The 115,343-nt window shown below is 72.2% G+C and carries 90 protein-coding genes and 1 riboswitch (1 of these 91 running past the window's edge); of the genes, 26 read left to right on the forward strand and 64 right to left on the reverse strand.

What is annotated here, in order from left to right; translation table 11 throughout:
- The 3 genes from Q5694_RS25055 to Q5694_RS25065 all read right to left on the reverse strand — a co-directional run.
- Positions 1 to 7,496 (reverse strand): amino acid adenylation domain-containing protein (locus tag Q5694_RS25055; RefSeq protein WP_333935732.1); only part of this gene is annotated, 7,496 nt, incomplete at its 3' end.
- Between the two features lie 2 nt (positions 7,497 to 7,498).
- On the reverse strand, positions 7,499 to 8,692 hold the full coding sequence (locus tag Q5694_RS25060; RefSeq protein WP_333935590.1) for an aromatic ring-hydroxylating oxygenase subunit alpha: 1,194 nt from the start codon (positions 8,690 to 8,692) through the stop codon (positions 7,499 to 7,501).
- A gap of 393 nt (positions 8,693 to 9,085) precedes the next feature.
- Complete coding sequence (locus tag Q5694_RS25065; RefSeq protein WP_333935591.1) at positions 9,086 to 10,345, reverse strand: NAD(P)/FAD-dependent oxidoreductase; 1,260 nt, start codon at positions 10,343 to 10,345, stop codon at positions 9,086 to 9,088.
- A 1,000-nt stretch (positions 10,346 to 11,345) separates the two neighbouring features.
- On the opposite strand from Q5694_RS25065, the gene Q5694_RS25070 reads away from it, so the two are divergent.
- A complete protein-coding gene (locus Q5694_RS25070; RefSeq protein ID WP_175446498.1) occupies positions 11,346 to 11,876 on the forward strand; it encodes a hypothetical protein in 531 nt (176 codons plus the stop codon).
- 12 nt (positions 11,877 to 11,888) lie between these two features.
- On the opposite strand, the gene Q5694_RS25075 is transcribed toward Q5694_RS25070, so the two are convergent.
- From Q5694_RS25075 to Q5694_RS25135, 13 genes are all read right to left on the reverse strand, one after another.
- Positions 11,889 to 13,094 carry an erythromycin esterase family protein gene (locus tag Q5694_RS25075; RefSeq protein WP_333935592.1) on the reverse strand — a complete coding sequence of 402 codons (1,206 nt, stop codon included), beginning with the start codon at positions 13,092 to 13,094 and terminating at the stop codon, positions 11,889 to 11,891.
- Positions 13,095 to 13,170: 76 nt separating this feature from the next.
- Positions 13,171 to 14,118: an LLM class flavin-dependent oxidoreductase gene (locus Q5694_RS25080; protein WP_333935593.1), complete on the reverse strand. Its 948-nt coding sequence runs from the start codon at positions 14,116 to 14,118 to the stop codon at positions 13,171 to 13,173.
- A gap of 9 nt (positions 14,119 to 14,127) precedes the next feature.
- Positions 14,128 to 15,912: an ABC transporter ATP-binding protein gene (locus tag Q5694_RS25085; protein ID WP_333935595.1), complete on the reverse strand. Its 1,785-nt coding sequence runs from the start codon at positions 15,910 to 15,912 to the stop codon at positions 14,128 to 14,130.
- Positions 15,909 to 19,001 carry a lantibiotic dehydratase gene (locus Q5694_RS25090; RefSeq protein WP_333935597.1) on the reverse strand — a complete coding sequence of 1,031 codons (3,093 nt, stop codon included), beginning with the start codon at positions 18,999 to 19,001 and terminating at the stop codon, positions 15,909 to 15,911. Before Q5694_RS25090 ends, Q5694_RS25085 begins: the two co-directional genes overlap by 4 nt.
- Before the next feature lie 5 nt (positions 19,002 to 19,006).
- A complete protein-coding gene (locus tag Q5694_RS25095) occupies positions 19,007 to 20,344 on the reverse strand; it encodes a lanthionine synthetase C family protein (protein WP_333935598.1) in 1,338 nt (445 codons plus the stop codon).
- 100 nt (positions 20,345 to 20,444) lie between these two features.
- On the reverse strand, positions 20,445 to 20,633 hold the full coding sequence (locus tag Q5694_RS25100; RefSeq protein ID WP_333935599.1) for an FDLD family class I lanthipeptide: 189 nt from the start codon (positions 20,631 to 20,633) through the stop codon (positions 20,445 to 20,447).
- Between the two features lie 123 nt (positions 20,634 to 20,756).
- Entirely contained in the window at positions 20,757 to 21,047 is a 291-nt protein-coding gene (locus Q5694_RS25105) for a response regulator transcription factor (protein WP_230071713.1), read from the reverse strand.
- Positions 21,044 to 22,990, reverse strand: a complete 1,947-nt coding sequence (locus Q5694_RS25110) for an ABC transporter ATP-binding protein (protein WP_333935600.1) — start codon at positions 22,988 to 22,990, stop codon at positions 21,044 to 21,046. The genes Q5694_RS25105 and Q5694_RS25110 overlap by 4 nt, the downstream gene beginning before the upstream one ends.
- A complete protein-coding gene (locus tag Q5694_RS25115; RefSeq protein WP_255129241.1) occupies positions 22,987 to 23,427 on the reverse strand; it encodes a lasso peptide biosynthesis B2 protein in 441 nt (146 codons plus the stop codon). Before Q5694_RS25115 ends, Q5694_RS25110 begins: the two co-directional genes overlap by 4 nt.
- The gene (locus Q5694_RS25120) at positions 23,424 to 23,675 is read right to left on the reverse strand and encodes a lasso peptide biosynthesis PqqD family chaperone (RefSeq protein ID WP_333935602.1); all 252 of its coding nucleotides are present in this window, start codon (positions 23,673 to 23,675) and stop codon (positions 23,424 to 23,426) included. Before Q5694_RS25120 ends, Q5694_RS25115 begins: the two co-directional genes overlap by 4 nt.
- Positions 23,676 to 23,687: 12 nt before the next feature.
- The gene (locus Q5694_RS25125; protein WP_333935603.1) at positions 23,688 to 25,481 is read right to left on the reverse strand and encodes an asparagine synthase-related protein; all 1,794 of its coding nucleotides are present in this window, start codon (positions 25,479 to 25,481) and stop codon (positions 23,688 to 23,690) included.
- 4 nt (positions 25,482 to 25,485) lie between these two features.
- On the reverse strand, positions 25,486 to 25,605 hold the full coding sequence (locus Q5694_RS25130; protein ID WP_107069644.1) for a keywimysin-related RiPP: 120 nt from the start codon (positions 25,603 to 25,605) through the stop codon (positions 25,486 to 25,488).
- Between the two features lie 198 nt (positions 25,606 to 25,803).
- Positions 25,804 to 26,337: a GntR family transcriptional regulator gene (locus Q5694_RS25135; protein WP_333935605.1), complete on the reverse strand. Its 534-nt coding sequence runs from the start codon at positions 26,335 to 26,337 to the stop codon at positions 25,804 to 25,806.
- 391 nt (positions 26,338 to 26,728) lie between these two features.
- Between Q5694_RS25135 and Q5694_RS25140 the strand changes: the two genes are divergently transcribed.
- The 4 genes from Q5694_RS25140 to Q5694_RS25155 are packed head-to-tail and all read left to right on the forward strand — an operon-like array spanning position 26,729 to position 30,106.
- On the forward strand, positions 26,729 to 27,205 hold the full coding sequence (locus tag Q5694_RS25140) for a helix-turn-helix domain-containing protein (protein WP_333935606.1): 477 nt from the start codon (positions 26,729 to 26,731) through the stop codon (positions 27,203 to 27,205).
- Positions 27,206 to 27,264: 59 nt separating this feature from the next.
- On the forward strand, positions 27,265 to 27,780 hold the full coding sequence (locus Q5694_RS25145; RefSeq protein WP_333935607.1) for a hypothetical protein: 516 nt from the start codon (positions 27,265 to 27,267) through the stop codon (positions 27,778 to 27,780).
- Positions 27,771 to 28,907 carry an MAB_1171c family putative transporter gene (locus Q5694_RS25150; protein WP_333935608.1) on the forward strand — a complete coding sequence of 379 codons (1,137 nt, stop codon included), beginning with the start codon at positions 27,771 to 27,773 and terminating at the stop codon, positions 28,905 to 28,907. Before Q5694_RS25145 ends, Q5694_RS25150 begins: the two co-directional genes overlap by 10 nt.
- Before the next feature lie 14 nt (positions 28,908 to 28,921).
- Positions 28,922 to 30,106 (forward strand): amidohydrolase family protein, encoded by a 1,185-nt coding sequence (locus Q5694_RS25155; RefSeq protein ID WP_333935609.1) that lies wholly within the window; start codon positions 28,922 to 28,924, stop codon positions 30,104 to 30,106.
- Positions 30,107 to 31,052: 946 nt separating this feature from the next.
- Here Q5694_RS25155 and Q5694_RS25160 read toward each other — a convergent pair.
- Together Q5694_RS25160 and Q5694_RS25165 are read right to left on the reverse strand one after the other, a co-directional pair.
- Positions 31,053 to 32,381, reverse strand: a complete 1,329-nt coding sequence (locus Q5694_RS25160; RefSeq protein ID WP_333935610.1) for a class I SAM-dependent RNA methyltransferase — start codon at positions 32,379 to 32,381, stop codon at positions 31,053 to 31,055.
- A gap of 110 nt (positions 32,382 to 32,491) precedes the next feature.
- Positions 32,492 to 34,543, reverse strand: coding sequence for an APC family permease (locus Q5694_RS25165; RefSeq protein WP_333935612.1), 2,052 nt, complete (start codon positions 34,541 to 34,543; stop codon positions 32,492 to 32,494).
- A 182-nt stretch (positions 34,544 to 34,725) separates the two neighbouring features.
- Between Q5694_RS25165 and Q5694_RS25170 the strand changes: the two genes are divergently transcribed.
- Positions 34,726 to 34,860, forward strand: a complete 135-nt coding sequence (locus Q5694_RS25170) for a hypothetical protein (protein ID WP_333935740.1) — start codon at positions 34,726 to 34,728, stop codon at positions 34,858 to 34,860.
- A gap of 470 nt (positions 34,861 to 35,330) precedes the next feature.
- On the opposite strand, the gene Q5694_RS25175 is transcribed toward Q5694_RS25170, so the two are convergent.
- Positions 35,331 to 36,302, reverse strand: coding sequence for an adenosine kinase (locus Q5694_RS25175; RefSeq protein WP_333935613.1), 972 nt, complete (start codon positions 36,300 to 36,302; stop codon positions 35,331 to 35,333).
- A gap of 261 nt (positions 36,303 to 36,563) precedes the next feature.
- Between Q5694_RS25175 and Q5694_RS25180 the strand changes: the two genes are divergently transcribed.
- Positions 36,564 to 37,235: a potassium channel family protein gene (locus tag Q5694_RS25180; RefSeq protein WP_062929554.1), complete on the forward strand. Its 672-nt coding sequence runs from the start codon at positions 36,564 to 36,566 to the stop codon at positions 37,233 to 37,235.
- The gene (locus Q5694_RS25185; RefSeq protein ID WP_333935614.1) at positions 37,235 to 37,912 is read left to right on the forward strand and encodes a potassium channel family protein; all 678 of its coding nucleotides are present in this window, start codon (positions 37,235 to 37,237) and stop codon (positions 37,910 to 37,912) included. The genes Q5694_RS25180 and Q5694_RS25185 overlap by 1 nt, the downstream gene beginning before the upstream one ends.
- A gap of 72 nt (positions 37,913 to 37,984) precedes the next feature.
- Here the strand turns inward: Q5694_RS25185 and Q5694_RS25190 are convergent, their stop codons facing one another.
- The 8 genes from Q5694_RS25190 to Q5694_RS25225 all read right to left on the reverse strand — a co-directional run bounded on the left by Q5694_RS25190 (position 37,985) and on the right by Q5694_RS25225 (position 45,828).
- Positions 37,985 to 38,716: a DUF3159 domain-containing protein gene (locus Q5694_RS25190; protein WP_333935615.1), complete on the reverse strand. Its 732-nt coding sequence runs from the start codon at positions 38,714 to 38,716 to the stop codon at positions 37,985 to 37,987.
- Positions 38,717 to 38,719: 3 nt separating this feature from the next.
- The gene (locus Q5694_RS25195) at positions 38,720 to 39,118 is read right to left on the reverse strand and encodes an OB-fold nucleic acid binding domain-containing protein (RefSeq protein WP_333935616.1); all 399 of its coding nucleotides are present in this window, start codon (positions 39,116 to 39,118) and stop codon (positions 38,720 to 38,722) included.
- A 96-nt stretch (positions 39,119 to 39,214) separates the two neighbouring features.
- Positions 39,215 to 39,898, reverse strand: a complete 684-nt coding sequence (locus tag Q5694_RS25200) for a response regulator (RefSeq protein ID WP_333935617.1) — start codon at positions 39,896 to 39,898, stop codon at positions 39,215 to 39,217.
- The gene (locus tag Q5694_RS25205; protein WP_333935618.1) at positions 39,895 to 42,438 is read right to left on the reverse strand and encodes a sensor histidine kinase; all 2,544 of its coding nucleotides are present in this window, start codon (positions 42,436 to 42,438) and stop codon (positions 39,895 to 39,897) included. The genes Q5694_RS25200 and Q5694_RS25205 overlap by 4 nt, the downstream gene beginning before the upstream one ends.
- Positions 42,439 to 42,577: 139 nt before the next feature.
- Complete coding sequence (locus tag Q5694_RS25210) at positions 42,578 to 43,753, reverse strand: alginate lyase family protein (RefSeq protein ID WP_333935619.1); 1,176 nt, start codon at positions 43,751 to 43,753, stop codon at positions 42,578 to 42,580.
- A 158-nt stretch (positions 43,754 to 43,911) separates the two neighbouring features.
- Positions 43,912 to 44,664, reverse strand: coding sequence for a DUF3710 domain-containing protein (locus tag Q5694_RS25215; RefSeq protein WP_333935620.1), 753 nt, complete (start codon positions 44,662 to 44,664; stop codon positions 43,912 to 43,914).
- Position 44,665: 1 nt separating this feature from the next.
- Positions 44,666 to 45,202: a dUTP diphosphatase gene (dut, locus tag Q5694_RS25220; protein WP_333935621.1), complete on the reverse strand. Its 537-nt coding sequence runs from the start codon at positions 45,200 to 45,202 to the stop codon at positions 44,666 to 44,668.
- A gap of 41 nt (positions 45,203 to 45,243) precedes the next feature.
- Positions 45,244 to 45,828, reverse strand: coding sequence for a PaaI family thioesterase (locus Q5694_RS25225; protein ID WP_333935623.1), 585 nt, complete (start codon positions 45,826 to 45,828; stop codon positions 45,244 to 45,246).
- Between the two features lie 58 nt (positions 45,829 to 45,886).
- Between Q5694_RS25225 and Q5694_RS25230 the strand changes: the two genes are divergently transcribed.
- The gene (locus tag Q5694_RS25230; protein ID WP_333935624.1) at positions 45,887 to 46,345 is read left to right on the forward strand and encodes a DUF3093 domain-containing protein; all 459 of its coding nucleotides are present in this window, start codon (positions 45,887 to 45,889) and stop codon (positions 46,343 to 46,345) included.
- 111 nt (positions 46,346 to 46,456) lie between these two features.
- Here Q5694_RS25230 and Q5694_RS25235 read toward each other — a convergent pair whose 3' ends face one another.
- The 4 genes from Q5694_RS25235 to Q5694_RS25250 form a co-directional block, all read right to left on the reverse strand.
- Positions 46,457 to 47,446, reverse strand: a complete 990-nt coding sequence (locus Q5694_RS25235; protein WP_333935625.1) for a hypothetical protein — start codon at positions 47,444 to 47,446, stop codon at positions 46,457 to 46,459.
- Positions 47,447 to 47,459: 13 nt separating this feature from the next.
- Positions 47,460 to 47,756, reverse strand: coding sequence for a DUF4193 domain-containing protein (locus Q5694_RS25240; protein WP_003993510.1), 297 nt, complete (start codon positions 47,754 to 47,756; stop codon positions 47,460 to 47,462).
- A 406-nt stretch (positions 47,757 to 48,162) separates the two neighbouring features.
- Positions 48,163 to 49,410: a sensor histidine kinase gene (locus Q5694_RS25245; RefSeq protein ID WP_333935632.1), complete on the reverse strand. Its 1,248-nt coding sequence runs from the start codon at positions 49,408 to 49,410 to the stop codon at positions 48,163 to 48,165.
- A 6-nt stretch (positions 49,411 to 49,416) separates the two neighbouring features.
- A complete protein-coding gene (locus Q5694_RS25250; RefSeq protein WP_010353034.1) occupies positions 49,417 to 50,070 on the reverse strand; it encodes a response regulator transcription factor in 654 nt (217 codons plus the stop codon).
- Between the two features lie 405 nt (positions 50,071 to 50,475).
- Here Q5694_RS25250 and Q5694_RS25255 point away from each other — a divergent pair, with 405 nt between their 5' ends.
- On the forward strand, positions 50,476 to 50,649 hold the full coding sequence (locus tag Q5694_RS25255; protein WP_333935635.1) for a hypothetical protein: 174 nt from the start codon (positions 50,476 to 50,478) through the stop codon (positions 50,647 to 50,649).
- A gap of 147 nt (positions 50,650 to 50,796) precedes the next feature.
- Here Q5694_RS25255 and Q5694_RS25260 read toward each other — a convergent pair whose 3' ends face one another.
- A complete protein-coding gene (locus Q5694_RS25260; RefSeq protein ID WP_333935636.1) occupies positions 50,797 to 51,612 on the reverse strand; it encodes an inositol monophosphatase family protein in 816 nt (271 codons plus the stop codon).
- 8 nt (positions 51,613 to 51,620) lie between these two features.
- Positions 51,621 to 52,748 carry a ferrochelatase gene (locus Q5694_RS25265; RefSeq protein ID WP_333935637.1) on the reverse strand — a complete coding sequence of 376 codons (1,128 nt, stop codon included), beginning with the start codon at positions 52,746 to 52,748 and terminating at the stop codon, positions 51,621 to 51,623.
- Positions 52,749 to 52,906: 158 nt separating this feature from the next.
- Here Q5694_RS25265 and Q5694_RS25270 point away from each other — a divergent pair, with 158 nt between their 5' ends.
- Both Q5694_RS25270 and Q5694_RS25275 read left to right on the forward strand, forming a co-directional pair.
- Positions 52,907 to 54,145, forward strand: a complete 1,239-nt coding sequence (locus Q5694_RS25270) for an MFS transporter (protein WP_333935638.1) — start codon at positions 52,907 to 52,909, stop codon at positions 54,143 to 54,145.
- Positions 54,105 to 55,424, forward strand: coding sequence for a D-arabinono-1,4-lactone oxidase (locus Q5694_RS25275; protein WP_333935639.1), 1,320 nt, complete (start codon positions 54,105 to 54,107; stop codon positions 55,422 to 55,424). The genes Q5694_RS25270 and Q5694_RS25275 overlap by 41 nt, the downstream gene beginning before the upstream one ends.
- Here the strand turns inward: Q5694_RS25275 and Q5694_RS25280 are convergent.
- Positions 55,348 to 56,181: a hypothetical protein gene (locus tag Q5694_RS25280; RefSeq protein ID WP_443040933.1), complete on the reverse strand. Its 834-nt coding sequence runs from the start codon at positions 56,179 to 56,181 to the stop codon at positions 55,348 to 55,350. The genes Q5694_RS25275 and Q5694_RS25280 overlap by 77 nt on opposite strands.
- Before the next feature lie 472 nt (positions 56,182 to 56,653).
- On the opposite strand from Q5694_RS25280, the gene sepH reads away from it, so the two are divergent.
- Positions 56,654 to 57,703 carry a septation protein SepH gene (gene sepH / locus Q5694_RS25285; protein WP_333935641.1) on the forward strand — a complete coding sequence of 350 codons (1,050 nt, stop codon included), beginning with the start codon at positions 56,654 to 56,656 and terminating at the stop codon, positions 57,701 to 57,703.
- A 78-nt stretch (positions 57,704 to 57,781) separates the two neighbouring features.
- Here sepH and Q5694_RS25290 read toward each other — a convergent pair whose 3' ends face one another.
- On the reverse strand, positions 57,782 to 58,633 hold the full coding sequence (locus Q5694_RS25290; RefSeq protein ID WP_333935642.1) for a sulfurtransferase: 852 nt from the start codon (positions 58,631 to 58,633) through the stop codon (positions 57,782 to 57,784).
- 250 nt (positions 58,634 to 58,883) lie between these two features.
- Here Q5694_RS25290 and Q5694_RS25295 point away from each other — a divergent pair, with 250 nt between their 5' ends.
- Positions 58,884 to 59,687: a VOC family protein gene (locus Q5694_RS25295; protein WP_333935643.1), complete on the forward strand. Its 804-nt coding sequence runs from the start codon at positions 58,884 to 58,886 to the stop codon at positions 59,685 to 59,687.
- 131 nt (positions 59,688 to 59,818) lie between these two features.
- On the opposite strand, the gene Q5694_RS25300 is transcribed toward Q5694_RS25295, so the two are convergent.
- From Q5694_RS25300 to Q5694_RS25315, 4 genes are read right to left on the reverse strand one after another with little or no spacing between them, the layout of a single operon-like run.
- A complete protein-coding gene (locus Q5694_RS25300; protein ID WP_333935644.1) occupies positions 59,819 to 60,469 on the reverse strand; it encodes a thymidine kinase in 651 nt (216 codons plus the stop codon).
- Positions 60,470 to 60,527: 58 nt separating this feature from the next.
- A complete protein-coding gene (locus Q5694_RS25305) occupies positions 60,528 to 61,724 on the reverse strand; it encodes an alkaline phosphatase family protein (protein ID WP_333935645.1) in 1,197 nt (398 codons plus the stop codon).
- Positions 61,724 to 62,311 (reverse strand): DUF5998 family protein, encoded by a 588-nt coding sequence (locus tag Q5694_RS25310; RefSeq protein WP_333935646.1) that lies wholly within the window; start codon positions 62,309 to 62,311, stop codon positions 61,724 to 61,726. Before Q5694_RS25310 ends, Q5694_RS25305 begins: the two co-directional genes overlap by 1 nt.
- Positions 62,312 to 62,363: 52 nt before the next feature.
- Positions 62,364 to 65,270, reverse strand: coding sequence for a bifunctional acetate--CoA ligase family protein/GNAT family N-acetyltransferase (locus tag Q5694_RS25315; RefSeq protein WP_333935647.1), 2,907 nt, complete (start codon positions 65,268 to 65,270; stop codon positions 62,364 to 62,366).
- 181 nt (positions 65,271 to 65,451) lie between these two features.
- Here Q5694_RS25315 and Q5694_RS25320 point away from each other — a divergent pair, with 181 nt between their 5' ends.
- The gene (locus Q5694_RS25320; RefSeq protein ID WP_019755624.1) at positions 65,452 to 65,733 is read left to right on the forward strand and encodes an HPr family phosphocarrier protein; all 282 of its coding nucleotides are present in this window, start codon (positions 65,452 to 65,454) and stop codon (positions 65,731 to 65,733) included.
- 214 nt (positions 65,734 to 65,947) lie between these two features.
- Here the strand turns inward: Q5694_RS25320 and Q5694_RS25325 are convergent, their stop codons facing one another.
- From Q5694_RS25325 to Q5694_RS25340, 4 genes are all read right to left on the reverse strand, one after another.
- Entirely contained in the window at positions 65,948 to 66,643 is a 696-nt protein-coding gene (locus Q5694_RS25325; RefSeq protein ID WP_333935648.1) for a GntR family transcriptional regulator, read from the reverse strand.
- Between the two features lie 190 nt (positions 66,644 to 66,833).
- A complete protein-coding gene (locus Q5694_RS25330; RefSeq protein ID WP_333935649.1) occupies positions 66,834 to 67,622 on the reverse strand; it encodes a M23 family metallopeptidase in 789 nt (262 codons plus the stop codon).
- 13 nt (positions 67,623 to 67,635) lie between these two features.
- A riboswitch (cyclic di-AMP (ydaO/yuaA leader) is annotated at positions 67,636 to 67,800 on the reverse strand.
- Positions 67,801 to 67,990: 190 nt separating this feature from the next.
- On the reverse strand, positions 67,991 to 69,379 hold the full coding sequence (locus Q5694_RS25335; protein ID WP_333935650.1) for a M16 family metallopeptidase: 1,389 nt from the start codon (positions 69,377 to 69,379) through the stop codon (positions 67,991 to 67,993).
- Complete coding sequence (locus Q5694_RS25340) at positions 69,376 to 70,746, reverse strand: M16 family metallopeptidase (RefSeq protein ID WP_333935651.1); 1,371 nt, start codon at positions 70,744 to 70,746, stop codon at positions 69,376 to 69,378. Before Q5694_RS25340 ends, Q5694_RS25335 begins: the two co-directional genes overlap by 4 nt.
- Positions 70,747 to 70,964: 218 nt before the next feature.
- On the opposite strand from Q5694_RS25340, the gene Q5694_RS25345 reads away from it, so the two are divergent.
- Positions 70,965 to 73,421: a DNA gyrase/topoisomerase IV subunit A gene (locus Q5694_RS25345; RefSeq protein WP_333935652.1), complete on the forward strand. Its 2,457-nt coding sequence runs from the start codon at positions 70,965 to 70,967 to the stop codon at positions 73,419 to 73,421.
- Here the strand turns inward: Q5694_RS25345 and Q5694_RS25350 are convergent.
- Together Q5694_RS25350 and Q5694_RS25355 are read right to left on the reverse strand one after the other, a co-directional pair.
- Complete coding sequence (locus tag Q5694_RS25350) at positions 73,418 to 74,485, reverse strand: CobW family GTP-binding protein (RefSeq protein ID WP_333935653.1); 1,068 nt, start codon at positions 74,483 to 74,485, stop codon at positions 73,418 to 73,420. The two genes, Q5694_RS25345 and Q5694_RS25350, sit on opposite strands and share 4 nt — an antisense overlap.
- A 209-nt stretch (positions 74,486 to 74,694) precedes the next feature.
- Positions 74,695 to 75,855, reverse strand: a complete 1,161-nt coding sequence (locus Q5694_RS25355; protein ID WP_333935654.1) for a citrate synthase/methylcitrate synthase — start codon at positions 75,853 to 75,855, stop codon at positions 74,695 to 74,697.
- Between the two features lie 109 nt (positions 75,856 to 75,964).
- On the opposite strand from Q5694_RS25355, the gene Q5694_RS25360 reads away from it, so the two are divergent.
- The 4 genes from Q5694_RS25360 (at position 75,965) to Q5694_RS25375 (ending at position 80,817) form a co-directional block, all read left to right on the forward strand.
- Complete coding sequence (locus tag Q5694_RS25360) at positions 75,965 to 77,224, forward strand: citrate synthase (RefSeq protein ID WP_333935655.1); 1,260 nt, start codon at positions 75,965 to 75,967, stop codon at positions 77,222 to 77,224.
- A gap of 101 nt (positions 77,225 to 77,325) precedes the next feature.
- Positions 77,326 to 78,270 (forward strand): sucrase ferredoxin, encoded by a 945-nt coding sequence (locus Q5694_RS25365; RefSeq protein ID WP_333935656.1) that lies wholly within the window; start codon positions 77,326 to 77,328, stop codon positions 78,268 to 78,270.
- Positions 78,271 to 78,466: 196 nt separating this feature from the next.
- Positions 78,467 to 80,137, forward strand: a complete 1,671-nt coding sequence (locus tag Q5694_RS25370) for a sensor histidine kinase (protein ID WP_333935657.1) — start codon at positions 78,467 to 78,469, stop codon at positions 80,135 to 80,137.
- Positions 80,137 to 80,817, forward strand: a complete 681-nt coding sequence (locus tag Q5694_RS25375) for a response regulator (protein ID WP_333935733.1) — start codon at positions 80,137 to 80,139, stop codon at positions 80,815 to 80,817. Before Q5694_RS25370 ends, Q5694_RS25375 begins: the two co-directional genes overlap by 1 nt.
- Before the next feature lie 82 nt (positions 80,818 to 80,899).
- Here Q5694_RS25375 and Q5694_RS25380 read toward each other — a convergent pair whose 3' ends face one another.
- The 3 genes from Q5694_RS25380 to Q5694_RS25390 form a co-directional block, all read right to left on the reverse strand.
- Positions 80,900 to 82,492 carry a solute symporter family protein gene (locus Q5694_RS25380; protein WP_333935658.1) on the reverse strand — a complete coding sequence of 531 codons (1,593 nt, stop codon included), beginning with the start codon at positions 82,490 to 82,492 and terminating at the stop codon, positions 80,900 to 80,902.
- Positions 82,489 to 83,040: a DUF485 domain-containing protein gene (locus Q5694_RS25385; protein WP_333935659.1), complete on the reverse strand. Its 552-nt coding sequence runs from the start codon at positions 83,038 to 83,040 to the stop codon at positions 82,489 to 82,491. The genes Q5694_RS25380 and Q5694_RS25385 overlap by 4 nt, the downstream gene beginning before the upstream one ends.
- 235 nt (positions 83,041 to 83,275) lie before the next feature.
- Positions 83,276 to 85,399, reverse strand: a complete 2,124-nt coding sequence (locus Q5694_RS25390) for a DNA gyrase/topoisomerase IV subunit B (RefSeq protein ID WP_333935660.1) — start codon at positions 85,397 to 85,399, stop codon at positions 83,276 to 83,278.
- Positions 85,400 to 85,839: 440 nt separating this feature from the next.
- Here Q5694_RS25390 and Q5694_RS25395 point away from each other — a divergent pair, with 440 nt between their 5' ends.
- Positions 85,840 to 86,070, forward strand: a complete 231-nt coding sequence (locus tag Q5694_RS25395) for a DUF7455 domain-containing protein (RefSeq protein WP_010034922.1) — start codon at positions 85,840 to 85,842, stop codon at positions 86,068 to 86,070.
- Positions 86,071 to 86,200: 130 nt separating this feature from the next.
- Here Q5694_RS25395 and Q5694_RS25400 read toward each other — a convergent pair whose 3' ends face one another.
- From Q5694_RS25400 to Q5694_RS25430, 7 genes are all read right to left on the reverse strand, one after another.
- Positions 86,201 to 87,022 (reverse strand): S1 family peptidase, encoded by an 822-nt coding sequence (locus tag Q5694_RS25400; protein WP_333935661.1) that lies wholly within the window; start codon positions 87,020 to 87,022, stop codon positions 86,201 to 86,203.
- Positions 87,023 to 87,155: 133 nt separating this feature from the next.
- A complete protein-coding gene (locus Q5694_RS25405; protein WP_333935662.1) occupies positions 87,156 to 88,697 on the reverse strand; it encodes an RNA polymerase sigma factor in 1,542 nt (513 codons plus the stop codon).
- Positions 88,698 to 89,188: 491 nt separating this feature from the next.
- Entirely contained in the window at positions 89,189 to 90,076 is an 888-nt protein-coding gene (locus Q5694_RS25410) for a FadR/GntR family transcriptional regulator (RefSeq protein ID WP_333935663.1), read from the reverse strand.
- Positions 90,077 to 90,237: 161 nt separating this feature from the next.
- Positions 90,238 to 92,472: an ABC transporter ATP-binding protein gene (locus tag Q5694_RS25415; protein ID WP_333935664.1), complete on the reverse strand. Its 2,235-nt coding sequence runs from the start codon at positions 92,470 to 92,472 to the stop codon at positions 90,238 to 90,240.
- 131 nt (positions 92,473 to 92,603) lie between these two features.
- Positions 92,604 to 93,362: an NUDIX hydrolase gene (locus Q5694_RS25420; protein ID WP_333935665.1), complete on the reverse strand. Its 759-nt coding sequence runs from the start codon at positions 93,360 to 93,362 to the stop codon at positions 92,604 to 92,606.
- A gap of 131 nt (positions 93,363 to 93,493) precedes the next feature.
- Positions 93,494 to 95,362 (reverse strand): glycogen debranching N-terminal domain-containing protein, encoded by a 1,869-nt coding sequence (locus Q5694_RS25425; RefSeq protein ID WP_443040934.1) that lies wholly within the window; start codon positions 95,360 to 95,362, stop codon positions 93,494 to 93,496.
- A 619-nt stretch (positions 95,363 to 95,981) separates the two neighbouring features.
- The gene (locus Q5694_RS25430) at positions 95,982 to 97,802 is read right to left on the reverse strand and encodes a DUF4192 domain-containing protein (RefSeq protein WP_333935667.1); all 1,821 of its coding nucleotides are present in this window, start codon (positions 97,800 to 97,802) and stop codon (positions 95,982 to 95,984) included.
- Between the two features lie 163 nt (positions 97,803 to 97,965).
- On the opposite strand from Q5694_RS25430, the gene Q5694_RS25435 reads away from it, so the two are divergent.
- The gene (locus tag Q5694_RS25435) at positions 97,966 to 100,131 is read left to right on the forward strand and encodes a RecQ family ATP-dependent DNA helicase (RefSeq protein WP_333935668.1); all 2,166 of its coding nucleotides are present in this window, start codon (positions 97,966 to 97,968) and stop codon (positions 100,129 to 100,131) included.
- Positions 100,132 to 100,522: 391 nt separating this feature from the next.
- Positions 100,523 to 101,134 carry a hypothetical protein gene (locus Q5694_RS25440; RefSeq protein WP_333935670.1) on the forward strand — a complete coding sequence of 204 codons (612 nt, stop codon included), beginning with the start codon at positions 100,523 to 100,525 and terminating at the stop codon, positions 101,132 to 101,134.
- Between the two features lie 244 nt (positions 101,135 to 101,378).
- On the opposite strand, the gene Q5694_RS25445 is transcribed toward Q5694_RS25440, so the two are convergent.
- The 3 genes from Q5694_RS25445 to Q5694_RS25455 all read right to left on the reverse strand — a co-directional run bounded on the left by Q5694_RS25445 (position 101,379) and on the right by Q5694_RS25455 (position 103,482).
- A complete protein-coding gene (locus tag Q5694_RS25445) occupies positions 101,379 to 102,008 on the reverse strand; it encodes a hypothetical protein (RefSeq protein ID WP_333935671.1) in 630 nt (209 codons plus the stop codon).
- A gap of 69 nt (positions 102,009 to 102,077) precedes the next feature.
- On the reverse strand, positions 102,078 to 102,779 hold the full coding sequence (locus tag Q5694_RS25450; RefSeq protein WP_333935672.1) for a ribonuclease HII: 702 nt from the start codon (positions 102,777 to 102,779) through the stop codon (positions 102,078 to 102,080).
- Positions 102,780 to 102,861: 82 nt separating this feature from the next.
- Complete coding sequence (locus tag Q5694_RS25455; RefSeq protein WP_333935673.1) at positions 102,862 to 103,482, reverse strand: TetR/AcrR family transcriptional regulator; 621 nt, start codon at positions 103,480 to 103,482, stop codon at positions 102,862 to 102,864.
- A gap of 187 nt (positions 103,483 to 103,669) precedes the next feature.
- Here Q5694_RS25455 and Q5694_RS25460 point away from each other — a divergent pair, with 187 nt between their 5' ends.
- On the forward strand, positions 103,670 to 105,217 hold the full coding sequence (locus Q5694_RS25460) for an MFS transporter (protein ID WP_333935674.1): 1,548 nt from the start codon (positions 103,670 to 103,672) through the stop codon (positions 105,215 to 105,217).
- 354 nt (positions 105,218 to 105,571) lie between these two features.
- On the opposite strand, the gene Q5694_RS25465 is transcribed toward Q5694_RS25460, so the two are convergent.
- The 3 genes from Q5694_RS25465 to Q5694_RS25475 form a co-directional block, all read right to left on the reverse strand.
- Entirely contained in the window at positions 105,572 to 106,477 is a 906-nt protein-coding gene (locus tag Q5694_RS25465) for an ADP-ribosylglycohydrolase family protein (protein ID WP_333935675.1), read from the reverse strand.
- A 12-nt stretch (positions 106,478 to 106,489) separates the two neighbouring features.
- On the reverse strand, positions 106,490 to 107,149 hold the full coding sequence (locus Q5694_RS25470) for a histidine phosphatase family protein (protein WP_333935676.1): 660 nt from the start codon (positions 107,147 to 107,149) through the stop codon (positions 106,490 to 106,492).
- 149 nt (positions 107,150 to 107,298) lie between these two features.
- Entirely contained in the window at positions 107,299 to 107,904 is a 606-nt protein-coding gene (locus Q5694_RS25475; RefSeq protein ID WP_333935677.1) for a YdbC family protein, read from the reverse strand.
- Positions 107,905 to 108,057: 153 nt separating this feature from the next.
- Between Q5694_RS25475 and Q5694_RS25480 the strand changes: the two genes are divergently transcribed.
- A complete protein-coding gene (locus Q5694_RS25480; protein ID WP_333935678.1) occupies positions 108,058 to 108,591 on the forward strand; it encodes a TerD family protein in 534 nt (177 codons plus the stop codon).
- Between the two features lie 151 nt (positions 108,592 to 108,742).
- On the opposite strand, the gene Q5694_RS25485 is transcribed toward Q5694_RS25480, so the two are convergent.
- Both Q5694_RS25485 and nrdR read right to left on the reverse strand, forming a co-directional pair.
- Positions 108,743 to 111,634, reverse strand: coding sequence for a vitamin B12-dependent ribonucleotide reductase (locus Q5694_RS25485; RefSeq protein WP_333935679.1), 2,892 nt, complete (start codon positions 111,632 to 111,634; stop codon positions 108,743 to 108,745).
- A gap of 163 nt (positions 111,635 to 111,797) precedes the next feature.
- Positions 111,798 to 112,352 (reverse strand): transcriptional regulator NrdR, encoded by a 555-nt coding sequence (gene nrdR, locus Q5694_RS25490; protein ID WP_333935680.1) that lies wholly within the window; start codon positions 112,350 to 112,352, stop codon positions 111,798 to 111,800.
- Between the two features lie 621 nt (positions 112,353 to 112,973).
- Between nrdR and lexA the strand changes: the two genes are divergently transcribed.
- Entirely contained in the window at positions 112,974 to 113,753 is a 780-nt protein-coding gene (lexA, locus tag Q5694_RS25495) for a transcriptional repressor LexA (protein ID WP_333935681.1), read from the forward strand.
- A 244-nt stretch (positions 113,754 to 113,997) separates the two neighbouring features.
- Here lexA and Q5694_RS25500 read toward each other — a convergent pair whose 3' ends face one another.
- Positions 113,998 to 115,343, reverse strand: the 3' portion of a protein-coding gene (locus Q5694_RS25500; RefSeq protein WP_333935682.1) for an ATP-dependent DNA helicase. Its footprint extends 667 nt past the window's final position; 1,346 of the gene's 2,013 nt are visible here — the last part of the coding sequence; its start codon lies off the right edge, out of view; its stop codon occupies positions 113,998 to 114,000.

A 115,343-nucleotide genomic window follows, 5' to 3' on the forward strand; every position in this document is an offset into this window, starting at 1 on the left:
GCCCGCAACGGCTTCAGCACCACCGTCACCACACCCTCACCCGGCACGAACCCGTCCGCACCCGCATCGAACGGCCGCAGGGCGTTGGTCGGGGAGAACGAGCGCAGGCGGGAGCCGAGTTGGAAGTACTGGGGCGACATGCCCAGGTGCACGCCGGCGACGACGGCCTGCTCGCACTCGCCGGCGCGGATGCTGCGCACCGCCGTGTGCAGCGCCACCAGCGACGACGAACACAGCGTGTCGATCGTCATGCTCGGCCCGTGCAGATCCAGGAAGAAGCTCACCCGGTTCGCCAGGATCGCGTTGTGGTTGCCCAGGCCGGCGGGCGTCTGGACGACGTCCCCGACGACGGTGTCGCGGTAGTGCTGGTAGCTGGCGCCGACGAACACGCCCGTGGCCGGCTGGGACCTGCCGGCCAGGCCCGCGTCCTCCAGGGCCCGCCATGCGGACTGGACGAGGTGGCGCTGCTGCGGGTCGATCCACTCGGCCTCGGCGGGCGAGAGGCGGAAGAACCCGGGGTCGAAGTCGGTGAGGCCTTCGACGAAGCCCGCGCGCCGCAGGTAGACGGTGCCCGGGGTGCCGTCCGTGCCGTAGTAGGCGTCGATGTCCCAGCGGGAGGCCGGAACCTCGGTCAGGCAGTCCTCGCCCTCCACGAGGACCCGCCACAGCTCGTCGGTGCTCCCGGCGTTGGGGAACACCCCGTCGATGCCGATGACGGCGATGTCGTGCGTGTCGGCGTCCGTCCCCACGGAGGCGGAGGGGGCGTCCGGTGCGATGGCCTGTGCGGGTGCCTCGTCCGCCACACGGACCGGAGCGGTCGGCGGGGCCGCAGCGGTCGCAGCGGTCACGGCCGCAGGGGCCGAGACGGTCGCAGCGGCCGCCCGGGCCGGTTCCTCGCCCGCCCCGCCCGGCTCGCCCGCGCCGGGTCCGCCCGGCAGGCCGGCGGCGTCGGCGGGCGGCGCGGTGACGCCGTACTCGTTCCGCAGCTCCGCGGCGAGACGGTCGACCGTGCCGACCTCCAGGACCAGGGTCACCGGGATGTCGACGTCGAGCCGGTCCCGGATGTCCTGGGCCAGTGAGACGGCGAGCATCGAGTCGAGGCCCTGCTCCTGGAGCGGGCGGTCGGTCTCCAGTTCGGCGATGTCCAGCTCCAGGGCGGCGGCCACCCAGCCGGCCAGGACCGCTTCGAGCGTGCGTCCCGGCGGGCCACCGGGGAGGTGGCCGTTGGATGCGGGCACGGGGGCCGGAGCACGTTCCGGCCCCCGTGCCGGAGCCGGCGTCGTGGCTGGAGCCGCAGTCGTCGCCGGAGCCGGCCGGTGGCCGTGGTCCCCGGCACCGGCCGCGCCCTGCCCGGACGGTGCCGGGGAGAGCCGCTTCCAGGTGATGCCCCGTGCCTCCAGCACGGGTTCGTCGCCGTCCAGCACCACCAGACTGGCGGTCAGCAGTCCGGAGTCCGGGCCGGAGTCCCGGTCGCGCCGGGCGTAGACGCGCGCGGTGGAGGGAAGACGGCCGAGGACGGTGAGCCGCTCGACGGTGAAGGGGACGTACAGTCCCTGCGCGCCGCACGCGGCCAGCGCGACCTGGAAGGCGCCGTCCAGCAGCCGGGTGTCCACCACCCCGGCGGCGCTGTCGCCGCGCAGCACGCCCTGAGCCTTCCCGGGGGCGACCGAGAGGGACGCCACGGTGCGGAAACCGGCGCCGTAGTCCAGCCCGGCGCGGGCGAACGCCGCGTACATCGCGTCGAGTCCGACCTCGGTGAAGTCGTGCGCGGCCGGCGGGACGGCGAGCACGGGCTGCTCGGGCGCGGTCAGCGTGGCGGTGCACACCAGGGCGCCGGAGCCGTCCCGGAAGGCGAGGGCGTCCCCGTCGCGCGCGGCGGTGAGGGTCGCGGGTGCCTCCACGGCCGCCCGGAAGGTGAGGTCGCGCAGGCCGAAGCGGTCCCGGCCGAGGAACTCGGCGACCTTGTCCGGGTACCCGGCGCCCGGCAGGGTGGGCCTGCCGAGGACGAGGTGCTCCGCCGCCTCCGGGTGTTCCGTCCACGTGCTGCGCGGACGGGCCGGAGCCGACACGGGCGGCTGCTGCGGCGCGGGTTCGAGCCACAGGTACTTCTCGGCGTGCGGTGCGGTCGGGAAGCGCACCCCGGCCCGGCGGCGCGGCACGGCGGCGAGGTCCGCGCCGGCGACGAACGCCTGTGCGGCCGCGGCCAGTTGGCCGCGGTCCGCCGGTTCGCCGCCGGGCAGGTCGTACGGGTGTGCCGCCAGGGCCGCGACCCCGACGTGGAGCGAGCGGACGTCCTCGACACCGGCCAGGAACAACTGGAGCTTGTCCTGCAGTTGCTCGACGCTGTCCACCACGCACGCCAACCGGTGTGACCCGGCCCGCCGCAGCCGGCTCGCCTCGGCGAGGGCTGCCAGGGGCGGGCAGTAGGCGGAGCGGAGCATGAGCACGAGCCGGCGGGCGAGGGTGCGCAGCGCGTCGTCGGAACCGGCCGAGAGGACCAGCAGATGCGGACCGGGGTCCGTGCCGCCCTGCTCCGCGGCGGGGCCGGCCTCGACCACGACGTGGGCGTTGGCGCCTCCGAAGCCGAAGCTGCTGACGCCCGCGACGCGTGGGCCGTCACCCCACGGAAGGAGACGGTCGGCCACGAACAGCGGCGAGCCGCCGAAGTCGAACGACCGGTTGGGCGTCTCGTAGTTCAGCGACGGGGGGATGTGGGCCGCCTGGAGCGCGAGCACCGTCTTGATCAGGCCGGCGATGCCCGCCGCGGGTTCCAGGTGGCCGATGTTGGTCTTCACGGAGCCCACCGCGACCGGCCCCCGGCCGGCGGGTTCGCCCAGGACCGCGTGGAGGGCCTCCAGCTCGATGAGGTCGCCGAGCTGGGTGCCGGTGCCGTGGGCCTCGACGTAGCCGATGTCGGCGGCGGAGCGCCCGGAGCGGGCCAGAGCCCTGCGCAGTACGGCTTCCTGGGCCGGCCTGCTGGGCGCGGTGAGGAAGCCGGCGCTGCCGCCGGTGTGGTTGACGGCGGTGCCGCGGACCACCGCGAGGACGGGGTCCCCGTCGCGTTCGGCGTCGGAGAGCCGCTTGAGGATGAGGGCTCCGGCGCCCTCACCGCGCACGTAGCCGTCGGCGGCGTCGTCGAAGGCCCGGCAGGCGCCCTGCGGGGAGAGCATGCCGTTGCGGGCGAAGGAGCGGGTCTTGGCCGGGGTGAGCACCAGGTTGGCGGCCGCCACCACCGCGGCGTCGACCTCGCCCGCCCGCAGGTGCATGGCGGCTTGGTGGAGGGCGACGAGGGACGACGAGCAGGCCGTGTCGACGGTGAAGCTCGGGCCGGACCAGTCGAAGACGTGCGACAGGCGGTTGGCGACCATGGAGGGGGCCGTGCCGGTCGCCACGTGCGGGTCGGAGTGGCCGATGCTGCGGGCCACGATCTCCGGGAAGTCACTGGCGATGGCGCCCACGAAGACGCCGGTGGAGGCGCCGAGGGAGGTGTGGTCCCGGCCGCAGCTCTCCATCGCCTCGGCGGTGACGCTCAGCAGGATCCGCTGGAGCGGATCCATACGGCGCGCCTCACGGTCGGTGAGCCCGAAGCGGGCGGCGTCGAAGTACTCGACGCCGTCGACCCAGCCCATCCGTACGTCGTCGGCGTCCGCCTCGGACCACAGGTGGGCCCAGCCGCGCTTGCCCTCGGGGGCGTCCCCGATGCTGGACACGCCGCCGACGAGGTTGTGCCACAGCTCGTCCGGGGTGCTCGCGCCGGGGAACCGGCACGCCATGCCGATCACCGCGAGGGCGTCGTCGTCACCGGCCGGCCGCGCGGGAGCGGTGGCGGTGGGCGTGGTGGTGACGGGAACGGCGGTGACGGGAGCGGTCGCGGCCGGCGTGGCCGGCGCGGTGCGGACGGACCCGGCCGCGGTCTCGGTCTCGGTCTCGGTCTCGGTCAGTGGTACGACGCCCTCGGCGCCCAGGAGCCGGGCCAGTTTCACCGGGGTTCCCGTGGCGAAGACGGCGGGGGCGGTGACGGGTGCGCCCAGCTCGTCGCCGAGGCTCGCGGCGGCGACGGTGACGTTCACCGAATCGCCGCCCAGGTCGAAGAAGTTGGCGTGGACGTCGAAGTCGGGGTGGCCCAGCGTGGCCGCGAAGACCCGCGCGATGGACTGCGCGAGCGCTTCCTCCGTCATACCGGCCGCGCCGGCTCCGGCGGTCCGGCCGGGCGCGGCGCTCTCGCCGATCCCGTCGGTCCCGGACGCCTGCTCGGCGACCGAGCGCAGGATGGTGTCGCGCGTGGGCAGCGGGAGCCGGGCGCGGGCCACCTTGCCGTTGTCCGTGAGCGGCAGGGCGTCGAGGGCGACGTAGGCGTCCGGCAGCATGTAGGCGGGCAGGGCCGCGCCGACCAGGGCGTCGAGCCGGGACCTGTCCGGCACGGCGTCGCCCACCAGGTACGCGGTCAGCCTCGGCTCGCCGCGGCCCTCGAACCGCGCCGCGACGACGACGGCGGCCGTGACGCCGTCGACCGTCTCCAGCACCCGCTCGATCTCGGCGGGCTCGATGCGGTGGCCCCGCACCTTGACCTGGGCGTCGGTGCGGCCGAGCCACTCGACGGCACCGTCGGCGTGCAGGCGGACCTCGTCGCCGGTGCGGTAGAGCCGTGTCCCGGTGACGGGGTGGTCGACGAAGACCTGCCGCGTCAGGTCGGGCCGTCCGGCGTAACCGCGGGCCAGCCCGGTGCCGGAGAGGTACAGCTCGCCGGTGCTCCCGGCCGGGCACGGGTTCAGTTCCTCGTCCAGGACGTGGAGCCGCATGTGCGGGAGGGGCTCGCCGAGCGGGAGGAAGGTGCCGACCGACGTCACCGGGTGGGCGGCGGCCCAGATCGTCGCCTCGGTGGGGCCGTACAGGTTCCACAGGGCGCGGGCGGGCGCGTGGAGCCGCTCGGCGGTGGCGGGCGACAGCGCCTCGCCGCCGGAGAGGACGGTCAGCCCGGGATGCGGGGCCCAGCCGGTTCCCAGCAGCAGGCGCCACAGGCTCGGCGTGGCCTGGGCCACGGAGACCTCGCCCGCGAGCTCGGCCAGCCGGTACGGGTCGGCCGCGGTCTCGCGCGAGGCGAGGACCACCGTCGCCCCGACGGTGAGCGGCAGGAGCAGCTCCAGGAGGGAGATGTCGAAGGCGACGGTGGTGTGGGCGAGGACGGTGTCGTCCGCGGTGACGCCCAGGCGGGCGCCGACGCCGGTGAGGAAGTCGGCGAGCGCCCGGTGGCCGACCTCGACGCCCTTGGGGTCGCCGGTCGAGCCGCTGGTGAAGAGCGTGTAGGCCAGATCGGCGCCGGTGACGTGCGGGGGTACGGCCTGGGCCGCTCCGTCCGCCTCGGGCACCCGCCGCGCGTGACCCAGGGACGTGCCCAGGTCGTGGGTGCGGGCGTCGGTGAGGACGAGTTCGCAGCGGGAGACCTCCACGTACCGCCGCAGCCGGTCCACCGGGTAGCCCGGGTCCAGGGGCAGGAAGGACGCGCCGGCCCGCAGGATGCCGAGCAACGCGGGGAGCAGCGCGGTGTCGCGCTCCAGCAGGACGCCGACCACCGAGCCGTGCTCGACGCCCTCGTCGTGCAGACGGGCCGCGACGGCGTCCGCCCAGCCGTCGAGACCGGCGTAGTCGAGCGTGCGGGTCCCGGCGCGGACGGCGACGGCCCCGGGCCGCTCGGCCGCGGCCGCGGCGAAGAGGTCAAGGACGGTCCCGGCGCCGGGTGTCTCCTCGTCGGGCTCCCGGGCCGCATCCGGCTCCGGCCGCACGCCGGGGGCGGAGGACGCGGCCGAGGCGGCCAGCCCGTCGGTGGCGGCCAGCCCGTCGGTGGCGGCCAGCCCGTCGGTGGCGGCCAGCCCGTCGGTGGCGGCCAGCGCGGCGGTGGCGCCGGGCGGGGACGACGCGGTCGGCGGTTCGTCGCCCTGGAGCAGCGCCGCCATGGCGAGGTCCTCGACGCGTTCGACGAACCGCAGCGCCTCGGCTTCGCCCATGGCGGTCTCCCGCACGAAGACCGTGGGCGGGCCGTCCGTCAGGCACAGCAGCGCCATCTCGGTGTGGGGGTCGGCGGACGCCTCCTCGCCGGGAGCGCGCTCCAGCACCATGACGCGGGTGAAGCTCGGCTCGTCCGTGCCGAGCGGCCGCCCGGCCAGACCGAGACGGATTTCGAGGTCGCCGGCGTAGCCGTGCCGGGCGGCGGCCTCGTCGAGCCGGTCCCGCAGGGCGCGGGCGGTGCCGCCGTCGTAGCGCACGGGGAAGCGGGCGGCCGTCAGCCCGTGCGTCCGCTCCGCGAGGACGTGGGCGGCGGCCGGGGACCAGGCGAAGTCGAACGTCTCCTCGCCGGCGCGCTCGGCGACGGCCGCGAGGAACGCCCGGCAGACGGCGACGTTCTCGTCGCGCGAGGCGGGCAGGTACGCCAGTTCGTAGTGTCCGTAGTGGGCGGTGGCCGCGGAGAAGTCGTCGGCGGCCAGCGGGGCGGGCCGCACGTCCTCCAGGCGGGCGCGCCACCACGGCTCGTGGGGGCGCAGGAGCTTGTGGGCGTCGGTGATGTCGGCCAGCCGCTCCGGCGAGACGGCCGGGAGCGGGGAGCCGGGGGCGACGCCGAGTCGCTGGGCGGCGGCCTGGCCGCTGAGCGTGCTTCCGTCGACGGCCCTGAAGTCGCTGAGCACGAGGTCTGCGTCCGGCGCGGCCAGGGTGACGGCGGTGGTGGTCACGGACAGCACCGTGGTCTCGGTGCGGGGTTCGTCGCGCGGGATCAGCCGGGCCTGCCGGGTGTAGACGGCGCCGCGTTCGGTGACGAGGGCGGGCACGCCGAGCGGGTTGGGGAAGGAGCCGTAGTCGAGGGCCCGGACGAGCCGGGCGGCCTCGGCGGCGGAGGTGCCCGCGTGGATGACGCCCCCGGCGGCCATGCGCGCGGACCGGCGGTAGAAGCGGCGTTCGCGGCCGCTGGTGTCGAGGACGTCGGGGACGGTGCGCCGGACGACGTGCGGGACGAGGTCGGCGAACAGTTCGATGCCCACCTCGGCGGCCTCGTACGTGAGGGAGAGGGCGGTGGCGTGGTCGCGGACCGGGAACCAGCGCTCCAGGAGCACGCCGCCGGCGTCGACGGCCTCGGTCATCAGGTGCCAGGTGGCCGCGTGCCGTGCGGCGCCCTCGTACAGGGCCCAGGCCGGGACGTGGCTGCCGGAGTAGCGGGGCAGCGGGCCGTCGTGGAAGTTGATGGCGGCGACCCTCGGCAGACCGAGGACGTCCCCGGGCAGGATCCGGAAGTTGACCATGCTGAACAGGTAGTCGAACGGCCGGTCCGACAGCAGCGCCATGAGGTCGCCGGCCGGGTCGAGGACCGGAATGTCGTGGGTGCCGGCCCAGGTGACCACGGCGGGGTCGTCGCTGAGGATGCCCTCGATCGTCACGCCGGCCTCGAGGAGCCGGGCGGCGCCTTGGGTGAGGACGCGGGTGCCGCCGATGAGGTAGCAGTTGGCCTCCATGCTCACTGCGCCGCCTTTCGGGGTTCGGCGGCCCGGCCGCCGTCCTCGGCGCCGGCGTCCGTGGTCTCGCGCGCGACCCAGGCGTCGATCTGGGCGACGACCTCTTCGTCGTAGGAGAGCTGGCCGGGGGTCCACAGCGGGTTGGACAGGCCGCGGTGCGTCCGCTCGCACATCTCCCAGTCCTCGTAGTTGGCCTTGTCCCACAGGGCGAAGACGTCCTCGTGGGAGAAGTCGCTCTTGGCGGTCTCCGAGGGGTGGAAGAGCCAGAAGTGGCGGACGAAGCAGGTGCCGGGGCTCTCGGGCCAGACCCACTGCATCATCACGTAGTCGGCCGTGAACCCGAAGAGCAGGTTGGGCAGGATGGTGATCCAGTTGATCTTCTGGAGGTCGCCCTCGGGGACGTTCGGCATCGGCGCCCGGGCGCTGCGCCCCGTCATGGAGACGGAGTTGTAGCCGGTGCGGATGGACTGCCAGGCGCCGACGATGTCGCCCTTCAGGTCATAGGTGCCCGCGTCGTCGAAGTCGGTGATGCGGTGCAGGTCCTTGTGGGCGGTGGGGAAGTGCAGGCTCTCGTTGACGTTGTGCGCGACGAGCTTCCAGTTCGAGGCGACCGGGTAGTCCTTGGCCTCGGCGCACACCAGTTCGGCGAGGTCGTAGGCCTTGGCGAACTCGCCGAACTCGCCCAGCGACTCGTCGAGGTCGGGGGCGTCGTCGGACAGCGCCACGAAGACCACACCGTGGCGGATCTCGGTCCGCACGGGCAGCAGGCCGTTCTTCTCCTTGTCGAAGAAGTGGTCCATGTACGTGCCGTTGAGGCTCTTGAGCTTGCCGTTCCGGTCGTAGACCCAGCAGTGGTAGAGGCAGACCAGGCTCTGGCGCTTGCCGGTGGCCTCCTCGACGAGCTTGTAGCCGCGGTGCCGGCAGTAGTTGTGGTACCCCTGGATCCCGTTGTCCCCGTGGATGAGCAGGATGGAGCCGGAGCCGATGTTGAGGGTGCTGTAGGCGCCCTTCTCCTTCAACCGGGAGACGTGGTCGACGGGGAGCCAGCGCCGGCCGTAGATCCGCGACATCTCCCGGCGGAACTGCTCCTCGCCCGTGTAGAACTCGTGCGACCTGCCGATGCCGCCGGTCTCGAAGTAGGGCCTGTCCTCATCCTGGTCACTGATGAGGTCGAACATGCTGGACGCACGCGTCATCTGCGGGACTCCCTCGAACGAAGCGCATGGAATGCCGTGCCGGCGTCGCCGCGGGGCCGGGGCCTGCGGGCAGGCCGCACCGGTCCCCGGGCGCGTCGGACGGTGGGACGACTGGGGTGCTGCGGGGGGAGGGTGTGCGGATCCGGGCGCGCCCGGCGCGTCGGTGTGCGGTAACGGACCGGCCGGCGAGGCCCCTCGCGCAGGGGGGACACCGGTGTCCGGGACAGTCGTCCCGTCACAGGGGGCGCGGGGGTGGCGGCGTGGGAGGAGGCCGGCGCAGACGTGGGGCGCGGGACGCCGGCGCGAGCGTCGGTAACGGCACGCTCGGCGCGCGGCGGAGAGCTACTGACCCGGCGGCGTGAGGACTGTCGGAGGAGGAGCGGCGGGGCGTGATCAGCCGGCGGGGTCGTAGATCCGCTCGTCCTGCGGCACCCCGGCGTCGTCGTATAGGCGCTCCAGGGCGTCCGGCGCGTAGATCTCGTAGTCCGGGACGATGCCGCCGATCAGACCGAGCATCTTGTCGGTCCACTCCTGCGACTTGCTCATCGCGCTCATCGTCGCCTTGAAGAACGGCGGCAGTTCGGTGAGTTCGCCCAGCGTCGTCGTGAAGTCGTAGACGCCGGCGCTCTCCTCGTCGCGGAGCTTGTTGTACTCGGCCAGCGCCTCCTCCATCGGGCGCTCGCCGGCGAGGCCCTGGTGGATGCGCTCGGCGAGCAGCTCGCCGTGGAGGAAGGAGTCCGTGATGCCCCAGCCGGTGTAGGGGTCCTTGTGGTAGCCGGCGTCGCCGACCAGCGCCCAGCCGGGGCCGTACGCGCGGCGGTAGTAGTTGTCCGGGTAGCGCATGGGACGGAAGTCCTCCACGCGACGGCCCTGGTCGCGGAACTGCTCGCCCATCTCCGGGGAGACGTCGTCGATCACGGCCTGGAAGTTGGACTCGACGTCCTGGCGGAACTCCTTGAGGTGGCGCTTGGTGCCGATGATGGCGACCATCGTCAGGTCGTCGTTGGTCGGCCAGGTGCCGAACCACTTCTCGTTGAAGCCGTTCTTGTGGTGCAGGCCCCACGACTCGAGACCGCTGAAGTACGAGTAGTAGACGAAGCCGGCGGCGGGACGGACGTTGTACAGCTCCGCCCCCACCTTCTTGGCGACGGTGGAGTGGAACCCGTCGGCGCCGACGACGACCGTCGCGCGGAACTCGCGTTCGGGGCCGTCGCCCTCGCGTCCCCGGATACCGGTGACACGGCCCTCGGAGACGACCACGTCGGTCACGGTGAAACCTTCGACGACCTCGGCGCCGGCCCGGCGGGCGGCGTTGACGAGTATCTCGTCCAGCACCGTGCGGCGCGGGCAGTAGACGGCGTCGACGCCGTCGACGGGCTCCGCGAAGCCGTTGAGCTCGATGCCCCGGTACGCGTAGTGCATCTTGCGGAGCGCGGGTGTCTTGGCCGCGATGATCTCGTCGAGCAGGCCCCACTCCTTGAGCCGCAGCAGGCCCGCCTGGTGGATGTAGTGGGTCGACACCGCGTCGCTCGGGAAGGAGGCCCGGTCCACGACGAGAACGCGGTGACCCTGACGGGCCAGATGCATGGCCAGAGGCGCTCCCGCACAGCGGCCGCCCACAACAACGACGTCGTACATATGGTTCCCCCGCATTGGTCAGCCCCACGTCCTGACACACCGTCAGGCTGGTGGAATGAGCGTGATACGGAGGCTAGGCAAGGGGCAGATCAAGGTCAAGGGTTGGTCATGTGACGGCAATGCCGAGGGTTACCTATTTCGCCAACTGAATGAGAAATTCCACGCTGTGATGATGCCGTATGCCCGAATTTGACCACGTTCTACCGGCCAAAAATGTAACGCAGAACACAACCCAAGCAACGGTAAAGAACAAGCCATTCCGTTTATTGGAATGCAGACGCTGAATGGAATACTCCGATCCCGTACGACCGGCGTTGGAATTACCGAAGAGGAGCCGACGCCACCGGTTAACCCTTTCGCGGCATCCTCGTTTCCGGCGGCTGCGATCCCCGCGGGGTGGCCGGGCGACCGCCGAAGCGGCGCGTGACGACCTGTCGGAAGCCCGCGCCGCTCGTGCGTCGGAACCCGCGCCGGGAGCCGGGACGGCGGATCAGCGGCCCTTGGCGGCCGGCTCCAGGATCGCCACGCACTCCACGTGGTGCGTCGTCGAAAAGATGTCGGCCAGGCCAGATCTTGAAGAACGGCAGGTCAGACCCATCTCCTCGGCTCACCAGCCCGCTTGCTGACATCCAGAGCGTCAGACGAGCGTCACAAAGGACCGTTACCCCCTCTGACGCGATGCACTCGCGCGTAGCCCCCTAGTGGGGAGCGATCAGCGGCGCTCCACGCGACGGTCGTCGGCCTTCCCTCTTGTCGAGCAGTGGGACGCAGTGACGGCTGGGCACCGTGTGCCTGATGACCGGGGAGAGCGGGGTGGACTCGGAAGCAGCGCGGTGTACCAGCTCAGTCGCGGTGCCCGTTCGGGGTGCATGACGGGGGCATTCCCTGGATCAGGTCGCCCAACGCTTTCCCCGGCTCGTCCGACTCCGTGGCCGAAAAGGGAACCGTCCTCGCCACCCTGGCGGAGACTGGCGGGCGACGATCAACAGGGCGACGAGGAGAGGAGAGCGCGCCGATGGAGGAGTTCACGTACAAGCCCGCCGCCGATCGGCTCTTCGGGATGGTCCACATCGCGCTCAACCACGAGGGCGGGACGGTGACGGTGAGCGGTGACGGGCTGCCGCGCACCGAGATCCGGCGGAGCGCCGGTACCCCGCCGGAAAGCCATGTGCCGATCGGTACGCGCGAACAGGGGCGGCTTACCCTGAGCGTGGACGGCGCGGACGAGGCCCTGCGCCCTGCGAAGGGCTTCCTGACCCGGCGTTCCTACCGGGTGGAGGTCGAATCCTCGGCGCGGGGACACGGGTATCTGCTGGTGCCGGACTCTCTGGGCACCAGCCGTCTGCTGCGCGACGGCCGTCTCCTTGGCGTCTTCACGTCGACCGGGGACGGGTCGGTCAGCGCCGAGTGGGAGGAGCCGAACAGCGGCGAGCACGCGGAGCCCCACGACGCCGCCGTGGGGTACGCGCTCGCCGCCGCCTTCGGGACGGGGGCCGAGCCGATGTGGAAGCTGACGCTGAACGCCCTGCTGGAGATGTGGCCGTGAGCAGGTCTGCCCTCATTTCTCAGCCTGCGGCAGCGGGTGGGAGCAGGTCGAGCGGGCGACGAAAGCGATGCCGTCGTAGTCCTTCGCCGGTACGAGCGGCGCGGTGTGGAAACGGTAGGAGAACCGCGGCACGTTGGCGCCGAAGCTGCGCTGTGCCTGCGGCGCGTGCAGCCAGGGTGCGGTGCAGCGCAGGTCGATGTAGTAGTCGCCCTTCAGGGCGTCGGCGAGCCGTGCCTCGATGGACCGGGTTCCGGTGCCGATGCGGTGCCGTACAGGAGGGGCCTGCAGGTGGTCGCCCCTGCGGGCGAGGAAGGAGCCCTTGCCGAAGAGCAGGGCCAGGGCGTAGTAGCGGTCACCGTAACGCTCACGGAGCCTGCTGCCGAGCGCGGTGACCCGGTCCCCGTACGTGCCCTTCGCGAGGTGACCGTTGTGCGCCCAGACCATGACCCGGGCCGCCGGATCGGCGTCCACGAGGCGGGCGACGGCATCGGCCATGGCGCGGTCGCGCACGGCGAAGGCACTCTCCTCCCCGCCGGATTGGTCGAGCGAGCGGGTCACGAGATCGGCGGCGCGGACAAGGATCCGCGCGTGCTCCACCAGCTCATCGTCGGCGTCGGCGTGGCCGGCGAGGTGGCGGGCGACGTCCTCGGCGCGCTGCCGGAGCTTCTGTTCGGGGTCGGGGCGCGAGCCGGGGCGGGCGTGGATCAGGACCTCCAGGGCGCGGGCGTCCTCCTCGCGTCCGGGCGCGTGCGCGCGCAGGAAGGACGTCACGGCCTCGACCGAGTCGGCGGCGCGCTGCGGGTCGATGCCGACGAGGCGGACCCGGCGCTCCTCGGCCAGGTCCCGGTTGTGTGCGTGGAGCCACTCGACGAGGTCGACCATCTCCCGCGTGCGCCAGGTCCAGAAGCCGAGCCGGGCGACGAGCCGCGCCGGGAATCCGACGCCGTGCCGGACGTAGGCGTCCAGGGCGCGGGCGGCGGACTCGCTGGCTTCCATGGCGAGGGTGGTGAACCCTTCCTCGCGGACCAGGAACTCCATGATCCGGTGCTTGAGCCGGAAGAACTCGGCTGTGCCGTGGGTGGATTCGCCGAGGCCGACGATCCGGGCGCCGCGCAGCGTGTCCCCCAGCGGCTTCAGGTCGTCGGTGAGCGCACCTGGGGTCAGCGTGTCCAGGGGGCGGGCGTGCTCGGTCAGCCAGCGGGCGATCTCGTCGGGCACCGGGGTGCCCCTCCTCCCTGCGTGCGGCGTGGCGTGGCCCCTGCGGCCCGCCCGTGTCGCCGCACGCGATCGTGTGTCAGCTCTCGGCCTCGCGGCACGCCGTCAGGATCTCCCTGAGGTCTCGTACGGCGTCCTCTCGGCCATGGTCGGAATACACGCCCGCGACGTTGACGACAATTTCGTCCACGCCCGCGCGTCCGTATTCGGCCAGTCCGGCGGCGATCTCGCGGGGGGTGCCGTGCAGGAAGACGCCGGCGTCGACGAGGGCGCGGGCGCCGAGGTTCGGGCGGCTGTGGTGCACGCGCAGCCCGGCGCGGCGGAGCATGTCGGTGTAGTGGGGTCCGGCGAGGTGGGCGCGTGCGGCCGTGTAGGCGAGACGGTACGGGTTGCGGTGCGGGCGATCGACGGCGGCGTGCACAACGGTGACGACCCGCGGCACGGGGCGGCCCGCCTCGGCGGCGCCCTTGGCCATGGCGGGCAGCAGGGTGTCCTGGACGTAGCCGTGCGGGGTCATCCAGCTGATCGCGGCGTCCGCGACCTGCCCGGCGGCGCGTGCGAGCGCGGGACGCAGCACGCCGAGTCCGGTCTCGACGCCGGGGTGCACCAGTGGGGGGAGCCGGACGGCGCCGTCGTCGTCCTCGGGGCCGAGCAGTCGTCGCACCTCCCGGAGGTAGGCGAGGCAGGCGTCGCGCGGGCTGTCGTACGGCTTGCCGTGCAGTCCCGCGACGAAGTCCGGGGTCGCGGGGCCGAGCCCGAGAACGGTGGGGTGCCCGGTGAGCAGCGCGAGGGAGCGGGACTGGATCGCGGCCTCCATGGGGTGCCGCAGCGGCATCAGGACGACGCTGGTGCCGACCGGGACGCGGTATCCCCGCCCGGCCAGATATGCGAAGACCTGCTGGGTGTCCGCGCTCAGCGACTGGCCCTGCCAGAGGCGGGCGGCCCCGCCGTCGCGGACGAGTGCGGCGAAGGGGACGAGGGACTCGGGGTCCGTCGGCATGAGGGGGTACAGGACGGATACGCGCATCGTTCGGCCTCAGGAGGACGCGGCTTCGGTCAGGTAGCCCGAAGCCTGGATTCGGAAGAGACGGGCGTAGACGCCGTCGGCTCGCAGCAGGTCCTGGTGGACGCCGTCCTCGATGACCCTCCCGTTCTCCAGGACGACGATCCGGTCGGCCATCCGGACCGTGGAGAAGCGGTGGGCGATGACGAGGGAGGTGGCGCCGCGGGCGACGTCCCGGAGCCGGGAGAAGATCTCGGCTTCGGCCTCGGCGTCGATCGCCGCGGTCGGCTCGTCGAGGACGACGACGGGGGCGCGCCTCATGAAGGCGCGGCTGAGGGCGATCTTCTGCCACTGTCCGCCGGAGAGCTGGTGCCCGTCCTCGAAGTGGCGGCCGAGGACGGTGTCGTGGCCCTGCGGGAGCTCGTCCACGATCGCCGAAGCGCCGCCCGCGCGGGCCGCCTCCGCGATGCGTGTGGTGTCCTCGCGGGCCTCGACACGGCCGAAGCCGATGTTGTCGCGGACGGGCAGCTCGTAGCGGATGAAGTCCTGGAAGATGACGCCCATGTGGCGTTGCAGATCGTCGAGGTCGTACTCCTCGATGGGCACGTCGTCGACGAGGATCTGCCCGCTCGTCGGTTCGTAGAGGCGGGTGAGGAGCTTGACGAGGGTGGTCTTGCCGGCGCCGTTCTGCCCGACGAGGGCGACGCACTCGCCTGCCGGCAGGGTGAAGCTGACGCCGTCGAGGACGACACGGCCGGTGCCGGGGTAGACGAAGCGCACGTCCCGGAACTCGATGCCCTTGCGGAGCGTGTCCGGGAAGGGCCGGCTGCCGCCCTTGAGCCGGCGTTCGGGCAGGGCGAAGAAGGCGAAGAGGTTGCCGAGGAAGAGGCTGTCCTTGTAGAGGGCGGCGATGCCGAGCAGCATGCCGTGCGCGGAGACCTGGATCGAGCCGACCGCCTGGAGGTAGCCGGCGAGCTGGCCGACCTGGCCCGCTTCGGTGGTGGTGTGGATGGCCCAGAGCACGGCGCCGGACGAGGCGGCGACGCTGACCAGGCCGAGGACGCCGCCGAGGACGGACTGCCGGCGGGCGAGGCGCCGGTCCACGTCGAAGAAGGTCCGCACGAGCCGGGTGTACCGCTCCAGGAGGTGCGGCCCGAGCTGGAAGAGGCGCACCTCCTTGTAGGTGTGGTCGGTGGTCGTGAGGTGCTGGTAGTAGTACAGGCGGCGGCGGTCGGGGGCCCGTTCGTACTCGATCTCGTACGCCTTGTGGCTGAAGAACATGTACGAGATCACGGACGGGACGGGCGAGAGCAGGATCACCAGGGCGATCCAGGGGCTCCAGGTGAAGAGCACGATGCTGACCGTCGCCAGCGTGACCAGCTCCCGGCCGACCTCCAGGAGCTGGGTGAAGACCTGGTAGACGCGGCCGCCGCTGCTCTCCTGGAAGGCGCGCTGCATCGTGTCGTAGATCTCGGCGTCCTCGTACTGCTGCAGGTCGAGCCGGGTTCCCTTGTGCATCACCCACTCGCCCACGCGGGCGGTGAGCTCCAGGCGCAGCAGGGTGTCGAGGTACTGGAGAAAGGTGCCGAGGACGTGATTGACCAGGCCCACGCCCAGCAGCGCACCGCCCGCGAGAAGAGCCGTGCGTCCGGCGTCCGGGTCGCCGGTGACGGCGTCGGCCACGCCTTGCACGGTGGCGGCGACGAGCCCGATCTGGGCGGCCGGGATCAGGGCGAGCAGGACGGAGACGACCGTGAAGGCCGTCACGCGCAGCGGACTGAGCCGCCAGAAAAGTCCGCTGACGCGCAGCCAGATCATCCGCGCACCTCCCCCGCCGCCGCCGTGTGCGCCGTGCTCGTCGTCGGGACGCCGGCGGCGGCCTCGCGGCCGCGGAGCGCGCGTCGGACGTGGGCCCACAGGGCGTGGCTGCGGGCCTCCCGGTCGAGGTCGATGGGCAGCAGCCGGTTGATCTGCATGTGGGCCAGGCTGGCGAGGACCTGCTCCTCGGAGCCGACGAGGACGCCCTGCCGGGCGGCCGCTCGCACCGCCTCCGCGGTCTCCGCCACCGCGGGCGCCTGTGCCCCGAAGGTCTCCTGGAGCAGAGACCGGTGGGCCCGGCCCTCCGGGTGCGGGTCGCGGTCCCAGGGGCTGAGGAGTTCGCAGAGGTAGTCGCGGTGGGCACGGAACAGGGCGCGGCTGTCGCGGACATGGGTCTCGTCCGGGCCGGTGCCGTGGTCCGCGTACGGGGAGAGGTCGACGCCCCACTGGACGTGGAGGGTGTCGAGAGCGGCGACGGCGAGGAACTCGGGCCTGATGTCGAGCCGCCGGGACAGCAGCAGGGCGGTCGCCTCGCTGTTGGCGCGGAAGAGCCGTTCGGCCGTGTCGAAGACGTCCGGGCCGCCGTAACGGGCGATCTCCGGTGCGTATGCGGCGAGTTCGATGTCGCGGGCGAGTCCGAGGTCGACGAGGCTCCGGCCCCACGCGGTGATCTGGGTGAGGGTACGGGCCGGGTCGGTGCCGCGCACCCGCAGCCGCAGGTGTGGGAAGGGGTCGGCGTACCGGATGTAGAACCAGCGGTCCAGGAGCTCCTGGGCGGCCAGTTCTCCGACCAGGTCCAGGAGCGGGCCGGCGATGATCTCGTCCTGCCGTTCGGGCGCCGCGTAGACCTTGAGGAAGGTCCAGGGGCCGCCGGGGGCATGACGCTCCACCGGTACCTCCCGGCGGTGGCGCGGCACGGGCGCTCGCGTGGCGCGCACGGCGTCGCGGGCGACGACGGGCACGACGACCTCGGCGGCGTAGCGCTCGCCCGCCTCGTCCTGGAGCCACATGCCGTCGAAGGACGGCAGCATCTCGTGCAGCACGACGTTCGTCCGCTTGGCCGACTCCGCCCGGAGCTCCTCGCGGCAGGCGGGCTGGTCGAGGTCGAGGAGCAGCCGCTGGTCGGCCTCGACGAGGTAGACGTGCCGGGGCACCCGCCACCGGACCCGCCAGCCGTCGAGGTCGTCGACGGCGCCGGCGGCGAGCCGCCACTGGGCGGGCCGCAGGACGACCTTGCCGCGGCTGACACGCGGCAGGAACGGAGCCGCCTCCGCCGGTCCCCAGTGGAAGCCGGTCGGCAGGATGTGGCCGTCCAGGGACGCCTCGATCAGGAAGCGGGCGACGTTCGGGGCGAGGGTCGGGCTGAGCATGTGGTGCTGGGCCACGACGATCTCCCGGTCGAGCCGGCGCGACCACAGGTGGAAGCGGTCCCCGGAGACGCCGACCAGGATGTCGTCCAGCGGCACGACCCGGTCCGGGTCCACCGACGGGGCCGTGTTGACGGGGATCTCGTAGGGCCGGACGGCCGGGCGAAGCGTCACGTTGGCGGCGCGGCCGTACGGCGGCAGGAAGGCGAGCTCGGCGTAGGCGACGTCGGGGAAGAGGGCCTCCTCGCGCCGCGCGTATCCCCGGAGCCGTTCCACGGCGTCCTCGCCGAGCAGGTGGCCGAAGCGGCCGAAGGTGCGTCCTCCGTAGGTGAGGCTGTCGTGACGCAGGACCGCCCGCCACTCCCCCCGGTCCAGGGCCTGCCGGTCGGCGGAGTGGATCTGGAGGTACGCCTCCATCGCGGGCGGCGGGTCGGGCATGGGGCCGGGCGGTGCGAGCCGGTCGAGCCAGGCGTCGGTCAGCTCGACCTCGTCGGCCCGGTCCCACCACGCCTGCTGGGCGAACTCGACGAGCGCGCCGTCCAGACGGGCGGTGTCGTCGGGCGGCGCGGTGGGCAGCTCGATGGAGCGCGGCGGATTGGTGTACGTCGGCGGCGCGTCCAAGCCGGTGTCGGGGCTGAGCAGGCTGAGGACCGGGACGCGGGTCCCGGCGCCGTACCGCTCGATGAACTCCTCGCGGTAGCGCGTCAGATGGTCGCGCCTGCCCTGGGCGGCGCTGAGCCGCATCAGGACGCCGACGGCGTCGGCCGCGGCCTGTCCGACCGAGGCGTCGAGGACCGGCTCGCGCAGGTCGAGGAGGGTGTCGGCCTGGTAGCTCCGCCCGCTGTGACCGGGCACGAGTTCGTCCTGCGCCGCCGCGAGCGCGCGCAGCGAGGCGGTGTCGTGGACCCGGTCGGCGAGGTCGGCGACGGCACGGAGCCGTTCGGCGGTGGTCGCGGCGGCGGGGACGTCGGTCAGCTTCTTCAGGACGTGGTGCTCGGGGCGCCCCGCGGTCTGCGGCGGCCGCAGGTCGCCGATGAGGAAGCCGAGGTCCCAGAGCTGCCGGACCAGGCCCTCGACGGTCTCGGCGGGCACGTCGGGGAAGGCGGCGGCGAGTTCGGCGGTGAGCCGCTCGTACGGGACCGGCACGGCGGCCGTCCGCATGACGAGGTCGACGGCGGGGGTGGCTCGGACGCGGACGGTCCGCTCGTCGTGGCGGCCGTACTTGTCGGCCTGCGGCAGGACGACGCGGTCGCCCGCGCGGGCGGCCGTCGGGTTGAGGACGAGGTGGAGCCGGCGCAGAAGGTCCGCGTCCTCCTCCAGCTTCTCGATGAGCGCCAGCAGCCAGCCCATGTCGGCCCGGACGTGCAGCCGGTGGTCCTCGGGTCGGCCGAGCCGGGCGGTGGTGGCGGCGCCGAACTCGCCCATCGCGACGCCGGAGAAGGCTCCGAAGGGGGTGGGCCGGGTCGCCATGCGGGTCAGGTAGCGCAACAGCCCGGAGCGGAGGCGGCGGACGCGCTTCTCGGGCAGTTCGTCGAGGCGGTCAAGGCTGCCGGCCAGGTCCTCGCTGGCGACGAGCAAGGCGCGGGCGACGTCGGGGCGGCGGGCCCGTTCGACGAGGGCACCCGGGGTGCGGGCCGGGTCCTCGGTGAGGTCGAGGAAGGTGCGGGCGGGCAGGACCGGGGCGCGCAGCAGGAAGAAGCCAGCGGGCTCGTAGGACGGCATGGGCATCACCGGGCGAGGAAGACGCGGAACCAAAGGGGCCGCTGCTCGCCGAGGGCGGCGAGCAGGGTGAGGGCCACGCCGGTGGCACCGGTGAGGAGCCCCGGGTCGTCGACGGGCACGTCGGGGTCCTCCAGGTCGGCGAAGCCGAGCGGACGTGCCGCGTCGTGGTCGTCGAGCAGCTCCCCGACGAGGGCCGGCAGCCGGTCGCGGGCGGCGGTGCTGTGCGGCGCGAACTCCAGAGTGAGCATGACGAGTCCGGCGAGCCCGTGGCAGAGCGTGGGCGAGAGCGGCCGCAGGTGTCCGGCACGGGCGAGCGCGCCATCGAAGGCGGCGACGGCGGCGGTGCGGAGTTCCTCGTCGGCGGTTGCCTCGGCGACGGTCAGCAGGGCGCCCGCGACGCCGACCGTGCCGTAGCACCAGGCGATCCGGTCGTGTCCGCGGCCGGTGGCGGCCTCGTGGCCGTGCTCGTCGACGGGGACGCCGTCGCCCCAAACGGGGCCGTGCTCGTCGGTGCCGGCCCGGTCCCGGATCCAACGGGTGAGGTGGGCGACGGCCTCGCGCTGGCCGGGCCTGCGGTGGCCCGCCTCCCAGGCGGCAGCGAGAGCTGCGGCCACGCCCGGAGCGCCGTGTGAGAGGCCGAGGTTGAGATATCCGTGCGGGTACCTGACGTGGTAGTCGCCGACGGGCGGGTAGTGCGCCGGGGTGATGAGCCAGCGGTGCGGGGTGCCGTCGGTCTCGGCGGGTCCGGCGAGCCAGACGAGGTGGTCCACGAGCACGGCGACGGCCTCCGCGACCCGGGGCGAGGGATCGGGGACGGCGCCGAGGTGGGCGAGGGTGCCGGCGGCTCCGGTGACCAGGTCGTAGTCGAGGTCGCTGACGGAGCGCTCGATCCGGTGCGGGGGCGCGGCGAGGATCTGCTCGGCGAGCTGCTCGTTGAGCCGGTCGAGGCTGGGCCCGAAGCGGGGCTCGTCCCGGGCGACGTCGGTGAGGGCGAGGGCGAGACCGCTGGTGCCGGCGAACAGGCCGTGGTGCTCCAGGGGTTCGATCTGGGTGGACAGGACCGCCTCGCGTATGTGGGTGTACGCGGTCTCCGGTTCACCGAGCCCGGCGCGGGCGGCGTACAGGTGGAGGAGGGCCGAACCGGCCAGGCCGTGGGTGAGACTGGGCGGGTACCAGGCGCCGGAGGTGTCGCTCTGTTCGGCTGCGCGGAGCGCGAGGTCGTCGAGCTGGGCGGGGGTCGCGGTCGCGGCCACGACCCGGCTGACGGCCGTCCGCGCGCGGCGCACGAGTGCGGGGTCTGCCGTGCCGGCCCAGGTGTCGGTACCGTGGTGGGCGAGGTGCATGTCAGTCCAGTCCTGTCTGTTCGGCGTGCTGCTCGCGCTGCGTCGACGGGTGCTGCCGTGTCTCCACCACGGCAGCACCCGTCAGACGTTCAGCCCGTGCCTACTTGGGGGCCACGCAGAGGATCGTGCACATCGAGGTGCAGGCACACGTCTTGGTGACGCTGCAGCCAACCCGGGTGCAGACGGTGCGGGTGGCGATCGACGAGATCGACGGCGGGGGCGCCTGCTCACCGGCGGGGCCGGCGGCGGGGGCGGAGATACGGGCGTCCAGGTCGAATGCGTCCGACATGACTCTTCCTTTCGGAGTTCCTTTCCCGGCGGCCGAATCCGCCGGGGACGCCGGCGATTTCCCGGCGCTGGAGAAATCCTGTCGAATCGCGTTCGTCTCTTCCATTGGCCGTGGCGACAATATTCACACCGGCCGGGGAATTCCTTCCGTGGCGAATGCGTAAGAAGCCAGGCACACGGCGAGGCGGGACGAGAGTTCCAGTTTCTCCATGACGGCGGCGACATGTGCGCGCACGGTTCTCTCGGTGACGTGCAGGCGCTGCGCCATCGACTCGTTCGAGAGCCCCTCGGCGAGCAGCAGAAAGGTCTCCTGCTCCCGCGGGGTGAGCCGGCCGACGCGTCCCAGCGCCGGTTTCCAGTGCGGCCCGCCCGGCGCGCGGGCGGGTGCGGCGTGCGGTGTCTCGGTCTCGCTCACGGTGCTGCGACGCTCCTGTCTGCGGCGGCCCTGTCCAGCGGCCGCGTGAGGTGGTCGGTGGTCAGCCTGCGGTAGAACGGGTCCTCGGTGAGCAGCTGTTCGTGGGTGCCGACGGCGCTGACGCGGCCGTCGTCTAGGACGACGATCCGGTCGGCGGCGCGCACGGTCGACATGCGGTGCGCAACGACGAGCAGCGCACGTTCCCGGGAGATGCCGCGGAGCATGTCGGTGAGGTCGCGTTCGTTGATCGGGTCGAGTTGTGAGGTGGGTTCGTCGAGCAGGACGAGTTCGGGCCTGGGAAGCAGCGCGCGGGCGATGGCGACGCGCTGGCGTTCGCCGCCGGAAAGGTTGAATCCGCGGTCTCCGACGGCGGTTTCCAGGCCGTCCGGAAGGCATTCGACGAGTTCGGCCAGATTCACCATCCGCAGCGTTTCGAGAATTGCCTCCTCGTCGGCTTCCGGGCTCGCGTAGGTGAGATTGTCGCGCAGTGTTCCGTAGAGCAGGGGCGCGTGCTGCTCGACCAGTCCGATACGGGCGCGATGGGCGCGGGGGGCGACTCTGCGGAGCTCCTCGCCGTCGAAGAGGAGCTGTCCGTGGTCGGGCTCGTAGAACTTCTCGACGAGCGAGACGAGCGTGGTCTTCCCCGCGCCGGACCGTCCGACGAGAGCGATGAGCCCGGTCCGGGGCACGGAGAAGGAGACGTCGCGCAGCACGGGCCGGTCACCGTAGGAGAACGCGACGCTGCGCACGTCGAGCAGGGGCGAGGAGACCGGGCCGGAGGGGACGGCGGCCGGGGCCGGCGCGCTCGGGACGGCCCCCTCGGAGCCTTCGACGGGCAGCCGGAGGACGTCCTCGATGCGGCGGAGCGACCCGAGGCCGCGCTGGATGAGGCTGAGCGCGTTGAAGAGGCCCGCGAGCGGCATGACGAGGTAGGTGGCGAAGAGCAGGAACGCGACCAGTTCGCTGACGGACATGGAGCCGCCGGAGACCCGGACGGCTCCGATCAGCAGCACGAGCAGGAAGGACCCGTTGACCGCGATCTCCATGGCGGGCCCGACGACGGAACCGAGCCGGGCCGAGCGCACGCCCGCGGTGTAGGCCGCGTCCACGTCCGCACCGATGCGCTCTGCCTCCCGGGGCTCGGCGCGGGCGGCCCGTACGGTCCGGATGCCGCCGAGGGCGCGTTCGAGGTCGGCGGTCATCGCGCCGACACCGGCCAGGGCCTGTTCCGTACTGGTACGGATGCCTGCCATCACCCCGGCGACGAGGATGGCGGCGACCAGCAGCGTGGCGGCGACGACGAGGAACATCACCGGGTCGATCCAGAGCATCAGTCCGGCCGCGCCGACGCCGGTCACGGAGACGGTGACCAGTTGCACGAAGCTGCCCGCCACCATGTCGCGGAGCACGGTGGTGTCGGTGCCGACGCGCGACAGCAGGTCGCCGACCCGTCGGCCGTCGAGCTCGCGTACCCGGACGAAGAGCAGCCGCTCGACGAGCCGTCGACGCAGGCGCCGCACGACGCTCTCGCCCGTCACGTCCAGCAGGTACTGGCCGCACGCCTCCAGCGCCGCCTGGGCGAGGAAGAGGGCGGCGAGCGCGACGACGAGCAGCGAGAAGGTCCGGTCGGCGGCGACCCGGTCGATCAGACGCATCGTCAGAAGGGGCTGGAGCAGGCCGAGTACGGTGCCGACGACGGTCAGCGCGAGCGCGGCGCCGACGGTCCTGCCGCTGCCGCGCAGCAGCCGCAGCAGATCACCGGTGCCGGGGCGGGGGCCCTCGGGCGGCTCGGCGTCCTCTCCTCCTTCGCCGCCCCGGGCGGTCCCGGCGGCCCCGGCGGTCGGCTCGGTCACGGGCTCGGCCCGGGGAGCGGTGGTGGGCCCGGGCGAGTCCCCGGTCGCGAGCGGGTCGGTCATGGGCCTGCTGACGGGCGGTTCCGTCATGGGCGGCTCCTCTCCTCGGTCCGGGAGCCCACGCTGATCAGCACCCGGAAGTAGCTCTCGGGCAGTTCCTCGCCCACCAGCAGACCCTCCGCCTCCACCCAGGCGTGGGCGCCGAAGGGCGGCGCGGCGCGGACGCCGACGCACCAGGTGGGCCACTCCCCCCGAGCCCGGCACAGCAGCGCCGTGGCCACCGACCGGGGCAGGCAGCCCTCACGTCCCGCGCACACCGCGCTGACCGTAGTGACCGCCTGGCGCGCCCGGTACGTACGGTCGTGTCCGGCCGGGCGCGCGCCACGCGCCACCAGGCGAAGGAACCGTCCGAGCCGGGCGGGGGACAGCAGGAGCAGGGGGCGGGCCGCCGCCACGGCGAGGCGGGCGGCGGCGCGCTGCGCGAACGTGGTCCCGGTGTGTGTCTCCGGCACGGGGTGGAAGCTCATGGCCGTACCAGGCGGGCGTCGCGCAGCGCGGTCAGGAGCGCGGTGACGTCGGCCATCGCACGGTCGCCGTCCACGTCGAACGCGGCGCAGAGCGTGGCGGCGATCTCCCCGGCCGGTCTGCCGGCGAGCAGGCCCGTCAGGACCAGACTGCCGGTCGGATTGAGCTCCCAGTACTCGCCGGTGCCGCCGTCGAGCAGGACCTTGCCGTAGTCCGTGTCGACCAAGGACACGTCCTCGCGCAGTTGCATCGCGTTTCCCCTTCAGATGGTGCGGAGCCAGATCTCGCAGGCGAGCGTGGCGTCGAGGCCACCGTGCCGCAGTTCGGGAGACGAGGGCCGCAGGGTGATGTCCACGAGCCGCTCGGCGTCGACCAGCCCGGACGTGGCGAGGTGCGAGTCCCGCCACAGGTCGGCGAGCCGGCCCCGGTTCTCGCGCAGGCCGTTGGCCGCGTCGGCCGACGCCTCGCCCTTGGTCGTGCGGCGCAGCAGGGCGTCGGGGACCCGGCCGCGCATCGCGGTCTTAAGCAGTGGTTTGAAGTCCCAGGGCGTGGCGCGCTCCTCGGACCGGACGGACCAGCACGCCTCGACCACCGCGTCGTCGAGGAAGGGGCTGGCCAGCGGCAGCCCGCTGTGTTCGGCGACCTGGTGCAGGATCCGCGTGGCGCGCGTGCCGTGGTGCAGGGTGTGGAGTTCGTTGTGGAGAGCCCGGGTCGCGCCGCGCGGTTCGGCGGTGCGGGCGGCCTCCCGCAGACTCCGGCGTACGGAGGCGGCCGCGTCGGGCGTGGCCCAGCCGGGGAGGCGGGGCGGGATGTCCCAGCCGAAAACGTCCGGGCTGTGCGGGGCGGGACGCGGCGCGGTGATCTCGTCGGCGGCGTCGGCGAGCCACTGGCCGTACGGGCGGCGGTCGGTGAGCACCGACAGCGTCTCCCGCATCGACCAGCGGTTCTGGGCCCGGTAGCCGCGGATACTGCGCAGCGCCGTGAGGGGGCGGCTGGTCAGCAGGTCGCGGTGGTGGGCCGGGTGCCCCCACAGGACGTGGTCGCCGCCCATACCGGTCAGGTGCAGGCGCGAACCGCCGGCCAGGAGGGCGTCGTGGCCGACGAGTTGGCGCGGCTGGTCGAGGATGGTGGGCTGGGGTTCGTCGACAGGGCCGCGCACGTCGAGCAGGCCGCTGTAGAAGAGCGGGATCTCGTCGATGTCGAGCAGGACGTGGTCTAGGCCGTCGATCTCCGCGGCGGCGAGCCGTGCCCACCGCACGTCGTCGTCGCCCGGGTCCCGGCTCGGCATGGTGAGCGCGGGCAGCGGCCCGACGCTCACCGGAGCGGCGAGCGCGCAGACGGTGGTGGAGTCCAGCCCGCCGGACAGGTCGGCGCTGACGGTGCCGGCCGCCTCCACCCGCGTCCGTACCGCCTGGTCGAGCGCGCGGCGGAGCGCCTCGGCGCCTTCGGCGAGCGGGACGTGCGTGCGCGGCGGTTCCCACCAGCGGGCGGTGCGGGTGGGGGTGCGGCCGAACCGGAGGAGTTCGCCGGGGACGACCGCGTGGACCCCGCGCCAGAGCGGGACATCGCCCAGCGGGTGCGGGACGAAGTCCAGCAGGCGCAACGCGAGGACGTCCTCGTCGACGGGCGCGTCGACGATCCGGGCCAGGACGTCGGCGCGGTTGGCGGCGACGGTGAGCCCGTTGGTGGTGGCGTGGAAGAGGCGGCGCAGCCCGGCGGCCGTGCCACGGGCGTGGATCTCGCCGTGGGCCTCGACGACGACGTGGAAGTCCCCGGGCAGGCGGGCGGTCAGCCGGTCGAGCGCCTCGATCTCGCGCACTCCGGCCAGGTGCGCCTCGAGTTCGGCGGCGCCGACCGGGGTGTGCCCGAGGAGCGCAACGAAGAGTCCGTGGCTGTTGCGGGCGTGGACGGAACCGGCCCAGTCGCCCACGATGAACGGGTTTCCGGACGGGTGTGTGAGAGTCCGTGCGGCGCGCGGTTCCAGGCGGGAGGCCACGGCGAGGGCGGCCTCACAGTCCGGAAACAGCGCGAACCAACCCTCGCCGTGGCCTGTCATCGGCCTACCAGCCCAGAGGCAGACGGACCTTGGGCTCGTGCGGCCCGCGCTTCAGGAAGCCGGTGTCCTTGCGGAAGTCGCCGGCCTTGGAAAGCGCCGGAACCTCGTAGACCTTCTTGGCCATGGTTCTGATCCCTTCTCTCGCTGGGTTTCTGGCGAGCCGGCCCCGTCCCGGGATGCGGTGACCGCTCACGAGGATCCTCGGCCGCGGGCGTCCGGCCGCTCAAGGTGCGGCCGGTGCCCAACACGCTCCGTGGTGCTGCCCGTCGGGACGGCCCCGCGCCTCCGGTGCGGTCGCCACCTGGGAGGAGAAGCCTTCCGCTCAGCCGGATCCGGTGGGCCGCAGGCGGTGGATCAGCATGGTCTTCTTGGGTTGTTGCTCACTCTCCGCATGAGCTTCCTTGGCACCAGCCCGGCTCGTGGCGGCCCCGGAGGCTGGCCGGCCGTGCCGCGCGGTACGCCCGTGGCGGGCGGCCACCCTGGGCATCCGCTCGATGGCGGAGATGATCGCGGCGCGCGGGATGCCCGAGACGTCGGCGATGTTGACGACCCGCTGCAACTGGTCGGAGATGTCGTCGAGGTCCATCGGCTGCGTGCCGTGGAGCACGACCGCGCCGCGCCCCCTGCCGAAGTCGATGAGTCCTTCGCTGCGCAGCAGCCGCAGCGCCCGCAGGATGGTGTTCTTGTTGGCTCCGTACTCCCGGCCGAGCTGGTCCGCCGGGGGGAGGTGCTCCCCCTGGGCGTACCGTCCGGCGGCGATGTCCATCCTGAGTCGCGCCCGGATCCGGGCGTAGAGCGGCTCTGCCCCGGTGCTGGCCTGGGCGCGGATGTGGGCCGTTCCCGGCACTGATGACATGTCGTGGATCCCCCTTCTGGCTCAAGTTGTGCTCAAGCTCGCGCGCCGTGCCGTCGGCTCGCCGGCGCAGGGGATCGGTCTGGCGTCGAGGCAGCGCGACGGCGGCTCCCGGGTGGTCGGGTCGGGAGCCGAAGGCTGCCACCGCCTTCCCCCTGGTCCGGCATCGACTCATGTCGATTCTTCGGTGATCTGGATCTTTCACGTCGGTCGACGGCCGGTGCAGCGGTACCGTAGCCCGGCGCTTGACGGTCTTCAACCAGCTCGGCCAGAGTGGGCGTTGCGCAGATTCACCTCAGTGGAGAACGCAGCGATACACGTACCGGATCCCGCCCGGATCCCGCACCGGAGTGCGTGCGGGAGCCCTGCATCAGGCCCGAAGGGGATGGACGCCGTGCCGGAGAACGCCGATCACAGCTTCGCCGACAAGCTGAACCGACTCTTCGAGACCGTCCGGCCCGACACCACCCACGAGTACAGCAACGAGCAGGTGGCGTCGGCCATCCGGGAGACCGGCGTCTCCATCTCCCAGTCGTACATCTGGCAGTTGCGCAAGGGCCGCAAGACCAACCCGACGCTCCGTCATCTACAGGCACTGGCTGACTTCTTCGGCGTGCCGACGGCCTACTTCGTGGACGACGTGGCGGGCGCGCGGATCGAGGAGCAGCTCTCGGCACTCGCCTCCGAGCAGGCACGGCTGCGCGAGGCCGCCCAGGGCAGTGACGTGAAGCTGATGGCCATGCGCGCGGGCCAGTTGTCGCAGGAACACCGCAAGCAGGTGATGGACCTGCTGGACATCGTCTACCGCCTGGAGCAAGCCGAACGCGGTGGTACGCCTGGGGATGATGGCCGAAATCGTCCTGGATCATGACGGTGTGACTCCGTTGGATGGCAGACCAGGACGCGGGATATCCACCAGCGGAGTAGGTCTTGAACGAACGACGGTTACGCAAGCGGTGTCGCTCCGTCCTGCGAGAGCTGGGCATCACACCCCCCCTGCACGTACCCGAGCTGTGCCGACTCCTCGGCGAGCACCGCGGACGGCCGATCCGGCTGGTCCCGTACTCCCTGCCCGTCCCCGGCCCCTACGGTCTGTGGATCGCCGGAGCCCACGCGGACTACATCTTCTTCCAGAAGGAGACCAGCCAGGCGCACCAGGACCACATCGTCCTGCACGAGGTCGGCCACATCCTCGCGGACCACGCGGGCGACCAGGCGGATGACGCCGTGTGGCAGGAGCTGCTGCCCGATCTGTCCGTCGAGGCGATCAACCGGGCGCTGAGGCGCACTTCGTACGTCGAGGAGCGGGAGCGCGAGGCCGAGCTCGTCGCCACCATCATCCTCGAATGGGCCTCGGTCCTCGACCGGGTCACGCCCCGCGCCCCCGGTGACGCCTCGGTGCGCCGGGTGCACACGGCGCTGGCCGACCGGCAGGGATGGCTCTGACCGTGCTCTCCGTGGTGCTCGCCGTCGTCCTGTACGGTTCCCTGCTCTGGACGGGAAGGCAAGGGCTGCGCGACCCGTCCGACCGTATGCTCCGCGCGGTGTTCCTCTGCCTGCTGTGCGCGGGCCTCTCTTTCCCCTTCGGTGTCCCGGCCGGCGCCCGGCTCATGGACGGCCTGACCGGGGACGGTGCCGCGAAGCTGGCGCAGAACCTCTGCCTGCTGGGCACGGTCCACTTCCTCGGCTGCTTCTTCATCCACGCGGCCTCGAACCCGGCGACCGCGACCGCTCGGGTGCGGCGACAGACGGTGCCACTCGTCGCGACCGCGGCCGTGATCACGCTCGCGATGGCGCTGACCCCCGGGGTCGAGCGGAGCCACACGTACGCCACCGCCGACATGCGGGAGCCGGGCGTCGCTGTCTTCTACCTCATGGCCGGCGCCTATCTGACGTACGCCCTGACCATTGCGCTGGTGTGGACGGTGCGGTACGCCCGGCTGGCGGGCCGGCCACTGGTGGCCGGGCTGCGGATGCTGACGGCCGCGCTGGCCGGCATGGTGCTCGCCTCCGTGGTCCGTGAGGCCGCGACACTCGTGCGCCTCCTCGGCGGGGAGGTACCGCACCCCGTGATCGTCGGGGCGAAGCTCGCCCTCGACCTCGCGATCCCGCTGTTCGTGACGGGGGTGGTCTGGCCCGGTCTCGTGACACGGTGGGCGAGCATCCGGGTGTGGTGGCACCACGGCCGCGTGTACCGCGAACTCGCCCCACTGTGGACGGAGTTGCACGCCGCGTTCCCGGAGGACGCGCTCGAACGCACCCGGTCCGACCGCTGGTGGGACGGGCTGACCCCGCGCAGCGTGCACCGCCGCTACTACCGACGCGTCATCGAGTGCCGGGACGGCCTGGTCCGGATCAGTCCCCATCTGGCGCTGATGGCGGACACCAAGGTGCCTCTGGAGCCCGAGGTCGCGGCGATCCATCTGCGCACGGCTCTCCGGGCGTACGCGGCGGGCGAGGAGGCACCGTCGCAGGCGGTGCCGGTGGCGCTGCCCGACGGGGACGGCGGACTGGAAGACGATGTACGGCAATTGACACGGATGTCCGAGGCCCTGGCGGCTTCGCGCGCGTGAGGAACGGAGCACCGATGGAGACGGAAACGCTGATCTCGGCCGGGCTCGTGGTAGTCGGGCCCCACGAGCGACGGCTGTCCGACGGAGCGGTCCTGGTCCGCGGCGGCGTGATCACGGACGTCGGGCCGCGCGCGGAGGTGGAGGCCCGCGCCCCCGCCGGCCTCGCACGCCACGACCATCCGGACGGCACGCTCCTGCCCGGCCTCATCGACGCGCACGTCCACCTCGCGCTGGACGCGGGCCCCGACCCGGTCACCGCGTTGCGGGAAGCCGACGACGCCACGGTGGCCAAGGGAATGGCCGACCGGGCGCACGCCCTGCTGGACTCCGGAGTCACCACCGTGCGGGACCTGGGCGACCGCAACGGTCTGGCGGTACGGCTGCGCGACACCATCGCGGCCGGCCGGCTGCCCGGCCCCCGGATCCTGGCCGCGGGCACACCCGTCACGGGCCCCGGCGGCCACTGCTGGTTCCTGGGCGGCGAGGTCTCGGGAGCGGATGCCATCCGCGACCTGGTACGCCGAAACGCGGAACTGAGCGTCGACGTCATCAAGGTGATGGCGACGGGCGGGGGCATCACCAAGGAGGGACCGCCGATCTGGTCCGCGCAGTTCACGGCGGAGGAACTGCGCGTCGTGGTGGCCGAGGCGGCCCGCGCCGGTCTCTCGGTGGCGGCCCACGCCCACGGCACCGAGGGCATCCGGGCCGCGGTCGAGGCGGGAGTGACCACGATCGAGCACTGCACCTGGATCGACCAGGACGGCTTCCGGCTGATCGACGACGTGGTCGACGAGATCGTGGCCAAGGGCATCCACGTCTGCCCGGCCGCCAGCCCGGACTGGCGAGGCTTCGCCCAGCGCTTCGGCGCCGAACGCGCCGAGACGATGTTCAGCGGGCTGCGCAGCATGCGGGAGCGGGGGGTCAGCCTGATCACGGGCACGGACGCCGGGGTGAGCCGCGCGGTCTTCGACGACTTCGTCTCCAGTCTGGAGTTCTTCGCCCACCTGGGCTGCACACCACCGGAGATCGTGGACCTGGCCACCCGGCGCACGGCCGAGGCCCTCGGCCTCACCGACACCGGAACCCTCACCCCGGGACACCGCGCGGACCTGCTGGTCGTCCGGGGCGACCCCCTGCGGGACCTCCAGGCTCTACGCGACGTACGCCTGGTGATGGCTGCAGGCAGGGTGCACCGGTGACGCCTGACCGCAGGTCAGCGTTGGTTTGGGCGGTGTTCACCGACACCCGCCCGCCTCGGCGTATCAGCTCGATGAACGCCTTCGGCGAGCCGTAGGTGCCCCAGGAGAGCGGCAGACCCCCGCCAGGTGCTGCCGACGCGTCTCCCGCTCGGTCGGCGGCCAGTTGCGCCACTTGGTACCTCGACACCGACAATCCCAGAGCCCGGCAGGCAACGCGATGCGGTATGCCCTCCTCGGTCTTGCAGCCGCTGATCACCTCGACCACCATGACTGGCTCGCCATATCCACTTCACCCGCAAGGCCAGGAATCACGTGCATACATCACGCACCATCTCGAGCTCGCAAATGCGCTTGTCACTCTCCCTGGCCTCGGCCCGCAGCCGCTCTAGCTCCGCCCGCTCTCCCGCAACCGACCACCAGTCGGCTCGGCCATCGCCGGCTCCGACGACGGCGACCCGTCGCGCCGGAACCGCGAGACCCATCTATGCAGCGTCCCGGGATGAACACTCAAAGTCCTCGGACACCTCCGGAATCGGCTCCCCGGTCTCCGTCACGATCCGTACCTCCCCTTCATGGAACCCGACGCCGCCGATGTGCTTCCAGGATGCCCTGAACCCCCAACTATTCCTACGTCACTGTCGCCGCAGTGGAACGAGAGGTGCAGGGCGAAAGTCGCCCCCGGGCTGAGGGCAGACACACAAGCCGAATGGCCTTGACCGCCCTCCTACACACCTGACGCTCCGTCAGATCGAGCGGCAGACGAGCGTCGAGGCTGCCTCGGGTCGGCTCTGTGAAAACCGGAGGAGCAGCACTCGCCTCCCAAGTCACTGGTTGAAAGTGCAGGTCAAAGGCACTCGCCCGGCAAACGACGCACTCCACGTCGTGCGCTCCGGGAAACAGGTCGAGCACACCCGCCTCCTCCTGACCAATCCGAGAAAACCGCAGGTCAGAGGCCCTTTTGGGCAGGCTCCAGAATTGCCACGCACTCCACGTGGTGCGTCATCGGGAACAGGTCGAACGCCCGCAGCGTGCGCACCCGGTAGCCGCCGTCCCGGAAGTACGCCAGGTCCCGCGCCAGCGCGGCCGGGTCGCAGGCCACGTATGCGATCCTTCGGGCGCCCAGTGACGACAGGTGCTGGACCGTCTTGCGGCCGGCGCCCGCCCGGGGCGGGTCGAGGACGATCAGGTCGACCTCCGAGATGCCCGTGCGCGGCAGGACCGACTCGACCTTGCCCTGCTCGATGCGCACCCGCTCGAAGTCGGCCAGGTTGTGCCGCGCGTCCTCGACCGCCCGCTTGCCGGACTCGATGCCCAGCACCGCGCCCTGGTCGCCGACCCGGTCGGCGAGCGCGCCGGCGAAGAGGCCGACGCCGCAGTAGAGGTCGAGCGCCATGTCGCCCTTGCGCGGCAGCAGACCCTGCATGACCGCCGTCACGAGGGTGTCGGCCGCCTTCGGGTGCACCTGCCAGAAGCCGCCGTTGCCCACGCGGTGGGTCCGGCCGTCCGCCCGCTCCCGGACGAAGGGCCGGCCGTGCACCCGGTGGACACCGCCCGAGCGCTCGTCGACGCGCAGGACGGAGACCGGACGGTCGAGTTCGACCAGGGGCAGCCGCGCGCCCGGCTTCGGCGTGAGGATCACCTGGCGGTCCTGGGAGCCCGTCGCGGCGATCGCCTCGACGGAGTCCATGCCCGTCCAGACCCGCTTCTCGACGCCCAGCTCGCTGACGCCCTCCGCGGCGATCATGCAGTGGTCGATGGGCTCGACCTCGTGGGAGCGGTGCCGGCGCAGCCCCGCCCGGCCGTCGGCGGTGACGGCGTACTGGACGCGGGTGCGCCACGCCGGGACCTGGCCGGCCGGCACCTTGTCGCCCTCGGCGGGCAGCACCGTGCCGTCCCAGCCGGCCTCCTCGGGGGTGAGCCCGGCCAGGTGCTGCAGCTGTTCGGCGACGACGTCGGCCTTCAGGCGGCGCTGCGCCCCGGGCTTGGCGTGCTGCCAGTCGCAGCCGCCGCAGCGGCCGGGGCCCGCGAAGGGGCAGGGCTCGTCGATGCGGTCCTTGGAGGCGTCGAGCACGCGCACGGCGTCGGCCCGCAGGAACCTCGCGCCCTCCTCGCCCTCGGTCACCCGCGCGACGACCCGCTCACCGGGCAGGGCGTGCCGCACGAACAGCACCTGGCCCTCGGACGTACGGGCGATGCAGTGGCCGCCGTGGGCGACGGGGCCGACCTCGACCTCGTACTCCTCCCCCACCAGCGACTTCCTCGGTTCTGCCTGCATGGCGGGGTGACTCCATAACGCGTGAGGGGGAAGGGCCGCACGGAAACGGCCGGACAACAGCCCACCAGTCTACGTGGCTGCCGCCCGGCCGATTCACACGAGCCGTGGTCTCACGACGTGGACTCGGTGTTCTCCTTCGACCGCACCTGCGCCGGGCCGCGGCGCACCGAGCCGGGCGCGTTCCAGTTCTGCTGCCTGCGGGCGCGCCGCTTGGCCGCCTCGGAGGACTGCAGCTGGTACGGCACCGAGGTGACCATGATCCCCGGCGTGAAGAGCAGCCGGCCCTTCAGCCGCAGGGCGCTCTGGTTGTGCAGCAGGTGCTCGTACCAGTGGCCGACGACGTACTCGGGGATGATCACGGACACCGCGTCGCGCGGGGACTCCTTGCGCAGGCTCTTGACGTACTCGATGACCGGCCGCGTGATCTCGCGGTAGGGCGAGTCCAGGACCTTCAGGGGTACGTCGATGCCGCGCCGGTTCCACTCCTCCTGCAGGGCCTTGGTCTCGGCCGGGTCGACGTTGACGCTCAGGGCCTCCAGGGTGTCCGAGCGCATCAGCTTGGCGTAGGCCAGGGCACGCAGCGTCGGGCGGTGGATCTTGGAGATCAGCACGACCGAGTGCACGCGGGAGGGCCGGACGCTGTCGTCGCTCGGGCCCTCGGGGGCGGCGATCTCGGCGGCGACCCGGTCGTAGTGCTTACGGATGGCCGTCATCGTCGCGTAGAAGATCACCATGCCGAGCAGGGCGACCCAGGCGCCGTGGGTGAACTTGGTGAGCAGGACGACGACCAGCACCAGACCGGTGAAGAAGGCGCCGAAGGTGTTGATCGCACGCGAGCGGATCATGTGGCGGCGCTTGGCCGGGTCCTTCTCGGTGGCCAGGTGCCGGTTCCAGTGCCGGACCATGCCGGTCTGGCTGAGCGTGAAGGACACGAAGACGCCGACGATGTACAGCTGGATCAGGCGGGTGGAGTCGGCGCCGTAGACGCCGACCAGCAGGGCGGCGGCGCCGGCGAGGAGGACGATGCCGTTGGAGAAGGCCAGACGGTCGCCGCGGGTGTGCAGCTGGCGCGGCAGGTAGCGGTCCTGGGCGAGGATCGAGCCGAGCAGCGGGAAGCCGTTGTAGGCGGTGTTGGCGGCCAGGAACAGCACCAGCGCGGTGGCGGCGGCCAGGATGACGAACAGGATGCTGTCCGCGCCGAAGACCGCCTCGGCGACCTGTGCGATCACCGGGTGCTGCACGTAGTCGGGGCCGAGCGGGACGCCGTTGAGGACGAGGTCCTTGGCCGGGTTCTCGGCCATGCGCACGTCGGTCGCGGCGGCCAGCGCGATGATGCCGCAGAACATGGTGACGGCCAGCAGGCCCATCATGGCGAGGGTGGTCGCCGCGTTCTTCGACTTGGGCTTGCGGAAGGCGGGGACGCCGTTGGAGATCGCCTCGACGCCGGTGAGGGCGGCGCAGCCGGAGGAGAACGCGCGCAGCAGCAGGAAGACCAGGGCGAAGCCGGCCAGTCCCTGGTGCTCGGGCTTGATGACGTAGTCCGCGGTCGGCGCCCGCATGGTGTCGTCCAGGACGAGCCCGCGGAAGGCGCCCCACGCGAGCATAAGGAAGACGCCGGCGACGAAGACGTACGTGGGGATCGCGAACAGCGAGCCGGATTCCTTGACGCCGCGCAGGTTCATCAGCGTCAGCAGCACGATCACGCCGATCGCGCAGGCGACCTTGTGCTCGACGACGAACGGGATCGCCGAGCCGAGGTTCTCGATGCCGGAGGAGATCGAGACGGCGACGGTGAGGACGTAGTCGACGAGCAGGGCGCTGGCGACGGTCAGTCCCGCCTTGGGCCCGAGGTTGGTGTTGGCCACCTCGTAGTCGCCGCCGCCGCTGGGGTAGGCGTGCACGTTCTGTCGGTAGGAGGCCACCACGGTGAACATCAGCACGACGACCGCGACGGCGATCCAGGGGCTGAAGTGGTACGCCGTCACGCCCGCGATCGACAGGACCAGCAGGACCTCGCCGGGCGCGTACGCCACGGAGGACAGCGGGTCGGAGGCGAAGACGGGGAGGGCGATGCGCTTCGGCAGGAGCGTTTCCCCGAGCCGGTCACTGCGCAGGGCGCGCCCGATCAGGAGCCGTTTGGGCACGTCGGTCAGTTTGGACACAACAGAGGATCGTAAGCGTTCGATTGCCGGGGTGCCCACCCGCCACCCCCCAACGACGTCCCCTCTGCTCTCCGAGTGAATTCAGTGACCGGTGCGGCTGGGGACTGCGCAGGTCACGTGCTTGGCGTGCCTAGATGTCTAGGCCCTGTCCACGATCGGCCGCCCCGCCTCCCGGAGGTCCCATGCACACGACCGCAGAGCTGATCGGCGCAGCGGCCGCACTGGTCGTCCTCGGAATCCTCACGGTGGCGAGCGTGAGGAGCATCAGCCGGCGCAAGGACGCGTCGCGGGAGGCCCGCGGCGGAGGCCTGCCGTAGCCCGCGCTCCCACCGACCGGAGCGGCCCGTCCCCGTTCCGGCCTGCGGGCGGCGCCGTCTCGCCCACCCGGCCCGTCACCGCCCCCCTGGAGCCGGCCCGTCACCGTCCCCCTGGAGCCGGCCCGTCACCGTCCCCCTTGAGCCGGCCCGTCACCGTCCCCCTTGAGCCGACCGCCACCGTCTCCCGTGAGCCGACCCGCCACCGTCCCCCTTGAGCCGGCCCGCCGCCGGTCCCGCTCCGCGCCCGGACCCGCCCCCGTTCCGCTTCGGCACGCCCGTCCGGCCGCCGATCCCTTTCCGCGCCCGGCCGGCCGCCGTTCCGCATCCGCACGCCCCGGGCAGCCACCGTCCCCCCTCCGCACGCCCCACCAGCCGCCGATCCCCCGCCGCACGCCCCGGCCGGTCGCCGATCCCCTTCCCCGTGCGCGACCGACCCCCACCCCCGACCCCGATCCCCGGGCCGGCCGCCGTCACGGTCCGGGCCCGACCCGCCGCCGCTCCCACCTGCCGCTTTCCGTCTGCCCGGCCCGCCGCCGCCGTTCCTCCTCCGCCACCGCGGCCCGCAGCTCCGCGAGGCCGATGCTGTCCGTGCGGGTCGACGGGACCGTGCAGGCGTAGGCGCCGGCCACGGTGCCGTGCAGGGCGCAGCGGTGGGGCGGTTCGCCCTGCAGCCAGGCGTGGAGGAACGCCGCCGCGAAGGCGTCGCCCGCGCCGTTGGAGTCGACGACCGGGGCGGGGGGCCGGGCGGCGGGTACGTGGGTCAGCTCCCCGTCGGCCAGGAGGTACGCCCCGTCGGCCCCGGCGGTGGCGACGACGACGCGGGCCCGTCCCCGCCCGGCGATCCCGCGCATCGTGCGCTCCGGGTCGTCCAGGGCCGCGGCGGACAGGAAGACCAGGTCGGCCTGGCGGGCGAAGGTCTCGTGGTAGGGATCGGCGCCGTCCCAGTCGTGCAGGTCGGTGGAGATCGTGACGCCCGCCTCCCGCAGGACGGGCAGCGCGTGGGCGCACGGCTGGGTGATGACGACGTGGGCGTGCCGGCTGGACGCGGCCAGTTCGCGTACGAGGGTCTCGGGCAGCCGGTCGGCGTCGGCGGACCGCGTGGCGTCGTACAGGGACATCCGCCGGCCGTCGGGGCCGACGAGGTTGACGGCGCGCTTGGTGCCGAGCGGCTGGGGGACGGCCGTGAGCGGGACGGCCCGGTCGCGGTGCAGCGCGCGGACCAGGTCGCCCTCCGGGTCGTCGCCGAGCAGGTCGAGGTGGTGCGTGCGCAGGCCCAGCGCGCTCGCCGCGAGGGCGACGAAGTCCCCGCTCTGCCCCGCCCGGGTCACGATGCCGGGGCGGATCATGTGGCTGTCCGCGAACGGCACGGGCAGTCCGGGCACGTGCACGATGGTGTCCACGCCGGCCCCGCCCAGCACCAGTACGTCGATCTCGTGGTTCACGACGGCCCTCTCCCTGCCTCCCGGGGACGGCCGGAGTCCTCGCGGCCCCGTCGGCAACCCCCCGCGCTTTGCCGATACGTTGGAGTCGGACAGTCGAACACGGCACCGGCCCCGGAGGGCATCATGGCGTGATCGCACCGGCATGATGTTGCCTGGCGGCCCGCACGCAGGCCGCGACGTGATGCCTGGCGAGCCGAAAGAGAGACATGAGCACGACATTCATGAAGGTCAGAGGGCCTGCAGGAAGCACGGTGTGACGCGATGCATATTGTCATCATGGGTTGCGGAAGGGTGGGTTCCGCTCTGGCCCAGAACCTCGAGCAACAGGGGCACACGGTCGCCGTGGTCGACCAGGACCCCACCGCCTTCCGCCGGCTGGGCTCGGGATTCGGCGGCCGCCGCGTCACGGGCGTCGGCTTCGACCAGGACACCCTGCGCGAGGCGGGCATCGAGGAGGCCGGCGCCTTCGCCGCCGTCTCCAGCGGTGACAACTCCAACATCATCGCCGCCCGCGTGGCCCGTGAGATGTTCGGCATCGAGAACGTCGCCGCCCGCATCTACGACCCCCGCCGCGCCGAGGTCTACCAGCGCCTCGGCATCCCCACCGTCGCGACCGTCCGCTGGACGGCCGACCAGATGCTGCGCCGGCTGCTGCCCTCCGGCGCCGAGCCGCTGTGGCGCGACCCCACCGGCGGTGTCCAGCTCGCCGAGGTGCACACCTCCACCGCCTGGGTCGGTCACAAGATCAGCCGGATCCAGGAGGAGACCGGCGTGCGCGTGGCCTTCCTGACCCGGCTCGGCGAGGCGGTCCTGCCCACTTCGCAGACCGTGCTGCAGGAGGGAGACCTGGTGCACGTGATGATGCGCACCGACGAGGTCGACAAGGTCGAGGCGGCGTTCGCCAAGGGTCCCGAACAGGAGGGCGGTCACTGATGAGGGTCGCCATTGCCGGAGCCGGCGCGGTCGGCCGCTCGATCGCGGGCGAACTGCTGGAGAACGGCCACGAGATCCTGCTCATCGACAAGGCGCCGACCGCCATCTCGGTCGAGCGCGTCCCGCAGGCCGAGTGGCTGCTCGCCGACGCCTGCGAGATCACCTCCCTGGACGAGGCCGCGCTGCAGCGCTGCAACGTCGTCATCGCCGCGACCGGCGACGACAAGGTCAACCTGGTCGTGTCCCTGCTGGCCAAGACCGAGTACGGCGTCCCGCGCGTCGTCGCCCGGGTGAACAACCCCAAGAACGAGTGGCTGTTCAACGAGTCGTGGGGCGTGGACGTCGCCGTGTCCACCCCGCGTCTGATGTCGGCCCTGGTCGAGGAGGCGGTGAGCGTGGGCGACCTGGTCCGTCTGCTCCGCTTCAGCCACGGCGACGCCAACCTCGTCGAGCTGACCCTGCCGGAGGAGTCGGCCCTGGCCGGCACGCAGGTGGGTGACGTCCAGTGGCCCGAGGACACGTCCCTGGTGACGATCATCCGCGGCACCCGGGTGCTGACCCCCACCAGGGAGGACTCCCTGGAGGCGGGCGACGAGCTGCTCTTCGTGGCCGCCCAGGCCCGCGAGGAGCAGCTGGAGGACCTGCTGTCGGTACGCCGGGACGGCGCGGCGGGCTGACACCCGCCCCGCGGACGACGAAGGAGGGGCGCCCCCGGCCGGGGGCGCCCCTCCTCGTCGGATGACGGGCACTCACTGCTCGGCGGAGCGGGCGGCGGCCTGCCGCTCCCGCTCCTCGGCAGCCTTCTCCTCGGCCTCCATCTCGGCGAACACGTCGATCGGCGCGGGCGCCTTGGCCAGGAACACCCAGGTCAGCCACACGGCGAGCAGGAACGGCGGGATCTTCAGGGCGACCAGGACCCAGCCGAGCTGGGTGGTGTCGGCCCACCAGTACAGCGGGAAGAGGATCGCGCACTTGGCGAGCAGGATCGCACCCCAGGCGTAACTCGCCTTCGCGTAGGCCTTCTTGCGGCCGGGGTTGCGGGTCCGCCAGGACAGGTTCTCCTTGAAGACCGGCCCCAGGATCAGCCCGATCAGCGGCACCCCGCACAGGGTCGTGACGATGTAGGCGAGGCCCAGGCCCAGCGTGTAGAGCATGCCGGGCAGGTAGAAGTCCTTGGCGTTGCCGGTCATCATCGCGAAGACGACACCGAAGGCCACGCCGAAGACACCGCTGAAGGCGTGCTTGACGGTGTCCTTCATGACCAGCCGGACGGCGACCAGCACCAGCGACACCGCGAGCGCCGCGATCGCCGACAGGTGCAGGTCCTTGTTGATCGTGTAGATGGTGACGAACAGCAGGCCGGGCAGCACCGTCTCGACCATGCCCCGCACGCCGCCGAACGCCTCGAACAGGGCGGCCTCGGTCACCGCCCGGGCGTCGTCCGCAGAATTCTCTTCGGTCGGCTTGTCGAGCGACGTCACCGGCTACTCCCGTCCGAGGGGTCTCAGTTCGTACTTGGGGTTGAACAGCACCCGGCGGCCCCGGCTCATCGAGATCCGGCCCGACGCGATCAGCTTGCGCCCCGGCTCTATCCCCACGATGGAACGCCTGCCGAGCCACACCACGTCCAGTGCGGCCGTGCCGTCGAACAGCTCGGCCTCCAGCGTCGGGACTCCGGCCCGCGGCCGCAGGGTGACCGTGCGCAAGGTACCAGTAACCGTCACTATCTCGCGGTCCTGGCAGTCTCCGATCCGGATGCAGCCGGTGGTCTCGGTGTCCTCCCGCAGTTCCTCGGACTCCAGGTCCTCCTGCGACGAGGAGAGCCGGTCGAGCATGCGCCGGAACCGGCCCGCCGGCTTCTCGGAACGAGAAACAGCACTCATATCTGAAGCGTACCGGGGCCTGCCGCCAACTCCGTACCCGTGTGGTGAGGGCCTCGTCTCCCGACCCGGTGCCCCGTCCGGCCGGGGCCCGTACGCTCACTTCTCGAACCGGTACCCCATCCCCGGCTCGGTGATGAAGTGCTTCGGGTGGGAGGGGTCGGCCTCCAGTTTGCGCCGCAGTTGCGCCATGTACACGCGCAGATAGTTGGTCTCCGTCCCGTACGACGGCCCCCACACCTCCTGCAGCAACTGCTTCTGCCCGACCAGGCGGCCGCCGTTGCGCACGAGCACCTCCAGCAGGTGCCACTCCGTGGGCGTCAGCCGTACGTCCCTGCCCGCCCGGTGGACCTTCTTCGCGGCCAGGTCGACGGTGAACTCGCCGGTGTCCACGAGCACGTCGTCCTCGCCGCCGTGGGCCGGCTCGGCCCGGCGCACGGCGGCCCGCAGCCGGGCCAGCAGCTCGTCCATCCCGAACGGCTTGGTGACGTAGTCGTCGGCGCCCGCGTCCAGCGCCTCGACCTTCTCGTCGGAGGAGTGCCGGGCGGACAGCACCAGGATCGGCACCCGGGTCCAGCCGCGCAGCCCCCGGATCACGTCCACGCCGTCCATGTCCGGCAGCCCGAGGTCGAGGACGACCACGTCGGGGTGGCGTGCGGCGGCGAGCCGGAGGGCGGTGGCACCGTCGTGGGCCGCGTCGACCTCGTACGTGCGTGCCTTGAGGTTGATCACGAGGGCGCGCACGATCTGCGGCTCGTCGTCGACCACCAGGACGCGGGTCATGAGACCTGCCTTTCGGAGTCTGCTGCGGACAGGAGCGAGGGGCGGGAGTGCGCCGCGCGGAGGGTGAGGACCATGGTCAGTCCGCCTCCGGGGGTGTCCTCGGCGGCGAGGGTGCCGCCCATGGCCTCGGCGAAGCCGCGCGCCACCGCCAGGCCGAGTCCCACCCCGGCCCCGCGCGGGGCGTCGCCGTAGCGCTGGAACGGCTCGAATATCCGGTCCTTGGCCGCGTCGGGCACACCCGGCCCCCGGTCGACCACCCGCACCTCCACCCGGTCGGCGAGCGCGCTGGCGGCGACCAGCACGGGCACATCGGGTGGGGCGTACTTGACGGCGTTCTCGACGAGGTTGGCCACCGCCCGCTCCAGCAGGCCGGGGTCGACGGCGACCATGGGCAGCGTCTCCGGGACGTCGAGCTCGGCGCTGCCCTCGGGCACGCCGCCGAGCGCCACCGGTACGACCTCGTCCAGGTCGACCTCGCGGATGAGCGGGGTGACGGTGCCGGTCTGGAGGCGGGACATGTCGAGCAGGTTGCCGACGAGGTGGTCGAGGCGGTCGGCGCCCTCCTCGATGCCCTCCAGCAGTTCCGCGCGGTCCTGCTCGGACCAGGCCACGTCCTCGGAGCGCAGCGAGGTCACCGCGGCCTTGATCCCGGCGAGCGGCGTGCGCAGATCGTGGCTGACGGCGGCGAGCAGAGCCGTGCGGATGCGGTTGCCCTCGGCGAGCGTGCGGGCCCGGCCGGCCTCCTCCTGGAGTCGGCTGCGGTCCAGGACGACGGCGGCCTGGGCGGCGAAGGCGGCCAGCACCCTGCGGTCCTCGGCGGGCAGGACACGACCGGTGAGGGCCAGGGCCATGTGATCCCCGACCGGCATGTCCACATCGGCCTGGTCGGGCCGCTCGACGGGGCGCCCGCGGCCGACGCGTCCGGCACAGGTCCAGGGCTCGACGTCGCCGGCCCGCTCCAGCAGGGCCGCGGACTCCATGCCGAAGGTCTCCCGGACCCGCTCCAGCAGCTCCTCCAGGCCGGTCTCGCCGCGCAGCACGTTCCCCGCGAGGAACGAAAGGATCTCGGACTCCGCCCGCAGCCTGGCCGCCTGGTGGGTGCGGCGGGCGGCGAGGTCGACCACGGACGCGACCGCCGCCCCGACCGCCACGAAGATCACGATGGCGACGATGTTCTTCGGGTCGGCGATGGTCCACCGGTGCAGGGGCGGCGTGTAGAAGTAGTTGAGCAGCAGGGAGCCCACGGCCGCCGAGGCGAGCGCCGGGAGCAGACCGCCGAGCAGGGCGGCCGCCACGGTCAGTGCGAGGAACAGCAGCATGTCGTTGGCCAGGCCGAGGTCGACGGTGCTGAGCAGGGCCGTCAGGACCGGCGGCCCGGCCACGCCGGCGAGCCAGCCCCACAGGCGCCGGGACCGCCCGAGGCGCGCGCCCCGGGCGACCGGGAGGCCGCGGCCCTTGGCGACCTCGCCGTGGGTGACGATGTGCACGTCCAGGTCCGGCCCGGACTCGCGGGCCACGGTCGCGCCGACGCCGGGCCCGAAGACGTACTGCCAGGTCTTGCGGCGGGAGGAGCCGAGCACGATCTGGGTGGCGTTCACCCCACGGGCGAAGGCGAGCAGCGCGGCGGGTATGTCGTCCCCGACGACGTGGTGGAACGTTCCGCCCAGATCCTCGACCAGGGTCCGCTGCAGCGCCAGTTCCTTCGGCGAGGCCGAGGTCAGCCCGTCGCTGCGGGCTATGTAGACGGCGAGCACCTCGCCGCCGGCGCCCTTCTCGGCCAGCCGTGCGGCCCGGCGGATCAGGGTCCGGCCCTCGGGGCCGCCGGTCAGGCCGACCACGATCCGCTCGCGCGAGCCCCAGATCCGCGACACGCCCTGCTCGCTGCGGTACCGCGTCAGATAGGCGTCGACCCGGTCGGCCACCCACAGCAGCGCCAGTTCGCGCAGCGCGGTGAGGTTGCCGGGACGGAAGTAGTTGGACAGGGCGGCGTCGACCTTGTCGGGCCGGTAGATGTTGCCGTGCGCCATCCGGCGCCGGAGCGCCTCGGGCTCCATGTCGACCAGCTCGATCTGGTCGGCCCGGCGGACCACCTCGTCCGGCACGGTCTCCTGCTGCCGCACCCCGGTGATCGACTCGACGACGTCGCCGAGGGACTCCAGGTGCTGGATGTTGACGGTCGAGACGACGTCGATCCCGGCCGCCAGCAGTTCCTCCACGTCCTGCCAGCGCTTGGTGTGGCGGGAGCCGGGGACGTTGGTGTGGGCGAGTTCGTCCACCAGGGCGACGCGCGGGCGGCGGGCGAGGACGGCGTCGAGGTCCATCTCGGTGAAGACCCCGCCCCGGTACTCCAGCTCCCGGCGCGGCACCTGCTCCAGCCCGCGGAGCATGACCTCGGTGCGGGGGCGGTCGTGGTGCTCGACGAAGGCGACCACGCAGTCGGTGCCCCGCTCGACCCGGCGGTGCGCCTCGGACAGCATCGCGTACGTCTTGCCGACGCCCGGTGCCGCACCGAGGTAGATACGGAGCTTGCCGCGTGCCATGGCCTCATTGTCTTCCGGTCTGCTGCTTTCGCAGCGTCGACCCTACGACCGTCGGGGGCGGCGCGGCGGTGCCGGACGCGTCACCGGGGCCGTCCTTGACGGAACCCTGACGCGCCCGGCCGTCCGGCCGCCCAGCGGCTCACGCGGGGTTGTCGCCGTGGGTGAGGGTCTCCCACGCCACGAAGAGGTTGTTGGAGCCGGCGGGGCGGCCTCGCAGGGTCAGCGTCTCGGTGTTGGTCATGGCGTGCCCGAGGCGGTTGGCGAGGGCGTTGTGGCCGACCTCGGGTACCGGGCCGAGTCCCAGCTCGAGGGAGCCGCCGCACAGCCAGCTCGGGACGGCGCTGCCGAGTTCGTACTTGGCGTGGAAGCCGAGCCCGTGCCGCAGCCGCTCCCCCACGTCCGTGCCGTAGAGGTCCTGGCCCTGGATCCGGCTGGTCTCGGCGACATGGGAGATCGCCGAGAGGCCGTAGCCGGTGTGCGTGAAGTCGCGGCAGGTCTCCTGGCTGAGCCCGTTGACGAAGGTGGACTGTCCCTGCCAGTACTTGACGACCTTGTCGCGGGTGTCGAGGTTCTGGCTGGGGACGGTCCTGGGCAGTGCGCCGTCGGACTCCAGGTAGACGTAGGCGGCCGTCCGGGTGCGGAACTTCGCCATGGCCTTGTCGTACGAAGCCTTGTCCTCCAGGAAGACGGAGATGCCGATGGCGGCTTCCATCATCGACAGCTCCCAGTTCCCGTTGGAGTGGGAACCGTTGATGATCTCGGGCAGGTAGACGGTGCGGAGCATGGTGGCGAAGCGCCCGGAGTCGGCCCAGGTGCCGGTGTACGTGTACTTGATGATCTCGGCCGCCCGGGGCCAGGTGGAGCCGGCCCAGCCGGTCTGCAGGGGCGCGTTGCTGTTGGTGTGGTCGCGGAGCACGGCGGACCAGGCGTCCATCAGCTCGATCGCCTTGCGGGCGTGCCGTTCGTCGCGGGTGATGTACCAGGCCAGGGCCTGGGTGTAGGCGGCGATCGCGTCCTCGCGCTCGTCGGTGCAGCCGTAGTTGGGGTTGGAGTAGGAGCCGCACTCCACGACCGCCCGGGGCTTGGGGGCGCGGTTCAGGTCGGCGTACTTGCTCGCCATCATCCGGTCGAAGGCGCCCTTCCAGGGCTGGGCGCCGGCGCCGACCTGGGAGCGGGCGAAGTCCAGCTGGCCCTTGGAGACGGTGACGCCGGGGTGGACGAAGGCGGCGGGAGCGGTGGGAGCGGCACCGGCGGGCCAGGCGAGGACCCCGGCGACGAGGGCGGCCGAGGCGGCGAGGAGAGCGGTTCTGCGCATGCGTGGGGGGCCTTCCGTTCTCGTATGTGAACGTGAAGCGCCTTTATGAACGGGCGCGTTGGTCGGAGACGGTAGGTACGGACCATTGCGCCGTCAAGGTTCCGCGCACGGGAAAGGGCCGCACCCCCTACGGGATGCGGCCCTGCTGTCGCGTGGCCTCAGCGGACCTCGGTGATCTCCGGTCCGCGCTGGAGCTGTCCCATTCCGCCGGCGAAACGGGAGCCCTCCTCCTGCTGCACGCCCTCGGGAACCATCTGGGCGTCGTTCGGCAGCTTCAGGACGATGGGGTCGCGGGGCGCCATCGGGCCCTCGCCCCGGACGACGACGGTGTCCCGGAAGATCTGCTCCAGGAGCCCGGCGGCCTGCGGCTGCACCGCGCCCTGGCCCGAGATCACCCCGCGCAGGAACCAGCGGGGGCCGTCCACGCCGACGAACCGCACGACCTGGAAGCCGCCGGTGCCGTCCGGCAGCTGCACCGGCACCTGGGCACGCAGCTCCCAGCCCAGCGGACCCTCGACCTCGTCGACGATGCCGCCCTGCTGGGTGATGCCGGTGCCGATCTCCTCGCGCACCTCGCCCCAGATGCCCTCGCGCTTGGGCGCGGCGAAGGCCTGCAGCTGGATGGCGCTGTCACGCAGGACGACCGTCGCGGCGACGATCGCGTCCCCGGCGACCTCGACCCTGAGCTCCATGCCGTCGACGCCCGGCACGAACAGACCGCCCAGGTCGACGCGGCCCTCGGCCGGGTCGCGGACCTCCGAACTGTCCCAGGGCCCGTCGGGGCGGGGCGCCGGCTCGAGCCTCAGACGCTCGCCCTCGGCGTCCGCCTCGGTGTCGACACCGTCGACGACCTGCTCGGCCTCGCCGGCCGCGTCCTCGGCGGCATCCCTCTTCTTGCGACGTCCGAACACGTCACTGTCCTTCCCGGTCGGATACGACCGAAGCGTATCGATTCCCACCCGTCCGACCGCCCATGGCGGCCTGACCGCTTGTGCCGCTCGTCCCGTCCACCGCGGCATGGCCTCCGGTGGACCCGAAGCCCCCCTCGGCGCGCACGGAGCCGGGAAGCTCCGCCACCTCGCGGAAGCGGACCTTCTCGACCTGCTGGACGACCAGTTGGGCGATCCGGTCGAAGCGCTCGAACCGCACGGCCTCGCGCGGGTCGAGATTCACCACGATCACCTTGATCTCCCCACGGTACCCGGCATCAACCGTCCCCGGGGCATTCACCAGGGCGACGCCGCAGCGAGCGGCCAGACCGGATCGCGGGTGCACGAAGGCCGCGTACCCCTCCGGCAGCGCCACAGACACCCCCGTGGGCAGCACGGCCCGCTCCCCCGGGGCCAGCTCGCACGACTCGGTCGTCCGCAGATCGGCCCCCGCGTCCCCGGGATGCGCATACGACGGGAGCGGTACGTCCGGATCGACGCGCCGGATCAGCAGTTCCACCGGCTCACGGCTCACCGGCGCGGGGTCCACGGACTCACGGCTCACGGGTTCACCTCGAAGGCACGGGCGCGCCGGACCTGGTCCGGGTCGCTCATGGCGGCCCTGATCTCCTCGGGGCGGCCGTGGTCGACGAAGTGGCCGACCTCGACCTCCACGAAGAGCGCGTCGGCCCGCACGGCCACGGGCCCGTCGGGACCGCCCACGCGTCCGGTCGCGGTCGAGTAGATCTTCCGTCCGGCGACCGCCGTGACCTCGGCCTGGAGGTGCAGCGTGGTGCCGACCGGCACCGGCCGCACGAAATCGGTCTCCAGCCGTCCGGTCACGGCGATCGTGCGCAGCAGCCAGTTCAGTGAGCCGAGGGTCTCGTCGAGGGCGCTGGTGAGCACGCCGCCGTGCGCGAGGCCGGGAGCGCCCTGGTGTGCGGGCTGCACGGTGAACTCGGCGGTGAGGGACACGCCTTCGCCGGCCCGGGCCTCCAGGTGCAGCCCGTGGGGCTGTTCGCCGCCGCAGCCGAAGCACTGACCGTAGTGCGCGCCCAGGAGCTCACCGGGCGCCGGCGCGTCCGGGTGCCGCACCGGTGACACGGCGTCGGCCGGGGGCTGAAGAGCTGGGGAAGTACGACTCACAGCCGCAGACCTTACCCGCGCGTCGGCCCGCTGCGGACACCGTGCCAAGCTTGGCTCCATGCAGCTCTCCGCCGCCCCGTACGAAGAACGCCTGACCGCCCCGCGGACCTGGTGGCTGATCTCGCTCCTCGTGGGGGTCTCCCTGGCCCTGGTCCTGCTCCCGTTCGGCACGCTGCCGATGCTCGGCGGGCTGGCCGGGGGCACCGCGGTCGCGGCCGTCGCCGCCAGCTCGTACGGATCGGTCCGCATCCGCGTCGTCGGGGACTCCCTGATCGCGGGCGAGGCGAAGATCCCGGTGACGGCCCTGGGCGAGGCCGAGGTGCTGGACGCCCAGGAGGCCCGCGCCTGGCGCACGCACAAGGCCGACCCGCGCGCCTTCATGCTGTTGCGCGCCTACATCCCGACGGCGCTGCGCGTGCGGGTCACGGACCCGGAGGACCCCACGCCGTACCTGTACCTGTCCACGCGCGAGCCGGAACGCCTGGCCGCGGCCCTCACGGCCGCGAAGACGAAGTAGCACACCCGCGCGGACGGTCACCGGGCCGGAGGACGGACCGGCGCCCGGCGCAGCGGCGGGCCGGTTCCCGGACGCGACGCAGGTCAGGACCCCGGCCGCCGGGGCGGCGGGTCAGCGTCCGCCGGCGGGCCGGCCGCCCGGTCCGTCGCCTTTCCCGTGACCCTCGTCGTGCCGCCGCGAACGGCGGTTCAGCGGGTCGTGCTCGATCTCGCCCATCTCCAGGGCGTCGGCCGGGCGCTCGAGGGCGGGAAGGGCCTCCAGGGCCTCCCAGGGCACCTGCATCCTGCGCAGGTCGGCCCGGATCCGGCCGGCGAGCTTCCTGGTCTCGCTGCGGTTCATCGCGGCGCCCACAGCGGCACCCACCAGGAAGGGCATCAGGTTCGGCATGTTGCGGACCATCCGCTTCATGATCCGCTGCCGCAGCTCACGCTTCATACGGCTGTTCAGCGCCGTGCTGACGGTCGACGGCTTCGTGGCGTCGATCCCCCGCTCGCCCGACCACGAGTGGAGGTAGGCGGTGCTGCGCTGCTTGAGGGTGCCGGCCGGCCGCACGCCGTACACCTCGTGCAGTTCCGCGATCAGCTTCAGCTCGATCGCCGCGACGCCGGTGACCTCCGCCGCCAGTTCCGTCGGCATCGCCGGCGGCACGGGCAGCATGGCCGCCGCGCCGATGCCGGCGCCGACCGTCGCCGTCGCCTTCGAGGCCCCCGCCACGAGCTTGTCGGCGATCTCCTCCGGTCCGAGACCGGGGAACTGCCTGCGCAGGGTCGCCAGGTCCCGCACGGGAACCCGGGGGGCCATCTCGATGATCCGGTCGGCGAGGTAGGACAGCCCCGCCCGGGCCCGGTCGCCGCCCCTGCGGGCGCCTTCCCTGGCCCGCTGCCGGATCGTCCCCGCCCGCCGCCGGGCGACGGGTGCGGGGACGTCCACGGACGCCGGGAGGTCACCCCGGTCCGCTGCAGGTTCGAGCGAGGCCGCCCCCGTGCCGGTGGCGCCTCGCTCCTCGTCACGCGCGTCGTACCGCGGGCCGCTCTCGATCGGCCCTTCGTCCGCCCTCCGCTTGGAGAAGCGGCGCTTCCAGGGAGGGGTCGAGCCAGTCACGGCCGACCCGCCCTCAGTCGCAGTCGCGGCAGATCGGCTGGCCGTTCTTCTCCCGGGCCAGCTGGCTGCGGTGGTGGACCAGGAAGCAGCTCATGCAGGTGAACTCGTCCTGCTGCTTCGGGAGGACCCGGACGGCCAGTTCCTCGTTCGAAAGATCGGCGCCGGGAAGCTCGAGGCCCTCTGCGGCCTCGAACTCGTCGACGTCCACGGCGGAGGCCGACTTGTCGTTCCTCCGAGCCTTCAGCTCTTCGAGGCTGTCCGAGTCGACGTCGTCGTCGGTCTTGCGTGGAGTGTCGTAATCGGTGGCCATGGTCGCTCTCCCCCTCTGGGTGTCTGCGGTGTCTCCAGCGCACGTAACGCGTGAGAGGCCGGACTTGTGCCCGACCTGAGGCGGAGATTTTGCCTCACATCAAGGTCTGTTACTCAATCGACACCCAACCGGACTCCTCACGAGTGATCGGCTTGGATGGCGATGGGGACCGTACACGGTCCGAATGCCGCACTACAAAGGCGTCTCACCCTGTACTTCCCGTGATCACGACCCCCGAAAACCGGGATTTTCCCGGCTTTCCGGCCGGGCGCGTGATCACGGAGAGTAGATGGCCGGAAAGCCGCCCCTGTGATCGATCACACACGGGACACGCCCGGCAACGGTGTGGAAATTCCGCTCAAAGCGAACAACTCCGCGTGTCGTCGAGTTGATCGGCGCCATGATCTCAGACGGGCAGCGTGACTCGCATCACGAGCCCACCTCCCTCGCGAGGCTGGGCGTAGATGTGCCCGCCGTGGGCCCGGGCCACCGACCGGACGATCGACAGGCCCAGCCCGACGCCCTTGTCGCTGCCCGTGCGCTCGGTGCGCAGCCGCCGGAACGGCTCGAAGAGGTTGTCGATCTCGTAGGCCGGCACGACCGGTCCCGTGTTGGAGACGACCAGGACCGCCTGGCCGTGCTGGACGTCCGTGGTGACCTCCACCCAGCCGTCCTCGGGCACGTTGTAGCGCACGGCGTTCTGCACCAGGTTCAGCGCGATGCGCTCCAGCAGCACGCCGTTGCCCTGGACGACCGCGGGCTTTCGCTCCCCCCGGATCTGCACACCCTTGCTCTCGGCCTCCGCGCGCACCTGGTCGATGGCCTGTCCCGCGACCTCGGCGAGGTCCACCGGGCCGCGCTCGACGATCTGGTTGTCGCTGCGGGCGAGCAGCAGCAGGCCCTCCACGAGCTGCTCGCTGCGCTCGTTCGTGGCCAGCAGTGTCTTGCCGAGCTGCTGCAGCTCCGCGGGGGCACCGGGATCGGACAGGTGCACCTCCAGGAGCGTGCGGTTGATCGCCAGGGGCGTCCTCAGCTCGTGCGAGGCGTTGCCGACGAAGCGCTGCTGGGCGGTGAACGCCCGCTGGAGCCGCTCCAGCATGTCGTCGAAGGTGTCCGCCAGCTCCTTCAGCTCGTCGTCCGGGCCGTCCAGCTCGATCCGGCGCGACAGGTCCGAGCCGGCGACCGCGCGGGCGGTGCGGGTGATGCGCCCGAGCGGCGACAGCACCCGCCCGGCCATGGCGTAGCCGAACGCGAAGGCGATGACCGCCAGGCCGAGCAGGGCCAGGAGGGAGCGGCTGAGGAGGTTGTCGAGCGCGGCCTGGCGCTGGTCGTCGATGCACCTGCTGATCGCGGCGTTGAACTCGGACAGCGTCGGGCTGGCGGAGTTCACGGCGGGGCAGTTCTCACTGGCCACCTTGATCTCCGTGCCACCGACGATCTTGAAGAGGGGCTCGTTGCCGGTGTTGAGCGCCTGCGCGGCCAGCAGGTAGATGATCGACAGCAGCAGGATGCCGGCGATCAGGAACATGCCGCCGTACAGCAGCGTGAGCCGTATGCGGATGGTCGGGCGCAGCCAGGGGAAGGGAGGTACCGGTCTTCTGGGGTCCCAGGTGGGCTTGGGGGGCGCCTGCGGGGGTGCTGGGGTCGTCGCCACGGGGACTCAGATCCGGTAGCCGGAGCCGGGGACGGTGACGATCACGGGAGGCTCGCCGAGCTTGCGGCGCAGGGTCATGACCGTCACGCGCACGACGTTGGTGAACGGGTCCGTGTTCTCGTCCCAGGCCTTCTCCAGGAGCTGCTCGGCGGAGACGACGGCGCCCTCGCTGCGCATCAGCACCTCCAGGACGGCGAACTCCTTGGGCGCGAGCTGCACCTCCCTGCCGTCGCGGAAGACCTCGCGGCGGTTGGGGTCGAGCTTGATCCCGGCCCGCTCCAGGACGGGCGGCAGGGGCACGCTGGTGCGCCGGCCCAGGGCCCGCACGCGCGCGATGAGCTCACTGAAGGCGAAGGGCTTGGGCAGGTAGTCGTCCGCCCCGATCTCCAGGCCCTCCACCCGGTCGCTGACGTCGCCGGAGGCGGTGAGCATCAGCACGCGGGTGGGCATGCCCAGCTCCACGATCTTGCGGCAGACGTCGTCGCCGTGCACGAGCGGGAGGTCCCGGTCGAGGACGACCACGTCGTAGTCGTTCACGCCGATGCGCTCCAGGGCGGCCGCACCGTCGTAGACGACGTCGACGGCCATGGCCTCCCGGCGCAGTCCGGTGGCCACCGCATCGGCGAGCAGCTGCTCGTCCTCGACGACGAGTACGCGCACGTCCCTTGTCCTTCCTGATGTCCGCCCGCCGGACGCTGGGCGCGGGCGGGCAGGGGTGTTCGGGGTCTCGGTGTTGCCCTCCATCCTGCCCTTTTCGGTCATAAGTCGGCGGTAAGGCGGGTGGGGCTGCGGGGGCCGGGAGGGGAATACGAAGTTTTCTCCGGCGGTTAGGTTTCCACGGAAGAGAGCTTGGGGAGGACGGCTTTACATCCCACGATCACGCTCTGCTGGCACCGCACCACCATGCGGTGCGGTGCAATCCGCTTTTCCGCAGGGCGGGCGTGGGTGTCCGGCACCGTCGCCGCCCGGCCCGCGGCGCTGGGCATCCGCACGCGGCGTGATCGTCCCTTCCGAACGGCACACCCCCGTGCCATCGACCCACGACCCAGGACGAGGGGGCGCAGCATGGACGCATTCACCGCAGGACTTCTGCAGCGCATAAGGGCGACCGAGTCCGATCTGTCCCGGGCTCGAGACGAGGGCGACGAGTTCCTCGTCGACGTGGAACAGGGCGAGCTCGACGACCTGCGCCGCCTCGCCGCCGAGCACGGTGTGGAGGTCGGCGCGATCAGCGTCTGATCGGAGCGAACCGAGCGGGCCCCGGCGAATCCAGCGCCGGGGCCCGCTTCGCCGTTCACGGCCGAGTTCACCCGCTGTCCGCCCTGCCGCCGCCCGCCGTCGGGCCTCGACGAGCCCCGGCCCGCGAGGGGCGGGCCGGGGGCGACGTCAGTCGTGCCAGGCGCCGAAGTCCTCCAGCAGACGCTGGAGGGGTTCGAAGACCCCGGGGCTCCCGGCGACCGCGAGCTCTCCCGACGGGCGCTGTCCGGGGCGGCCGCCGGTCAGTGCGCCCGCCTCCCGGGCGATGAGGTCCCCGGCCGCGAGGTCCCAGGGGTGCAGCCCGCGCTCGTAGTACCCGTCCAGGCGGCCGGCCGCCACGTCGCACAGGTCGACGGCGGCCGAGCCGCCCCGGCGGATGTCGCGCAGCATCGGGATCAGCCGCCGGGCGACGTCGGCCTGGTGGGCGCGGACCTCGGCGACGTAGTTGAAGCCGGTGGAGACCAGTGCCTGGTCCAGGGGCGGTGCGGGGCGGCAGGCCAGCCGGCGCTCGCCGTCCCAGGCGCCGGTGGCCCACGCCCCGCCGCCGCGCACCGCGTGGAACGTCTCACCGCGCATCGGGGCCGCGACGACCCCGACGACGGTCTCGCCGTCCTGTTCGGCGGCGACGGAGACGGCCCAGGTGGGCAGCCCGTACAGGTAGTTGACCGTGCCGTCGAGCGGGTCGATCACCCAGCGGACGCCGCTCGTGCCCTCGGTGGAGGCGCCCTCCTCGCCGAGGACGCCGTCCTCGGGGCGCCGCTCGGCGATCAGACCGGTGATCAGCTTCTCCGCCGCGATGTCCATCTCCGTCACGACGTCGATGGGGCTGGACTTGGTCGCGGCGACGGCGAGGTCGGCGGGCCGGCCGTCCCGCAGCAGGGCGCCGGCACGGGCCGCGGCCTCCTGGGCGAGGGCGAGCAGGTCCGAGTGCAGGGGGTCGGTCACGGGGCTCCTCACGCGTAGGGGCTGTCGGCGCCCGCCGCGGCGGGCTTCGGGGCGCGGGCCGGGCAGCAGCCGACCGGGCAGAGCTGGTGGCTCGCCCCGAGGGAGCCCAGGGCGCACGGCGTGACCTCCTGCCCGCGCTCGAGGGCGGCGCGCTCCACGACGAGGTCGCGGACGGCGGCGGCGAAGCGGGGGTCGGCGCCGACGGTGGCGGAGCGGCGCACGGGCAGCCCCAGCTCCTCCGCCTTGGCCTTGGCCTCCGTGTCGAGGTCGTAGAGGACCTCCATGTGGTCGGAGACGAAGCCGATGGGGGCGATCACCACCGCCGGGACGCCGGCCGCGTGCCGTTCGTCGAGGTGGTCGCAGATGTCCGGCTCCAGCCACGGGATGTGCGGGGCGCCCGAGCGGGACTGGTACACGAGCTGCCAGGGGTGGTCGACGCCGGTGCGCTCGCGGACCGCCTCGGCGATCAGTTTGGCCACGTCCAGGTGCTGCCGTACGTACGCGCCGCCGTCACCGTGGGCCTCGACGGGTCCCGAGGTGTCGGCGGAGGCCGTGGGGATCGAATGCGTGGAGAAGGCGATGTGGGCCCCGTCCCGCACCTCCTCGGGCAGCTCCTCCAGGGAGCGGAGCACCCCGTCGATCATGGGCTCCAGGAAGCCGGGGTGGTTGAAGTAGTGCCGCAGTTTGTCGATCCTCGGCAGCTGAAGCCCCTCGCTCTCCAGGGCCGCGAGCGCGTCGGCGAGGTTCTCGCGGTACTGGCGGCAGCCCGAGTAGGAGGCGTAGGCGCTGGTGGCCAGGACCAGGATGCGGCGGCGGCCGTCGCGGACCATCTCGCGCAGGGTGTCCGTCAGGTACGGGGCCCAGTTGCGGTTGCCCCAGTAGACGGGCAGCTCGAGGCCGTGCTCGGCGAAGTCCTTGCGCAGGGCGTCCAGCAGGGCGCGGTTCTGGTCGTTGATGGGGCTGACCCCGCCGAACAGGAAGTAGTGCTGCCCGACCTCCTTGAGACGCTCGGTGGGGATGCCCCGGCCGCGCGTCACGTTCTCCAGGAACGGGACCACGTCGTCCGGGCCTTCCGGGCCGCCGAAGGAGAGCAGGAGGAGGGCGTCGTAGGGGCTGGCATCGCGCGCGTCTGGCATGGGTCCGATCCTGCCACCCGGCACCGACAGCCGGGAAACGGCGGGCGGGTCCGGGCGCCGGGCCGGTGGGGAGCCGTCCGGACCGGTGCGTGCGCGAGCCGCGGGACGTAAGCTGTGTCGACTGCGTTGGCAGCTTACCGAGCCCTCCGGAGACCCCGTTGCCCAGCCCTTATCGCGCCCTGTTCGCCGCGCCCGGCACCAAGGGCTTCTCCGCCGCGGGTCTCCTCGGCCGGATGCCGCTGTCGATGATGGGCATCGGCGTGGTCACGATGATCTCCCAGATCACCGGGCGGTACGGCCTGGCGGGCGCCCTGTCGGCGACCATCGCGCTGTCGGCCGCGGTGGCCGGGCCGCAGGTGTCCCGGCTGGTCGACCAGTACGGGCAGCGGCGGGTGCTGCGGCCGGCGACGCTGATCTCCCTCGCCGCGGCGGCCGTCCTGCTGTTCGCCGCGCACTACCGCTGGCCGGACTGGGTCCTGTACGCGGCGTGCGTCGGCATCGGCTGCGTGCCGAGCGTCGGCGCGATGGTCCGGGCCCGCTGGGCGGCGCTGTACCGGGGGACGCCGCAGCTGCACACCGCGTACTCCTTCGAGTCCGTGGTCGACGAGGTGTGCTTCATCTTCGGGCCGATCATCTCCATCGGCCTGTCCACGGCGTGGTTCCCGGAGGCCGGGCCGCTGCTGGCCGCCTGCTTCCTGGCCGCCGGCGTGTTCTGGCTGACCGCGCAGCGCTCCACCGAGCCCGCCCCGCACCCGCGCGAGCGCAAGGGCGGGGGCAGCGCGATGCGCGCGCCGGGGCTGCAGGTGCTGGTGGTGACGTTCGTCGCGACCGGCGCGATCTTCGGAGCGGTCGACGTGGTGACCGTGGCCTTCGCCGAGGAGGAGGGGCACAAGGCGGCGGCGAGCATCGTCCTCGCGGTGTACGCCGCGGGTTCCTGCGTGGCGGGCATGGTCTTCGGGCTGCTGCACTTCGCCGGGGCGCCGGAACGCCGGTGGTTGCTGGGCGTGTGCGCCATGGCCGTGAGTATGATCCCCCTCCTACTGGTCGGAAACTTGCCGTCTCTGGCCGTGGCGCTGTTCGTTGCGGGTCTGTCCATCGCTCCGACGATGATCACGACGATGTCCCTCATCGAAGAGCACGTACCACGCGCGCAGCTCACCGAGGGCATGACCTGGGTGAGCACCGGGCTCGCGGTGGGAGTCGCGCTCGGCTCCTCCGCGGCCGGCTGGGTGATCGACGCGGCCGGGGCGCGTGCGGGGTACGGGGTTCCGGCGGTGTCCGGGGCCGTCGCGGTCGCGGTGGGTTTCCTCGGGTTCCGCCGGCTCAAACGACCGGCACCGGGTCGGGGAGGCTCCGTTGAGCAGCACAGCGAACGGAAAGAACGGCACGTGGCGTAACTGGGGCGGCAACGTCTCGGCGCGCCCCGCCCGGGAGGTCGCCCCGGCCTCCGTCGACGAGCTGGCCGCCGCCGTGCGGCGGGCCGCCGAGGACGGTCTGCGGGTGAAGGCCGTCGGCACGGGGCACTCCTTCACGTCCATAGCCGCGACCGACGGCCTGTTGATCCGCCCTCACCTGTTGACCGGGATACGCAGGATCGACCGCGAGAACATGACGGTCACGGTGGAGGCCGGCACCCCGCTCAAGAGGCTCAACGTGGCCCTCGCCCGTGAGGGCCTGTCGCTGACGAACATGGGCGACATCATGGAGCAGACGGTCTCCGGCGCCACCAGCACCGGCACGCACGGGACCGGCCGCGACTCCGCATCGATCGCCGCCCAGATCAAGGGCCTGGAACTGGTCACGGCCGACGGCTCGGTCCTCACCTGTTCCGAGAAGGAGAACCCGGACGTCTTCGCCGCCGCGCGCATCGGTCTCGGGGCCCTGGGCGTCGTCACCGCGCTCACCCTCGCCGTCGAGCCGGTCTTCCTGCTCACGGCCCGCGAGGAACCCATGCCCTTCGACCGGGTGCTCGCGGACTTCGAGGAGCTGTGGGCCGAGAACGAGCACTTCGAGTTCTACTGGTTCCCGCACACCGGCAGCACCAACACCAAGCGCAACAACCGCAGCGCCGGTCCGGAGAGGCCCGTGCCGCAGGTGAGGGGCTGGATCGAGGACGAGCTCCTCTCCAACGGCGTCTTCCAGGTGGCCAACTGGGTCGGCCGGGCGGTGCCCGCCACGATCCCCGCCATCGCGCAGGTCTCCAGCAAGGCCCTGTCCGCCCGCACCTACACCGACATCCCGTACAAGGTCTTCACCTCCCCGCGCCGGGTGCGCTTCGTGGAGATGGAGTACGCCGTCCCGCGGGCGGCCGTGACCGACGCGCTGCGCGAGTTGAGGACGATGGTCGACCGCTCGGGGCTGAGGGTCAGCTTCCCCGTCGAGGTGCGGACCGCCCCCGCCGACGACATCACCCTGTCCACCGCCTCCGGCCGCGACACCGCCTACATCGCCGTCCACATGTTCCGAGGGACGCCCTACCAGCGGTACTTCACCGCGGCCGAGCGCATCTTCACCGCCCACGAGGGCCGTCCGCACTGGGGCAAGATCCACACCCGGGACGCGGAGTACCTCTCCGGGGTGTATCCGCGCTTCGGCGGGTTCACGGCGCTGCGGGATCGCCTGGATCCTGACCGCCGGTTCCAGAACGACTACCTGCGGAGGGTGCTGGGGGCGTAGGCGACGCGTCGGGGGTGGTGCGCGCGGAGTCCTCGCTCCCGCTCGGCGTCGGCGCCGGACTCGGCGTCGCGGCTCCGTCGCCCCCGTCGGAGGAGGGCGAGGGGTCCCCGCTCCGGGAAGCACCGGCCGACGGATCAGCCGTCGTGCCGCCGTCACCCTCCGAATGCCCGTCGGAACGTCCGGAGGGTTCCGGCCCGTCCCGCTTCCCCGATTCACCGGATTCGCCCGGCTCGCCGGAATCCCCGTCATCCCGTGCGGAGTTGTGACCGCCGGTGAAGGCGTCACCGACGGTGGTGCTGCGCCCGCCGCCGAGGTTGTGGCCGGACAGCAGCTCGTAGGAGGTGATTCCGGCCATCGTGACGCCGAAGACGACGGCCGCGGCGAGCACCGCCCGTTTCCAGCCCCCGGCGTGGGCGCGGGCGCGGTAGACCGTGCCCTCGGTGAACTCGCCCAGGGGCGGCGGGTTCTGCGCCTCGGGGACCGCCTCCACCCGGGGCGCCGCGGCCGTCGCACCGCGGATCTGCTCACCCGTGCGCGTGAAGAAGTGCTGGAAGAGGGAGCCACCGCAGGTGGCGACGACGCTCACCACGCCGGCCCCGAGGATCGTCCCGTACACACCGAAGTACGAGGCCAGCTTGGCGGCCAGGACGGCCGCCACGGCGCCGCCCGCCACCTGGGGCACATTCAGGTCGATCCGTTTCGGCTTCCCCGCCGCGGGTTCGTCCGCCACATCGACACCATCGGGCCTTCCACGCATCCCCGGACCTTGCCTCCCGTTCCCGTACACGGTCGTTCAACTGCACAAGAAGGGGGACGAGCGGCCGAAACGCCCAGTTCCGGTTCCGGCGACGACGTGAACTTCCCCACGTTCAAGATCGCGGGACGGGGGCACCAGAAGGCCAAGTCTCAGTCCTTGCCAGAAGTTGGACGGCGTGCCAATCCACGCACGTGGCCCAAATGGAGTACTGTGGCGAGCCCTGGGCCCGGTCTCCCGTCAGGGTGCCCGGAGCCGTCAAGGACCGCCGGGAGGGGGCTAGTTGCACAGGGTGACGGAGTTCGTCACTTAGCGTTGCGAATAGGTAACCGTGCCATAACGGCGATCCAGGGCCCGCGCCCGACACGCCGGGCAACTCGGCAAGGTTGTGGCAGGCTGCACCCGGGCAGGCCACACTCGACTAGCGGAAGCAGCGACGCACGTGACGTCGGCAGGCACCACCCGGGAGGTCCCCATGCCCGAACTGCGTGTCGTGGCCGTCTCGAATGACGGCACACGGCTGGTGCTGAAGGCTGCGGACAGCACGGAGTACACGCTTCCCATCGACGAACGGCTCCGCGCCGCCGTGCGTGGCGACCGTCCCCGCCTCGGCCAGATCGAGATCGAGGTGGAGAGCCACCTCCGCCCCCGCGACATCCAGGCGCGTATACGTGCCGGCGCGACAGCGGAAGAGGTCGCGCAGCTGGCAGGCATCCCCGTCGACCGGGTGCGCCGCTTCGAGGGTCCCGTGCTCGCCGAGCGTGCCTTCATGGCCGAGCGGGCCCGCAAGACCCCCGTCCGCCGCCCCGGTGAGACCTCCGGTCCCCCGCTGGGCGAGGCCGTGCAGGAGCGGCTGCTGCTGCGCGGCGCCGACAAGGACACCGTGCAGTGGGACTCGTGGCGCCGCGACGACGGCACCTGGGAGGTCCTGCTGGTCTACCGCGTCGCGGGCGAACCGCACTCGGCGAGCTGGACGTACGACCCGCCCCGGCGGCTCGTGCAGGCCGTCGACGACGAGGCCCGCTCGCTGATCGGGGAGTCCGACGACCTCGCCGCGCCCGAGCCGAGCTTCCCTTTCGTGCCGCGGATCGCCCGACTGCCGCGCGACAGGCCGCTGGACCGTTCCGGCGACCGCGAGCGGTTGAGCCTGCCCGCGCCGGTGACCGAGCCCGACGAGGAGGCCACCGCCCTCACCGCCTCGGCCGAACGGGACTCGCTGACCAGCCTGCTGGAGGCGGTGCCGAGCTTCCGCGGCGACCTCGTGGTGCCCGAGCGCCCGGCGCCCGAGGACGAGGACGAGCCCGTCGTGGAAGCCGAGGTGGAGGAGCCGCCGGCCCCCGCCGCCTCGGCCGGTTCCGCCTACGCCGACGTCCTCATGCCGCGTTCCGTCGGCAGCCACCGCGACCGGCTCATCGGCGCCACCGACCGCCAGGCGGAGGCCGACGGCGTCCGCCCGGGCCGCCGGGCGGCCGTCCCCAGCTGGGACGAGATCGTGTTCGGCACCCGGCGCAAGAAGCAGGAGTAGCCGGCCGGCCGCAGGAACACGGCCGCAGGAACGGACGAGGGCCGCGCCCGTGCGGGCGCGGCCCTCGCTCATGCCGTTTTACTGGGGATCCGGCCCGGTCGCGACCGGCCGAGCCGGGTCCGAGGACCACTCCGACCACGACCCGGCGTACAGGTCCGCCGGGATGCCCGCGACCGCCAGGGCCAGGATCTCGTGCGCCGCGGAGACACCTGAGCCGCAGTAGACGCCGACCCGGGAACCGCCGGTCACGCCCAGGCCCTTGAAGCGCTCGCGCAGTTCCCCGGCGGGCAGGAGACGGCCGTCCGCGCCCACGTTGTCCGTGGTGGGCGCCGACACCGCGCCGGGGATGTGCCCGGCCACCGGGTCGATCGGCTCCACCTCGCCCCGGTACCGCTCCGCCGCCCGCGCGTCCAGCAGCACCCCGGACCGCGCCAGGGCGGCGGCGGCGTCGGCGTCGAGGAGCCCGCTCCGCCCCGGCACGGGCGCGAAGTCGCCCTCCACCGGGTCCGGTACGGACGTCTCCAGCGGGCCCGGCCAGGCCGGCAACCCGCCGTCGAGGACTCGCACGTCCGGGTGACCCGTCCAGCGCAGCAGCCACCAGGCCCGGGCCGCCGCCCAGCCCTGGCCGCCGTCGTAGACGACCACCGGCGTCGTGGACGACACGCCCGCCCGGCGCATCGCGGCACCGAAGACCCCCAACTCGGGCAACGGGTGACGGCCGCCTTCGCCCGGTGCGGAGGCCAGCTCCCGGTCCAGGTCGACGTAGACGGCGCCCGGCAGGTGCCCGGCCTCGTAGGCCGCCCGGCCGTCGAAGGGCGGTTCGCCGGCCGCCCTCGCCGCGGTGAGCTGCCACCGGACGTCGAGCAAGACCACAGGACGCGAACCCGCCAGCTCGGTCGCGAGGTCGGATGCGGAGATGATGGCGTTCATGGCCCCATCCTCGCGCACGGGGGTGGCCGACCCGCCCGTGTCCGGCTACTCTGCTCGGCCGGACCCGGACGATCACACCGCGTGCGGGAACAAGCACATGCTGTACAGCTGAACGCATGTGCCGACGAGCGCGCCGCGAGGGACAGGGACCCGCACTTCGGGCATTCTCCCGGGCAGGGCCGCCCCACAGGGCATGCCCCACGCAGGCTGCGCAGAGCACGGCCATCGCGAGGCCGAGAAGAGAGTGACGATGACCGACGAACGGGGGCCCGCCCGCCGGAACGGCGCAGCGCCCGATCGGCACACGCCCGGCACACCCTGCTGGGTGAGCCTGATGGTGCACGGCCTTGACGCGACGGAGCAGTTCTACGGGGCGCTGTTCGGCTGGGAGTTCCGGCCCGGACCCCAGCAACTCGGCCCGTACGTGCGCGCCCTGCTCGACGGGCGCGAGGTGGCGGGCATCGGGCGGCTGCCTCCGGACCGTCACCTTCCCGTCACGTGGACTCCCTACTTCGCCTCGGACGACGTCGATCTGACGGCCGAGACCGTGCGCAGCCGCGCCGGCACGATCGGGGTGGGCCCGCTGGACGCCGCCGACGCCGGGCGGCTGGCCATCGGTTCCGATCCGTCGGGCGCCGTGTTCGGGATCTGGCAGGCTGCCGCGCACCGGGGCACGGCCGTCTCCGGTGTCGCGGGCACACCCGCCTGGAACGAGCTGCTGACCTTCGAGTCCGCGACCGTCGCCAAGTTCTACCGGACGGTGTTCGGCCACGAGGAGGAGCCGGTGGTGTCCGCCGACTTCGACTACGTGACGCTGCAGCTCGGCGGCCGGCCCGTCGCCGGCATCCACGGCCTGGGCCGGGCCCTGCCCCGCGACCGGGGGCCGCACTGGGTGACGTACTTCCAGGTCGCCGACGTGGACGACGCCGTGGACCACGTCGTGCACCTGGGCGGGCAGATCCTCAAGCCGGTGCACGACACGGCGCAGGGGCGGGTGGCGGCGGTGGCGGATCCGGAAGGGGCGCGCTTCGCGCTGCTGCAGCCACCGGGCTGACGGCTCCGATGCGACCGGCGGTGCGGTGCGGCCGGGCCGTGGTGCGGCCGAACCGTGGTGCGCCGCCGCCCGGCGCCCACTGCGCCACGAGCCCCGGTACGCCGACCGGTTCCCGTCCGGCCGAAGTCCCGTCAGGCGGACGACACCGGCAGCACGTCCGGGGACAGGGCCGCCGCCCGGGCCGACGCCGCGGTCATGCGGCGGCGGTGGTGGCGGCGGCACAGCACCTCGTAGCCCACCTCGTCGGCGGAGTGGGTGACGTCGCCGACGACGACCTGAGCGCCCTCGACGACCATGACACCGCCTATCGTGCGGGCGTTGTGCGTGGCCCGGGCGCCGCACCAGCACAGGGCCTCCACCTGGAGCACCTCGACCCGGTCGGCCAGTTCCACCAGCCGCTGCGAGCCGGGGAACAGCTTGGAACGGAAGTCGGTCGTGATGCCGAAGGCGTAGACGTCCAGACTCAGGTCGTCGACCACGCGCGCGAGTTGGTCGATCTGCTCGGGCGAGAGGAACTGCGCCTCGTCGGCGATGACGTAGTCGGCGCGGCCGCCCTGGGAGAGGTGGTCGACGAGGTAGGCGTACAGGTCCTGGCCGTCCTCGACCTCCACCGCGTCCGTGACCAGGCCCAGGCGGGAGGAGAGCTTGCCCTCGCCGGCCCGGTCGTCCCGGGAGAAGATCATGCCCTGCAGGCCGCGGGCGGAGCGGTTGTGCTCGATCTGGAGAGCCAGTGTCGACTTCCCGCAGTCCATCGTTCCGGAGAAGAACACCAGCTCGGGCATGTGGGCTTGAGCACCTTTCGGCGGATGGGGCCGGCCGGACGGGTCCGGCCGCGGGACGTCAGGAGCGTACTTCGAGCAGGGGGACCAGCTGCTCGGCGGGGGTCATCGAACCGTGGTTGCCGACCATCGCCGACTCCTTGGGCTCCCGCTCGGAGGCGATGAGCAGCACGTCGTCGCGGGCGGCGGCGATCACGTCTCCGAGCCGGCGGTACACCCGTTCGTCGATCTGCGGGCCGAACCAGCCCGCCGCGACGGCCTCGTCGCGCGAGGCGACCCAGAACTGCTCGCCGAGCACCTCGCGCCAGCAGGTCAGGACGTCGTTCGCGGCGCCGGGCACCGCGTACACGTGCCGGGCACGGCCCTCGCCGCCGAGCAGGGCGACGCCCGCACTCAGCTCCCAGTCCTCGTCGAAGTCGATGCGGTGCTGCTCGCCGAAGGGCACGTCGATCATGCCGTGGTCGGCGGTGACGTACAGCGCGCTGCGCGGGGGCAGTTGCTCGGCCAGGCGCTGGACCAGGCGGTCGGCGTACATGAGCTGGCCGCGCCAGGCGTCGGAGTCCACGCCGAAGCGGTGACCGGCGCCGTCGACCTCGGCGAAGTACGTGTAGACCAGGGAGCGGTCGCCCGCGGCCAGTTGCTCGGCCGCCAGGTCCACGCGGTCCTCGCCGGAGAGCCGCCCGAGGAACCTGCCGCCGCTGAGCGCGACCTTCGTCAGCGGAGTGTTCTCGAAGGTCGGGGACGACACCTGGGCCGCGTGCACACCCGCCTGGTGGGCCAGCTGGAAGACCGTCGGGTACGGCTGCCAGGGGGCGGGCGGGGTCCAGGGCTGCCAGCGCAACTGGTTCATCAGCTCGCCGGTGTCCGGGTTGCGCACGGTGTAGCCGGGCAGGCCGTGCGCGCCGGGCGGCAGTCCGGTGCCGACGGAGGCCAGGGAGGTCGCCGTCGTCGCCGGGTAGCCGGCGGTCAGGGGACGTCCGGTGCCGCCGCGCGAGGTGGCGAGCAGCGACGTCATGAAGGGCGCGTCCCCGGGGTGCGCCTTCAGTTGCTCCCAGCCGAGGCCGTCGATCAGGAACACGCAGTTCCGGTCGGCGGGGGTCAGCTCGGGGATCGCGGCGGTCATGCCCGGCACGTCCAGGCCGGCGGCCAGGGTGGGCAGGAGGTCGGCGAGTGATCCGCTGCCGTACTCGGGGACGGGGGCGGAGGCGACGGTGAGCGGTTCGGGATGGGGGTCCCAGGCCGTCTTGGAATGGGTCATCAGCGGGCGGTGTCCGCGGTCGCCTCGGAGAGGGCCTGCGCGAAGGCGAGAGCCTCGCGCACGGTCTCCGGACCGTCCCCGGCCTCGCTCACGCGCAGGCTGAGGTCGTCCGCCGTGGAGTTGCCGGTGTAGCCGTGGTCGGCCTCGCAGTTGGGGTCGCCGCAGGCGGCCGGCTCCAGGTCGATCCGGGAGACGGCGCCCCAGCCGATGGTGAGGACGACCTCACGCGGCAGGGTCCCCGGCTTGTACGACTCCGGGTTGGCGACCACGCGGCTGACCACGATCGACGAGATGCGGCCGATCTTCACGGACTCCGTCGACGTCGTCGCGTACGGCGTCGGGGAGGTGCTGTCGGCGGCCTGCTCGTCGGTGTGGCTGACGATGAAGCGGTTGTCGGTGAGGACGAGCACCGTGACGTGCCGGCGCACCTCGTTCTGGTCGAACGTCGTCTCCTGGTGGACCAGGTACGACCGGATGGGCTCGCCGCCCACGGCGGCCTCCACCGCCTCGGCCACGAGGGCCGGGTAGTAGCCGCTGCGCTCGATCGCCGCCCGCAGCCCCTGGGTCGTCGTACTGGTCTTGGCCATGACGCCCATCCTACGGGGGACCACCGACTGCGAGGCACCGCTCGCTTCCCCGTCAGTACGCGGGCAGCGTCCTCGGGCCCAGATCGTCCCGGGCGGGCGGCGGTGCGAGACGGAGGGAGGCGCCCAGGACGCTCAGGCCGTGGGAGGCGACGACGACCGGTTCCAGGGTGACCGCGACGACCTCGGGGTGGTCGTCCACCAGCCGGGACACGCGCAGCAGCAGTTCCTCCAGGGCGCGGGTGTCGGCCGGGGCGGAGCCGCGCCAGCCGAACAGCAGGGGGGCGGTGCGGATCGACCGCACCAGCGAGTGCGCCTCGCGGTCGGTGACCGGGATCAGCCGGTGGGCGGTGTCCCCGAGCAACTGCGAGGCGGCCCCGGCCAGCCCGAAGGAGAGCACCGCGCCGGCCGCGGGGTCGATCACGGCCCGTACGACGACGTCCACGCCGCGCGGCGCCATGCGCTGCACGACCGGGCGCAGTTCCTGGGCCGCGCCGAACATCTCGGTCATCTCCGCGTAGGAGCGGCGCAGTTGCTCCTCGTCCGTGAGGTCGAGGCGTACGCCGCCCAGGTCGGCCCGGTGCCTGAGGTGCGGGGCGGTGGCCTTCAGCGCCACCGGGTACCCGAGCGCGCGGGCCGCCTCGGCGGCGGCGTCGGGGGTCGGGGCGGGCAGGGAGCGGTGCACCTCGATGCCGTAGTGCCCGAGCAGGTCGCACGTCTCGTCCGGGCCGAGGGCGGGACCCTCCCCGCGCGCGAGCAGTCCGTCGATCAGCGCGGCGGCGCCCTTCACGTCGACGTCGTCGTACTCGGGCACCTTGCCGGGGTCGGCCGCGTCGCGTCGCCACTGGGCGTAGGTGACGGCCTGGGCCAGGGCGCGGACGGCCCGCTCCGCGGCCGGGTAGGCGGGGATGAGGTGCGCGTCCTCGGGTGCCTGGGGGGCGGCCGGCGGCTGGTCCGTGCCCGCCGGGTGCGGGTGGGGGGCTGCCGAGTGCGCGTCCGCGGCTGCACGGGGCGGGTCCCCGGGTGCCGGCCGCTGGTCCGGGGCCGCCGGTTGGGTCGCGGTCTGCGGGGCGTCGCCCGCTCTGACCTGCGGAGCCGTGCTGGCCGCCGCCGACAGGGCCTCGGCCAGGCCGCCGAGTTCCACGTGCACGACCAGGACCGGCTTGGACGGGGCCGCGGCCGTGGCCGAGCGCAGTGCCTGGGCGAGGGCCGCGTCGGCGACGGAGCCCTCCCCCACCGCCGGGATCGCGGTGACGACGACCGCGTCGCAGCGGTCGTCGGCCAGCGCCCGGGACAGGGCCGCGTGGAAGTCCGCCGCGGACGCGGCCGTGGTCAGGTCCTGCGGCGGGTGCGGCCGCAGTCCCTCGGCGAGGCACGCGTCGTAGGTGAGCAGGCCGAGCGACTCCGAGTTGCCGAGGATCGCCACCCGGGGCCCGGCGGGCAGGGGCTGGCGGGCCAGCAGCAGACCCGCGTCCACCAGGTCGGTGATGGTGTCGACCCGTATCACCCCGGCCTGACGCAGCAGGGCCGAGACGGTCGCGTGGGGCAGGCGCGTCGCCCGCACGGCGTGGCCCTGGGGGGCTGCGCCGTGCCGGGCGCCCTGGACGACGACCAGCGGCTTCGCGGCGGCCGTGCGCCGGGCGAGGCGGGTGAACTTGCGGGGGTTGCCGATGGACTCCAGGTACATGAGGACGACGTCGGTGTCGGGGTCCTCGTACCAGTACTGCAGGACGTCGTTGCCGGAGACGTCGGCGCGGTTGCCGGAGGAGACGAACGTGGACACGCCCGTGACGCCCGTGACTCCGCCGCCGCGCCGGTGCAGCCGGGACAGCAGGGCGACGCCGATGGCGCCGGACTGGGCGAACAGCCCGATGCGGCCCGGACGCGGCACCTCCGGGGCGAGGGAGGCGTTGAGCCGCACCCGGGGCGAGGTGTTGATGATGCCGAAGGCGTTGGGCCCGATGATGCGCATGCCGTACGTACGGGCCTGCCGGACGAGCGCGCGCTGGCGCTCACGCCCCTCGAGGCCGCTCTCGGCGTAGCCGGCGGACACCACGACGAGCCCCTGCACGCCGTGCTCACCGCACTCGGCGACCACCTCGGGGACGTGCTCGGCGGGCACGGCGACGACCGCGAGGTCGACCGGGCCGTCGATGTCGCGCACCGAACGGTGCGCCGGTATCCCGTCGAGTTCCTTCTGCTCTTCGGGCAGGGCCTTGTTCACGGCGTACAGGCGGCCCGTGAAGCCGGCGTCGCGGATGTTGCCCAGGACGCTGCGGCCCACGCCGCCCGGGGTGCGCCCCGCGCCGATGACGGCGACCGAGCCGGGTGCGAGCAGCCGCTGCACGGAACGGGCCTCGGCGCGGTGCTCGCGCGCGTACTGCACGGCCAGGGAGCGGTCGGTGGGTTCGAGGCCGAACTCCAGGCGGACCACGCCGTCCTCGAAACTGCGCTTCTGGGTGTACCCGGCGTCCGTGAACACCTTGATCATCTTGGTATTGGCGGGCAGCACCTCGGCGGCGAAGCGGCGGATGCCGCGCTCCCGGGCGACGGCTGCGATGTGCTCCAGCAGGGCGGAGGCGACCCCGCGGCCCTGGTGGGCGTCCTGGACGAGGAAGGCCACCTCGGCCTCGTCGGCGGGTGCGGAAGCGGGCGTTCCGTCGGCGCCGATCCGGTCGTAGCGTACGGTGGCGATGAACTCGCCGCCGACCGTGGCCGCGAGTCCCACCCGGTCCACGAAGTCGTGGTGCGTGAAGCGGTGGACGTCCTTGGCGGACAGGCGAGGGTACGGCGCGAAGAAGCGGTAGTACTTCGACTCGTCGGAGACCTGCTCGTAGAAGCTGACGAGGCGATCGGCGTCATCGACGGTGATGGGCCGGATGCGCGCGGTGCCACCGTCGCGCAGCACCACGTCGGCCTCCCAGTGGGCGGGGTACTCGTGCCGGTCCGACGAGGTCTGCATGGGCCCCAGAGTACGGCTCGCGTCCGACAGCGGCGCGGGGCAGTCTGTGGGGGGCACCGGTCGGATCGAGGCCGCGATCCGACCTCCGCCCCGGGGCGGTGGCGGGACAGAACCGCACCCGGTGGGCTTCACGTGTGGGAAACTGGTCTAGACAACCCTGAACACCGAAGGGCAGCAACACATGGCTGAGCGCCGCGTCAACGTCGGCTGGGCCGAGGGCCTCCACGCCCGCCCCGCCTCCATCTTCGTCCGAGCCGCCACGGCCACAGGCGTCCCGGTGACGATCGCCAAGGCCGACGGCAACCCCGTCAACGCGGCCTCCATGCTGGCCGTCCTGGGCCTGGGCGCCCAGGGCGGCGAGGAGATCGTCCTCGCCTCCGACGCCGAGGGGGCGGACGCCGCCCTGGACCGGCTGGCCAAGCTGGTCTCCGAGGGCCTCGAGGAACTGCCCGAGACCGTCTGAGGTGAGAACCGTCTGAGGTGAGAGCGCCTTTCGGGCGCGCACAAGGGGCCCGTCCGGATTCGACCGGGCGGGCCCTTCGCATTGCCGGAACACGCAACCGGGGCGCCTGACGGATATACGCGCAGAGGAACGCGGCATTTACGGGGACGCGACAGCGGACAAGAATACTTCCGGACCTCCGGCAATTCCCTGCTCTTTGTATACGGCCCCCGTGTTAATTGCGCCGACTCGCCGTGTTGACGGAATGTTGCGACTTCCTCACCTCGGCGGCGCGTTCCCCGGTGGAGCCGGTCCGCAGCCGGTGCGCGCCGGTCGCACGCTCGACGTGCGCGGCCGTGGCCGCCCGCGCGCGCTCGCCGTCGCCGCGCGCCACGGCGTCCACGATCGCGCCGTGCTCGTTCCAGCACTCGACGGGGCCGGCCGGCGCCTCGACCGTGTACATCCAGGCGATTTTGTGCCGGAGCTGGGTGAGCACCGAGGTCAGGGCGGGGCTGCCGCACGCCTGGGCCAGCGTCTCGTGGAACCAGCCGTCCAGCGAGCGCAGGTCCTCGCCGCCGCCCCGGCGCGCCCGCTCCTGGCCCAGCCGGACCAGGCCACGCAGAACTTTGAGGTGGGCCTCGGTGCGGCGCTGGGCGGCCCGGGCGGCGCCGAGCGGCTCCAGCAGCACGCGCATCTGCAGCAGGTCGGCGGCCTCCTGCTCACCGGGTTCGGCGACCCACGCGCCCGCGTGCCGCCGCGTCACCACGAAGCCTTCGGACTCCAGGGTGCGCAGGGCCTCCCGCACGGGGACGCGGGAGACGCCGTAGCGGCGCGCCAGCAGTTCCTCGGTGAGCCGGGTCCCCCGTGCGTGGACGCCGGCGACGATGTCGTCCCGGATGGCCGTGCACACCGAGTGCGCGGGAATGCGCATGACCGACCTCCGTCTGATTCCCCGAATACGCCGACGCGTGCTCCGCGGCTGCATTGCTCGTGACTCTATTGCAATGTGCCCCGCTTTCCGGCGGCGGACGGAAATCCGGGAGAACTTTTTGGACGACCGGCCGTCCGGGACGTGAAAAGCCCCGGCCGGAGCCGGGGCTTTTCACGATCGCCGGGTGCCGTCAGAGGTTGACGCCGTGCGAGCGGAGGTAGGCGACGGGGTCCATGTCGGAGCCGTACTCGGGGCTCGTGCGGGCCTCGAAGTGCAGATGCGGTCCGGTGACGTTGCCGGTCGCGCCGGACAGGCCGATCTGCTGGCCGGGGGTGACCTGCTGGCCCACCGAGACGCCGATGGACGACAGGTGCCCGTACTGGGTGTACGTGCCGTCGTTCATCTTGATCACGACCTGGTTGCCGTAGGCGCCGCCCCAGCCGGCCTCGACGACCGTGCCCGCGCCGACGGAGTGGACGGAGGTGCCGGTCGCGGCATGGAAGTCGACACCGGTGTGGCTGCCGGAGGACCACAGGCTGCTGCCGGCCTGGTAGCCGGTGGACACGTACGAGCCGGAGATCGGGGAGACGAAGGTGTTCAGGCGCTTGCGCTCGGCCTCGCGGGCGGCGCGCTCCTCGGCCTCGCGGGCCTTCTCGGCCGCTTCCTTGGCCTTCTCGGCCGCCTCGGCGGCCCGCTCGCGGGCGGCCTCCTCGGCCTTCTTCTTCGCGGCGGCCTCCTCGGCCGCCTGCTTCTGGGCGACGGCCTGGGCGTCGATCTGCTCGGCGACGGTGTCGCCCAGGGTGACCACGGGGGTGAGACCGGTCTGCTCGGGGGCGGGCTCGGCGGCGAAGGCGGCCGGGGCGGCCACGGTGCCGATGACGCCGGTCGTGGCGAGGGCCGCGACGCCCGCCGCACGGGCCGTGCCGCGCTGGATGCGGCTGGGACGACGGTGCTTGCCGGTGGCGCGGGTGAACGCCATGAAGTGGCTGGTCCTTTCCTTCCTTCTCGCCTACCGGGTTAGCTGACGGGTTCGGAGCAGGAAGGTCTCCTACGGACCCCCTCGCGGCTCGCGCGGGCGTCCGATTCACCCCAGGGACTGCGGTTGGGTCCCCGGCTCCCCTGGCTCGCGCCGTACGGGGACTCGGCGATGACTGTTCGGTGCCGCGGGTGCGGCGCACTGCCTGACGAACAGCCCGGACGACGCTAAGCGGCGTCACTTTCAATTCCCAAACGGATCCCGGCTTTTGTAGTGCATCCCACAGGCCAGACAGGCAACCTCCGTATCAATTCGGGCATAAGGGAGCCCTGGTGCCTTGGAAGACGACCAGGGCTCCCGCGCGGGTGCCGCTACTCGGCGGTGACGACCGAGACCTCGCCGATGCCGAGGGCCTCGACGGGCGCCTTGATCTGCGCCGCGTCCCCGACGAGGACGGTCACCAGCCGGTCCACCGGGAAGGCGCTGACGACCGCGGCGGTGGCCTCCACGGTGCCGGTCGCGGCGAGCCGGCGGTACAGCGCGGCCTGGTAGTCGTCGGGCAGGTGCTGCTCGACCTGGTCGGCCAGTGTGGAGGCGACGGCCGCAGCCGTCTCGTACTTCAGCGGCGCGACGCCGACCAGGTTCTGCACGGCGACGTCCCGCTCCGCGTCGGTCAGCCCCTCGGCGGCCAGGGTGCGCAGCACCGTCCACAGGTCCTGCAGGGCCGGGCCGGTGTTGGGCGTGTCCACCGAGCCGCTGATGGCGAGCATCGAGGCACCGGTGCCGTCCGGGGCGGACCGCAGCACCTGGGCGAACGCCCGCACCCCGTAGGTGTAGCCCTTCTCCTCGCGCAGCACCCGGTCCAGACGGGACGTCAGGGTGCCGCCGAGGCAGTACGTGCCGAGCACCTGGGCGGGCCACACGCGGTCGTGCCGGTCCGGGCCGGTGCGGCCGATGAGCAGCTGCGTCTGGACGGCGCCCGGGCGGTCGACGATGACGACCCGGCCCGTGTCGTCGGCGGTGACCGGCGGCACCGGACGCGGCTCGGCCCGCGAGCCGGTCCAGGCGCCCAGCGTGTCACCGAGCAGGGCGTCGAGGTCGATGCCGGTCAGGTCGCCGACGACGACGGCGGTGGCCGTGGCGGGGCGGACGTGCTTCTCGTAGAAGCCGCGCACGGCGGCGGAGTCGATCGCGGCGACGGTCTCCTCGGTGCCCTGGCGGGGCCGGGACATGCGCGAGTCCGCCGGGAACAGCTGCCGGGACAGCTCCTTGGCGGCCCGGCGCGAGGGGTTGGCCAGCTCGTGCGGGATCTCGTCGAGGCGGTTGCGGACCAGCCGTTCGATCTCGCTGTCCGCGAACGCGGGTGCCCTCAGTGCGTCGGCCAGCAGGCCGAGGCCCTTCTCGAGCCGGGAGGCCGGGACCTCCAGGCTGATGCGGACCCCGGGGTGGTCGGCGTGCGCGTCGAGGGTGGCGCCGGCGCGCTCCAGCTCGGCGGCGAACTCCTCGGCGGAGTGCTTGTCGGTGCCCTCGGAGAAGGCCCGCGCCATGATCGTGGCGACGCCGTCGAGGCCGGCCGGCTCGGCGTCCAGGGGCGCGTCCAGCAGCACCTCCACGGCGACGACCTGCTGGCCGGGACGGTGGCAGCGCAGGACCGTCAACCCGTTGCCGAGCGTGCCGCGCTCCGGAGCCGGGAAGGCCCACGGCTTGGCCTCGCCCGCCTGCGGCCGGGGGTGGAAGTCCATCGTGGCGAGCTCGGTCACTTGGCCGCCTCCTCGTTGTCGTCGCCGGCCGCGGCTGCGGCGCCGGCGGCATCGTCGGTCTCGTCGGCGACGGGCTCGTAGACGAGCACCGCGCGGTTGTCGGGGCGCAGGCGGGCCTTGGCGACCTCCTGGACCTCCTCCGCCGTGACCTCCAGCACCCGCTGGACGGCGGTCAGGGCGAGCTGCGGGTCGCCGAACAGCACGGCGTACCGGCACAGTTCGTCGGCGCGGCCCGCGACCGTGCCGAGGCGGTCCAGCCACTCGCGCTCCAACTGGGCCTGGGCGCGCTCCATCTCCTCGGCCGTGGGGCCCTCCTCGGCGAACCGGGCGAGCTCCTCGTCGATGGCGGCCTCGATGACCGGCACCTCCACGTCACCGGAGGTCTTCACGTCCAGCCAGCCCAGGGAGGGCGCCCCTGCCAGCCGCAGCAGGCCGAACCCGGCCGCGACGGCCGTACGGTCGCGCCGCACCAGGCGGTTGTACAGGCGGGAGGACTCACCGCCGCCGAGGACGGTGAGGGCCAGGTCGGCCGCGTCGCACGCGCGTGTGCCGTCGTGGGGCAGCCGGTAGGCGGCCATCAGGGCGCGCGCCGGGACCTCCTCCTCGACGACCTCGCGCAGCTGCTCGCCGATGGTCTCCGGCAGGGAGCCGTCGCGCGGGGCGGGCTTGCCGTCGTGGCCGGGGATGGAGCCGAAGTACTTCTCGACCCAGGCCAGCGTCTGCTCGGGGTCGATGTCGCCGACCACGGAGAGCACGGCGTTGTTCGGCGCGTAGTAGGTGCGGAAGAACGCGCGCGCGTCCTCCAGGGTCGCCGCGTCCAGGTCGGCCATCGAGCCGATCGGGGTGTGGTGGTAAGGGTGGCCCTCCGGATACGCGAGGGCGGTGAGCTTCTCGAAGGCGGTGCCGTACGGGACGTTGTCGTAGCGCTGGCGGCGCTCGTTCTTGACGACGTCGCGCTGGTTCTCCATCGACTCCTCGTCGAGGGCGGCCAGCAGGGAGCCCATGCGGTCGGCCTCCAGCCAGAGGGCGAGCTCCAGCTGGTGGGCGGGCATGGTCTCGAAGTAGTTGGTCCGCTCGAAGCTGGTGGTGCCGTTCAGCGAGCCGCCCGCTCCCTGGACGAGCTCGAAGTGGCCGTTGCCCTTGACCTGGGCGGATCCCTGGAACATCAAGTGCTCGAATAGGTGAGCCAGCCCCGTACGCCCCTTGACTTCGTGGCGCGAGCCGACGTCGTACCAGAGGCACACCGCCGCGACCGGGGTCAGGTGGTCCTCGGAGAGCACCACGCGCAAGCCGTTGGCCAGGCGGTGCTCGGTCGCTGTCAGGCCCCCGGAGCCTGCCTGGGCTGTGGCCGTGTGACCCATGGGCATGTACGTCCCTTCGATCGCGGAGCGGTCTTCACAACCGCGGATTCGTGCCGGTCCTGCCACTGTATGCAAGCGCGCGAAGCCCCGGTGAAGTTCCCGGCGCCGGCCTCGGTCCGCGGGCGCGGGCACCGCTTGCCCCGGGTGCTGGTCCCGCTTGTCAGTGCGGCGGTCCACAATGGTCCGCGTCAGATCTGGATCGCAGCAGCAAGGAGCCGGCAGCGATGGCCCGCCGCAGCACGAAGACCCCGCCGCCCGACGACGCGTACGAGGAGCGGATCCTCGACATCGACGTCGTCGACGAGATGCAGGGCTCCTTCCTCGAGTACGCGTACTCGGTCATCTACTCCCGCGCCCTGCCGGACGCCCGCGACGGCCTCAAGCCGGTGCACCGGCGCATCGTGTACCAGATGAACGAGATGGGCCTGCGCCCCGAGCGCGGGTACGTCAAGTGCGCCCGTGTCGTCGGCGAGGTGATGGGCAAGCTCCACCCGCACGGCGACGCGTCGATCTACGACGCCCTGGTGCGCATGGCCCAGCCGTTCTCCATGCGCGTCCCCCTGGTCGACGGCCACGGCAACTTCGGCTCGCTGGGCAACGACGACCCGCCGGCCGCCATGCGGTACACCGAGTGCCGCATGGCCGAGGCGACGAGCCTGATGACGGAGTCGATCGACGAGGACACGGTCGACTTCAACCCCAACTACGACGGCCAGGAGCAGGAACCGGCCGCGCTGCCCGCCGCCTTCCCGAACCTGCTGGTCAACGGCGCCTCGGGCATCGCGGTCGGCATGGCGACCAATATGCCGCCGCACAACCTGCGCGAGGTCATCGCCGCGGCCCGCCACCTGATCAGGCACCCGAACGCGGACCTCGACGCACTGATGAAGCACGTCCCGGGTCCGGACCTGCCCACCGGCGGCCGCATCGTCGGCCTGTCCGGCATCCGCGACGCCTACGAGAGCGGCCGGGGCACGTTCAAGATCCGTGCCACCGTGTCGGTGGAGCAGGTGACGGCCCGCCGCAAGGGTTTGATCGTCACCGAGCTGCCCTTCGCGGTCGGCCCGGAGAAGGTCATCGCCAAGATCAAGGACCTGGTCGGCTCGAAGAAGCTCCAGGGCATCGCCGACGTCAAGGACCTGACCGACCGCGAGCACGGCCTGCGCCTGGTCATCGAGATCAAGAACGGCTTCGTGCCGGAGGCGGTCCTGGAGCAGTTGTACAAGCTGACGCCGATGGAGGAGTCCTTCGGCATCAACAACGTGGCCCTGGTCGACGGCCAGCCGCTCACGCTGGGCCTGAAGGAGCTGCTGGAGGTCTACCTCGACCACCGCTTCAACGTGGTGCGGCGGCGCTCGGAGTTCCGCCGCGCCAAGAAGCGCGACCGCCTGCACCTGGTCGAGGGCCTGCTGACGGCCCTGCTGGACATCGACGAGGTCATCCGCCTGATCCGCTCCAGCGAGAACTCCGCGCAGGCCAAGCAGCGCCTGATGGAGCAGTTCTCGCTGAGCGAGGTGCAGACGCAGTACATCCTCGACACGCCGCTGCGCCGGCTGACCAAGTACGACCGCATCGAGCTGGAGACGGAGAAGGACCGGCTCAACGCGGAGATCGAGGAGCTGACCCGGATCCTCGACTCCGACGCGGAGCTGCGCAAGCTGGTCTCCTCCGAACTGGCCGCCGTCGCCAAGAAGTTCGGCACCGACCGGCGCACGGTCCTGCTGGAGTCGGGCGGTGCCCCGGTCGCGGCCGTGCCGCTGCAGGTCGCCGACGACCCGTGCCGGGTGCTGCTGTCCTCGACGGGTCTGCTGGCCCGTACGGCCGACGCCGAGCCGTTCGCGGAGGACGCCGGCGCCAAGCGCGTCAAGCACGACGTGATCGTCTCCGCGGTGCCGGCGACGGCCCGCGGCGAGATCGGCGTGGTGACCTCCTCGGGCCGGCTGCTGCGGCTGAACGTGGTCGACCTGCCCCAGCTCCCGGAGTCCCTCCCGACGCCGAACCTGGCGGGCGGGGCCCCGCTGGCGGAGTTCGTGTCCCTGGAGGGCGACGAGACGGTGGTCTGCCTGACCACGCTCGACGAGTCGTCCCCGGGCCTGGCGCTCGGCACGCAGCAGGGTGTCGTCAAGCGGGTGGTGCCGGACTATCCGTCCAGCAAGGAGGAGCTGGAGGTGATCACCCTCAAGGAGGGTGACCGGATCGTCGGTGCCGTGGAGCTGCGCACCGGGGACGAGGACCTGGTGTTCATCACCGACGACGCCCAGCTGCTGCGCTTCCAGGCGTCCCAGGTCCGCCCGCAGGGGCGTCCGGCCGGGGGTGTGGCGGGTGTCAAGCTCGCCGAGGGCGCGAAGGTCATCTCCTTCACGGCGGTGGACCCGGCCGCGGACGCGGTCGTCTTCACGGTCGCGGGCTCGCGGGGCACGCTGGACGACTCGGTGCAGACGACGGCCAAGCTGACGCCGTTCGACCAGTACCCGCGCAAGGGCCGGGCGACCGGCGGTGTCCGCTGCCAGCGGTTCCTGAAGGGCGAGGACTGCCTGTCCCTGGCCTGGGCGGGTCCCGCTCCGGCGCGTGCCGCGCAGAAGAACGGCACTCCGGCCGCCCTGCCGGACATCGACCCCCGCCGTGACGGATCGGGCGTGTCCCTGGCGAAGACGGTGGCCGTGGTGGCCGGGCCGGTCTAGGCCGGGCCGGCGGGATCCTCCTCGGGGTCGCGTACGTACCGCAGGACGCCCCACATGCCGTGCTGGTCGGCCTGTGGGGCGTCGTCCTCGCACGCCGCCAGTTCCTTGCCGACAGCGGTGGTGTCGATGCCGGAGCCGATGAGGACGAGCTGGGTGAGGCGCTCCTCACCGGCGGGCCAGGGCTCCGGGTAGAAGCGCAGGAACCGCCCCACGGCGTGGACGGCGTACCGGTTGCGCACGTCGTACGGCCCGAAGTCGACGTAGCCCTTGATCCGGTACAGCCCTCGGGGGCGGCTGTCGAGGAACGCCATCAGCCGGCGGGGGTCGAGGGGCACGGACGAGACGAACGAGACGCTGTCGTAGGCGGCGTGCAGGTGCCCGGCGTGCTGATCGTGCTCACCCCCGCCGTGGTCGTGCAGGTCGTCGAAGGACAGCTGTCCGATGCGCTCCTCGCTCGGCCGGCAGTCGAAGAGGAACCCGGGGTCGATGCGGCCGTAGGTGGCCGGGACGACGGCGGCGCCGTCGGCGAGGGACCGGACCAGCCCGAGGACGCGTTCGCCGTCCACCGCCCGGTCGAGCTTGTTGACCACGACGAGGTCGGCCAGCGCGAGGTGCCGGTCGATCCCGGGGTGCCGGGAGCGGGTCGCGTCGAACTCGGCGGCGTCCACCACCTCGACCAGTCCGCCGTAGACGATTCCGGGGTGCTCGCTGGCCAGCAGCATCCGCACCAGCTCCTGCGGTTCGGCGAGGCCACTGGCCTCGATGACGATGACGTCGATGCCGAGGGAGGGCCTGGCGAGCCGCTCCAGGTAGTCGTCGAGTTCGCTCGCGTCGACGGCGCAGCACAGGCACCCGTTGCCCAGGGAGACCGTCGAGTCGCCGAGCGCCCCGGCCACGGCCATCGCGTCGATCTCGACGGCCCCGAAGTCGTTGACGATCGCACCGATGCGGCTGCCACCGCTGCGGTGCAGGAGGTGGTTGAGCAGTGTGGTCTTGCCCGAGCCGAGGAATCCGGCCAGGACCACGACCGGGATCTGCTGCGGTTGCGGGCTCGGCTGGCTCACCGTGCGACCTCTTTCACGCCGACGCGCGCACCGGCTCGCGTTGGCGGCACACGCAGGAGGATGGGATGCCGCCCCAGGATACGAGCGAGGGTTGCAGCCGTGGGAGGTCCCCGGACAGTCACGAGGCCCGCCTGTTCCGCGTCGTCGAGCAGGCCGTCCGCGACATACAGGGCCGAGGTACCCCCAGCCCGTCGTGAGGCCGGCGGCCCTCAAGCGGGTACCGGTTGCGGCGCCTCCGGCCCCACGTACCGCGCCACCGGGCGGATGATCTTCGTGTCCTCCGCCTGCTCCAGGATGTTCGCGCTCCAGCCCACCACCCGCGCGGCTGCGAACGTCGGGGTGAACATCTCGCGGGGCAGGCCGCAGAGCTCCATCACCACACCCGCGTAGAACTCGACGTTGGTGTGCAGGTGGCGGCCGGGCTTCAGCTCCGCGAGGATCGCCTCGACGTGCCGCTCGACCTCCACCGCGAAGTCGACCCGCGGACCTCCGAACGACCGGGCGACCTCCCGCAGCATCCGCGACCGCGGGTCCTCCGTGCGGTAGACCGCGTGCCCGAACCCCATGATCCGGTCTCCGGCGAGCACCCGCTCGCGCACCCAGGAGTCGATGCGGTCCGGGGTGCCGATCGCGTCCAGGGTGTCCAGAGCGCGACTGGGTGCACCACCGTGCAGCGGCCCCGACAGTGCCGCGACCGCTCCGGCGAGACAGGCCGCCACGTCCGCCCCGGTCGAAGCGATGACCCGGGCCGTGAAGGTGGACGCGTTGAATCCGTGGTCAATGGTGGAGATGAGGTACTGCTCGATCGCCCGGGCGTGCCGCTCGTCCGGCGTTGATCCGGTCAACATGTAGAGGTAGTTCGCCGCGTAGGACAGGTCCCGGCGGGGCTCGATCGGTTCCATCCCGTGCGCCAGCCGGTGCAGCGCCGTGAGCAGAGTGGGGACGGCGGCCGTCGCTTCCAGCGTGTTGCGCCGACGCTCCTCCTCGCCTGTGTCGTACACGGGGCGGAAGCCCTTCGCCGAGCCCAGCAGCGACAGTGCCGTCCGCATCCCGGCGAGCGGGCCGGAGCGCCCGCCCGCCGCAGCGATGAGGGGCAGCGCCGCCCGCACCTCGCCGGGCAGGGGCCGCAGCGCCGCCGTCTCTGCCGTGAAGGATGCGCGCTGAGCCGCGTCCGGAAGTCCGCCGTGGACGAGGAGGTACCAGACGTCCTCGAACCCGCGGCTCCGGGCGAGGTCGACCGCCGAGTACTGCCGGTAGTGGTAGAAGCCCTCGCGCCCGCGGACGTCGCCGATGCGGGTGTCGGTGACGACCACGCCGGCGAGCCCTCGCGGGGCGTCGAGAAGAACGCTTGTGGACCTGTTGACGGACATCGCTGCCTCCTTGTACTTGATTCGACTGTCTATGCTTGACTGAATCCTGTCAATATTGATTGAATCAACACTTCAGTCAATGGCTGCGCGGACGGATACGGTGACCCCCATGCGCGATCAAGAAACCGCCTCACCGCACCCGGAACGGAGGCTGACCACCAAGGAGGCCGCCGAGCTGCTCGGGGTGAAACCGGAGACGCTGTACGCGTACGTGAGCCGCGGGCAGCTCAGCAGCCGACGGGCACCCGGCGGCCGGGGCAGCACCTTCGACGCCGGGGAGGTCGAGGCGCTCGCCCGGCGCAACCGGCGGGAGAGCGCGGCCGCTTCGGGCTCCGGCGGCGAACTGGGCGTGCGCACCCGCATCACCCTGATCGAGGGCGACCGGTACTACTTCCGCGGTGTCGACGCGGTCGAGCTGGCGGCCCGGCACACCTACGAAGAGGTCGCCGAGTGGCTGTGGACCGGCCGGATGCGCCGGGGCGCCACGTTCGACGCGCCCGAGGCCGCCGTCACGACCGCGCGCCGCGCGGTCGAGGCCCTGCCCGAACACGCCTCCCCCGCCGACCGGTTGCGCGTCGCGACCATCGCCGCCGCCACCGCCGACCCGCTGCGCTTCGACCTGTCCGAGGACGCCGTGCTCGGCACCGCGCGCACCCTCATCCCCACCCTCGTCTCCGCTCTCCCCCAGGCATGGCCCGAACGACGTGACGACGGCCCCCTGGCCCACCGGCTGTGGACCCGGCTGTCGCACCACGAGGAGCCGGACGAGGCGTCCCTGCGGGCCCTCGACACCGCACTCGCCCTGCTCGTCGACCACGACCTGGCCGCCTCCACGCTCGCGGTGCGCGTCGCCGCATCGGCCCGGGCGCACGCCTACGCGGCCGTCTCCGCCGGGCTCGGCGTGATCGAGGGCCCGCTGCACGGCGCGGCCAGCGGTCTGGCGCACCGGCTGCTGCACGACGTGCTCGACCGGGGTGACGCGGCACCGGTGATCGCGGACGAACTGCGTGCCGGGCGCCGCATCCCCGGGCTCGGTCACCGGCTCTACCGGGGCGAGGACCCACGCGCGCGTGCGCTGTTCGCCCTGCTCGAGCACGTCCCGCGCGCGGAACCCGCCCTGCTCGCCGCCCGGGACATCGTCCGGACGACCGCCCGGCACACCCCGCTGCACGCCAACGTGGACCTGGCGCTGGCCGTGCTCACCACCTCGTGCGGCATGTCCGCCGGCGCGGGCGAGACGATCTTCGCCGTGGCCCGGACGGCGGGCTGGATCGCCCATGCGCTGGAGGAGTACGGCGAGCGTCCCCTGCGCATGCGTCCGAGCGGTCTCTACGCGGGCCCGAAGCCGCCCCGGCCGCTGCCGGAGTAAAGGTCCGCGCCCGGGTGACACGTCAGGGGTGAACCACTGCCGGAGTAGCAGGAGACGGGGCCGAAATGAGCTCACGCGCAACTCAGGTTAGGCTCACCTCTGTGAGTACGTGCTCAAGCGTCTCCCGGGACTCCGACGAGCCCGTTTCGGGAACCGCGGCCACCGCGAGGACCTGGCTGTTGCTGGAACAGCCCGGTCCGTGGGGTGTCAAGGCGCTCACTTCGAGCCACCTGGACCCCGTGGTGGGACGTGCCCTGGAGGCCGCCGCCAAGGACACGGGCGTACGGATCGTCCTCATCCGCCGCCCGGGGCGGCACGCGGACCGCCGGATGCCCGCCACGCGCCGGGTGTTCGCGGCCCACACCGTTCCGGGGAAGGTGTGGCTGCACAGCGCCACGACCTCCGATCCCGCCCGGCTGCTCGACCTCGACTTCGCCGCGCTCGGCCGGGGCGAGCACGCCGGCTTCGACGTCGTACTCGGCGGCCGGGCCCACGACGGGGACCCCCTCGCCCTCGTCTGCACCAACGGCAAGCGCGACCGCTGCTGCGCCCTCCTCGGCCGGCCCCTGGCCGCCGAACTGGCCGCCTCCGGGGTCCAGGGCGTCTGGGAGGTCACCCATCTGGGTGGTCACCGCTTCTCCCCGACGGCGCTGGTCCTGCCGTACGGCTACGCCTACGGCCGGGCGGAGGCCCACGCCCTCAAGGAAGTCCTGCACCGTGCCCGCGAGGGGCGGATCGTCGTGGCGGGCTGCCGGGGCGGTTCGGCCTGGGAGCGGCCCGGCCAGGCGGCCGAGCTGGCCGTGCGCCACGCAACCGGCGAGGACGCGGCGGAGGTGCTGAGCGTGGTGCGGACGACCGGCGCCGCGCCGCGCTGGGAGGTCACGGTCGCCCACGTCGACGGACGCCGCTGGCGGGTCGACGTGTCGCAGAGCGCCGCACTGCCGCCGCGGCCGGAGAGCTGCGGGGCGGCTGTCCTCGGGTCCCCCGCGCGGATGGACGTGGTGGCGGTGCGCGAGGAGAGGCTGACGACGGCCCTGGCGAGCTGACCGGCGGGCGGGCGGACGACGGCGGCGCAGGCCAACCGGCCGTGCGTCGGGAGTGGGGGGACGGCGGCTCGGCCGGACGGGTCCGCTGCGACCCCCCCTGCCACGTGGACGCCGTCCTCAGGCGGGCAGGTGTTGATCAAGAGATCCATGCCACACCCGTTACGGCGGGTGGACGGGCGCACGTACCGTCTTGGGTATGAGCCCCACTCCACCCGCTCGCCGCCTGCGCCTCGGCCTGCCCCGGCGGGTCTTCTCGCAGGTGCTGCTGATGCAGGTGGCGATCGCCGCGGGGGTCGCGGTCCTGGCCACCGGGCTGTTTCTCGCGCCCCTCGGCGACCAGCTCGACGACCAGGCGATGCGCCGCGCACTGGCGATCGCGCAGACGACCGCGCAGCAGCCGGGTCTCGCGCAGCAGGTGCGGAACACGCCGCCCGTCGTGAACGGCCCGGTGCAGAGGGAGGCGGAGCGGATCCGCAGGGCCACCGGGGCCGAGTACGTCGTGGTGATGGACTGGCGGGGCGTGCGCTGGTCCCACACCGACCCGGAGCAGATCGGCGGCATCGTCTCCACCGACCCGGGCCAGGCCCTGGCCGGCCGGGAGGTCATGGAGATCGACGACGGCACCCTGGGCCGCTCCGCCCGCGGCAAGGTGCCCCTGCGCGACCGTGACGGCACCGTCGTCGGCGCCGTCTCCGTGGGGATCGCCTACGACAGTGTCCGGGCCCGGCTGATCCACGCCATCCCGGGACTGCTCGCCTACGCCGGCGGTGCCCTGGCCGTGGGCGCGCTGGCCGCCTGGCTCATCTCCCGGCGGGTGCACCGGCAGACCAGGGACCTGGCCTTCTCGGACATCGCGGCGCTGCTGTCGGAGCGCGAGGCGATGCTGCACGGCATCCGGGAGGGTGTCGTCGCCCTGGACCGCACCGGCCGCATCCGGCTGGTCAACGACGAGGCGCAGCGCCTGCTCGGCGTCGGTCACACCGTGGTCGGCCGCACCCCGGACGAGGCGCTCGGCACGGGCCGTACCGCCGACGTGCTGGCCGGCCGGGTCACGGGCACCGACCTGCTCACCGTACGCGGCCAGCGGGTGCTGGTCGCCAACCGCATGCCCACGGACGACGGCGGCGCCGTGGCCACCCTGCGCGACCGCACCGAGCTGGAACAGCTGGGCCGTGAGCTCGACTCCACGCGCGGCCTGATCGACGCCCTGCGCGCCCAGGACCACGAACACGCCAACCGGATGCACACGCTGCTGGGGCTGCTCGAGCTGGAGATGTACGACGACGCCGTCGAGTTCGTCGGCGAGGTCGTCGGGGACCACCGGGCGACCGCCGAGCAGGTGACCGGGCGGATCGAGGATCCCCTGCTCGCCGCCCTGCTGGTGGGCAAGGCGACCGTCGCGGCCGAGCGGGGCGTCGCCCTGGGGGTGTCCGACCGGACGCGGCTGCCCGACCGGCTGGTCGACCCGCAGGGCCTGGTCACCGTCGTCGGGAACCTGGTGGACAACGCCCTGGACGCCGTGGCGGGCAAGCCGCACGCGCGCGTGGAGGTCGAACTGCGGGCCGAAGGCCGTACGGCGATCCTGCGCGTGCGGGACACGGGCCCGGGAATCCCGCCCGAGCACCGTGAGTTGATCTTCACCGAGGGATGGTCCACGAAGAAACCCCCGGCACACCGGGAACGGGGCATCGGACTCTCCTTGGTGCGCAGACTGGCCGAGCGGCAGGGCGGCAGCGCCACGGTCGGCGAAGCGCACGGCGGGGGCGCGGAGTTCACCGTCGTCCTGCCCGACGCGCTGGCCGAGACCGGCCCCGCACCGGCCCTGACCGGGCCGCCGTCCCGGCTGACCCCGCAGGAGGAGTCGTGATGATCGAGGTCCTGGTCGTGGACGACGACACCAGGGTCGCCCGGGTGAACGCCGCCTACGTCGAGAAGGTGCCCGGCTTCCACGTCGCCGCGGAGGCGCACAACGCCGCGGACGCGCTGCACCGGCTCGAGACCCTGCCCGGGCTGGACCTGGTGCTCCTGGACCACTACCTGCCCGACGAGACGGGACTGGCCGTGGTCCGGGAGATGCGCCGGCGCGGCCTGCACACCGACGTGATCATGGTGACGGCGGCGCGGGACGTGTCGACCGTCCAGGCGGCCATGCGGCACGGCGCGTTGCAGTACCTGGTCAAGCCGTTCGCCTTCGCCGGACTGCGCGCCAAGCTGGAGGCGTACGCCGAGCTGCGCCGCACGCTCGACGGCGGCGGGGAGGCGGAGCAGGCCGAGGTCGACCGCATCTTCGGGGCGCTGTCGGCAGGTTCGGAGCCTTCCCTGCCCAAGGGGCACTCCCCCACCACCGCGGAACTCGTCCGCCAGTGCCTGCTGAGCGCCGACGGCCCCCTGTCCGCCCAGGAGATCGCCGAACGGACCGGAGTGAGCCGGCAGACCGCCCAGCGTTATCTGAAGCTCCTGGAACGCACCGGGAGGGCCCGGCTGACCCTGAAGTACGGCGACGCGGGCCGTCCGGAACACCGTTACGTGTGGGCGACCCGCGGCTGACGGCTCCGCCTCGCCGTACCGGCCCGGGGCTCCGGTGGAACCCGCCCGGTATCCGGCTCGGAATCGGCCGTGCGGTCCGCTGTCATGCCGCCCCCGCGCCCGTCAGCGACCGCACCTCGGTCTCCGCCTGCTTGGCCTCGTCCGGCGCCTCCGCCGAGGTGACGGTGCCGAGCCAGCCCGCGAGGAAGCCCAGCGGTATCGAGACCAGGCCCGGGTTCTGCAACGGGAAGTACCGGAAGTCGGCGTCCGGGAACACCGCGTCCGGGCTGCCCGAGACCACCGGGGACAGCACCACGAGCACCACGGCGGGAACCAGTCCGCCGTAGACCGCCCACACCGCGCCCCGGGTGGTGAAGCGGCGCCAGAACAGGGAGTAGAGCAGCACGGGGAGGTTGGCCGACGCGGCGACGGCGAAGGCCAGGCCCACCAGGAACGCCACGTTCAGGTCCCTGGCGAGCAGGCCGAGGGCGATCGCCACCGCCCCGACCCCGACGGCCGCGATCCGGGCCACCGCCACCTCACTGCGTGGCCTGCCGCCGCCGCGCCGCAGGGACGCGTACAGGTCGTGGGCCACGGACGCGGAGGAGGCGAGCGTGATGCCCGCGACCACGGCCAGGATCGTGGCGAAGGCGACCGCGGCGACGATCGCGAACAGCACCGTGCCGCCCGTGGACCCGGCACCACCGCCCAGGTCGAGCGCCAGCAGGGGGACCGCGGTGTTCCCCGCGGCGTTGGAGCCGCGCACCACGTCCGGTCCCAGGACGGCCGCCGCACCGAATCCGAGCACGATCGTCATCAGGTAGAAGCCGCCGATGAGGCCAATGGCCCACACGACGGAACGGCGCGCGGCCCGTGCCGTGGGCACGGTGTAGAAGCGGGACAGGATGTGCGGCAGCCCCGCGGTCCCCAGCACCAGGGCCAGCCCCAGACTGATGAAGTCGAGCCGGGCCGTCCAGTCCCCGCCGTACTTCAGTCCGGGCGCCAGGAACGCCTGTCCGTGTCCGCTGCGCTCCGCCGCCGTGAGCAGCAACCGGTCCAGGTCGCCGTGGAACCGCAGCAGGACGAGCACGGTCAGCGCGGCGCTGCCGCCGAGCAGGAGGACCGTCTTGACGATCTGGATCCACGTCGTGGCCCGCATGCCGCCCAGCGACACGTAGATCACCATGAGCACGCCGACCCCGATGACGGTCCAGGACCTGGCCGCCTCACTCGTGCCTCCGAGGAGCAGCGCCACCAGGCTGCCCGCGCCGACCATCTGCGCCACCAGGTACAGCACGGAGACGGTCACCGACGACGTCCCCGCCGCGATCCGTACCGGCCGCTCCCTCATCCGTGCCGCCACCACGTCCGCGAGGGTGAACCGCCCGCAGTTGCGGACGAGTTCGGCCACCAGGAACAGGACCACCAGCCAGGCCACCAGGAAGCCGACCACGTACAGCAGTCCGTCGTAGCCGAACAGGGCGATGAGTCCGGCGACCCCGAGGAAGCTCGCGGCCGACATGTAGTCGCCCGCGATGGCAAAACCATTCTCCATGGGTGAGAAGAGCCGCCCGCCCGCGTAGAACTCCTCGGCCGAACCACGCCGGTTGCGACTCACCCACGTGGTGATCCCCAGGGTGACCGCGACGAACACGCTGAACAGCAGCAGCGCCAGGGTCTGGTGCTCGCCGGTCACGAGGCACCTCCGTTCGCCTCGCGCGTCAGTTCCTGTGTGTCCCAGCGCAGTTCGAGCGCGGCCCGGTCCCTGCGCAGTCGAGCGTGCCGTGCGTAGGCCCAGGTCAGCAGGAAGGTGGTGAGGAACTGCCCGAGCCCCGCGGCCATGCCGACGTTCACCGCCCCGGCCACGGGCCGCGCCATGAGCTGCGGCGCCGTCGTGGCGGCCACGACGTATCCCACGTACCAGGTGAAGAACGCCGCGAAGGCCGGCACCACGAACCTCCGGTACCGCCGTCGCACCTCCTGGAAGGCGGCGCTGCGCTGCACCTCCAGGTAGATGTCAGCGGCGGCGACGCCGGTCTCCCCCTCCCGCACCGGCGGGACGGCCCCCTGCGCCGGGACATCGGCCGACTCTCCCCAGCCGCTGGCGAGGGCGTCGTACCAGGGATCGTCGTACCTCGGCTGCCCGGCCGGCCCGGCCGGCCCCGGGTCACGACCGCCGAGTTGCTCGACCGGACTCTCCTGACCGGCCCCGGATCCGCGGGAACGGTCCTTGCTTGACTGCATGTCCAAGGATGGACAGAACGGGAAGATCCCCGACTCTTCTTCCCCGCGCGCTTCACCCCATCAGGTGATTCACCCGGCCGGTGGCCCCACCGGCCCCTCCCCGCAGGCGTAACGCACCGCCTGCGCACGGCCCTTGATGCCCGTCATCGGGTACGGCACCGGTGGGCACGGCCGCTGCCGTCCCCACCGGTGTGTGTCCTGCGCCCGCCGGGTGCCCGCCCCGGCGGGGTGCGTCCTATGCGTCGATCCGCGACCGGTCCAGTGTCGCCGCCGAGTTGGAGATGAACTCCTTGCGCGGCGCCACGTCGTTGCCCATCAGCAGGTCGAAGACCTGCTCCGCGGCTTCCAGGTCGGACAGGTTGATCCGGCGCAGGGTGCGGTGACGCGGATCCATGGTCGTCTCGGCCAGCTGGTCGGCGTCCATCTCGCCGAGACCCTTGTAGCGCTGGATCGAGTCCTTGTAGCGGACGCCCTTGGTCTGGAACTCCATGAGCTTGTCGCGCAGTTCCCGGTCCGAGTACGTGTAGACGTACTTGTCCTGGCCCTTCTTGGGCTGGACGATCTCGATGCGGTGCAGTGGCGGCACCGCGGCGAAGACCCGGCCCGCCTCGACCATCGGCCGCATGTAGCGGTGGAAGAGGGTCAGCAGCAGCGTGCGGATGTGGGACCCGTCGACATCGGCGTCGGTCATCATGATGATCTTGCCGTAGCGGGCGGCGTCGATGTCGAAGGTGCGGCCCGAGCCGGCTCCTATGACCTGGATGATCGCTCCGCACTCGGCGTTCTTGAGCATGTCCGTCACGGACGACTTCTGGACGTTGAGGATCTTGCCCCGGATCGGCAGCAGCGCCTGGAACTCGGAGTTCCGCGCGAGCTTGGCCGTGCCGAGCGCGGAGTCCCCCTCGACGATGAACAACTCGCTGCGGTCCACGTCGTCACTGCGGCAGTCGGCCAGCTTGGCCGGCAGGGACGAGGACTCCAGGGCCGTCTTGCGGCGCTGTGCGTCCTTGTGCTGCCGGGCCGCGATGCGCGTACGGGCCGCGGCGACGGCCTTCTCCATCACGACGCGGGCCTGCTGGGCCGCGTCCCGCTTGGTGGACGTCAGGAAGGCCTTGAGTTCCTTGCTGATCACGTTGCTCACGATGCGGCGGGCCGCCGAGGTCCCCAGAACCTCCTTGGTCTGCCCCTCGAACTGGGGCTCCGCGAGGCGCACGGTGACCACCGCGGTGAGGCCCTCCAGGGCGTCGTCCTTGACGATGTCGTCCTCGGCGACGCGCAGCAGCTTCTTCGCCCGCAGCACCTCGTTCATCGTCGCGGCGACGGCCTGCTCGAAGCCCGCGACGTGGGTGCCGCCCTTGGGGGTGGCGATGATGTTCACGAACGACTTCAGCGTCGTGTCGTATCCGGTGCCCCACCGCAGCGCGACGTCGACGTCGAGTTCCCGGGTGACCTGGGTGGGGGTCATCTGCCCGTGCTCGTCCAGGACGGGGACGGTCTCCCTGAAGGTGCCCTGGCCGGAGAAGCGCAGGACGTCGCAGATCGGCTTGTCGGTGGCCAGGTACTCGCAGAACTCGCTGATGCCGCCGTCGAAGCGGAAGGACTCCTCACCCTTGCTGCCGCCCTCGCCGAGGCCGTACTCGTCGCGCACGACGATGGTCAGGCCGGGCACCAGGAAGGCGGTCTGGCGGGCGCGCTGGTGCAGGTTCTCCAGGGAGAGCTTGGCGTCCTTGAGGAAGATCTGGCGGTCGGCCCAGTAGCGCACGCGGGTGCCGGTCCGGGACTTGGGGATCTTCCTGGCCTTGCGCAGTCCGCTCTTCGCCTCGAACTTGGCGTCCGGGCCGTTGCCGGAGAAGGCCCCGGGCACCCCGCGCCGGAAGCTGATCGCGTGGGTGTGCCCCCCGCGGTCCACCTCGACGTCCAGGCGGGCGGACAGGGCGTTCACCACGGAGGCGCCGACGCCGTGCAGACCGCCGGAGGCGGCGTAGGAGCCACCGCCGAACTTGCCGCCGGCGTGCAGCTTGGTCATGACGACCTCGACGCCGGACAGGCCGGTCTTGGGCTCGACGTCGACCGGGATGCCCCGGCCGTTGTCCCGGACCTCGACCGAGCCGTCGTCGTGGAGGATCACCTCGATGTGGTCGCAGTAGCCGCCGAGGGCCTCGTCGACGGAGTTGTCGATAATCTCCCAGAGGCAGTGCATCAGGCCACGGCTGTCGGTCGAGCCGATGTACATTCCGGGGCGCTTGCGGACGGCCTCGAGCCCCTCGAGGACGAGCAGGTGCCGCGCGGTGTAGTTGGAACCGTCCCGGTCTGCTCCTGCCAGCAGAGCTGTGGACGGCACGGACGTATCGGCGGTCACGCGGTTCGCTCCTCGCTGAATTTCAGATGGGGCCCTCGTGGGTAAGGGCGCGGCGTCTGTCACCGGTGAGAGGGTACCGAGGCCTGGTAGAGCCCTTGTAACGCCACCCTCGTCGGAAACTCAGACTAGTCCACACTCGCATGCTTGTTCGATCCCTCGATGGAGTGAAGCACACATCACGTTCCCTTCGAGGCATGAACCATTTAGGCTCCGGGCACGTCCTCATGAACAACCGGCAACCCAGCCGGGAGGACCGACCACCGATACACGCGAAGCCCCGTACGACACATAGACACGCAATACGGCACATTCGCCGCCAACCGGCAGCAGACAGCCGCCTCGCAAGATTCTTTCGAGGAAAAGCCACGAGCGGGAACGTTTTGGGGCTGGTTGGATGTTGACCCTGGTACGACAGCTCGTCGAGCTAGAGAAGAGGCGACGTGACTACTGTTCTGACCCCTGCGAGCCAGTTGACGGCCGCTGATCGCTGCGACCGCTGCGGCGCCCAGGCGTACCTGCGCGTCGTCCTGCTCAGCGGCGGAGAGCTGCTCTTCTGCGCCCACCACGGGCGCAAGTTCGAGCCGGAACTCAAGAAGATCGCCGCTGAGATACAGGACGAGACGGAGCGGCTGACGTCCGCTCCCGCGACTGCCTCCGAAGAAGAGCGCTGACACCGCGCGTCCGACGACGAGCCAGCACGGCACAGGCCGGTGAACGGGCGGCTGCCCCTGGATCCAGGGGCAGCCGCCCGTCCTCGTCCGCGCCCCGCAGTTCAGGCTGCGGACGCCACCGGGGGTCTCCTCACGCCCGGCTCCAGCCGAGCGTGCGGATGATCTCCGACACACGCATGTAGACCCCCGGGTTGCCGGCCCGGCCACAGCCGATCCCCCAGGACACCAACCCGATCAACCGCCCCTGGGCCACCAGCGGCCCTCCGCTGTCCCCCTGACAGGCGTCCCGGCCGCCGTCCACCTCCCCGGCGCAGAGCATGGTCCGGGCGTCGTAGGTGCCGTCCGCTCCCCCGGGATAGGCCTCCTCGCAGACCGCGTCGGCGAGGACGCGCACGGGTGCCGCCCGCAGGCTGCTCGGATACTCCCCGGCCCCCGAGACGTCGCCCCAGCCGTACACCGTCGCCGCACCGCCCGCGGTGTAGGCGGGGTCACCGTCCGGGGCCATCGCGATGACCGACTCACCGGGCAGCGGTTCCGCCAGGGTGAGGACGGCGAAGTCCCCGGAGTTGCTGGCGCCGTCGTACGCCGGGTTGACCCAGGTACGCTGCACGGCGACCTCCCGGCCGGACGAATCGGCCAGGTCGGTGCGGCCCGCTATGACCTTGAGGTCGCGCACCCGCTCCGGCGGCCCGCCGAGCACCTCCCGGCCGAGACAGTGGGCCGCGGTGAGGACCGTGCTGGGGCCCACCACGACGCCGCCGCAGAACTGCCCGGCCCGCGTACCCCCGAACCGGTCACGGCTCGCCAGGGCCACCGTCCAGGGGCTGTGCGCCACGTCGACGGGGAAGCCGCCTATGACGACACGGTCGGAGGCCTCGGCGGCACCGGCACTCATGGGTATGACGGACAAGGCGGCTGCCAGGGCCACGGCTCGGGCAAGGCGACGACGCATAGGGACTCCTCACTCCGTGGGGTCGGTGAGACACCCAGAGTGGTCCACCGCGCCGCCCCTCGCACCCGCTCAGGCGGCACGGGAAAGGCCCGGTCCCCCGCGGGGGACCGGGCCTTCCGCCGTACGCCGGTGATCAGTCGAGGTAGTCGCGCAGCACCTGGGAGCGCGACGGGTGGCGCAACTTCGACATGGTCTTGGACTCGATCTGGCGGATCCGCTCACGCGTGACGCCGTAGACCTTGCCGATCTCATCGAGGGTCTTCGGCTGACCGTCGGTGAGACCGAACCGCATCGAGACGACGCCCGCCTCGCGCTCGGAGAGCGTGTCGAGGACGGAGTGCAGCTGCTCCTGCAGGAGCGTGAAGCTGACCGCGTCGGCCGGGACGACCGCCTCGGAGTCCTCGATGAGGTCACCGAACTCGCTGTCGCCGTCCTCGCCCAGGGGGGTGTGCAGCGAGATGGGCTCACGGCCGTACTTCTGGACCTCGATGACCTTCTCGGGGGTCATGTCGAGCTCCTTGGCCAGCTCCTCCGGGGTGGGCTCGCGGCCCAGGTCCTGGAGCATCTGGCGCTGGACGCGCGCGAGCTTGTTGATGACCTCGACCATGTGCACCGGGATACGGATGGTGCGGGCCTGGTCGGCCATGGCGCGGGTGATCGCCTGGCGGATCCACCAGGTGGCGTACGTGGAGAACTTGTAGCCCTTGGTGTAGTCGAACTTCTCGACCGCGCGGATCAGACCGAGGTTGCCCTCCTGGATGAGGTCCAGGAACAGCATGCCGCGGCCGGTGTAGCGCTTGGCCAGGGAGACCACCAGGCGGAGGTTGGCCTCCAGGAGGTGGTTCTTGGCGCGGCGGCCGTCCTCGGCGATGATCTCCAGCTCACGCTTGAGCTTCGGCGCGAGCTTGTCGGCGTTGGCCAGCTTGTCCTCGGCGAACAGGCCCGCCTCGATGCGCTTGGCGAGCTCGACCTCCTGCTCGGCGTTCAGCAGGGGGACCTTGCCGATCTGCTTCAGGTAGTCCTTGACCGGGTCGGCGGTGGCGCCGGCGGCGGCGACCTGCTGCGCGGGCGCGTCGTCCTCGTCCTCGTCGGACAGTACGAAGCCCGCGGCCTCGGTGCCCTCGGGCTCCTCGCCGGCCTTGCCGGGGGCCGCCTCCTCGAGCACTTCCTCTTCGAGGATCTCGGCGTCGTCCTTCTTGGCGGTGGTCTTCTTCGCGACCGCCTTCTTGGCGGTCGCCTTCTTCGCGACCGTCTTCTTGGCGGTGGTCTTCTTGGCAGCCGCCTTCTTCGCGGCGGGCGCCTCTTCCTCGACGGCGGGCTCCTCGGCGGGCGCCGCCGGCGTGGCGGTGGCGGTGGCCTTCCGGGTGGTCACCGCCTTGGCCGCGACCGTCTTGGTGGCGGTGCGCTTGGCGGGGCTCTTCGCTGCGACGCTCTTTCGGGTGCGCTTGGGCTCTGCGGCACTGACCATCAGCGTCACACCCTCTTCCTCGAGGATCTGGTTGAGGCTGCGCAGTACGTTCTTCCACTGAGTGGCCGGAATCTGGTCAGCTTCGAAGGCCCGACGCACGTCATCGCCGGCGATCTGCCCCTCAGCCTTTCCCCGCTCAATGAGCGCCATGACAGAGACGGACTCGGCGATCTCCGGCGGGAGCGTACGGGATGTGCTGGCCGACACGAACAACCTCTCGGAACGTTGGAAAACGGCTTCCGGCCCCATCCACGGGGGACAGGAGCCGACCGCCGGCTTGGGGATGGGCCGACGGTGCGGGCGGGGGCCGGGAAGATGCACAGCGCCGTGAACGACGTCCGTATTCCCTCCGCGGCTGTCACCTCTTAGGTCATCGCGTTCTTCCCGCGAGCGTTACGCCTAATCTCCGTGGCCCGAGTCACACCCCGTAAGCGAACAAAAACGGTCAGAAGCAGGCACAGGGGGTCAGTCAGGATGTCGGTCCGACCGAAACCGCAGACCGAAGCCTCGCAGCACGCGGAGGGGCCTTCGGGCGCCTGACGCGAGGGCCCCAGGGCGCCCGATGTGAGGACCCACAGCGCCGTCGGACCCCGCCGGATCGCGATGATCCGGCGGGGTCCGACGGGAGGCGGATCACCGGCCGGGCGCTGCCACAGGAGGGGGGTGGCACACCCGGCCGCGCCGCCCGCGGAACGGGGTCAGTGCTCGCGCGGGGCGGGCACCACCCGTTCCACCTCGGGGTGGACCGTGAGCAGTTGGCGCATCGCCGCTTCGGCGCCCGCCCCGTCGCCGGTGGCGAGGGCGTCACAGATGCGGCCGTGGTGGGCGAGAGACGTCTCATTGGGCCGGTCACAGCCCGCGATCGGCCCGCCGGAGACCTGGAGGGCGGCGGACACGATGCCCGACAGGTGCTCGAGCATGCGGTTGCCGGCGACCTGGATGAGCATCGAATGGAATTCCGAGTCGGCGCGGGAGAAGGTGAGCGCGTCACCCTGGGCCATCGCGTGCCCCATGATCTCGACCATGTCCGCCAGGCGCTGCTGGACGTCCTCGCGCCCGTGACCGGCGGCGAGGCGGGCGGCGAGCGGTTCGATCGTCCAGCGCAGCTCGCTCAGCTCGCGGCGCTGGTCGTCGCGCTGCGGCCCGAAGGCACGCCACTCGATGATGTCCGGGTCGAGGAGGTTCCAGTCGCTCACGGGGCGCACACGCGTACCGACGTTCGGACGGGCGCTCACCAGGCCCTTGGCCTCCAGGACGCGGAGGGACTCGCGCACGACGGTGCGGGAGACCTCGAAGCGCTGGCCGATCTCCTCCGGCACCAGGGGACGGTCGGCCCCCAGGTCACCGGAGACGATCATCTGACCCAGCTGCTGGACGAGTTGGCCGTGCAGTCCGCGGCCGCGGCTGCCCGCGGCGCGCCGGCCCACGCGGCCCAGCTCGTGGTCCGCTCCGTCCCAGGCGGGGACCCCGACCCGGTCGACGCCGGGCGCCTCCGCGTAGGGGTAGCGGTCGAGTTCGCCCGGGTTCGCGAGGCCGGAGTCGGCGGAGCGGGCGGCGGTCATCATGGTGTGCGCAAGGGTACTCACGCATCCTTTGTCGGCGCCGTCTCCAACTCCCTTGAGGTCTTTGGTGAAAAGCACACGAAAGGGTGATCGCTCACCCCGTCGCAATTGACGCCTTATCGGAAAGAAATGGGCGTTCTGCGGGGAGTTGTGCGCATGGCCGAACTAAGGGTTACGGACAGTCGTCACCTGAGTCTGCTCCGCAACGAGGTGAAGAGGTACCCGCAGAGCAGCGTGGCCAGCGACAACGTCAGGGCGCCGCCGACCGGTTGGGACACCAGGCCGAGCGCGGCCTCCAGGTACCTCTCGCCACCGAAGGGCCACCGAGGAACGAGCGCTTCCCGCAGCCTCGCGGGAAGTCCGGCCGCGCTTCGCACGGACGGTCCGGTCACGAGCTTGTGCACGACGGGCACGACGAGGAGGGGAACGGCGGCCACCGCGGCGAGCCCGGCCGATGTGGACCGGAAGATCCCCGCCGCCAGCACTCCCGCCCAGGCGCAGCCGACCACGAGACCGATCCAGCCCGCGCCGAGTACGAGCCAGTCGGCGGGAACCCGGGCGAGCTCCGGTCCGTAGACGAGGTACAGCACTTCGGCGTCACAGCCGACGGTGAGCACGGCCAGCAGCAACGCGGCGGCCGAGGAGACGGCCAGTTTGGCGGCCAGCAGCCCCAGTCGCCGGGGCACGGTGCCGCGGTCCGCCGCGAGGGCGGGGTGGCGGAACTCGTCCCCGAAGGCCAGCGCGCCGAGCAGTCCCGCGCCGAGCGCCGCGGGCGGCAGGGGCAGCTCACGCGGCCATGCGGCGAGCAGACGCGGCTGCGGCGTGTGCCCGATCCGGGCCAGCACGACGGCGGTCGCGGCGGAGACGGCGAGCACGACGGCCCCGGTGAGGAAACCGGTGCCCACTCCGGCGGCACGACGGATCTCGTAGCGCAGCGGGCGGAGCGGGCCGGGTGCGGGGCAGACGGAGATCGGGGGTGGCAGAGGGGAAAGCCGGTCGGGGCTTCGGGCCGGGCGAGCGGTGCGGGGGGCCGGAGCGGTGGACGCGGAGCGCTCCGTCCGCGCGGCGCGGGGAGACGCGGCAGCGGGTGGCGGGTCTCCCGCCGCCGGCGGATTCCGGGGCCGAGGCGATTCGGCGGGTGGCTGTGGTTCTGGGCCCGACGGTCGCCCTGGTACCCGTCGCGGTGCGAGAGCCGGTCGCGGTGAAAGGTCCGGTCGCGGTGAAGGGTCCGGTCGCGGTGAGGGGTCCGGCTGCTGGTTCGTGGCCGGCCGCGCTCCGGGGGCCGGCTGTGGCTCCGTTGTGCCCGTTTCCGGGACATCTTCGGTGGGATGCCCGTCGAGTGTGAGGTCTCGCGGGGAGGTCTCCGCTGAAGGTTCCCGCTCGTCCGTGGACAGGTGAGCGCTGACGTCGTCCGGTGCGCTGTTGCCGGGAAGCGGCGACGGCGCGGGGGCCGGCAGTGCGGCACTCACGGACCGGGACTCGACGTCCTTGCACCCCGGCACCTCGTGAGGCAACGGCCGAGCGTCGGGAGCGGCTCCTGCACCGGGGCCCATGTCACCGATCTCGTCGGCCAGTTGGTGGACGACGATGCCGTGGCGGAAGGCGGTCTCGCCGATGTCCGCGCAGCTACTGCCGTAGACGGAAAGCCGGTTGCCGCCCTCTCGGACGACCTCGACGGAACGATGCGCGGTGCGTGCCTGCTTGGCCAGGAGCGCCGCCAGACGGACCGCGTGCGGGCTGCGTACGGCGACCCGGGGACGGAGTCGGGTACGTGCGAACTCCGCGGCTTCCTGGTCGGCCACGAGCCTGCCCCGTTCGAGGGTGACGACGTGGTCGGCGGTGCGAGCGGCCTCCTTGGGGTCGGCCGTGCTGAACAGGACCGTGCCACCCTGTCCGGCGTGCGCACGCAGCGTGTCGTGCATCCAGGTGCGCTCACGGGCCGAGAGCCCGGCGGTCGGGCCGTCGAGGACGAGGGTGTGCGGGTCGGCCAGAAGGGCACACGCCAGGCCGAGTCGACGGTCCATGCCGCGTGAGAGCGTGCCGAGGCGCTCGTCGCGCAGGCTCACCAGGCCGACGGCCTCCAGGACTTCGTCCGCTCGCCGCACCGGAACGCCCACGGCCGCGCACAGCATGCGCAGATGACCGCGGACCGTGCGGGCCGGGTGCCCCGGCACATCACCCAGCAGCACTCCGACCTCTCGTGAGGGGTGGGCGATGCGGTGCAGCGGGCGGCCGCGGAAGTGCGTGATGCCGCGGCCGTGTTGGAGTTCGAGCATGAGTCTGAGCACTGTCGTCTTGCCGGCGCCCGGCGCTCCGAGCAGCGCGGTGACGCGGCCGGCTCGCGCCTCGAAGGAGACGTCGTCGGCTGCGGGCGGGCGCTCATCGCGGGGCTTGCTGGTCAGTCCGAAGGCCTCGATCACCCGCAGCAAGATAGCGTGCTATGTCCGGTTTTCCGGGCAGCGCGAGGTCCGCGCAGGGCATGGTGAGAGGCGGGTCGGAGCCGGCGTGAGCGGCTTCCGCCTCCCGGTGTGGCTCGTGCCCGCGCCGCCGGTCAGACCTCGGGGCGCAGCATCGGGGGGTTGAGCAGCGTGGCGCCACCCGCGCGGAACAACTGCGCGGGGCGTCCGCCCTGGCGGGTGGTCGTCCCGCCGGTGGGGACGAGGAAGCCCGGAGTGCCCGTGACCTTGCGGTGGAAGTTGCGCGGGTCCAGCGCCACGCCCCACACCGCCTCGTACACCCGGCGCAGCTCCCCCACGGTGAACTCCGGCGGGCAGAAGGCCGTTGCCAGCGACGAGTACTCGATCTTGGAGCGGGCCCGCTCGACCCCGTCCGCGAGGATCTGCGCGTGGTCGAAGGCGAGCGGGTCGACCAGTTCCGCGTCGCGCCCGAAACCGCTCTGCTGCAGCAGTTCCTCCACCGGGGCCCACCGCGCGTTGCTGGCGTCGCCCCCCGCCCGGGGCGCGGGCAGATCCGGAGCCAGCGCCAGATGCGCGACGCTCACGACCCGCATTCTGGGATCCCGCTTGGGGTCGCCGTAGGTGGCGAGCTGTTCCAGATGAGCGCCGTTGTCCTGGGCGGGAACGGAGGGGTCGTGGACACGCAGTCCGGTCTCCTCCGCGAGTTCGCGCGCCGCGGCCTGCGCCAGGTCCTCGTCGGCCCGTACGAAACCACCGGGCAGCGCCCACCGGCCCTGGAACGGCGGCTCGCCCCTGCGTACCGCAAGCGCACAGAGCGCGTGGCGGCGCACGGTCAGCACGACCAGGTCCACGGTGACGGCGAAGGGCGGAAACGCTGACGGGTCGTAGGGCATGCGGCGATCATAGTCGTCTGCCTGACGATAAACACTCCCTTCGCCGGTTCCGCCGGCCATTGATCCACTTCGGCGCGGTATGAGCTCCGCCGTGTGGTGGCAGAGGCCTATCCGTGCCAGGTCTTGGCTGGTCACACCCCCAGTTGGAGTCCATCCGCCGCTTCCTCGACCATGGCGAGACCGAGCCGGCTGACCCGTACGGAGAAGGGTGCTCCGGCCACCCGCAGTCCCGTGAAGCCGATCTCGCCCAGCGGGGCACTGCGCATCGGCCGGAGGGTCACCGTGCCGGCCGGGGCATCCGGGCGGATGCCGGCGAGCGTGGTCAGCAGCAGGACCCCTGCCGCCGCCGGGATCGCGGCGGGGCGACAGGCCGCCGGATGCGGCAGAGGGGCGCTGCCCTGCATGCGCTGCTCCCCGGCGTACATCTCGGGGAGGCGGTGGGCGAAGGCTTCCGCGGCCGCGAGGACGCCGCGCAACAGTCCGTCCGCTTCCTTCTCGTAGGCGGCGGCAGCCAGCCCGGCCACAGCGAGTGCCGTCTCCTGGAGCCGTACGGCACCCGCGCGATGGCCGAACGGGTTGTAGCCGGGCTCCCTGGCTCCCAGCCCGCGCAGGCCCCAGCCCGAGTCCATGAGGGGACTTCCCAGCAGCCGGGCCAGATTCTCCGTCTGCACCTTGTCGAGCAGGCCGGGAGCCGACTCCCCGCGCCCCAGCAACCCGGTGTCGAGGAGGTGGACGGCGGAGGCGGCCATGTGGGACACAGGTCTGCCGTCCGGGGTACGGGCCGCCGCAGGACGGCCTCCCCCTCGATCGTCGACCCAGAACTCCGTGCGAAACGCGTTCCGCAGGGACTGTGCCCACTGCCGCAGTTCCTCCGCGCCCGACCGGCCACCGGCCTCGAGGAGGTCGGCGCCGAGCAGCGCCGCTCGGTGGGCATGCGCCTGGCTCTCGCAGCGGGCCGGGCCGCCCGGGTACGGGTCCCGCAGGTACGCCTCGTCGCCCGCGGATCTCCGCAGCCATGTCAGGCACCGCTCGGCGGTGGGAAGCAACTCCTCCACTTCCTGCTCGGGCAGTCCCCAGCGGCGCGCTTCGGCGAGCAACGCGGGGAAGAGCAACGTGGCCTCGGTGCCCGTGCAGTGCGGGGGGAGGTGCGGACCCGCGTCCCGTCGCGGGCCCGGGATCATGCCCGCCTGTGATCCCGGGCCGGTGAGCTGGGTCCGGGCGAGGGCGCGCAGCGTGCCCCCGGCGAGGCCGGTGCCGAGGGGCAGCGCCATCCGGGCCGCGACGAGCGCGTCGGCGGGGCTCAGGCCGCATCGCCAGGGGACGCCTGCGGCGAGGTGGATGTCGCCGGGATGCGCGGCGTCACGCAGCAGGAGCGCTTGGAGGTCCTCGACGCTCGTCCGGAGGAGGGCGGCGGCTCTGGGATCGTCACCCTCCGCGCGTGCGGCGGCGAGAGGGCTCGTCGCCGCACGGCCGGCGGTTCGCAGCGGGCCCGTTCCATCCGGCCGCACCCGTAGTTCCACACTCGTGCTGCCGCCAGGGGGCAGTACGAGCTCCCACCGCAGCAATCCCGTCGAGGCCAGGGCGTCCGCGGGCGGTGGCTCGGCGGTCACGGTGACATTGGCTGCCGCGCTGGACCAGCGCAGGCCCGAACCGTGAACGCTGGCGGGCAGTTCCGGTCCCGCCTTGCCCGAGGCGATGGCCCGCAGGTCGGCGAGGTCCGTGCCCAGGGCGACCTCGACCGGCACCCGCAGCGGACGGGTGGCCGAACTGTGCAGGGTGATCCGCTCCGTGCCGTCCGCGAAGCGGTTGCGCTCGACGAACACGTCCGGGTCCGGGCCCGTCTGCGCGGAGGTGCGGAGCGTACCGACGAATCGGGCGCGATCGGCGGCGGCCAGCCGGGCCTGTATCGCGAGGGGTTCCTGTCCGGCCACGCGGACCTCGCAGCGGGAGAGTACCCGGCGACCGGCACGGTAGAACCCCTCCAGCCCCCGGCCGGTCAACTGCCCTCCGTCCGTCGAGATGGCCAATCCGGGCAGGGCCACGCAGGTCACGAGCGAGTGGGCCGGGGGCAGGTCCCCAGTGGGACGCCGCCCCGCCGGTTCCCGGCCCCGGGGTGGAGTGCCGGTGGCCCGGTCCACGGGGGATGGAGGTCTCGCCTGGTTCGACCGCACCGTCGGGGGTGCGGGCCGGAACCGCGGGTCGCTTTCGCGGAGTGCGGGCCGTGCGTGGTCAGGCGTCGGGGGCACGTCGTTCCTCGGCTGCGGCCTCCGACCGTCGCGGCCGGGCGATGAGGGCGGCGTGCCTTCTGGGCCTCCCCTACGAGGATGTGCAGGTGCGGTGGGGCTTTCCGGAGGCGGGGGCCCCGGAGGCGGGGATCCTCCCGGAGGGGAGCCGTCGGGGGCGGAGGAGGGCGGAGTCCGCTGTTGCATCGAAAGGCTTCCCTGCGCTCTGTGCCCCTGGATCGGGTTCCATGTCGGCGCCGGAGGGCTACGACGGAGCAGGGGCGGTGCGGCATCACACCCTGTTCAGGTGTTCCGCCACTCAGGTGAACGGCAAGGGTGTCCCCGGAGTCACGCCCGCTTCGCTGCCGCGAGAGCGTCGGGGTCGTCCGCCTGGTGATCATTCCTTCTCCTCGGCCGTGTGGCCGGGCTGCACGCCCTTGCGGTTCGTGACCCGACAGGGCGCCGGCGAGTTCTCGCGGAGGGGTCCGTCCGCGGTCTCCGGACGTCGGCCGGCGCTCGCGCTGAGGGACCGGGCGGTGTCCGCCGTCGACGGCCGGCGACGGCCGGGCCGTGCGGTATCTGCCGGTGCGCGGCCGGGACGGCGAGGGACCTGGTCACGGCTGTCCGGGAGGGCGCGGCCGAGAGTGTCGCCGAGAGTGGGACGTGCACGTCGGCGGCGACGTGCGGTGGGCTGTCCCCCTGACGGCCGGGGTGCGGCTGTGCCGGGGCCGAGTGAGGACTGGCCCTTCGCCTGGGCTTGGCCGCTCCTGTGGGGGTGATCCGCCTCCAGCGCACTGCCGTTCTCGCGTGGCTCCTCCGCCTCCCCGACGCGCACGGCCACACCGATCCGACCTTCCTGGCACTGCTCACCTCCCTGCATCCGATCGTGCGGCTGCTGGGACGCGCCGGTGGCGTCGGCCCGCACACGGCCGGTTCGCTCCGACCGGAGGCACCTGCGGACGGACTCGGGGTCGAGTCCTTCGTTGCAGGCCTGATGCAGCAGGCGGGCGAAGAGATAGTCGGGGTCCGCTCCCAGAGCCATGGCGAGGGCCTCCCGGGCCTCCAGTTCGTCGCCGGTGGACCAGGCGACCCAGCCGGCGAGGGTGAGCGGCGCCGCGGCGTGCTCGCCGTAAGGCCCCACGCACCGACGGGCCAGTGAACGCCACAGGCGCAGGGCGGAACCGGCCTCGTCCCCCTCCATCCACTCGGCCGCGCGGTCGCGGGTCGAGCGGTCCTGCAGTCCCAGGACCAGCTTCGCTGCCTCGTCGTATCCCAGCAGCTCGTCGTCGCGAAGATCCGCCAGCAGCGTCCCGGACACCGGCTGCGCCTCGGCGTAGCGGTCCAGGACAGCCGCTGCCAGCTGCACAGTCTCGTCGGCCACCGCCGCCCTGCCCGCGTCGTCCAGAATCCTGGGGACCAGCTCCATGCTGGCCCTGTCGAGTGCGGCCTCCTGCGCCAGGGCGGCTGCGTTCTCCCAGGGCAGCAGCCGCGCCCGCAGCTCCCGGAGGGTGCCGCGCACCTGGATGCCGGCGTAAGTGGCGGCGGCCGCCAGGACGGAGGTGCCGGGCAGGCCCATGGGGGTTCCCTCGGGCGGGCAGCAGGCCGCGTTGTCGCAGCAGTAGGACCAGTAGCGTCCCTCCGAGATGCACAGCGCCTCGACCACCACGGCATCGAGGGAACCGCACTCGGTCCGCAGCCTCTGGGCCAGAGGCCTCAGCCGCTCCATGACCTCCCGTCCGGTCTCGCCCCTGGCCGGCTCCTGGCACAGGAAGGCGACCATCGACTCGGGCCGGCTGCCCCGGCGCTCGCTGCCCCTGACCAAGCCGTGGGCCAGTTGCCGGGCTGCGGACGGCCAGTCGTCCGCGTTCCCAGGGATCCCGAGCCGGGCCCGGCCGCCGAACCGTCCGCGTCCGTCCCTGTCGTGGAGCGCGACCAGCACGATGCTGTCCTCGGGGCGGTATCCGAGCAGATACGGGAGGGCGTCGGCGAGCTCGGCCGGGGTGCGCAGGGTCACCTGATGCTCGCCGGGCCCGTCGTACGGGGTGGCCGCCGCAGGCAGGACGGGCCCATCGTGAGCGGTGTGTGCGGGCCGGCCCGGACCGTCGTCGCGTCGCTTCTTCTGCCCGCCGCTCGGGTGCTCCGCGTGTCCGTCGCGCCGGACACCTTCAGTGATGTCGCCGTTCTCGGAGGATCCGGTCGCTTCGCTGTGGTTCGTCATGCGGACACGATCTCGCGGAACGCGAGCCTTCGCTTGAGCCTGTGGACAAGTCCGGTCAGGTACACGCCACCGGCTCGCACCGGGCGCGGACTGCGGACACGCGGACTCCCGTCACCCCTGCCGCCGGCTCGCGCTGTCAGTGCGGTCCTGTTGTATGGAACGCATGGAGCACACGAGCAACGCGGAACTCCGGGCAGCGGCCGACACGGTCCTCGCCCGTCTCGTCGGCGACCCGTCCGGAGAGGCCCGGCTGCGCGAGGACCAGTGGCGGGCGATCGAGGCGCTGGTCGCGGACAGACGCCGTGCCCTGGTCGTCCAGCGCACCGGCTGGGGCAAATCCGCGGTGTACTTCGTGGCGACCTCGCTGTTGCGGGCGCAGGGCAGCGGCCCGACCGTCATCGTCTCCCCTCTGCTCGCCCTCATGCGGAACCAGGTCGAGGCCGCGGCCCGGGCCGGCATCCACGCCCGGACGATCAACTCCGCCAACACCGAGGAGTGGGACGCCGTCCAGAGCGAGATCGCGGCGGGCGAGGTGGACGTCCTGCTCGTGAGCCCCGAGCGGCTGAACAACCCGGACTTCCGGGACCAGGTCCTTCCCCGGCTCGCCGCCGCCACCGGGCTGCTCGTGGTGGACGAGGCCCACTGCATCTCCGACTGGGGGCACGACTTCCGGCCCGACTACCGCCGGCTGCGCACGATGCTCGCCGACCTGCCGCCGGGTGTCCCCGTGCTGGCGACCACCGCCACGGCCAACGCCCGCGTGACCGCCGATGTGGCGGAGCAACTCGGCACGGGGGGCGCCTCGGACGCCCTCGTGCTGCGGGGCCCACTGGACCGGGACAGTCTGAGCCTCAGTGTGCTGCGGCTGCCCGACGCGGCACACCGGATGGGCTGGCTCGCCGAGCATCTCGACGCGCTGCCGGGTTCCGGCATCGTCTACACGCTCACCGTGGCCGCGGCCGAGGAGGTCACCGCCTTCCTCCGGCAGCGTGGGCACACCGTGGCCTCCTACACCGGCAAGACGGAGAACGCCGATCGCCAGCAGGCCGAGGAGGACCTGCTCGCCAACAAGGTGAAGGCGCTGGTCGCCACCTCCGCCCTCGGCATGGGCTTCGACAAGCCCGACCTGGGTTTCGTGGTGCACCTCGGCTCGCCTTCCTCACCGATCGCCTATTACCAGCAGGTCGGGCGTGCCGGACGCGGTGTGGAGCACGCTGAGGTGCTCCTGCTGCCGGGCAGGGAGGACGAGGCGATCTGGAAGTACTTCGCGTCGCTCGCGTTCCCCCCGGAGGATCTGGTGCGCCGTACCCTCGATCTTCTCTCCCGGGCGGACAAGCCCCTGTCGTTGCCCGCGCTCGAACCTCTGGTGGAGCTGCGCCGCTCCCGCCTGGAGACGATGCTCAAGGTCCTCGACGTGGACGGGGCCGTCAAGCGCGTCAAGGGCGGCTGGATCGCGACCGGGCAGCCGTGGACGTACGACGCCGAGCGCTACGCGTGGGTGGCGCGCCAGCGCGAGGCCGAGCAGCAGGCCATGCGCGAGTACGCGTCCACGACGCAGTGCCGGATGGAGTTCCTGCAGCGTCAGCTGGACGACGAGGGGGCCAAGCCGTGCGGACGGTGTGACAACTGCGCGGGAGCGCGCTTCACGGCGGACATGTCCGAGGAGGCACTCGACGCGGCGCGCGTGGACCTGGGCCGGGCGGGTGTCGAGGTGGAGCCGCGCAGGATGTGGCCCACCGGGCTCCCGGCCATCGGAGTGGACCGCAAGGGGCGCATTCCGGCCGGCGAACAGGCCGCTCCCGGTCGCGCGCTGGGCCGCCTGTCCGACATCGGCTGGGGCAACCGGCTGCGTCCCATGTTCGCGCCCGAGGCCGCTGACGGTCCCGTGCCGGACGACGTGGCGAAGGCCGTCGTGGGCGTACTGGCCGACTGGGCGAAAGGCCCCGGCGGCTGGGCCCCGGGCGCGCCGGATGCCCAGCCGCGCCCGGTCGGCGTCGTCACCGTGGCGTCGCGCACCCGGCCCGAGCTGATCCGCTCGCTGGGTTCGCGCATCGCGGAGGTCGGGCGGTTGCCGCTGCTGGGGACCGTCGAGCACACGGGTGACGCCCCCTTGGTTCCCCGCAGCAACAGCGCCCAGCGCTTGAAGGCACTCGACGGCGCTCTCACGGTGCCGCCCGCACTCGCATCCGCCCTGGCCGAGGCCCAGGGCCCGGTCCTCCTGGTGGACGACTACACGGAGACGGGCTGGACCCTCGCCGTCGCTGCCCGTCTGCTCCGACGCTCCGGCGCGCAAGGGGTGCTGCCCCTGGTCCTGGCGGTGCAGGGATGAGGACCGTGCCGTGCCGGACGGCGTCGCCCTGCGCCCGGCAGGCCGGGGCGCGCGCTCCCGGCTGTCACCCCACCGTGAGGCAGGACGCGCAACCCGGCACGGCGGGACGCGCACACCTCTGGACGCCACGCACTTCCGTGACGTACGAACGTATCGGGCTCGAACGCCCCATGGGCGGACCGGTGTCGCGCGCGGTGGGGATATTAGCCGCGCATCATCCGATAAAGGTCGGCTGCCTCAATTGCTCGTTGCCGCATTCAAGTTCGACAGGAACAATTGAGGTCCGCTCCCCGCACGGCTCGTCCGCCGCTTCGGCAGGGCTTCGCCGCGGTGCGCGCTCCCAGGAACCCGACCCCGCCCGCAGTGTGGGCGCGTAGCCGAAGGGAGGACCGTGACCTTCGGATTCGCTCCGGCCGCGGCACCGGCGTCGACGCCCGCCGCCGCCAACCGCCTGCTCGAGCCCGCGGAATGGGCCGCCGCCGGGATCCCTCTCCTGCGCAACCCGCGCGAGGTCGTCAGCGGACTGCACGCGCGGCACCGTCCCCAGCCGGCGACCGCGGTCGTCGCCGTGCTCGACCCGGACGAACGACTGCGCGCCAGCGCCTCGTTCGTCCGCCGCCCGGCAGCCGCCGACGGCTGGATGTTCCGCAACGTGCTGCTCGCCCAACTGCGCCGGATCATTCCGCACGACCTGCGCCGCCGCACACCGGTACGTACCGCGGTGCTGCTCTACTGCCGTGAGGGCGACGCCCGGTGGACGGAGGAGGACGGCGCGTGGATGTGGGGGCTGCGCGACGCCTGCACCCTGCACGGGCTGCGCTGCGGCGCGTACATCACGCTGACCCGTGACGGCTGGCAGGTTCTCGGCGAGGGACGCGGCGGGCGCCGCCCGCACTCGGGCTCGGATCCCGAACCCTTCGCCACGTCCGAGGCACCGCCGCCCGCACCCCGTGCCGGTGGCGCCGCCTCCGACATACTGCGCCGCGCCGCGGCCGCACGCTGACCGTCCGACGGACCGCCCCGGTTGCTGCCGGGGCCACCCCTCTGCCACAGCACGGCTTTCCGCACGGGTCGACGTCGCTCCAGCCGGGCAACGGACGAGCCGGGCACCCAGGTTCGGCCCTGCTCGGCACCGTCACCCGCCAGTCGGACGGCTCTCGGGCACGCCGAACGGCCCACTGTGCCACGCCATCACCGCACCGGCGCTGCATCGGCGCCGGCGCCCGGAAACGACCTCGTACGACAGGTCAGACGCCCGCGCCGAGCACGGAGTTGATCCGCTGCGGGTCGCCGCAGACGATCAGCAGGGTCTTGGCCCGGGAGTGCGCCAGCGACAGGGCACTGACCGCTGCGGGCTCGTCACCGCCGTTGACGGCGACCACGACGACCGGGCGCGACGCGGCACGGGCCGCGACGGTCGCGTCCGCGTAGAAGACGTCGTCACCGGCGTCGTGCTGGGCCCAGTAGGAGGCTTCTCCGAAGGACAGCTCGTGAGCGGCCCACGGATGCTGCTCACCAGTCGTGATCACCAGCACCTCGCCGGGGGCTCGACCGGATTCCAGCAGCAGGTCCACGGCTTCCTCGGCAGCGTCGAGCGCACCTTCGGCGGAAGCGGAGATCAGCTGGATCTGCGGTGCGGCGGGAGCCGCGGTGCCGGGGGCGGGACCCGCCGGGGCGGGCTTGGCGGCCACATCACGCGGTGTGCGCTGCGCCGGCGGCGCGGGCCGGAGAGGCCCTGGACGACCGGGACGCGGCGGTGCCGCGGGACGGGGGCCGGGTACGGGACGGGGGGTCGGCGCGATGCGGCCGCTGGCCGGAGTGGCGCGGGGACCCTGGGCGCTCTCGTGAATCTGAGGCTCCTCGGGAATGAGAGGCATGGGTTGATATTTATCAAACGTTGGTGCGACCCGCGTCGGCGGGTGGTGCATGCACACGAACGAAACCGGTCAGAAGTCGAAGCCGAGCTGACCCTCGATCTCCGGAACGCTTCCGTCCGCCCAGCTGCGGACCTTCTTGAGGTGCCGCCACTGGGGCAGCGCATCAAGATACGCCCACGACAACCGGTGGTGGGGAGTGGGACCCCGCTCCGCCAGTGCGGCCTTGTGCACGGGTGAGGGATACCCGGCGTTGTCCGCAAAACCGAAGTCTGCATGGTCGATACCCAGTTCGGCCATCATTTTGTCGCGCTGGACCTTGGCGAGCACCGAGGCCGCCGCGACCGCCACACACGACTGGTCCCCCTTGATCACCGTGCGGACCCGCCAGGGCGCGCCCAGGTAGTCGTGCTTGCCGTCCAGGATGACCGCTTCGGGACGGACCGGAAGCGCGTCCAGAGCACGCCCCGCCGCCAGCCGCAACGCGGCGGTCATGCCGAGAGCGTCTATCTCCTCGGGGGAGGCGTGCCCCAGGGCGAACGACGTCACCCACGTGCGCAGTTCCTCGGCGAGTTCGGTCCGCCGCTTGACGGTGAGCAGCTTCGAGTCCGTGAGGCCTTCGGGTGGGCGGCGCAATCCGGTGATCGCCGCGCAGACGGTGACGGGACCGGCCCACGCGCCGCGCCCCACCTCGTCGACACCTGCAACGATCTTCGCTCCGGTCGTGGCTCGGAGGGAGCGCTCGACGGTGTGAGTAGGCGGTTCGTACGGCATGGCGCCCCTACATTACGCCGCCCTGATCCACCCGCGACACCCCGGTCGGCCTCTCCCCGGCCGCAGCATCGGCAGCACCGCGTCAGTCGCCGGCAGGCCGCAGCAGCGGAACCATCAACTGGTCGATCATCTCCTCGACTTCGCGATCCTGCCATTCGCAGCCGCACATCTTTGATCTGTACATCATCATCGCCGGGATGGCGTCGAAGACGTAACCGTTGGCGGCGTCGGGTCGCACCTCTCCCCGCTCGATCCCACGGCCGATGACTGCCCGCAGCATCTTCAAGGTGGGCTCCACCACCCCCTCGAAGATCACCGCGTGGAAGCGTTCGGCCTGCGCGGTGTCACATTCGTGAATGACCGACCGCAGCGCGAAACCGGGCCGGGAAAACATGGCGTCGCGAGCGCGCAGACACAGCACCAGGAGGTCCTCACGCACACCTCCCTCATCCGGCGTCTCGTCGAACCGGGGCAGCCCGGCGCGCAGGGCGTCGGCGACCAGGTCCTCCTTGGAGGGCCAGCGCCGATAGACCGCGGCCTTGCCGGTCTGGGCGCCGGCCGCGACGCCCTCCATCGTCAGGCCGTTCCAGCCGACCGTGCTCAGCTGCTCCAGGGCGGCGTCGAGGATCGCGCGCTCCAGCACGGCGCCGCGCCGGCGGGCGGTCGTCTGAGCGGGGGCGTCCGCCCAGCTGGGGGTGACCATCTGACTCTCTCCAACGGACCAAGGGAAGCGGGGATTCCGGGGACGGGGGACGCGCCGTGCGGCCTCAGCGGGGGACGTGCCGACGACGGCGCTGCGAGTGAACGCTTGCGTTCACTGTCGGGGACTCACTACGGTTGACGCGACAGTGAACGCGAGCGTTCACTAAGGCACTCGTGGGGGACCCATAGTGACAACCTCTCCATTGCTCCAGAACCAGAAGCCGGGCGCGGCCCGCCGGGAGGGACGCCCCGGCATCGCACTCACGGTCATCGCGGCCTGCCAGCTCATGGTGGTACTCGACGCGACGATTGTGAACATCGCGCTCCCGCACATTCAAGACGCGCTCCAGTTCAGCACCACCGACCTCACCTGGGTCGTCAGCTCCTACACCCTCACCTTCGGCGGCCTGCTGCTCCTCGGCGGCCGCGCCGGGGACATCCTGGGCCGGCGCCGGGTGTTCATGACCGGCATCCTGCTGTTCACCCTGGCCTCCCTGCTCGGCGGGCTCGCCCAGGAACCCTGGCAGCTGCTGGCGGCACGGGTCCTGCAGGGCGTGGGGGGCGCGATCGCGTCGCCCACGTCGCTGGCCCTCATCACCACCACGTTCCCCGAGGGTCCGGAGCGCAACCGGGCCTTCGGTGTCTTCGCCGCGGTCTCCGCGGGTGGCGGCGCGATCGGCCTGCTCGCGGGCGGCATGCTCACCGAGTGGCTCGACTGGCGCTGGGTCCTCTTCGTGAACGTCCCGATCGGCGTCCTCATCGCCGTGCTCACTCCGCTCTACATCAGTGAGAGCGAACGGCACACCGGCCGGTTCGACATCGCGGGTGCGGTGACCTCGACCGCCGGCATGGCCTCCCTGGTCTACGGCTTCATCCGGGCTGCGGACGAGGGGTGGCGGGACGGTCTCACCATCGGTTCCTTCGCCGCCGCCGTCGTGCTGCTGGCGGCCTTCGTGATCATCGAGTCCCGGGCCAAGGAACCGATCACCCCACTGCGGATGTTCGCCGACCGCAACCGCTCCGGCACCTACGTGATCATGCTGAGCCTGGCCGCGGCGATGTTCGGCATGTTCTTCTACATCGTTCTGTTCGTGCAGAACGTGCTCGGATACACCCCGATCCAGGCAGGCTTGGCCTTCCTCCCCGTGACGGTCGTGATCGCGCTCGGCGCGGGTCTGTCCCAGCGCTTCCTGCCCGTGCTCGGCCCCAAGCCGTTCATGCTCGTCGGCACGGCGCTCGCGACGATCGGCCTCGCCTGGCAGGCCCTGATCAGCTCGGACAGCTCGTACGTCGGCGGGGTGCTGGGACCGATGCTCGTGTTCGGCTTCGGCATGGGTCTGAACTTCGTGACGCTGACGCTCACCGCGGTGTCCGGCGTCGCCCAGCACGAGGCCGGCGCGGCCTCCGGACTGCTCAACACCATGCAGCAGGTGGGCGGTTCGCTCGGACTGTCGATCCTCACGACCGTCTTCGGCACGGCCATGAGAAGCGAGGCGGAGGAGCAGCTTCCGCACTTCATGGCCGAGGGCTCCGCCGAGCAGAAGGCGGAGTTCGCGACGACCCACCAGCTGCCCGCGCCGTGGGGTCACGAGGTACTGGCTCAGGGCATATCCGCGGCCTTCATACCGGCGGCCGCGATGGCCGTCCTCGCTCTCATCACCGCGGCGGTGGTGATCCGGGTCCGCAAGAGCGACCTGGAGGCACTCGCCGGCTCCGCCGGACCGGGCATCGGCTGAGCGAAATCCCCCGCGGGCCGGCTTCCGCGGCCCACCGGCTGGCAGGTCCGAGCCCTGTCGGCGGCTGACGGGCCGGTCCGCTTGCGCGGGCCGGCGCCCGCCGCAGGCACGAAAGACGCGCGGTACCGGCAGCCGGCCGCACCCCGCCACCGGACCACAGCGCGCACGGAGGGCGAAGACCGCCCAGCAGTGAAGCAGAAATACCGGTAGAACCCTCATGACCTCCCCCTGCGCTCGTGCACGACCTTTGATCCGGCGTCCGGGCCCCGAAGACTCACACAGCCGATGTCTTCACAACGCGCAGCCGGTCACGGAGAGTTCCCGGGACACACGCAGAGTTGCGAAGTCGACGAGCTAAGTGGCCGTGGGCACCCAGTCCGGGAGCGCTTCCGTGCGGGCCACCCACTCGGCAGGGGGCGTTCCGGCGTTTCCGGCGGCGATCACACCACCGACGATGGCGCAGGTCGTGTCGACGTCGCCGCCGGCCCGGGCGGTCGTCCAGAATCCCCGTTCGAAGTCACCGAGGCTACGGGCGGCCGACCAGAGGGCGAAGGGCACGGTGTCGTGGGCGGTCTTCCGCCGCCCGCATCCCAGCACGGCCGCGACCGTGGACGCGTCCCCGTAGTCCAGCATGTCCCGGGCCCGGCGCAGCCCCGCTCCCACGGCGCTTCTGGGCACCAGGTCGATGACCCCGTCGAGCAGGGCCTCGGCGCCGGGCGGCCCGCCGGGGGCCGCGGCGAAGGCGGCGGCCGCGGCGACGGCCATGGCGCCGACGACGGCCTCGCGGTGCTGGTGGGTGGTGTAGGCGGAGATCTCCGCCTGGTGGGTCGCCTGTTCCGGGTCGTCCGCGTACCAGGCGCCCAGCGGGGCGATGCGCATCGCGGCTCCGTTGCCCCAGGACCCCTGACCGTTGAACAGCCCGGCGGCGAGTTCGCGCCAGTCGCCGCCCTCCCGGACGAGCCGCAGCAGACGCCCGACCGCAGGGCCGTAGCCCCGGTCCGCGTCGTGGTGCTCGGCGAAGGAACGGGCGAGGGCGTCCTGGTCGATGCGGTGGTGGGCGGCCAGCACGGCGACGACGGAGCAGGCCATCTCCGTGTCGTCCGTCCACTGCCAGGGCCCCTCCGGCACCTCGCGGCGCTTGAGGAGCGGGTAGTTCACCGGCACGAAGTACTGGGAGCCCAGGGCATCCCCGACGGACAGCCCGCGCAGGCCGGCCAGAGCGCGGTCCAGGCGCACGTCGAGGGAGGAATCAGCGGTCATCGCCCTGCCACTCTATCCGGTGACCCCGTACGGTTCGGGATCGCGCCAGCGGTCGAACGGCCGGTCGAGCGCGTACTTGCCGTCGTCCCCGAGAACGAGCATCCGCACCTCGCCGTTCCCCGGGTTGGACAGCGACTCGAACTCCGCCACCGTCCAGTGGAACCACCGCATGCAGAACAGCCGCATGGCCAGGCCGTGCGTGACGATCAGCACGTTCGGCGGATGGTCGGGGTCCTCGAAACTGCGGAACAGGCTCTCCAGGAACCCGCCGACCCGGTCGTAGACGTCGGCCCCGGACTCCCCTTGGGCGAAGCGGTAGAAGAAGTGGCCGTAGGCGTCCCGGTAGGCCTTCTGCAGGCGCACGTCGTCCCGGTCCTGCCAGTTCCCCCAGTCCTGCTCGCGCAGCCGGGGCTCCTCGCGGACCCGTATGAGGCCGGGGTCGAGGTGGAAGGCGCGCAGAGTCTCGTGCGTGCGGCGGTAGGGGGAGACGTACACGCTGACGCGCTCGTCGCCGAAGACCTCGCGCAGGTGCTCGCCGGTGGCCTCGGCCTGCTGTCTGCCCCGCTCGGTCAGAGCCAGGGCGTGGTCGGGTTCACGCTCGTACACGGAGTCATCAACATTGCCCGTTGACTCGCCGTGCCGGACAAGGACGATGCGCCGTGGTCGTGCCATGCCGAAACCCTAGATCGCGTGGCGGCCCGTCGAGCACACATGCCGCACGGTTACAGCGTAGGTCACACACTTCCGGCACCTCGGTCCAGGTCCGCCGCTCCCCCTACCTCCTGCGCCCTGACCGGCAGCCGACCTCCACCTACCCGCGGTTACACGGTCCAGCCGGGCTCCATGTCCACGACGGCCCCGGTGAGCGCCGCCACGTCGGCCTCCGTCTGGGCACGCAGGGCGAGCCGCTCCACCCGTTCGGTGCGGTACTTGCCGTGCTCGGCGGCCGACCGCCACATGGACAGCACCAGGTACTCGTTTCCGGGTGCCTCGCCGAAGAGGCCGCGCACCATGCCCGGGGAACCGGCCATCGCGGGGTTCCAGACCTTCTCCTGCATCAGGACGAAGTGCTCCGCCCGCTCGGCGTGGACACGGCACAGTGCGACCCGCAGCAGGTCGGCGTCCGCGAAACGCGGTTCGAAGCCGGTCTTCACGTCGAAGCGGTAGTCGAAGAGCCTGACCCGGGCGTCCTTGAACGTGCCCGACTGCGCCGCCGCCAGCCGGTCGTGGGAGCGCGCCATGAAGGAGTCGTAGAAGGCGCGGCTCTCCCAGAAGGCGAAGATGTGCGCCACGTCAGGCCGCCTCCGGCTCCAGCCACCCCCCTGTCCCCGAAATCCCGGCTCCCCCAGAAGCCCCGCCCACTTCCGCTGCCCCCGCTCGAAACCGCGGCGGTCCACCACGGTGCAGCGAATCCACTTGACCAGCACCGCGCCATGGTAAGGCCCTCGGCGTGGCGTCGGTCACTCTCGGCCGGTCCGCTTCTCCACGCACGTCCCCGCGCGCGTGGCAGGATGGACAAGCAGTCGTCATCGCCCGGTAGTTGGGGCGAACATGCGGTCGGTACGGGGAAGGGGACTTGGGTGGACGGGCTGAACAAGGGGCTTCGCAAGGTCGAGATCGCGATGCGGTGGGACCCCAGTCCGGCGGGACAGCCGTCCACGGACCTGGATCTGGTGGCGGCGACCTATCCGGCGGACGCTCCGCACGGCGACCCGGCCTACGTGGTGCACTTCGACAGCCGCTCGCCCGACGGCACCATCTACCTCAACCGGGACAGCCGGGACGGCCAGGGCTTCGGCTACGACGAGGTCATGACGCTGGAGCTCGACCGGCTGGACGTCCGCTACGCGCGCGTGGTGGTCGGAGTCGTCATCCAGCAGCACCCGGCGGAGCGCACCTTCGTCAGTGTGATCAACCCGGGCCTGCGGATCCGTGAGGGCTACACCGTCCTGGCGGAGGACGACTTCGGCGGTGTCCTCGGGGCGACGGCCGCCACGGTCGCCGAGTTCGTCCGGGAGGGCTCCGGTCCGTGGGAGTTCCGCCCGGGACTGCGCGGCTTCGAGGGTGACCCGCTGGAGTTCACCAGGACGATGGGAGCGGCTCACCGGCCTTGAGCCGGCCGTACCGGACGGATGGAACTGCGAGTTCCGCTCCGGTTCGCACGCTGGTGCCGGCCGCCCGGGCACACCGGCGTCCGGCCCGTGGAGACGAGAGGGGCACCGCCCGAAGGCGGTGCCCCTCTGTCATGCGTTCAGGCGCTCGGCGTCAGCTGCAGCCGCTGGTGGAGCCGCAGCCCTCGCAGATGTAGCAGGAACCGGCGCGCTGCATCTTCGTGCCGCAGGAGAAGCACAGCGGGGCGTCGGCCTGGATGCCCAGCTGCATCTCGACCAGTTCGGCGCTGGTGTGGGCCTGCTGCGGGGCGGGCTTGGCCGCCTCTTCCGCCTTCGGCGCGGAGACGGCCTTCAGCTCCTGCGCGCGCGGCGCCGACTGGGCCAGGCCCTCGACGTCGACCTCGTCCTCGGTCGGCTCGTAGGAACCGGTCTCCAGGTGACGCTGACGCTCCTCGGCGGAGTGGATGCCGAGCGCGGAGCGCGTCTCGAAGGGCAGGAAGTCCAGCGCCAGGCGGCGGAAGATGTAGTCGACGATCGACTGCGCCATCCGCACGTCCGGGTCGTCCGTCATGCCGGCCGGCTCGAAGCGCATGTTGGTGAACTTCGAGACGTACGTCTCCAGGGGCACGCCGTACTGGAGGCCGACGGAGACCGCGATGGAGAAGGCGTCCATCATGCCCGCGAGGGTCGAACCCTGCTTGGACATCTTCAGGAAGACCTCACCGAGACCGTCGTCCGGGTAGGAGTTGGCCGTCATGTAGCCCTCGGCGCCGCCGACGGTGAAGGACGTGGTGATGCCGGGACGTCCCTTCGGGAGGCGCTTGCGGACCGGGCGGTACTCGACGACCTTCTCGACCGCGGTACGGATCGTCTCCTCGGCCTTCTCGGTGATCTCCGCCTTCTCCTTCTCCTTGGTCTTGGCGGAGAGGGGCTGGCCGACCTTGCAGTTGTCGCGGTAGATCGCCAGGGCCTTGACGCCGAGCTTCCAGGCCTCGAAGTAGATCTCCTCGACCTCCTCGACGGTCGCCGTCTCCGGCATGTTGACCGTCTTGGAGATGGCGCCGGAGATCCACGGCTGGATCGCGGCCATCATGCGGACGTGGCCCATCGGGGAGATGGCCCGCTCGCCCATGGCGCAGTCGAACACCTCGTAGTGCTCGGGCTTGAGACCGGGGGCGTCGATCACGTTGCCGTTCTCGGCGATGTGGGCGACGATCGCCTCGATCTGCTCCTCGAGGTAGCCGAGGCGGCGCAGCGCCTGCGGCACGGTGCCGTTGACGATCTGCATCGAGCCGCCGCCGACGAGCTTCTTGAACTTGACCAGCGCGAGGTCGGGCTCGACACCGGTGGTGTCGCAGGACATCGCGAGACCGATGGTGCCGGTCGGGGCGAGCACGGACGCCTGCGCGTTACGGAAACCGTTCTTCTCGCCCAGGCGCAGGACGTCGCCCCAGGCTTCGCTGGCGGCGGCCCACACCGGGGTGTCCAGGTCGTCCATGCGGACGGCCTTGTCGTTGGCGTCGGAGTGCTGCTTCATGACGCGCTTGTGGGCGTCGGCGTTGCGGGCGTAGCCGTCGTACGGGCCGACCACGGAGGCGAGCTCGGCGGAGCGGCGGTAGGCCGTGCCGGTCATCAGGGAGGTGATGGCGCCGGCGAGGGCGCGGCCGCCGTCGGAGTCGTAGGCGTGGCCGGTGGCCATCAGCAGGGCGCCGAGGTTGGCGTAGCCGATGCCGAGCTGGCGGAACGCGCGCGTGTTCTCGCCGATCTTCTGGGTCGGGAAGTCCGCGAAGCAGATCGAGATGTCCATCGCGGTGATGACCAGCTCGACGACCTTCTGGAAGCGCTCGGCCTCGAACGACTGGTTGCCCTTGCCGTCGTCCTTCAGGAACTTCATCAGGTTCAGCGAGGCCAGGTTGCAGGACGTGTTGTCCAGGTGCATGTACTCGCTGCACGGGTTCGACGCGGTGATCCGGCCGGACTCGGGGCAGGTGTGCCAGTTGTTGATCGTGTCGTCGTACTGGATGCCCGGGTCGGCGCAGGCCCAGGCGGCCTGGGCGATCTTGCGGAAGAGCGCCTTCGCGTCGACCTCCTCGATGACCTCGCCGGTCATCCGGCCGCGCAGCCCGAACTGGCCGCCCTGCTCGACCGCCTTCATGAACTCGTCGTTGACGCGGACCGAGTTGTTGGCGTTCTGGTACTGGACGGACGTGATGTCGTCGCCGCCCAGGTCCATGTCGAAGCCGGCGTCGCGCAGGACGCGGATCTTCTCCTCTTCCTTGACCTTGGTCTCGATGAAGTCCTCGATGTCGGGGTGGTCCACGTCGAGGACGACCATCTTGGCGGCACGGCGGGTCGCGCCGCCCGACTTGATCGTGCCGGCGGAGGCGTCGGCACCGCGCATGAAGGAGACGGGGCCGGAGGCGTTGCCACCGGAGGACAGCAGCTCCTTGGAGGAGCGGATCCGGGAGAGGTTCAGGCCGGCGCCGGAGCCGCCCTTGAAGATCATGCCCTCTTCCTTGTACCAGTCGAGGATCGACTCCATGGAGTCGTCGACGGACAGGATGAAGCAGGCGGAGACCTGCTGGGGCTGAGGCGTGCCCACGTTGAACCACACGGGGCTGTTGAAGCTGAAGATCTGGTGCAGGAGGGCGTAGGCCAGCTCGTGCTCGAAGATCTCGGCGTCGGCCGGGGAGGAGAAGTACTTGTGGTCCTCTCCGGCCTTCCGGTACGTCTTCACGATGCGGTCGATCAGCTGCTTGAGGCTGGTCTCGCGCTGGGGGGTGCCCACGGCACCGCGGAAGTACTTGCTGGTGACGATGTTGACCGCGTTCACCGACCAGAAGTCGGGGAACTCCACGCCGCGCTGCTCGAAGTTGACCGAGCCGTCGCGCCAGTTGGTCATGACGACGTCACGGCGCTCCCAGGCCACCTCGTCATAGGGGTGCACCCCGGGGGTGGTGTGGATGCGCTCGATACGCAGGCCCTTGCTCACCTTGGCGCTCTTGGCGCGGGAACTCCGTGCCGGACCGCTCGCCGTCTCTGTCATGCCGCCTCCCTGTACGGGCGAAAACGCCCTGAAGTGCACCGTTGTTCCCGATGCACGTTGTTCTGTCTGGTGTTGCGGGCGCCCACTCACACAGCCCGCAACAGGTCTTCTCATCGCCGCCGTCCGGCCGGCCCGGAGCTGCCTTCCGGGTCCGGCCCGCCACTCAGTCGGCGGCGCCTGCGGGCTCGGGGACCTGTGTGGTCCCTCCGGGCCCGCGGTCGTCTTCCTGGCTCCCCGCGTCGTCGCGGTCTCCGTCGTCCGCCTCGGGGTGTCCCGTCTGCGCCCTGAGTTCCGCGATGGCCGTCTCGAAGTCGTCGAGCGAATCGAAGGCCCGGTAGACGGACGCGAACCTGAGGTAGGCGACGAGATCCAGCTCCTGCAACGGGCCGAGTATGGCCAGCCCCACGTCGTGGGTGGTCAGCTCGGCGCTGCCGGTGGCCCGCACCGCCTCCTCGACCCGCTGGCCGAGCTGGGCGAGCGCGTCCTCGGTGACGGGTCGTCCCTGACACGCCTTGCGCACACCGTTGATGATCTTCGTGCGGCTGAAGGGTTCGGTGACCCCCGACCGCTTGACCACCATCAGTGAGCACGTCTCCACGGTCGTGAAGCGACGGGAGCAGTCGGGGCACTGTCGGCGCCTGCGGATCGACGTGCCGTCGTCGGTCGTCCGGCTGTCGACCACGCGACTGTCGGGGTGCCTGCAGAAGGGGCAGTGCATGAACTCCAACCCTCCTCACAGCAGACTCAGTAGCCTCGCAGGACCTCTTGCGCCCCACGAAGCAGCCCCAAGCATAGGCGATGACCATGGGCGCGGAGACCCGGGGGACCACAACTTCTGGGCTGCTGTAGCAATCCAACCACTACATGTGGGGATTGGCTCATACATCGAGGTCGCACGCGCGTGTCGCACGCGTGTCCCCTGGTGACGGGCGGCGAACCCGGCCACACCGGCCCCGCCGGGCTCCCTGCGGCACACCGGCACACCCCCGGGGCGCGACCCGGCCGGCGCACTTTCCGCACAGCCGTATCGCTGCGGCACATGCGGAGATACCGTGGGCGCCGCGAGGAGGGGGCGTGGGACTCCCGCGCAGATGAGGGCTGGTCCCGAGGCAGGGGAATGCCGGATGGCAGACTGGGGCAGCAGTCCACGAGGCGATCACCCCGGCGGTGAAGAGTACAGCAATGGGCCCTTTTGCCCGCCGGGCGGCGCGGCCTCCAATACACCCGGACACGCGATCGCGCCCACCGATCCACGTTTTTTCACTCGAACGTGTGTTTGGCGCAACCTTTCGAAAGCAACTACCGTTGTCCAGCAGGGAGACCATCGAGAGGGGCCGACGTGACCACCACCGCAGACAGTGCCGCCATCACTGCCCAGGACCGCTCCCAGGGCCGACTGGAGCCGGTGCATGCGATGAACGAAGCCACGAACCCTGAGGGGCACAAGCGCTCCCTGCCGGGCCGACCTCCGGGCATCCGGGCGGACAGCTCGGGGCTCACCGACCGCCAGCGCCGCGTGATCGAGGTCATCCGGGACTCCGTGCAGCGGCGCGGGTACCCGCCGTCGATGCGGGAGATCGGCCAGGCCGTCGGCCTCTCCAGCACCTCTTCCGTCGCCCACCAGCTCATGGCGCTCGAGCGCAAGGGCTTCCTGCGCCGCGACCCGCACCGCCCCCGCGCCTACGAGGTCCGCGGTTCGGACCAGGCCGCCACCGTGCAGCCCACGGACACGGCGGGCAAGCCGGCCGCCTCGTACGTCCCGCTGGTCGGCCGCATCGCCGCAGGCGGCCCGATCCTCGCCGAGGAGTCCGTCGAGGACGTCTTCCCCCTCCCCCGCCAGCTCGTCGGCGACGGTGAGCTGTTCGTCCTCAAGGTCGTCGGCGACTCGATGATCGAGGCCGCGATCTGCGACGGCGACTGGGTCACGGTGCGCCGCCAGCCCGTCGCCGAGAACGGTGACATCGTGGCCGCCATGCTCGACGGCGAAGCCACCGTCAAGCGCTTCAAGCGCGAGGACGGCCACGTCTGGCTCCTGCCGCACAACGCGGCCTACGAGCCGATCCCCGGTGACGACGCGACCATCCTCGGCAAGGTGGTGGCGGTACTGCGCCGCGTCTGACCCAGCGCACCGCGTCGGACGGGCCGGCAGGCCCGCCCCCAGACCGGGCCCCGGAACCCCTGCGCCGGTTCCGGGGTCCTGCGCTGTCCGGGGCCGTCACGACGATCCCGAGCCCTCTGCCGCCCTGCACAGGAGGCGCAGCAGGGACGGGCTGTCGCACGATGGTGCGCCACCGGGTCCCCTGAGTCTCCGCTGCCGGAAGCCGGTTCGGCCGGACGAGCGGTCTCCCGGGACCGGCCCGGAGTCAGGCGTCTTCCGCCTGCTCCGTCACCGCCTCCGCCTGCTTCGCCTCCGCCTGCTTCGCCGCCGCGTCGATCGCCGACAGTGACCTGCGCACCTGATTCCGGTCCGTCGTGAACCAGAAATCCGGCAGCGACGCCTTGAGGTAACTTCCGTACCGCGCCGTCGCAAGACGCTGATCCAGCACGGCGACCACTCCACGGTCACCCGACGCCCGCACCAGACGGCCGGCGCCCTGGGCCATCAGAAGCGCGGCGTGGGTCGCGGCGACGGCCATGAATCCGTTGCCGCCCGCGTCCTCGACGGCCTTCTGGCGGGCACTCATCAGCGGATCGTCCGGACGCGGGAACGGGATCTTGTCCATGACCACCAGCTGACAGCTGGGGCCCGGAACGTCCACGCCCTGCCACAACGACAACGTGCCGAACAGGCAGGTCTCGGGGTCGGCCGCGAAGTTCTTGATGAGCTCGCCGAGCGTCTCCTCGCCCTGGAGGAGGATCGGGAACTCGGGGATGCGCGTCCGCAGCTCCTCGGCGGCCAGCTGCGCCCCGCGCATCGAGGAGAAGAGGCCCAGGGTGCGACCGCCCGCCGCCTGGATCAGCTCCGTCAACTCGTCGAGCATGTCGGCGCGGTCACCGTCCCGCGCGGGTCGCGCGAGGTGCTTGGCGACGTACAGGATGCCCTGCTTGCGGTAGTCGAAGGGCGAGCCGACGTCGATGCCCTTCCACTTCGGGACGTCGTCCCCCTCGGTGCCCTCGGGGGCCAGCCCCAGGGAGGCGCCGACGCCGTTGAAGTCGCCGCCGAGCTTCAGCGTCGCGGACGTCAGGATCACCGAGCGGTCGGTGAACAGCTTCTCCCGCAGCAGACCCGAGACGGACATGGGGGCGACGCGCAGGGAGGCACCGAAACGGTCGTGACGCTCGTACCACACGACGTCCCATTCGGAGCCGTTGGTGATCCGTTCCGCCACGTCGTGCACGTTCTCCACGGAGGCGAGGGCCTGCTTGCGGACCGCGTCCTCGTCCTGGACGGACCTGTCACGTGTCGCGCCGATCGCGGAGATGACCGTGCGGCAGGCGTCGCGCAGGGCCATGAGGGCGTACCCGAGGTCCTCCGGAATCTCCTCGAGACGGCCCGGAAGCGCCAGCTCCATCAGCCGCTCGAAGCCCTCGGCGGCGGTCTGGAGCTGATCGGCGGCCTTCTCGTTGACGAGCTTGGCGGCCCGGCGCACGGCGCGGTTGACCTGGCCGGGCGTGAGCTCGCCCGTGGCGACCCCGGTGACCCGCGAGACCAGTTCGTGAGCCTCGTCGACGATCAGCACCTCGTGCTGCGGGAGCACGGGGGCGCCTT

This window comes from Streptomyces sp. AHA2 (assembly GCF_036857595.1).
GTDB lineage: Bacteria > Actinomycetota > Actinomycetes > Streptomycetales > Streptomycetaceae > Streptomyces.

Coding starts and splice junctions, on each gene's coding strand:
- Q5694_RS25465 (WP_333935675.1), bottom strand. CDS start 106,477: ATGACCGCTGATTCCTCCCTCGACGTGCGCCTGGACCGCGCTCTGGCC.
- Q5694_RS25385 (WP_333935659.1), bottom strand. CDS start 83,040: ATGCAGTCAAGCAAGGACCGTTCCCGCGGATCCGGGGCCGGTCAGGAG.
- Q5694_RS25430 (WP_333935667.1), bottom strand. CDS start 97,802: ATGACGAACCACAGCGAAGCGACCGGATCCTCCGAGAACGGCGACATC.
- Q5694_RS25295 (WP_333935643.1), top strand. CDS start 58,884: ATGACCGACGAACGGGGGCCCGCCCGCCGGAACGGCGCAGCGCCCGAT.
- Q5694_RS25240 (WP_003993510.1), bottom strand. CDS start 47,756: ATGGCCACCGATTACGACACTCCACGCAAGACCGACGACGACGTCGAC.
- Q5694_RS25095 (WP_333935598.1), bottom strand. CDS start 20,344: ATGCACCTCGCCCACCACGGTACCGACACCTGGGCCGGCACGGCAGAC.
- Q5694_RS25150 (WP_333935608.1), top strand. CDS start 27,771: ATGGCTCTGACCGTGCTCTCCGTGGTGCTCGCCGTCGTCCTGTACGGT.
- Q5694_RS25325 (WP_333935648.1), bottom strand. CDS start 66,643: ATGCGCATTCCCGCGCACTCGGTGTGCACGGCCATCCGGGACGACATC.
- Q5694_RS25435 (WP_333935668.1), top strand. CDS start 97,966: ATGGAGCACACGAGCAACGCGGAACTCCGGGCAGCGGCCGACACGGTC.
- Q5694_RS25160 (WP_333935610.1), bottom strand. CDS start 32,381: ATGCAGGCAGAACCGAGGAAGTCGCTGGTGGGGGAGGAGTACGAGGTC.
- Q5694_RS25205 (WP_333935618.1), bottom strand. CDS start 42,438: ATGGCACGCGGCAAGCTCCGTATCTACCTCGGTGCGGCACCGGGCGTC.
- Q5694_RS25265 (WP_333935637.1), bottom strand. CDS start 52,748: ATGCCAGACGCGCGCGATGCCAGCCCCTACGACGCCCTCCTCCTGCTC.
- Q5694_RS25155 (WP_333935609.1), top strand. CDS start 28,922: ATGGAGACGGAAACGCTGATCTCGGCCGGGCTCGTGGTAGTCGGGCCC.
- Q5694_RS25130 (WP_107069644.1), bottom strand. CDS start 25,605: ATGGCCAAGAAGGTCTACGAGGTTCCGGCGCTTTCCAAGGCCGGCGAC.
- Q5694_RS25085 (WP_333935595.1), bottom strand. CDS start 15,912: ATGATCTGGCTGCGCGTCAGCGGACTTTTCTGGCGGCTCAGTCCGCTG.
- Q5694_RS25195 (WP_333935616.1), bottom strand. CDS start 39,118: ATGAGTGCTGTTTCTCGTTCCGAGAAGCCGGCGGGCCGGTTCCGGCGC.
- Q5694_RS25280 (WP_443040933.1), bottom strand. CDS start 56,181: ATGCGTGGAAGGCCCGATGGTGTCGATGTGGCGGACGAACCCGCGGCG.
- sepH (WP_333935641.1), top strand. CDS start 56,654: ATGCCCGAACTGCGTGTCGTGGCCGTCTCGAATGACGGCACACGGCTG.
- Q5694_RS25470 (WP_333935676.1), bottom strand. CDS start 107,149: ATGGCACGACCACGGCGCATCGTCCTTGTCCGGCACGGCGAGTCAACG.
- Q5694_RS25485 (WP_333935679.1), bottom strand. CDS start 111,634: ATGACAGAGACGGCGAGCGGTCCGGCACGGAGTTCCCGCGCCAAGAGC.
- Q5694_RS25375 (WP_333935733.1), top strand. CDS start 80,137: ATGATCGAGGTCCTGGTCGTGGACGACGACACCAGGGTCGCCCGGGTG.
- Q5694_RS25200 (WP_333935617.1), bottom strand. CDS start 39,898: ATGACCCGCGTCCTGGTGGTCGACGACGAGCCGCAGATCGTGCGCGCC.
- Q5694_RS25450 (WP_333935672.1), bottom strand. CDS start 102,779: ATGCCGTACGAACCGCCTACTCACACCGTCGAGCGCTCCCTCCGAGCC.
- Q5694_RS25330 (WP_333935649.1), bottom strand. CDS start 67,622: ATGGCGTTCACCCGCGCCACCGGCAAGCACCGTCGTCCCAGCCGCATC.
- Q5694_RS25170 (WP_333935740.1), top strand. CDS start 34,726: ATGCACACGACCGCAGAGCTGATCGGCGCAGCGGCCGCACTGGTCGTC.
- Q5694_RS25445 (WP_333935671.1), bottom strand. CDS start 102,008: ATGCCTCTCATTCCCGAGGAGCCTCAGATTCACGAGAGCGCCCAGGGT.
- Q5694_RS25080 (WP_333935593.1), bottom strand. CDS start 14,118: ATGCGCGTATCCGTCCTGTACCCCCTCATGCCGACGGACCCCGAGTCC.
- Q5694_RS25110 (WP_333935600.1), bottom strand. CDS start 22,990: ATGACGGAACCGCCCGTCAGCAGGCCCATGACCGACCCGCTCGCGACC.
- Q5694_RS25455 (WP_333935673.1), bottom strand. CDS start 103,482: ATGGTCACCCCCAGCTGGGCGGACGCCCCCGCTCAGACGACCGCCCGC.
- Q5694_RS25120 (WP_333935602.1), bottom strand. CDS start 23,675: ATGCAACTGCGCGAGGACGTGTCCTTGGTCGACACGGACTACGGCAAG.
- Q5694_RS25100 (WP_333935599.1), bottom strand. CDS start 20,633: ATGTCGGACGCATTCGACCTGGACGCCCGTATCTCCGCCCCCGCCGCC.
- Q5694_RS25420 (WP_333935665.1), bottom strand. CDS start 93,362: ATGCCCTACGACCCGTCAGCGTTTCCGCCCTTCGCCGTCACCGTGGAC.
- Q5694_RS25255 (WP_333935635.1), top strand. CDS start 50,476: ATGGACGCATTCACCGCAGGACTTCTGCAGCGCATAAGGGCGACCGAG.
- Q5694_RS25355 (WP_333935654.1), bottom strand. CDS start 75,855: ATGTCCGTCAACAGGTCCACAAGCGTTCTTCTCGACGCCCCGCGAGGG.
- Q5694_RS25315 (WP_333935647.1), bottom strand. CDS start 65,270: ATGCAGACCTCGTCGGACCGGCACGAGTACCCCGCCCACTGGGAGGCC.
- Q5694_RS25065 (WP_333935591.1), bottom strand. CDS start 10,345: ATGCGGGGGAACCATATGTACGACGTCGTTGTTGTGGGCGGCCGCTGT.
- nrdR (WP_333935680.1), bottom strand. CDS start 112,352: ATGCACTGCCCCTTCTGCAGGCACCCCGACAGTCGCGTGGTCGACAGC.
- Q5694_RS25060 (WP_333935590.1), bottom strand. CDS start 8,692: ATGACGCGTGCGTCCAGCATGTTCGACCTCATCAGTGACCAGGATGAG.
- Q5694_RS25340 (WP_333935651.1), bottom strand. CDS start 70,746: ATGCCCATGGGTCACACGGCCACAGCCCAGGCAGGCTCCGGGGGCCTG.
- Q5694_RS25305 (WP_333935645.1), bottom strand. CDS start 61,724: ATGACCCATTCCAAGACGGCCTGGGACCCCCATCCCGAACCGCTCACC.
- Q5694_RS25125 (WP_333935603.1), bottom strand. CDS start 25,481: ATGACAGGCCACGGCGAGGGTTGGTTCGCGCTGTTTCCGGACTGTGAG.
- Q5694_RS25320 (WP_019755624.1), top strand. CDS start 65,452: ATGGCTGAGCGCCGCGTCAACGTCGGCTGGGCCGAGGGCCTCCACGCC.
- Q5694_RS25135 (WP_333935605.1), bottom strand. CDS start 26,337: ATGTCATCAGTGCCGGGAACGGCCCACATCCGCGCCCAGGCCAGCACC.
- Q5694_RS25290 (WP_333935642.1), bottom strand. CDS start 58,633: ATGAACGCCATCATCTCCGCATCCGACCTCGCGACCGAGCTGGCGGGT.
- Q5694_RS25360 (WP_333935655.1), top strand. CDS start 75,965: ATGCGCGATCAAGAAACCGCCTCACCGCACCCGGAACGGAGGCTGACC.
- Q5694_RS25300 (WP_333935644.1), bottom strand. CDS start 60,469: ATGCCCGAGCTGGTGTTCTTCTCCGGAACGATGGACTGCGGGAAGTCG.
- Q5694_RS25115 (WP_255129241.1), bottom strand. CDS start 23,427: ATGAGCTTCCACCCCGTGCCGGAGACACACACCGGGACCACGTTCGCG.
- Q5694_RS25230 (WP_333935624.1), top strand. CDS start 45,887: ATGCAGCTCTCCGCCGCCCCGTACGAAGAACGCCTGACCGCCCCGCGG.
- Q5694_RS25345 (WP_333935652.1), top strand. CDS start 70,965: ATGGCCCGCCGCAGCACGAAGACCCCGCCGCCCGACGACGCGTACGAG.
- Q5694_RS25210 (WP_333935619.1), bottom strand. CDS start 43,753: ATGCGCAGAACCGCTCTCCTCGCCGCCTCGGCCGCCCTCGTCGCCGGG.
- Q5694_RS25310 (WP_333935646.1), bottom strand. CDS start 62,311: ATGGCCAAGACCAGTACGACGACCCAGGGGCTGCGGGCGGCGATCGAG.
- Q5694_RS25370 (WP_333935657.1), top strand. CDS start 78,467: ATGAGCCCCACTCCACCCGCTCGCCGCCTGCGCCTCGGCCTGCCCCGG.
- Q5694_RS25185 (WP_333935614.1), top strand. CDS start 37,235: ATGAGGGTCGCCATTGCCGGAGCCGGCGCGGTCGGCCGCTCGATCGCG.
- Q5694_RS25400 (WP_333935661.1), bottom strand. CDS start 87,022: ATGCGTCGTCGCCTTGCCCGAGCCGTGGCCCTGGCAGCCGCCTTGTCC.
- Q5694_RS25090 (WP_333935597.1), bottom strand. CDS start 19,001: ATGCCGTCCTACGAGCCCGCTGGCTTCTTCCTGCTGCGCGCCCCGGTC.
- Q5694_RS25180 (WP_062929554.1), top strand. CDS start 36,564: ATGCATATTGTCATCATGGGTTGCGGAAGGGTGGGTTCCGCTCTGGCC.
- Q5694_RS25070 (WP_175446498.1), top strand. CDS start 11,346: ATGGAGGAGTTCACGTACAAGCCCGCCGCCGATCGGCTCTTCGGGATG.